The following is a 111,750-nucleotide window of genomic DNA, read 5'->3' as shown; positions in this document are numbered from 1 at the left end:
CAGGTTCATCACCACCGACCTGGCGCGCCGCGCGGACGGCGTCTGGCGCGTCGTGGAGGTCGGCGACGGCCAGGTGAGCGATCTGCCGTCGTCCGTGGACGCGATGGACCTCTACGCGCATCTCCCCGTCCCCGACTGACGCCGGCGCCGCGCCGGGATGATGCCTTTGTGGGGGATGAACCGGATCGGGATTTTCGCCGTCTAATGCTCGACGGTCCCTGACCGTCCGGTTGCCCGCCACGTGAGAAGGACGTGTTCTCTTGCCCCCACAGGAGCCCACTCGGCGGCTCAGCTCCCGCGCCGTGAAGGTGGGGATGGTGAGCGCCCTTTCGCTGACCCTCGTCGCCTGCGGTTCCGGTTCGACCACGGCGAGATGCGTGGACCGCAACGCCCCGGCCAAGGGCAAGAGCGGCTACAAGGTCGTCCCTGACGGCTACTGCGACTCCGGCGACATCGACAATCCCTCGCCCGCGTACGGCCGGTACTTCTGGTATTACGGCGGCAAGAGCAACTCCGGTTTCGTGTCGGGCGGCAGCCGGGTCCGGCCCGACGGGAAGATCAAGTCCAGCGGCGGCCGGACGCTGAGCCGGGGCGGGTTCGGCGGCGGCGGCAGCCGGGGCGGCGGGGGCTGACCGGTGCGCAGAGTCCGTTCGACGCCGCGCGACGGCTGGGCGGAGAAGGTCGAGGCGCACGGCCTGGCCTTCCACCGCACCGCGCACCCCGAGCATCTGACGCGCCCGTACTGGGACGAGTCCGTGCACTACGTCTTCGAGATGGACGAGGTCCTGGCCCTTGAGGGCGTCGTCAACGAACTGCACCGGATGTGCCTGGACGTGGTGGAGCACGTCGTGTCCACCGGCCGCTACCACGCTCTCGGCATCCCGGACTGGGTCGCGCCGCTGATCGAGGAGTCATGGCGGCGCGGCGACCCGCACCTGTACGGGCGGTTCGACCTTCGCTACGACGGCCAAGGGCAGGCCAAGCTCCTGGAGTACAACGCCGATACGCCGACGGCCCTGGTGGAGAGCTCCGTCGTGCAGTGGTACTGGCTGCAGGACACCCATCCGGGGGACGACCAGTGGAACTCCATTCACGAGCGGCTCGTGGCCCGCTGGAAGGAGATCGTCCCCGCGGTGGACGGCGGACCGGCCCACTTCGCCTGGACGACCGGTGACGAGACCGGCGAGGAGGTCATGACGATCGCCTACATGCAGGAGACCGCCGAGGAGGCGGGTCTGCCGGGCGTGGCGATCGCCATGGAGGACATCGGGTGGGACGCCGCGAACGGACGGTTCGTGGATCTGGACGAGCGTGATATCCGGACGCTGTGCAAGCTCTACCCCTGGGAGTGGATCGTCGCGGAGCCGTTCGGGCGCAACATCCCGGGCACGTCCACGTCGTGGATCGAGCCGATCTGGAAGATGGTGCTGTCGAACAAGGCGCTCCTCGTCCTGCTCTGGGAGCTGTTCCCGGACCACCCGAATCTGCTGCCCACGTACCTGAACACGCCGTCGAACCTGACCTCCTACGTCCAGAAGCCGCTGCTCGGACGTGAGGGCGCGAGCATGCGCATCGTCACCCCGGACGGCAGTGAGCAGCGAACCCAGGGCGACTACGGGGCCGAGGGCTTCGTCTTCCAGGAGTTCTGCGCGCTGCCCGACTTCGACGGGCAGCGCCCGGTACTGGGAGCGTGGGTGGTCGCGGACGGGTCGGCAGGGATCGGTATCAGGGAGACGGCCGGGCTCATCACCGATGACACGTCATCGTTCGTTCCGCATCGCATCCCGCTGTAGCGGAACCGGCTACTGGAGCTTCGAGGGGACGTCGAAGGTGGCGACGACGGCTTGCCAGACCTTCTTGGCGGGCTCGCCGTCGGCGAGGGCCTGCTCGATGGTGCGGCCGCCCAACTCGGCCATGACGTAGTCCTTGGCCACGCTCTCGGCGTAGTGCTCGCCGAACTGCTGGTTCATCCGATCCCAGAAAACTGTGAGCCGCACACGCCCACGCTATCCGACGGACGGTTCCTCCAAGGACTGCGCGACCTCGCCCGGGACTGCGGGCCCGCTCCCCTGGCGGTACTGGCGGTGAAGGCCCGTCAGGTAACGCTCGACCCCTTCGATGACGCGGGCCGTGCGGTAGGACGGGAAGACGTCGAACGCGTGCTGGGCGCCCTTCATCTCGGCGTAGATGACGGGAGCCGCTGAGACGTCCCGTAGCCGCTCCACGAACCGGCGTGCCTCTGCCACGGGGATGAGGGAGTCGCGGCTTCCGTGGATGACGAAGAAGGGCGGCGCGTCCTCGCGGATGTACGTCACAGGTGACGCCTTGGCGTACGCCTCCTGGTTCTCCGCGAACGGCTTCTTGACGACCATCCGCTCCATCAGGTGGGTGGCGCCCATGGGACGAGGCCAGGGCCCGGCCTCGACGAAGTTGTACACGCCGTAGAAGGGGACGGCTCCCTGGACGCTGGTGTCGGCGTCTTCGAATCCCGGCTGGAACTCGGGCACGTTGGCGCTCAGCGCCACCATCGCCGCGAGGTGACCGCCAGCCGAGCCACCGGTCACGCAGAGGAAATCGGGGTCGGCGCCGTGCTCCTCGGCGTGCTCCTTGTACCAGGCGACGAAGTGTTTGAGGTCGATCAGATGCTCTGGCCACGTGGCGCGCGGGCTGAGCCGGTAGTTGACGTTGAAGCCGACCCATCCTTGGAGCGCCATGTGGTTGAGCAACGGCAGCCCCTGCTCGCGCTTGTCCCCGATCACCCAGGCGCCGCCGTGGATCTGCATGAGCCCGGGACGCGGCTCGTCGCCGTCCCGTTCTCCGGCAGGACGGAAGACGTCCAGCTTCAGGCGCAGCCGGCCGTCCTCCTGGTACACGACGTTGCGTTCGACCCGCACGCCCCTGCGCGGGATCAGGACCAGCTGAGGGACGATCAGGTGCGAGATCGGGTAGCGGGGCCCGCCTTCGGGGTCCAGTTCGAGGGGCGCGCCGCTGTCCCGCAGTGTGACGACGGTGCGGCGCGACGCGGCGAGGGTCGCGGCGACGCCCGCCATGGCGAGGACCGCGAGGACGAGCCCCGTCCAGCCCGCCCAGCCGTCCAGTCCACCGAACGCGACCGCGAGCGCGATGGCCGCCGCCCAGGTGACGAGCACGTGCGGCGCCATCTCGATCGTCAGCCAGCCGCAGAAGAAGCTCGGCGCGACCAGGACCGCGCCGTGCCGGGGGGCGTGGGCGTTGGCGGCCACCAGGGCGAACAGGATCCCGAGGGAGAGCAGGAGGTAGGGCATCGGGGCTCCTCGGCGGAGGGTCGTCCCGTAGACCATGCCCCGGACAAGTGCTTGCTTACAATGTGACGCGCGCCACGCCGCCGCATTCTGTCGGACCCGCGAGGCACTATGGCGCCATGGGCGGTGACGTGCTCGAACGCTTCTCGCCGGCGACCCGCGCCTGGTTCACCGGGGCGTTCGCCGCGCCCACCCCCGCCCAGGCGGGGGCGTGGGGGTCGATCGCCGGCGGCGACGACACGCTGGTCGTCGCCCCGACCGGGTCCGGCAAGACCCTCGCGGCGTTCCTGTGGTCGCTCGACCGGCTCGCCACCGAGGCCGTCCCCGACGACCCGCTGCGCCGCTGCCGCGTCCTGTACGTGTCGCCGCTGAAGGCCCTCGCCGTCGACGTGGAGCGCAACCTGCGCGCCCCGCTGGCCGGCATCCGCCACGCGGCGCGCCGCCTCGGCCTGCCCGAGCCCGGCGTCCGGGTCGGGATGCGGTCGGGCGACACCCCGGCCGACGAGCGCCGCAGGCTGGCCACCAGACCGCCGGACATCCTGATCACCACGCCGGAGTCGCTGTTCCTGATCCTCACCTCGCGGGCGCGCGAGTCGCTGCGCGGGGTGGAGACCGTCATCGTGGACGAGGTGCACGCCGTCGCGGGCACCAAGCGCGGCGCGCACCTGGCGCTGTCCCTCGAACGGCTGGACGCGCTCCTCGAACGTCCGGCCCAGCGGATCGGCCTGTCGGCGACCGTCCGTCCCACCGACGAGGTCGCGGCGTTCCTGGGCGGCACGAAGCCGGCCGCGGTCGTCCAGCCGCGCTCCGACAAGGTCTTCGACCTCGACATCGTCGTCCCGGTGGAGGACATGGGCGAGGTCGGGCAGTTCGTGGACGACTCGGGGGCGGCCGACCCCCGCCAGCGCAGCATCTGGCCCCACGTCGAGGACCGCCTGCTCGACCTCATCCAGGCCCACCGTTCGACGCTCGTCTTCGCCAACTCCAGGCGGCTGGCCGAAAGGCTGTGCGGACGGCTGAACGAGCTCGCCTACGAACGCGCCACAGGCGAGCCGCTGCCCGAAGACCACTCTCCCGCGGCGACGATGGCCCAGGCGGGCGCGGCCAGAGGGGCGCCGCTGGAAATCGCCCGAGCGCACCATGGTTCCGTCTCCAAGGAGGAGCGGGCCGGCATCGAGAACGCCCTGAAGGAGGGCCGTCTCCCCGCGGTCGTGGCGACGTCCAGCCTGGAACTGGGCATCGATATGGGCGCGGTCGATCTGGTCGTCCAGGTGGAGTCGCCGCCGTCCGTCGCCAACGGCCTCCAGCGGGTGGGACGCGCCGGCCACCAGGTCGGCGCCGTGTCCAAGGGCGTCATCTTCCCCAAGTACCGCGGCGACCTCATCCAGACGACGGTCGTGGCCGAGCGCATGCGCGGCGGCGAGATCGAGGAGCTGCGGTACCCGCGCAACCCCCTGGACGTCCTCTCCCAGCAGATCGTCGCGATGGTCTCCATGGACGAGTGGACGGTCGACGACCTCGAATCCCTCGTCAAGCGCGCCGCCCCCTACGCCACGCTCCCCCGGTCGGCGCTGGAGGCGTCCCTCGACATGCTCGCCGGGCGCTACCCCAGCGACGAGTTCGGCGAGCTGCGCCCCCGCCTCGTCTGGGACCGCGTGACCGGCGTCCTGCGCGACCGTCCGGGCGCGCAGAGGCTCGCCGTGACCAGCGGCGGGACGATCCCCGACCGGGGTCTCTTCGGCGTCTTCCTCGTCGGGGAGAAGGCCTCGCGCGTGGGCGAGCTCGACGAGGAGATGGTCTACGAGTCGCGGGTGGGCGACGTGTTCGTCCTCGGCGCCAGCTCATGGCGCATCGAGGACATCACCCCCGACCGGGTGCTCGTCTCGCCCGCCCCCGGCCAGCCCGGCAAGCTGCCGTTCTGGCACGGAGACACCCTCGGCCGGCCCGCCGAGCTGGGCCGCGCGCTCGGCTCGTTCACCCGCGAGCTGGCGGGCCTTCCACAGGAGCGGGCACAGGAACGCGTCACCACGGCGGGCCTGGATGCCTGGGCCTCCGCCAACCTCGTCTCCTACCTCCACGAGCAGCGGGAGGCCACCGGCCACGTCCCGGACGACCGGACGATGGTCGTCGAGCGGTTCCGCGACGAGCTCGGCGACTGGCGCCTGGTCGTGCACTCTCCGCTCGGGGCGCGCGTGCACGCGCCGTGGGCGCTCGCCATAGCCGGCCGCCTCCGCGAGCGGTACGGCCTCGACGCGCAGGCCATGCACGCGGACGACGGCATCGTCATCCGCATCCCCGACATGGACGAGCCGCCCGGCCTCGACCTCGTCGCCTTCGACGCCGACGACGTCGAACGCGTCGTCGTGGACGAGCTGGGCGGTTCGGCGCTGTTCGCGGCACGGTTCCGCGAGTGCGCCGCGCGCTCGCTGCTCCTCCCCCGCCGCCGCCCCGACAAGCGCATGCCGCTCTGGCAGCAGCGCCAGCGCGCCGCGCAGCTGCTGGCCGTCGCGAGCAAGTACCCGTCCTTCCCGATCGTGCTGGAGACGATGCGCGAGTGCCTGCAGGACGTGTTCGACGTCCCCGGCTTGGTGCGGCTGATGCGCGACCTGTCGGGACGCAAGGTCCGCATGGTCGAGGTGGAGACGCCCGAGCCGTCCCCCTACGCCCGCTCCCTGCTGTTCCACTACGTCGGCGCGTTCATGTACGAGGGCGACTCGCCGCTGGCCGAGCGCCGTGCCCAGGCCCTCGCGCTCGACTCGGCGCTGCTGGCCGAGCTGCTCGGCCAGGCCGATCTCCGCGAGCTGCTCGACCCCGACGCGGTCGCCGAGACCGAACGCGAGCTGCAGCGCCTCGCCGCCGACCGGCGGGCCCGTGACATGGAGGGCGTGGCCGACCTCCTCCGCGCCCTCGGCCCCCTCACCACCGCGGAGATCGCCCGCCGAACCCTCCCCGCCCGCGCCGAGGCGGAGGACGACCGAACGCCGCGACGTCCCCTCACGGATGGCACGGTTCGACCGGCCGGAGTGAACGCGCCCAGCCCGGCCGACCTGGAGCCCTCGGCCGCCGGTGCCGGCGGTAGTGCACCTGGGACGGGGGCCGCCGTGCCGGACGAGGTGGCCGTGCAGGTGGCGCGGTGGGTGGCGGAGCTGGAGGCGACGCGGCGGGCGATCCGGGTGCGGGTGGCCGGCGAGGAGCGGTGGGCGGCGATCGAGGACGCCGGGCGGCTGCGGGACGCGCTCGGCGCGCCGCTGCCCGTGGGCGTCCCGGAGGCGTTCCTCGAACCGGTCGACGATCCGCTCGGCGACCTGGTCTCCCGGTACGCGCGCACCCATGGCCCCTTCCGGGCGGGCGAGCCGGCCGCGCGGTTCGGGCTGGGCGTCGCCGTGGTCGTCGAGACGCTGCGGCGGCTCGCGGCCGGGGGGCGGGTGGTCGAGGGCGAGTTCCTGCCAGTCGAGGCCGTGGCCGGGCCGTTGACGACCGAATGGTGCGACACCGGCGTGCTCCGGACGCTGCGGCGGCGCTCGCTGGCGCGGCTGCGCGCCGAGGTCGAGCCGTCCCCGCCGGAGGCGCTCGGCCGTTTCCTGCCGGTCTGGCACGGCGTATCGGGCGGATCCCGGTTGCGCGGCATCGACGCGCTCGTCCAGGCGATCGAGCAGCTGCAGGGCGCGGCGGTCCCCGCGTCCGCGCTGGAGTCGCTGATCCTGCCGTCGCGGGTGCCCGGCTACTCCGCGGCCATGCTGGACGAGCTGACGTCCGCGGGCGAGGTCGTCTGGGCCGGCCAGGGCGGGCTGCCCGGCGGCGACGGCTGGGTGGCGCTGTACCTGGCCGACACCGCGCCGCTGCTGATGCCCGAGCCCGCGGAGATCACGCTCACGCCCGTCCACCGGGCGGTCCTGGACGCGCTCGGCGACGGCGGCGCGCTGTTCTTCCGGACGCTGTCGGACCGGGTGAACCGGCAGGTCACCGCGAACGACGCCGACCTCGTCACCGCCGTGTGGGACCTCGTCTGGGCCGGGCACCTCACCAACGACACGATGGCCCCGCTGCGGGCCGCGCTCGGGTCGGGCCGCCCGACGCACCGGTCGCGGACGACGCGCCGGGGACGTCCCGTCCTGCCGTCCCGGACGGGCCCGCCCACCGTGGCGGGGCGCTGGTGGCCGCTCCCGGAGCGGGAGGGCACCCCCACCCTGCGGTCGCACGCGCTGGCCGAGGCGCTCCTGGAGCGGTACGGCATCGTCATCCGCGGCGCGGTGGCGGCCGAGCGCACGCCGGGCGGGTTCTCCGCCGTGTACCCGGTGCTGCGGGCGTTCGAGGAGTCCGGCCGGTGCCGGCGCGGCTACTTCGTCGAGGGCCTCGGCGCGGCGCAGTTCGCGCTCCCGGGGGCGGTCGACCGGCTCCGCGCGCTCCGCCCGGCCGCGGCGGCGGCCCCGGACGACATCTCCGCGCTGTGGGAGCCGGCGCCGCGCGAGCCGCAGGTCCGCGCCCTCGTCCTGGCCGCGGCCGATCCCGCCAACCCGTACGGCGCGGCCCTGCCGTGGCCGGAGCGGGACGACGAGGTCGCCAGCGGCCACAAGCCGGGCCGCAAGGCCGGCGCGCTGGTCGTGCTGGTCGAGGGCCGCCTCGTCCTCTACGTCGAGCGCGGCGGCCGGACGCTGCTGACCTGGGACGACGACCCGGACGTCCTGCAGCCGTCGGTCGACGCGCTGGCGCTCGCGGTCCGCGAGGGGGCGCTCGGCAAGCTCACCGTCGAGCGCGCCGACGGCGCGGCGATCACCGGCTCGCCGCTGGCCGCGGCGCTGGAGTCGGCCGGCTTCCATCCGACCCCCAGGGGCCTGCGGCTGCGCTCCTGACCGCCCGGGGCGCGGAGCGCGACCGTCACGGCCACGGCGCACACCGCCACGCCCAGCAGCGACGGCGGTGTGAGCGTGCTGCCGAACATCAGCCATCCCCACAGCATCGTCGTGGGCGGGGTGAGGTAGAGCAGGGCGGACACCCTGGCCACGCCCGTCCGCTGGACGTTGATCCAGTAGAGCCCGTAGCCGCCGAGCATCGCCAGCGCGACCAGGATGGCGATGGCCGCCCAGAACACGGGGTCGGCCGGCGGCAGGAGGGAGCCGTCCAGTCCCGCGACGCCCGAGAAGACCACGGCGCTGATGCCCGCCTGGACGGCGAGGGCCTCGGGCAGTTCCGCCGAGGGCCGGGCCCGCCGCTCCAGGAGGGTCGCGCCGACGAGGGAGAGCATCGCGGCGAACGGCAGCGCGTACGCCCAGGCGGGCGCTCCCCCGTCCAGGTCGCCGCCGACGACGAGCAGGACCCCGCCGAGCCCCGCGACGAACCCGGCGAACTGCCGGCGGCTGATCGATTCGCCGAGCAGCGGCACGGCGAGCGTGACCGCGACGAGCGGCTGCAGGGCGGTGATCAGGCTGTTGATGCCCTCGACGACGCCGTACTCGGCGGCGAAGAAGACGCCGGCGAGGTAGCCGACCTGGCCGAGCGCCCCGATCAGGACGTGCAGCAGGAGGTCCCGGGACGGGACGCGGCGCCGCCGCCAGGCCACCCAGGCGCCGAGGACGGCGACGCCGATGATGAACCGCCAGGCGAGCAGGGCGGTCGCCGGCGCGGCCCGGGTGCCGAGCTCCGCGCCGACGAAACCGGAGCTCCAGGTGATGACGAAGGCGGCCCCCAGCAGGGCGTCCGTTCGGCGCGGGTGCACGGTCCTCCTAGGTATACATACCGGTATAGCTACAGAGTACATATACCGGTATGTATACTTGCGGTGTACCTCTGGGGAAGGAGCCGCGATGGCCGTCCGGGAAAGGCCGCTCACTCCCGCCGCCCGGCGGGTCCTCCAGGTGGCGAGCGAGCTGTTCTACGAGCGCGGGATCGGCTCGGTCGGCATGGAGCTGATCGCCGCCGAGGCGGGGGTCACCAAGAAGACCGTCTACGACCGGTTCGGGTCCAAGGACGCGCTGATCCTCGCCTACCTGCGCGCGCGCGACGAGCGCTGGCACGCCTTCATAGAGGGCCGTCTCTCCGAGATCGCCGATCCGCGCGAGCGCGTCCTCGCCACGTTCGACGCGCTCGGAGAGTGGCTGACGACGAAGTGCCGGCGCGGCTGCTCGATGGTGAACGCCTGCGCCGAACTCCCCGAGCCGTCCCACCCGGTCCACCGGCTCGCCGCCGAGCAGAAGGCGTGGGTGCGGGCTCTCTACGCGGAGCAGGTCGGCGACGGCGCGCTGGCCGACCAGCTCCTCATCCTGCACGAGGGGGCGATCGTCGCGTTCAGCGTGGGCGGCGTCCACGACGCCACCGGGAAGGCCCGCGCCGCGGCCGCCGCGATCCTCCCCGCGACGCTCAGCGCCGCCGGCGCCCGAACATGTTGATCATGCCGCGCAGCGCCCGCTCGTCCAGGGACCCGAACGGGTTGTCGTGGACGAGGTACGTCCAGGTCGCCGAGGGGCGCTTCAGGCCCGCCGAGTCGAGGTCGATCCCGTCCCCGGACGCGGTGAGGGCCTCGAACGCGGCCACCGACCGCTTCCGCGCGTCGGCGAGCAGCCGCTTGCCCGCCGGCACCGCCTCCCGGTTGAACTCGACCAGCGGGTCCAGGCCGCGGCCGAGCGACCGCAGGTGGATGCCCTCGCGCAGGTCGGCGAGGTAGGCGAGGTGCTCGGCCCAGCAGCGGTCGAGCTGGTACAGGACGACCTGGCGCGCGGCGGCGGCCACCGCGTCCGCGCCCGCGGTCCCGGCGAGCTCGGCGTGCTTCGCGGGCGCCGCCGCGGCCATCGCGCGGTCGGCGGCGTCACCGCGCAGGACGCCGTCCCGCTCGGCCAGCAGCTCCCGCCGCTGCAACCCGATCAGGTGGTTGTACCGCCAGGTGTTGCGGTGCAGTTCGAGGTCGACGCCCTCCGCGACGCGCTGGGCGTGGCCGACGAGCCAGTGCGCGCCCTTGCCGGTGACGCGGCCCTGGTCGTCGGCGGGGTCGTCCGGCTTCTCGTCGGGCGCGTAGCGGGTGACCAGGTCGTCCTGGAGGCTGGTGAAGAACACCGAGCCGCCGGGGTCGCCCTGCCGCCCCGCACGCCCCCTGAGCTGGTCGTCCAGGCGGCTGCTGTGGTAGCGGCCGGTCCCGATGACCAGCAGGCCGCCCGCCTCGGCCACGCGGTCGTGGTCGGATCCGCCGGCCTCGGCCGGGGCCTTGCCCGGCTCCGCGGACGGGCTGCCGCCGAGCCGGATGTCGGTCCCCCGCCCGGCCATCTGGGTGGAGACGGTGATCGCGCCGTACGCCCCCGCCTCGGCGATGATCGCGGCCTCCTCGGCGTCGTTCTTGGCATTGAGCACGACCCGGTCCAGCCCGGCGCGGGCGAGCCGGCGGGCGAGCCGCTCGGACTCGGCGACGTCGCCCGTGCCGATCAGCACCGGGCGGCCGGCGGCGTGCGCGGCGGCGATCTCCTCCACGATCGCGACCTCCTTGTCGGCGGCGGTCGCGTAGAGGCGGTCCGGCTCGTCGGCGCGGACGCACGGCCGGTTCGGCGGGACGACCGCGATCTGCAGCGCGTAGAACTCGGTGAGCTGCCCGGCGACGGCCATCGCCGTGCCCGTCATCCCGCACCGGACGGGATAGCGCCCGATCAGCTCCTGGACGGTGATCGAGTCGAGGATCTCCCCGCTCGGCGACGCCTCCAGGGCCTCCTTCGCCTCGACCGCCGCCTGCAGGCCGTCCGGCCAGCGCTGCAGCAGGGCGACCCGGCCCCGCGACTCGCTGACCAGCTTCACCGCGCCGTCCCGGACGATGTAGTCCACGTCCCGGAGCAGGAGGACCTCGGCGTGCAGGGCCACGTTGACCGCGGTGAGCGTGCCGAGCTGGTCCGGCGCGTACAGGTCGACGCCTAGGACGCGCTCCACCTCGCGGGCCCCGGCCGGGGTCAGCTGGACGTTCCGGGCCTCGTCGTCGGTGGTGTAGTGCAGGCCGGGCCGCAGCCGGCGGACGAGGTCGGCGTACTGCGGGTCGGCGGCGTCGAGGTCGGCGGCGCCCGCGAGGACGAGGGGCACCATGGCCTCGTCCACCAGGACCGAGTCGGCCTCGTCGATCAGCGCGACGGACGGCTCGGGCAGGACGAGGTCGTCCGGGTCGGTGACGAGCCGGTCCCGGAGGAGGTCGAAGCCGACCTCGCTGACCGGCGCGTACGTCACGTCCGCCCGGTACGCGGCGCGCCGCTCCCCGGGCGTGGACGACTGGCCGACCCAGCCGGCGGTGACCCCGAGCAGGGAGTACAGCGGCTCCATCCACTCGGCGTCGCGCCGCGCCAGGTAGTCGTTGACCGACATCACGTGCACCTGCCGGCCGCGCAGCGCGTACCCGGCGGCCGCCAGCGCCCCGGCCAGGGTCTTGCCCTCCCCGGTCGCCATCTCCGCGACATGCCCGGACAGCAGCGCGAGCGTCCCGATGAGCTGGACGTCGTAGGGCCGCTCCCCCAGCGCCCGGCGGGCCGCCTCGCGGCCGAGCGCGCACAGCTCCGCCAGGTCCTCCTTCTCGCGCAGGGCGGACGCCGCGGCGGTCAGCTCGGCGTCGGACAGCTCCCGGACGCGGGGCTCGCGCGCACCGGCCTCCTCGGCCAGCGCGCGGAAGGGCCCGAGGTCGACGCTGCCCGGCTTCTGGACGAGCCGCCGCAGCCGGTCACGCAGCGCCACGGCGCCTCCTCGGTTCGTCGCTCACGGTTCCCCCAACGGCAGGTCGCGCACGTGCGTTCCCCATGATCGCAGTGCCGGGGCGGAGCGGCACCGGCGCCGTCTCCGCTGTTGGTCTGACCTCGATTTCATTCCTTGGGCGGATCCCCTCCACCCCTCGCGTTTGAAAGCATGAGGCCATCACGGGGTTTGCGGTGGCCGTGGGGAAAGCGCCACCGCGGAACGGGGTTCGCCATGACACCTACGGCACGCAAGGCCGCCGCGCTCCGGCGCAAGCGCCAGATCATCAGCCAGACCGTCATCGACCGCGCGCTGAACGATCCGCGGCGGCACAAGGAGACCGCGGTCGCCGCCAAGTAGGAACCGCCAAGCAGGAACGCGCCGAGCAGGAAACGCCGAGCAGGAACGCTCCGCACGGCCGTCGAGGCGCCCCCGCCGATCCGGCGGGGGCGCCTCGCGGTTCTAGGACTCTCCCGCGGACGAGAAGACGTCGTCGCGGGCCTGCTCCAGCGCCGCGTGCAGGGCGCCGCGCAGGACGGGATCGCCGGTCACCCCGGTCACCGTGACGGTGGGGCGGGTCGGGCTGATCCGGCCGACGATCTCCTCGATGCGGGTGGCGAGGGGCCGCCCGCCGGCCAGGCCGAGGCTGCCCGACAGCACCACCAGGCCCGGGTCCAGCACGATGTTGACCGAGGTCACGCCGTAGCTGATGCGGTTGGCCAGCTCGTCCAGGAACGGGCCGCCGCGCTCCTCGTCGGCGGCGGCCGCGCGGACGCAGTCCACCGCGGTCGGCTCGGCGATGCCGTGCTCGTGCGCGAGCGCGCGGACGGCGTCCGCGCCGACCAGGGCCCCGTAGCCGCCGGCGAGGGTGGGCGTGCCCCAGGTCACCGACTCGGTCACGCCCTCGTCCTGCGGGCCCCGGCGGGCGGCGCCGAGCGGCAGCGGCGCGCCGGGGACGGGCAGGTAGCCGATCTCCCCGGCGCCGCCCCACCGGCCGCGGTGCAGCCGGCCGCCCAGCATCACCGACATGCCCATGCCGCGGTCGAGCCACATGAGCGCGAAGTCGTCGGCGCCGCGCGCGGATCCGTACGCCCGTTCGGCGATGGCGGCGAGGTTGACGTCGTTCTCGATGGTCACCGGGCGGCGCAGGTCGCTCCGGAGCTCGGCTAGGACGCCCTCGTGCAGCGCCGGCAGGTCGAAGGAGAACTGGATGTCACCGGTGCGCGGGTCGACGACTCCGGGGGTCCCGATGACGCAGGCGTTCAGCTTCGACATCGCGACGCGGGCGGACGCGCAGGCCTTGGCGACGGCGTTGTGCACCAGCTTCACCGGCTCGTCACCGCCGTTGGGGTCCACGGTGACCTGGGCGACGACGTGCCCGGTGATGTCGGCGACGCCCGCGGTGACCCCGTCCGGCCCGACCTCCAGCCCGGCGACGTAGGCGCTGGACGGGACGACCGCGTAGAGTGCGGCGTTCGGGCCCCGTCCCCCCGCCTGCTCCCCGACCACCGAGACGAGCCCGCGCTCCTCCAGCCTGGACAGCAGCTGGGACGCGGTCACCTTGGAGAGCCCGGTGTGCTCGCCGATCTGGGCGCGGGTCAGCGGGCCCTGCTCGACCAGCAGGTCCAGTGCCGCGCGATCGTTGAGCTCACGCAGCAGCCTCGGCGTTCCCGGGCGTCTTGCCATGCTGGCACCCCTGATGTCTCAATCCGCTAACGAGCAGTTTTGTTTAGGAAAGTTTCTTGTTAGTTTACGCCCAAGCGCCGACCGGTCCGGTACCCCGGGCCGGCGGAGCCCGCAGAGCGCGGACTGGCGAGCAGGGCGCCCGCGATCGATGCGAATGCGAGAGGGGCATGGCCAGGACCTTAAAGGGTCCGTGCCGTCCCCACCCGCACCGCCGGCCACACGGCCGCGCGAGGCGATGCCGGAAAGGATCCCCAGTGAGGTACATCAAGGTTGCGGCCGCGGCGGCCGCGATCGCCCTGGCCGCCACGGCCTGCGGCGGCGACAGCAAGGACGACGAGGCGGGCGGCGGCAAGGACCCGGCGCAGCTGAAGGTCTGGATGATGGGCGACGGGACGCCCGAGCAGACCAAGCTCCTCGACGGCGTCGAGGCCGAGTTCAAGCAGAAGCACCCGAACACCGACGTCCAGATCAAGTACGTGCCGTGGGCGCAGGTCGCCACCACGTTCCAGAAGGCGGCGGCCGGCGGCGAGGGCCCGGACGTCACCGAGCTCGGCAACACCGACGTCCAGTCCCACGTCGAGCAGGGCAGCCTCGCCGACATCACCGACGAGTTCGGCGGGTGGGCGGACGGCAAGACCCTGAACAAGACCGCCCTGGCCAACGACCAGGCGGACGGCAAGACCTACGCGGTGCCGTGGTACGGCGGCGTCCGCGGCGTGTGGTACCGGACGGACTGGTTCCAGGAGCTCGGCATCCAGCAGCCCAAGACGTGGGCCGACCTGACCGCCGCGGCGAAGAAGGTGCAGGACTCCAAGAAGGTGCCCGGCATCGGCATCCCGAGCGACCAGACCAACGCGCTCCTCAGCTTCATCTGGGGCAACGGCGGCGACGTGGCCGCCAAGCAGGGCGAGGAGTGGAAGGGGCAGCTCGACCAGCCGCAGGCCGTCGAGGCGGTGAAGTACTACGCCGGCCTCGTGACCACCGAGAAGGTCGCGCCCGAGAAGTACGTCGGCAAGAACGAGCTGGAGGGGCCGCAGCGCGACTTCGCGCTCGGCAAGCTCGGCATGTACGTCGACGGCAGCTGGGCCCTGAAGGAGATGACGAAGATCTCCGAGAAGAACGCCGACAAGTGGGGCGTCTTCCCGATCCCCAGCAAGGCGGGCGGCAACGCCCCGGTCATGGCGGGCGGCTCCGACCTCGCCGTCTGGAACGACAGCAAGGCCAAGGACGCGGCGTTCGACTACATCACGGTCCTGAACAACGCCAAGAACGCCAAGGCCTGGGCCGACTACAGCGGCTTCTCCTCCATGCGGTCGGACGTCACGTTCACCGACCCGAAGCTGGAGATCTTCACCCAGATCGCCGGCAACACCAAGTTCCCGCCGATCAGCGCGGGATGGGGCGAGTTCGAGCAGGCCAAGAAGGTGCTGCCGAACGCGGTGAAGGCCGTCATGCAGGGCAAGTCCGCCGAAGAGGAGATGAAGAAGGCGAACGAGCAGGCCAACACGCTGCTGAACCCGTAACACGGCTGATCGGAACGTCATGCTCGACACCGCTCCCGCGGTGCGGAAGGCACCCGGCCGGAAGTCCTCCGGCCGGGTGCGGCCCCGCCGCCGGCCCCGCCTCGGGCCCTACCTGCTGATCGCGCCGACCGTGCTCGTGATCGCCGTCCTGATGTTCTGGCCGATGATCCAGATCGGGATCATGTCGTTCCAGAAGGTCGGCAACCGCCAGCTGCGCGGCGAGCCGGCCGAGCAGGTCGGGACCGAGAACTTCGACACGATCCTCAACGACCCGTTCTTCTGGCAGACGCTCCGGAACACGGTGCTGTTCGCCGTCGTCGCGGTGACCCTGACCATGGTCGTCGGGACGCTGGTGGGGCTGCTGCTCAACAAGCTCGGCAAGCGGATGTCGGGCTTCGTCGCGGGCGGCGTGATGGTCGCCTGGGCGACCCCGCCGGTCACCGCCGCGATCATCTTCAGCTGGCTGTTCGGCTCCACCGGCGGCGTCGTCAACTGGGGCCTGGACCTGCTGCCGGACGCCCTCGTCGGCGGCGGCTGGAGCGACTACAACTGGTTCGCCACACCGCTGTCCACCTACACGGTCCTCACCGTGTGCGTCGTGTGGCAGGCGTGCCCGTTCGTCGCGGTGTCGGTGCTGGCGGGGCTGAAGAGCGTCCCGGGCGAGCTGTACGAGGCGGCCCGGGTGGACGGGTCCGGCGCGTGGCGGACGTTCTGGAGCCTCACCTACCCGATGCTCAAGCCGATCTTCCTCGTGCTGCTCGTCATGTCGATCATCTGGGACTTCAAGGTCTTCACCCAGCTGTTCATCATGTCCGGGATGGCCAACCGCGACGCGTTCAACCTGTCGCTCTACGGCTACTCCGAGGCGTTCGGCTCGCTCAATCCGAAGCTCGGCATGGGCTCGGCGATCGCGCTCGTGCTGACGCTCATCCTGCTCGTCGTCACGGCCCTCTACGTGCGGGTCATGGTCCGTCAGGGGGAGACACGATGAGATTTGCAACCGCGAAGCGGCCGGGGGGTGTGGGGGGTCGTCCCCCCACAATGAAACGCCTGCCACGCAGGATCGCACTGAACGGGACGGGGCTGCTGGTCTTCCTGATCGCGGTCTTCCCCGTCTTCTGGATGGCCTCCACCGCGTTCAAGCCGAACACCGAGATCTTCAGCACGACGCCGAAGCCGCTGCCCGCCCACCCGACGCTGACGCACTTCGACCTGGTGCTGAACGGCGGCATCGCCGAGGTCTCCTTCTGGGAGTACTTCCGCAACAGCGCGATCCTGGCGCTCGTCACCGTGCTGGCGTCCGGCCTGCTCGCGCTGATGGCCGCCACGGCCGTCGCCCGGTTCCGGTTCCGCTTCCGCACCACCTTCCTGATCATGCTCCTGGTGGTGCAGATGGTGCCGCTGGAGGCGCTGGTCATCCCGCTGTTCCTCGATCTGAAGCAGCTCGAACTGCTGAACAGCCTGTCCGGTCTCGCGATCGTCTACATCGGCTTCGCGGTGCCGTTCGCCATCTGGATGCTGCGCGGGTTCGTCGCCGCGGTGCCGCGCGAGCTGGAGGAGGCCGCCGCGATCGACGGCGCCGGACCGGTCCGGACGTTCTTCACCGTCATGCTGCCGCTCGTCGCCCCCGGCCTGGTGGCGACCAGCATCTTCTCCTTCATCACCGCCTGGAACGAGTTCATCTTCGCGTTCACGTTCCTGGACGACCAGAACAAGTACACCCTGCCGATCATGCTGCAGTTCTTCTTCGGCCGCAGCGGCAACGCCTGGGGGCCCATCATGGCAGCGTCCACGCTGCTCACCATTCCCGTCATCGTCTTCTTCCTGCTGGTCCAGCGCCGTATGGTGTCCGGCCTCACCGCCGGGGCGGTGAAGGGGTGACGACCGACGACACCGCGACCACGGCGGAGATCGCCCGGCTGGCGCGCGGCACGCTGCTGCCGTCCTTCCACGGTTCGACCGCGCCGCGCTGGGTGCTGGACGAGCTGGAGTCCGGCCTCGCCGGCGTCACCCTGTTCGCCCTGACCGGCAACGTGCCGAGCCCGGAGTCGCTGGCCGCGCTCACCGCGCAGATGCGCAAGGCCGGCGACCCGTTCGTCACGATCGACGAGGAGGGCGGCGACGTCACCCGGCTCGGCGGGCACGCGACCGGCAGCCCCTACCCGGGCAACGCCGCGCTCGGCGCCGTCGACGACCCCGAGCTGACCCGGCGGATCTACCGCTCGCTCGGCGCCGAGCTGGCCGAGGTCGGCGTCAACTTCAACTTCGCGCCGTCGGTGGACGTCAACACCGCCGACGACAACCCGGTGATCGGGACCCGGTCGTTCGGCTCCGACCCCGAGCTGGTCGCGCGGCACGCCGCGGCTTCCGTCACCGGCACGCAGGAGGCGGGCGTCGCCGCCTGCGCCAAGCACTTCCCCGGCCACGGCGCCACCGTGGACGACTCGCACCTGTCGATCCCGCTCGTGGACGCCGACCTGGACCTGCTGGACCGGCGCGAGCTGGTCCCGTTCCGGGCGGCGATCGAGGCGGGCACCCGCGCGGTGATGACCGGGCACCTCAACCTGCCCGCGATCACCCGCGGTGTGCCGGCCACCCTGTCCCACGACGCGATCACCGGGCTGCTCCGCGAGCGGCTCGGCTACCGGGGCGTGATCGTCACCGACGCGCTCGACATGGAGGGCGCGAGCGGCGCGATCGGCATCCCGGAGGCGTCCGTGCGGGCCCTCGCCGCGGGTGCCGACCTGCTGTGCCTCGGCCCGCACGAGCAGGCCGAGACCGTCGAGGCGACGCTCGCGGCGGTCGACGAGGCCGTGCGGACCGGGCGCCTCCCGGTGGCCCGGCTGGCGGACGCCGCGGAGCGCACCGGCCGGCTCCGCGCGTGGCTCGCCGGGCACAGCCCCGCCGTCGTCGACCGCGCCGCCGGGCTGGAGGCCGCCCGCCGCGCCGTGCGGGTCACGGGAGCGCTCCCAGGTTGGGAGGCGGCGCCCCTGGTGGTGGAGACGGAGTCGACCGGCAACATCGCGGTCGGCCCGACCCCCTGGGGCCTGAACCCCTGGGCGCCCGACGCCGTCCAGGCCGACGGCGCGGACGGGACGGCGGACCGGATCCTGGATCGTGCCAGGGGCCGCGGCCTGATCGTCGTCCTGCGGGACGCGCACCGGCACGCCGGCCAGCGCGCTCTCACGACGGCACTGCTGACGGCGCGCCCCGACACGGTCGTCGTGGAGATGGGCCTGCCCGTCTGGCGCCCCGGCTCGGCCACCTACCTGGCCACCTACGGCGCCGCCGCCGCGAACGCCCAGGCCGCCGCCGAACTCCTGGGTTTGTCCGGGTGACGCACCCGAGTGGTCCGATCGGCAAGGGATAATGCCTACATGCGATTGTCCGCCAGGGTCGACTACGCGTTGCGCGCCGCCGCCGAGCTGGCGGTCGCCGGGAGTCACCCGGTGACCGCCGTGCAGCTCGCCGAGGCGCAGCAGATCCCGCCCAAGTTTCTGGAGAACATCCTCGGCCAGCTCCGCCGGTCCGGGCTCGTCCGCAGCCAGCGGGGGCCCGAGGGCGGCTACTGGCTGGCGCGCCCGGCCGAGCGGATATCCCTCGCCGACATCATCCGGGCGATCGACGGGCCGCTGCTCGGCGTCCGGGGCGAGCGTCCCGAGCACGTCGGGTACGAGGGGCCCGCGCGCTCGCTGCAGGAGGTGTGGATCGCGCTGCGCGCCAGCGAGCGGGCGATCCTGGAGCAGGTCACCCTCGCGCACATCGCGGCCGAGGAGTTGCCCGCGCCCGTGCGGAAGCTGACCGAGGACCCGTCCGCCTGGGAGAGCCCCTCCCTGATCTGAGGGGAGGCCGATGCCGGAGGGGGACACCGTCTGGCTGACCGCCCGGCGGCTGCACGAGGCGCTGGCCGGGCGGGCGCTGACGCGCTCCGACTTCCGCGTCCCGCGGCTGGCCACGGTCGACCTGCGCGGGCGGACGGTCCTGGAGGCGGTGTCGCGGGGCAAGCATCTCCTCGTGCGGGTGGAGGGCGGGCTGACCATCCACACGCATCTGATGATGGAGGGCCGCTGGCAAGTCCGGCGTTCTTCCGCGGGGGGTGTGGGGGGTCGTCCCCCAACGAGGGGCGCGTCCGGAGCCGTGCCGCGCGATCATCGGGTGCGGCTGGTGCTGGAGAACGCGGAGTGGCAGGCGGTCGGCCACTCGCTCGGCATCGTCGAGCTCCTGCGCACCGCCGAGGAGGACGGCACGGTCGGGCATCTCGGGCCCGATCTGCTCGACCCGTCCTGGGACGCGGAGACGGCCGCCGAGGCCGTGGCCCGGCTGGGCGAGAGGCCGGACCGGGCGATCGGCGAGGCACTGCTCGACCAGACGCGGCTCGCCGGGATCGGCAACGTCTACAAGGCCGAGATCCTCTTCCTGCGGGGCGTGCATCCGTGGACCCGGGTGAGGGACGTTCCCGACCTTCCCGGCCTCGTGCGGCTCTCTCACCGGCTGCTGGACGCCAACAAGGAGCGGCACGGCCACATCACGACGGGCGACCGGTCGCGCGGGCGGGAGCACTGGGTGTACGGGCGGGCCGGGCGGCCCTGCCGCCGCTGCGGAACCCGGATCGAGCGCGCGGACCAGGGGGCCGGGCCCGGCGAGCGGATCACCTACTGGTGCCCGCGCTGCCAGCCCGCCGCCGGCTAGGGGTCGGCGCCCGCCCTCCCCCGAGGTGCCCAGGGCGGGTCGCCGCCTGTCCGGGTCGCCGGATCCCGCGCCCGTACGACCGATCGTCGGCCCACGACAGCCCCAAGTCAATTCTCGGGTTTCCTTATCGACCCCTTCGCTCTACCTTGGGTCGGTGACCCTGGACGATCTTCGCGTGTTCGTGGCCGTGTGCGCGTCCGGCAACCTGAGCGCCGTCGCGCGCGACCTGTCGTGCAGCCAGTCGGCCGTCAGCCAGCACGTGAAGCGGCTCGAACGGGAGACCGGGCTGGTCCTGCTGGAGCGGCGCCCGCGGGGCGTGGTGCCGACCCGCGCGGGGCGGATCCTGGACGAGGCCGCGGCGGAGGGCATCGCGGGGCTCGACGCCGCGCTGCGCCGGCTCGACGACCTGCGCCGCGGCGTCGGCGGCACCGTCCGGATCGCGACCGGCGCGACCACCGTCCGGCACTTCATGGCGGCCGGGGTGGCCGTGTTCCGCGCCCGCCACCCCGAGGCCGCGCTCCAGTTCGAGACGGCCGGGTCGAGCCGGCGGTGCCTGGAGGCGGTCCGCGCGCACACCGCGGACCTGGCCTGGGTGACGATCGGGCCGCCGCTGGAAGGGGTCGAGCAGCGGGCGTCCTGCGAGCTGCCGTGGATGCTCGCGGTGCACGCCGCCGATCCCCTGGCGGGCCGGGAGGCCATCGCGCTGGACGACCTGTCCGGGATCCGGTACATCGAGCTGCCCGCGCATTCCACGTCCCGCGTGCACCTGGAGATGCACCTGGAGCGGCACGGGGTGCGGCTGGCGTCCACCACGAGCGTCGCCGACTGGGACACGGCGCTGCTGCTGGCCGAGCTCGGCCTCGGCCACGCGATCCTGCCGGCGCTGCCGGGCTGGGGAGGCGGGACGGGAGACGTCCGCCTGGTCCCCGTCCGGGACCTGCCGCCGCTCACCGCCGGCTGGGCCGCCCGCCGGTGGGACGCCCTGAGCCCGCTGGCCGTCGAGTTCGCCGACACCGTCCTGGACCACCTGCGGACGTGATCAGCGCACGCCGACCCGCCCGTTCGCGACCGTCAGCACGGCCTGCGGACGGCCCTCCCCGCAGCCCGGCCCGTTGGGGAACGTGGCCTTCGGGGTCACGTCGAGGCTCTGGTCGAGCACCGTCCGGCCGTCCGCGTCGCGCAGCCTGACCGTGACCCGGACGGGCTCTTTCGGGAGTCCCTCGACCTGCGCGAAGCCTGCCTTGCCGCCGTCGGGGGACGCGGACGCCCCGCAGACGGCGTCGGGCTCGTCGCCGTCGCAGCCGGTCGAGACCGTCGTCGACGTGGGGTGCAGCTCGATGCGGGGCTCCCGGCACTCCCCGTTCCAGCAGACCCGCAGGGACGCGGTGTCGATCCGGGCCGCGTCGGGCGCGGGCACGGCCAGCCGCAGGCCCGGCATGGACCCGATCGCCGTGCAGGGCCGGCCCGCTCCCTCGCCCCCGGCCCCGCAGGCGGCGAGGGCGAGCGCCGCGGCGCCGAGTGTGACGGCTCTGCTGAGAAGGCGCATCCCTCATAATCTCCACATTCCGGGCCCGGCGGCACCGGAACGCCGGAAGGCCCCGGCCCCGCACCGAAGCGGTGCGGGGCCGGGGCCGTCTATGGTGTCTCGTCCGTCCGGTGCGCCTGAATCGCGGCGCCATGGGCGGGCCGGAACGCGTATCAGGTCTGCGCCTGGAACATCCAGTGCTGCTTTTCAAGTCCGGCGGTGATGCCGATGAGCAGATCCTGGGTCACCTGGTCCGGCTCGTCGGTCGCCGCGATCCGCTCGCGGAACCGGCCGATGATCTGCGCCAGGGTGTCGGTGATCGCGGCGACGACCTTGTCGTCGTCCAGGTATCCGGCCTCCGGCTGCGGGACCTTGCTCTTGTCGGCGACCGTGCGGGCACGGCCGTCGGGGTTCACGCCGATCGTCACGGCGCGCTCGGCGACGTCGTCCTGGCCGGCACGGGCGAGAGTGACGATCTCGTCCAGGTGCTCGTGGACGACCTTGAAGTTACGCCCCGTCAGGTTCCAGTGCGCCTGCTTGGCCACCAGGGCCAGATCGATGAGGTCGATGAGAGCGCCCTGCAGGGCGTCCCCCGCGACCCTCTGGTCGGCCTCGCCGAGCGGGCTCTTGATCGCCGCCATGTCGGGCTCCTTCCGCATCGTTACGGTTATCCCTCACAACACGGAACGATCCCCGGAAATGTCGCATTCATGCGTGAGGCCGCGCACACCCGCGGCCCCGGTCGGCGCATGAGAACGGGCCCGGAAACGGGCCGGGGATCAGGCCGCGACCATGTCGCCGCGGAACTCGCCGGTGATCTCCTCGGGGGTCTCGGGGATCCGCTCGGCGGGGATCCGCTCGTGCTCCGGCGCGCCCGCCATGACGGGCTCGTGCTGCAGCTCGGCCAAGGCGAGCTGATCCGCGACGTCCCTCAGCACGTGCGACAGCGGGACGCCCAGGGCCTTGCAGATCGAGGACAGCAGCTCCGAAGAAGCCTCTTTCTGCCCCCGTTCCACCTCGGACAGGTAGCCGAGCGACACCCGCGCGGCCGCGGACACCTCACGGAGGGTGCGTCCCTGGCGCAGCCGCAGCTGCCGCAGTACGTCACCGAGCAGCTGGCGAAGCAGGACCATCGTCTCGCTCCCTCCCTCAGTTCGGACCATCTGCCGGTTCCACCGTACCCGGCTTGACGGTGGCCATGGCAGACCGTTGATTTCGTGTTCGCTCGGAACGTAACGCTGTAATCAGCCCGGATCTTCCCGATCCACCCGACCTTCGCCGTTCCCGTCCTCCGCGTCAAGCCCCAGCAGGCGACGTCTCAGCAGTTCAAGAGCGTGTACGACCGTCATCCGGCGCACGACCCCGCGGGTCTCCGGTCCGTTCCCGGGCACGGGCAGCCGCGGCCCGACGACCGTGCGCGATTCTTGCGGACCGGCCAGTCCGATGTAGACCGTTCCCACCGGATGCCCGTCCTGCGGGTCGGGGCCGGCGACACCGGTGACCGCGAGCCCGTACGTCGTCCCGAGGGCGTCCCGGACGCCCGCGGCCATCGCGGCGGCCACGTCCGGGTGGACGGCCCCGTGCGCGGCGAGCAGCTCGCCGGGAACGCCCAGCAGCCGCCGCTTCACATCGGTGGCGTAGGCGACGACGCCCCCGCCGTAGGTGGCCGACGACCCCGGCGTGCGGGTCAGCTCCGCGCCGATGAGCCCGCCGGTCAGCGACTCCGCCGCCGCCACGGTCTCGCCCCGCCCGGCGAGCAGCCGGTGCACGACCAGCGCGAGCGACTCGTCCTCGACCCCGTACACGGCCGGGCCGAGCAGCTCCCGGACGCGCGCCTCCACGCCCGCCAGGCGCCCCGCGGCGTCCGCCCCCGCCACGGTGATGCGGACCTTCACCTCGGCGGGGTCGGGCAGGTAGGCGAGCTTCACCCCGTCCATCGCCTCGACCTCGGCGAGCCGGGTCGCGACCACCGACTCCCACAGCCGGGCGGTGCGCAGGGTGCGGCGCGCCACCGCGGGCAGCCCGGCGATCTCCGCCAGCTCCGGCAGCACGACCTCGTCCATGATGGTGCGCATCTCGAACGGGACGCCGGGCAGCGCGTACACGGTCCCGCCGGGCAGCTCGACCCGCAGGCCCGGCGCCGAGCCGGCGGAGTTGGCCAGCACCCGGGCGCCCTCGGGGACGTCCGCCATGCGCAGCGCCATCGGCTGCAGCTCGCGGCCGGCCCTGGCGACCCGCTCGCGCAGCCGCCGCTCCAGGGCCGCGTCCCGGACGAGCGCGACACCGGCGGCCTTGGCCAGCGCGTCCCGGGTCACGTCGTCGTAGGTGGGGCCGAGACCGCCCGTGGTGATGACCGCGTCGGCGCGCTCCAGGGCGGAGGTGACGGCCGCGACGATGACGTCCGTCTCGTCGCCGACGACGACGCTGCGGGTGACGTCGGCGCCGTGGTCGGTGAGCCGGCGGCCGAGCCAGGCCGCGTTGCCGTTGACCGTGTCGCCGAGGAGCAGCTCGTCCCCGACGGTGAGCAGTTCGACCCGCATCGCGTCCCCCTGTCCGCCGTCCGCACGCCGCAGGGCCTCGAATCTACCGGTGCGGATTCGCGCTGGAAGCCCGACATGAGGCTGATGGTCCGGTAACGGTGTGAGTCAAAACTCACTCCGCGGGTGCGTCCTCGCGGCCGGGCGGAGGGGATAATCGTTACCGCAGCACCCGCGAATACGGGGCCGCGGGATCACGACCGGGGTGGGCGTGTTCCCGCGGCCCGCTCGCGTGCTCAAGAGCGCGACAGCCCGCGCAGCACCGCGCCGCACCGGCGGGCGTAGGCCCGCTGGAACGCCCGCCCGAACGGGCCCGCCAGCCGCGCCGGCGCCGTCGCCGGACGGCTGAACGCGGTGACCGTCAGCCACACGTCGCCCTCCTCGTCCAGGTGCACGACGAACGACTCCTCGCCCGACTGCGGGTGGCCCGGAAGCGTCCCGTACGCCCATCCGACGTAGCGCTCCTCCTCGCGCGTCCACACGATCCGGCAGGGCGCCCGCAACCGGAGCGGCCCGGCGCCCAGGCCCACCACAACGCTCACGCCGGGGGCGGCGCGCGGAGCCGACGCCTCCACCCGGGCGGGGAGCGCGCGGTGCATCCAGAACTCCATGACCGCGTCCGCCGCGTTCCGGAACGCCGCCGGACCCCGGCCGACGAGCATCCGGTGCCGCAGATGCCGGTACCCGGCCGGGCGCTCCGCGTCGCGCGTCGCCCCTACCTCGGCATACGTGAAGTCCTGTCCCGCCATCCCCGCCCGTCCTCCAAGCTGACGAATCGGTGTCAAGTATCGCCCGTTTCTCTGGCCGCCCGGAGGATCGGTCCGTAACGTCCGTCGCATGAGAGCCGTCGTCGCCGGGCTGAACGTCTTCCCGATCAAGAGTGCCGGGGCCGTCGCGCTCACCGCGGCCGCCCTGACCCCGAACGGGCTGCGCCACGACCGGGAGTTCATGCTCGTCCGCCCGGACGGGCGCCACCTGTCGCAGCGGGAGGCCCCCGAGCTCGCCCTGGTCCGCCCGGAGTTCGACGGTGTGAAGCTCACCGTCCGGACACCGCTCGCGCCCGCGCCGCTGGTGTGCGAGGTGTCCGGCGGGCCCGCCGTCGACGTGACCGTGCACCACCGCCCGTGCCAGGGCATCGACCAGGGCGACGAGGCCGCCGCATGGTTCTCCGGCGCCCTCGGACTCCCCTGCCGCCTCGTCCGCTTCACCGGGACGCGTCCCACCGCGCTCGGCGGCGGGACCCTGGCCTACGCCGACGGCTACCCGGTCTCGGTGCTGTCGGCCGAGTCGCTGGACGACCTGAACCGGCGGATGGGCGGCCGGCTCCCGATGGCCCGCTTCCGGCCCAACATCGTCCTGCGCGGCCTCGGCCCGTACGGCGAGGACGCCGTCACCGGGCTGCGCGGCGACGAGGCGGAGATCGAGCTCGTCCGGCCCTGCGGGCGCTGCGTCATCATCAACACCGACCAGGAGACGGCCCGCCGGTCTCCGGAGCCGCTGCGCGCCCTGGCCGGCTACCGCACCGAGCGCTTCGACGGCGCCCGGCAGGTCGTGTTCGGCCGGCTCGGCATCCCCCGCGCGCTCGGCGCCCTGCACGTGGGCGAGGAGCTGACCGCCTCCTCATCGCTTGGCGATCGCTAGCGATCGATCTACGATGGGCAGGTGGACGAACCGATCGACCGCGCCCGGCTGCAGGCGGGCCTGCGGCTCATCGCACGCGGCCTGGAGGAGATCGCCGGCGCCCTGGACGGCCCCGACGAGCCCGGGGAGCTGGAGCGCATGGCCCGCGTCATGCGCGAGTGGGGGCCCGGCGGCCTCCGCAAGGACGAGGCGTCCGCGCTGTTCAAGCGGCACGGCTTCGCGCCGCAGACGACCGGCGGCTGGACGCGCGGCGACTGGGTCGAGATAGGCGGCGACGGCCTGCGCTACCTCACGGCCAAGTCCCGCGAATGGCTCGCCGGATATGAGGAGGAGGAGGAGGAGAACCCGTGACGCCTTCCTTCACGGTGCGGGTCACCGTGCGCGCCTACGAACTGGACACCCAGGGACACCTCAACAGCGCCGTCTACCACCAGTACGGCGACCACGCCCGCTGGGAGTGCCTGCGCGCGGCCGGCATCTCCGTGGACGAGCTGATCGCGACCGGTGTCGGGCCCGTCACCCTGGAGAACACCATCCGCTACCACCGGGAACTGCGCGCGGGCGACGAGGTCGACATCACGTGCACGTTCCACTGGGGCGAGGGCAAGACGTTCCGCATGCGGCAGGAACTGCGGAAGGCGGACGGGTCCCTGGCCGCCGAGATCAGCAGCCTCGGCGGACTGCTCGACCTGGAGAGGCGGCGGCTCGTCCCCGATCCCGGGTCCCACTGGCGCGCGCTGGCCGACGCACCGGCGCTGCTCGGGCTCTGAGCGCCTCTCGGCGCCCTCTCAGGAGGTCTCAGAACCTGTGCGGCGCAGGCGCCAGGCCTGGACGACGTAGTCGATGCCCGTCGCCACGGTGACGACGAGGGCGGCGCCCATCGTGACCCAGCGCAGGTAGTCCAGCGGGCCCGGCAGGATGTAGAAGCCGATCGCGACGACCTGCAGCATCGTCTTCAGCTTGCCGCCCTTGCTGGCCGGGATCACCCCGCGCCGGATGACGGCGAACCGCATCACCGTGATGCCGATCTCCCGGACCATGATGGCGGCGGTCACCCACCACCACAGCTCCCCCATCACCGACAGGCTGACCAGCGCCGCGCCGGTGAGCGCCTTGTCCGCGATCGGGTCGGCGATCTTGCCGAAGTCGGTGACCAGGCCGCGGGCCCGCGCGATGTCGCCGTCGATCTTGTCGGTGATCGAGGCGACGGCGAACACCGCGAACGCGGCGAGCCGCCAGCCGGTGCCGTCCAGGAAGAACAGCCACACGAACACCGGCACCAGCGCGATCCGGGCGAGCGTCAGCGCGTTGGCGATGTTCCACACGCCCGCCTGCGGCGGTTCCGGGGAACCCGCGACCGGATCCGGGGTGCCGGCGATCATGAGACGTCCGCGATGAGGTCCACGCCGTCGCTGCCCGTGACCCGGGCGGCCACGATCTCGCCGAGGGCGAGCCCCGCGCCGCGGACGAGGACCGTCCCGTCCACCTCGGGCGCCTGGTGCTCGGCGCGGCCCTCGAAGGCGCCGTCCTCCGCCCCGTCCTCCAGCTTGTCCTCCAGCAGGACGCGCACCGGCGAGCCGACGCGGTCCTCGGCGCGCTGCGCCGTCAGCTCCTCGGCCAGCGCGGACAGCTCCTCGACCCGGGCGGCGACCTCGGCGGGGTCGAGCTTACCGTCCAGGTTCGCGGCCTCCGTGCCCTCCTCGTCGGAGTAGCCGAACACGCCGACGGCGTCGAGGCGGGCCGCCGTGAGGAACTCCGCCAGCTCCTCGAAGTCGTCCTCGGTCTCGCCGGGGAACCCGACGATGAAGTTGGAGCGGACGCCCGCCTCCGGCGCCAGCGCGCGGATCTGGTCGAGCAGCCCGAGGAACCGCTCCCGGTCCCCGAACCTGCGCATGGACCGCAGCACCGGCCCGCTCGCGTGCTGGAAGGACATGTCGAAGTACCGGGCGACGCCGGGCGTGCCGCAGATCGCCTCGATGAGCCCCGGCCGCGTCTCCGCCGGCTGCAGGTAGCTGACCCGCACGCGCTCGATCCCGTCCACCGCGGCGAGGCCGGGCAGCAGCTTCTCCAGCGCGCGCAGGTCACCCAGGTCCTTGCCGTACGACGTGGAGTTCTCGCTGACGAGCACCAGCTCGCGGGCGCCGTGCCCGGCGAGCCAGCGCGCCTCCTCCAGCACCTCCTCCGGCGGGCGCGACACGTACGCGCCGCGGAACGCCGGGATCGCGCAGAACGTGCAGCGCCGGTCGCAGCCGGACGCCAGCTTCAGCGGCGCGACCGGGCCGCCGCCGAGGCGCCGCCGCAGCACGCGCGGGCCGGACGCGGGGACCATCCCGTCCGGCAGGTCGGCCGGCCCGCCGTGCCCCGGGATCGCGACGCCGGCGGAGGACCGCTCGACCGGGCTGATGGGCAGCAGGGTCCGCCGGTCGCGCGGCGTGTGCGCGGCGTGCGCGTGTCCCGCCATGACGTCGTCCAGCCGCTCGCCGATCGCGGTGTAGTCGTCGAAGCCGAGCACCGCGTCTGCCTCGGGCAGCGCCTCGGCCAGCTCCCTGCCGTAGCGCTCGGCCATGCAGCCGGCCGCCACGACCTTTGCGCCGGAGTCGTGCGCGGCCAGCAGCGTGTCGATGGAGTCCTTCTTGGCGGCCTCAATGAACCCGCAGGTGTTGACGACCACCACGTCGGCGCCGTCCGCGCCGTCGGCCACGTCCCAGCCCGCGTCCTCGATGCGCGCGGCGAGCTCCTCGGAATCGACCTCGTTGCGGGCGCAGCCGAGCGTGATGAGCGAGACCTTGCGGCGAGTCGACATGCCCCTAAGGTAATGGGCGCGCACGTCCGGACGGGTCGGCGGGGCCGAGGTCCGGGCGGCCTACGCGGGCTCGGGGTCGTCGCGGTCGAAGGTGAGCCGCTGCACGCCCTCGCCCTCGCCGGGCGAGCCCAGGTGCTTGCCGTTGACGGTCAGGTCGACGCTGCCCCCGACGCCGATCACCATCCGCACCTTCTTCTTGGCGCTGAAGTCCTTCTGGTCGCCCTCGCGCAGCATCCCGCTGAACAGCGTCTCGCCCTTGTCGCCGCGGACGTTCAGCCACGTCGTCCGCTTGGCCTCGACGCTCACCTCGACCTTGGTGCGCGGCGCCTGCGCGACCGGGCCGTCGTTGCGCGCGGACGGGGTGGGCGACGGCTTGGGCGCCGCCGGGGTCCCGGCGACCTGCTGCGCGGTGCGGTGCTCACCGCCGCCGCCGCTGCCGACCACCTGGATCACGCCGTAGATCACCACGAGGGCGAGCGCGAGCGCCATCGCGGCGCTCCAGTTCGGCGCGCGGCGCTCGCGGAACGCGACGGGCTGCTCCGGCTCGAACGCCGACACCGCCGAGACGGGCTGCGGGGCGCCACCGTGCGCGGCGTCGAACTCGGCGACGAGCGGTTCCGGATCGATGCCGATGACCCGCGAGATGCTGCGGATGTGTCCGCGGGCGTAGAAGTTGCCGCCGCACGCCGAGAAGTCGTCGGCCTCCATGCCGCGGATGACGGTCTCGCGTATCCGCGTCTGGAGACTCACCTGTGTCACCGAGAGACCGGCCCGCTGACGTTGCTCCGCCAAGGTCTCACCGATGCTCACGCCGGGCCTCCTTTGAGGGCGCTCGTGGCCGACTCCGCATGATTGCGGCACCAGTCTAGAAACGGCAATGCCCGCTGGGCGACAGCCAACACGTTCGAAACAGGGCAAGATTTCGCATCATTCCGCAATGCCCCGGCGCCCCGCGCTCAGCCGCCGCCGCGCAACTCCGCGAGGACGCCCGGGAGATCGTCCGGCTTGGCCAGCACGTCCCGCGCCTTGGAGCCCTCGCTCGGCCCGACGATGTCGCGGCTCTCCATCAGGTCCATCAGCCGTCCGGCCTTGGCGAACCCGACGCGGAGCTTGCGCTGCAGCATCGACGTCGACCCGAACTGGGTGGACACGACCAGCTCGATCGCCTGGACGAGCAGGTCCATGTCGTCGCCGATCTCCTCGTCGATCTCCTTCTTCGGCGCGCCGGACGCGCCGACGTCCTCCCGGTACCTCGCCTCCATCTGCCCCTTGCAGTGGTCGACGATCCCGTGGATCTCCTTCTCCGCGACGTAGGCGTTCTGGATGCGCATCGGCTTGCTCGCGCCCATCGGCAGGAACAGCGCGTCGCCCTGGCCGACGAGCTTCTCCGCGCCCGGCTGGTCGAGGATGACGCGGCTGTCGGACAGCGAGGAGGTCGCGAACGCCAGCCGGGACGGGACGTTGGCCTTGATGAGCCCGGTGACGACGTCCACCGACGGGCGCTGCGTGGCGAGCACGAGGTGGATGCCGGCGGCGCGGGCGAGCTGGGTGATGCGGACGACGGAGTCCTCCACGTCGCGCGGCGCGACCATCATCAGGTCGGCCAGCTCGTCCACGATGACCAGCATGTACGGGTACGGCGTGTAGACGCGCTCGCTGCCGGGCGGGGCGGTGAGCTTGCCCGCCTTCACCGCCTTGTTGAAGTCGTCGATGTGCCGGTACCCGGACGCGGCGAGGTCGTCGTAGCGGCGGTCCATCTCGCCGACGACCCATTCGAGGGCCTCCGCGGCCTTCTTCGGGTTGGTGATGATCGGGGTGATGAGGTGGGGGATCCCCTGGTACATCGTCAGCTCGACCCGCTTGGGGTCGACGAGGATCATCCGCACCTCGTCCGGCGTGGCGCGCATCAGGACCGAGGTGATGAGCCCGTTGATGCACGTCGACTTGCCGGCCCCGGTCGCGCCCGCGATGAGGATGTGCGGCATCTTCGCCAGGTTGGCGACGACCGTGCGCCCCTCGACGTCCTTGCCGAGGCCGACGATCATCGGGTGGTGCTCGTTCGTCGCGGCGGGCGAGCGCAGCACGTCGCCGAGGCTGACGATGTCCTTGTCGGTGTTCGGGATCTCCACGCCGATCGCCGACTTGCCGGGGATCGGGGAGATGATGCGCACGTCGGCGCTCTTCACCGCGTAGGCGATGTTCTTCGTCAGCGCGGTGACCTTCTCGACCTTCACCGCGGGGCCGAGCTCGATCTCGTACCGGGTGATCGTCGGGCCGCGGGTGAACCCGGTGACCTGCGCGTCGATGTCGAACTGCTCCAGCACGCCGGTGAGCGCGTTCACCACCGTGTCGTTGGCCTTCGTGCGCGGCTTGGACACGCTGCCGGGACGCAGCGCCGACGGGTCGGGCAGCATGTAGATCTCGCCGGACGACGACAGCGGCAGCTGCTCGGACCGGCGCGGCGCCGGGGTCGGGTCGGGCACCTCGGCCGGCTCCGGGGCGTCCGGGGCGTCCGGCATCGACGCGCCGGCCACGTGCTCGTCCGCCGGCTCGTCGTCGCCGGGCGGGGCGGGCGGCGGGACCTCGGCGCCGCCGAACGGGTCGGGCTCGAACAGCTCGTCGGCGAGGTCGCGCCTCGGCCGGTCCGCCTTGTTCGGGACGTCCTCCAGGAGGGGGGTGTCGTAGGGCCGGGAGTGCTCGCCGACCTCCAGCTCGCCCTCGCCCTCCTCGGCCTTCTTCCTGCGGCGCCGCTTCTTCGGCGCCTCGCCGTCCTCGCTCTCGCCGGCGGCCGGGCGCTCGGGGCGGTTCTGCAGCGTCGCCATCGCCCACAGGTCGGTGACCCGCTCGGGGACCTTCGCGATCGGCGTCGCGGTCACCACCAGCAGCCCGAACCCCGACAGCAGGAGCAGCAGCGGGACGGCCACCCATCCGCTCAGCGCCGCCTCCAGGGGGGCCGACACCAGCCAGCCGACGACGCCGCCCGCCTCGCGGACGCCGTCCATGTCCTTCGCGGGGGACGGGACGCCGGCGGCGATGTGCAGGACGCCGAGCACGCCGACGCCGAGCGCGGTGATGCCGATGACGATGCGGCCGGTGTCCTCGTGGTGCTCGGGATGCCGCAGCGTCCGCCAGGCCAGCAGCGCCAGCAGGACGGGCAGCGCCATCGCCATGATGCCGAGGCCGCCGCGCACCACCTTCTCCAGCGCGATCGTGACGACGCCGTCCGGGCGGAACCAGGTCACCGAGGCCAGCACGATCGAGGAGCCGAGCAGCGCCAGCCCGAGGCCGTCGCGGCGGTGCTCGGGGTCGAGGTTGCGGGCGCCGTGCCCGTAGGCGCGGAAGACGGACCCGACCGCGACCGCCGCGAGCAGGTACAGCCTGAACAGGAGCTTGAAGAACCCGAGCACCGCCATGGGGATCGGGTCGGGCTTCGCCGGGGGACGCCCCCGGCCCGAGCCGCGCCCGCCCTTAGCGGTGCCGCTCGGTCGCTTCCGGGGGGACGAACCTGCGGCCTTGCGAGCCGTGCCCCCCGCACGCGAGGAGGTTTTCGCGCCCCCGGACGCACGTGTGGCCATGGTTATGAGAGTAACCAAGGACCTCAGCGGTTCCAGGGATGGCGGACGGGCGTGTTGGGAACGGACGGCCGCGGGAGCCCGCGGCCGTCCGGCCCCTGGCGCTCAGACCTCCACGACGACCGGGACGATCATCGGGCGGCGGCGGTAGTTGTCGCTCACCCACTTGCCGACCGTGCGCCGGATGAGCTGGCCGATCTGGTGCACGTCGTTCACGCCGTCGCCGGCGGCGTCCCGCAGCACCTCCTCGATCCGCGCGATGACCTCGTCGAAGTCCTCGTTCACGATGCCGGCGCCGCGGGCGTGCACCTCGGGCCCGGCGACGAGCTTGCCGGACGTGGAGTCGATCCCGACGACGATGGAGACGAACCCCTCCTCGCCGAGGATGCGCCGGTCCTTCAGCGAGGTCTCGGTGACCTCGCCGACCGAGAGGCCGTCGACGTACACGTACCCGGCCGGGACGGCGCCGACGATGCTCGCGCGGCCGTCCACGAGGTCGACGACGACGCCGTCCTCGGCGATGACGACGCCCTCCTCCGGCACGCCGGTGAGCGCCGCGAGCTTGGCGTGCGCGCGCAGGTGCCGCCACTCGCCGTGGATCGGCATGAAGTTCGCCGGCTTGGTCACGTTGAGCACGTACAGCAGCTCGCCCGCGGACGCGTGCCCGGACACGTGCACCAGCGCGTTGCCCTTGTGGACGACGCGGGCGCCCCACCGGGTGAGCCCGTTGATGACGCGGTTGACCGCGTTCTCGTTGCCGGGGATCAGCGACGACGCCAGCATCACGGTGTCGCGGTCGGTGATGCGGATCGAGTGGTCGCGGTTCGCCATCCGCGACAGCGCGGACATCGGCTCGCCCTGCGAGCCGGTGCACACCAGCACCAGCCGGTCGCCGGGGATGTCGTCGATCTCCTTCTGGTCGACCATGACGCCCTCGGGGACGCTCAGGTACCCGAGCTCGCGCGCGACGCCCATGTTGCGGACCATCGACCGGCCGACGAAGCAGACCTTGCGGCCGTTGGCGACGGCGGCGTCCAGGACCTGCTGGACGCGGTGGATGTGCGAGGCGAAGCAGGCGACGATGAGCCGCTCCCGCGCGGTGCGGAAGACCTCGTCCACGACCGGCCCGATGTTGCGCTCGCTGGTGACGAAGCCGGGCACCTCGGCGTTGGTGGAGTCGGCCATCAGCAGGTCGATGCCGTCGGCGCCGAGCCGGGCGAACCCGGGCAGGTCGGTGAGCCGGCCGTCCAGCGGGAGCTGGTCCATCTTGAAGTCGCCGGTGTGCAGGACGAGGCCGGCGGACGTGCGGATGGCGACGGCGAGCGCGTCCGGGATCGAGTGGTTGACGGCGAGGAACTCGCAGCCGAACGGCCCGAAGGTGCGGCGCTCGCCCTCCACGACCACGTCGGTGACGGGTTTGATCCGGTGCTCGGTGAGCTTGGCCTCCAGCAGCGCCAGCGTGAGCCGGGAGCCGACGAGGGGAATGTCGCGGCGCTCGCGCAGCAGGTACGGGACGGCGCCGATGTGGTCCTCGTGGCCGTGCGTGAGGATGACGGCCTCGATGTCGTCCAGGCGGTCCCTGATGTACTCGAAGTCGGGCAGGATCAGGTCGATTCCGGGCTGCTCGGTCTCGGGGAACAGCACGCCGCAGTCGACGACGAGCAGGCGACCGCCGTACTCGAACACCGTCATGTTGCGGCCGATCTCCCCGAGCCCGCCCAGGGGGACGATGCGCAGGCCGCCCTCGGGCGGTGCGGGCGGGTCCGAGAGCTCCGGGTGAGGATGACTCACCGGGCGACCTCCGGGATGACTGCCTCGGGCACTTTGACTCCCCCAATCGTGAGGTCTTCGCGCAGGCGCGCCGCGAACTCCGGCGGGGCCTCCAGCAGCGGCGCGCGGAGCGGGCCGCCGCCGGGAAGGCCGAGCAGGTTCAGCGCTGCCTTGACGGCGATGGCGCCCTGCGTACGGGTCATGATGGCGGTGACCACGGGCAGCAGGCGCCGGTGGATCTCCAGCGCCCGCCCGTGCTCACCGGCGCGGTATGCGTCGATCATCTCATGGAGCTCGACGCCGACGACATGGCCGACCACGCTGACGAACCCCGCGGCGCCCACCGACAGCCAGGGCAGGTTGAGGTTGTCGTCGCCGGAGTACCAGACGAGGTCGGTCCGCGCCATCACCCGGGACGCGCCGAACAGGTCGCCCTTGGCGTCCTTGACGGCGATGATCCGCGGGTGCTCGGCGAGCTGCACGAGCGTGTCGTTCTGGATCGGCACCCCGGCGCGCCCCGGGATGTCGTACAGCATGCAGGGCAGGCCGGTGGCGTCGGCCACCGCCGTGAAGTGCCGGACGAGGCCCTCCTGCGGGGGCTTGTTGTAGTAGGGGGTGACGACGAGCAGCCCGTGCGCGCCGGCGGCCTCGGCCTGCCGCGCGAGTTTCAGGGTGTGCTCGGTGTGGTTCGTGCCGGCACCGGCGACGATCACCGCGCGGTCGCCGACCGCGTCGATGACGGCGCGCAGAAGCGTGCTCTTCTCTTCGTCGCTCGTCGTGGGCGACTCGCCCGTCGTCCCGTTGACGACGAGGCCGTCGTGGCGCCGCTCGTCGACCAGGTGGGTCGCGAGGCGCGCGGCGCCGTCGTAGTCGACGCCGCCGTCCGGCAGGAACGGAGTGACCATGGCGGTCAGCATCCGTCCGAACGGAGCGTCAGTCGTTGTGCTGGGTGCCATGCAACGAACGGTACCGTTCCGGCCGATCGTCTTGGACCCGCAGGTGGAAGCCGACCTACCCCAATATGGGAGGAAGCCGCCGCCACACGCTCGGGGGTACGCGTGGCGGCGGCTCCCACATCCGACATCGTGGCACGCAAATGCCTCGTTACGGGGTCAGTCCGGCCACTTCCCGGACTCGGTTGGATAACGTGACCCCACGGTCATCTGGTGCAGCCGGACCCGGAGCTCCTCGACGTCGGGGGTGCGCACGAGATCGTTGCCGCGGACGGCCCACCAGAGGCCGGACCCGCCCCGTCCGATCCGCCAGCCGGCGAACTCGGCTGCCAGCTCGCCGATCCTGTCGGCGTCGTGCCGCGCGGACTGCTGAACGCCCATCGGCCTCGTCCCCACTTCCTTTGCCATCCGCAGGTCGAATCCTGACCGTCCGCACCGAGCCTTACCCCCCGGCATCCCGGACTATCCACCCCTTTTTACCTGGGCATACGGAAGAAACGAAACGTAACCGGGCGGGTTTCTCAGCCGCCAAGACTTTCTGTCGTCCGGGGCAGCCAGGTGGCGCGGTAACGGGCCCATTCGGCCGGGTTCGTGGTCCACTCCGCGTACACGCCGACGCCGTACGGCCGCTTCGGCGGCCGCTTCAGGTCGTCGATCCCGCGGCGGACGCCACGCAGCGCGACGGAGAGGTCCTCCGACCACTCCACGAGAGGGCGGTAGGTGGGGACGCCCATGAAGACGGTCGTCCGGTCGCCGATGAGCTCCAGCGTCGCGCGGGTGTTCCGGGCGAAGTGCCATCCGGCGAGCGCGCGCGTCGGCAGCGACACGTCGTACGTCATGATCGCCACCTGGTCGGCCCGGTCGGCGACGGCGCGCAGGAAGTCCCGCGTCGGACGCGGCGGGTAGTGGAACGACGTCCCGCCGCGCGGCAGGAGCGCCTTGTAGACGGGCTGCGCGGCGTCCACGAGCGTCAGTTGCTCCAGCGCCACCGACAGCAGCGCGCCCTTGCGCCCGGTCAGCTCGCGGGTCCGGTCCATGAGCGTCAGGAACGCGCGGTCGTCGGGGTAGATGGGCTCGAAGTCGTAGTGGATGCCGTCGAAACCGAGATCGAGGAAGATCGCGTCGGTCCGGAGGACCCGCTCCCGGACGGCCGGGTCGTCGAGGTCGATGACGCCCTTGCCGTCCACCCTCCGGATCTGCCCCAGGTACGCCTGCGCGCGGACGCCCGGCGCGTACTCGCGCATGGCCTCGATGAGCCGCCGCGCGTGCCGGTACTTGGCGGCGGGGACCGACCCGTCCGGCTCGAACGGGCCGGTGTGGAAGAACACGTCGGTGATGCGGTGCCGCCTCAGCGACTCCCCGAGCGCGCGGTACTCGGCGTCCGTGTGCGGCTCTCCCACCCACTGGTGCCGGGCCCACAGCGCGTTGGCCTCCGTGCCGCGCGCCTCGGGCTCCTGCTGCCACCACACCCAGGCCCCGGCGAGCACGAGCGCGGCCAGGCCGAGCCCGTAGGCCGCCGCCCACCCCGTCCAGCGCAGAAGCCGCCAGACCCACCCGATTCTCCTCATCGCGCAATGATCCCGGATCATCCACGCACCTCGAACGCCCTACGCCAGGATTCCCCCTCGCCGCTCCCACACCGCCGCCACGAAATGATCATGGTTGGGCCGAGGCCGCGCGCCGCGCGGGACGGCCGGGCGCGGCGGGGGAACCCTGTGGAGACGAGGCGGCTCGGCAGTGTCGGCCCCCGTGGTCTCGATGGGGAGCCGCCCCGGTCCTTACGTCCAGGTGGATGGAGGTCGAGCCGGCATGCGAGTCCCACCGAGCCAGGGCGAGCCGCGCCCCCTGATCAGCACCCGAACGCTCGTGATCGTCCTCGTGGCGGTCGGCGCCGCCGTACTCACCGCCGCGGCCCCGCGGTTCGCCGTCCCCATCGGCGTGGGCGTGGCCGTCATCACGCTCCTCGCCCAGATCGTGAAGGACTGAGGAGCGCCCGCTCCGCCGGGTCCCGCGGGGCCCGGCGGACGCGGGTGCGCTGGGTGAGGGCGACGCACACCAGCACGGCGACGGCCGCGAGCACGGTCGTGGCGTCGACCACCTCGGCGAGCAGGATCCCCGACCACGCCAGCGTCAGCACCGGCTGCGCGAGCTGGACCTGGCTGGCGCGGGCGATCCCGGCCCGCGCCAGCCCCTCGTACCAGGCGAAGAAGCCGAGGTAGGCGGAGAAGGCGGCGACGTAGCCGAAGCCGAGGACGGCGTGCCCGGTCCAGGCGGGACGGGTGGTGGCGAGCAGCCACGCGGTCACCGGGACGGTGACGGGCGCGGCGAGCACGAGCGCCCAGGAGATGACGCGCCAGCCCGGCATGTCGCGGGCCAGCCGGGCCCCTTCGGTGTACCCGGCCGCGGCGGCGAGGAGCGCGCCGAACAGCAGCAGGTCGGCGGCCGTGACGCGGCCGGCGCCGCGGACCAGGGCGAAGCCGGTGACGCAGGCCGTGCCGGCCGCGCTCGCGAGCCAGAACGCGCCGGAGGGCCGCTCCCCCGCGCGCAGCACGCCGCAGACGGCGGTGGCGGCGGGCAGCAGCCCGACGACGACCGCGGAGTGGGCGGACGAGGCGCCGTGGTCGAGGGCGAGCGTGGACAGCACCGGGAACCCGAAGATCACGCCGGCCACGACCACCGCGAGGCCCGTCCACTGGCCGCGGCGCGGGCGGCGCGCGCGGACCGCCAGCAGCGCGGCGGCGGCGAGGACGGCCGCGGCGGCGGAGCGGCCGACGCCGATCAGGTACGGGTCGAGTCCGTCGAGCCCGAAGACCGTGGCGGGCAGCGTGAAGGAGTAGATCAGGACGCCCAGCCCGGCGAGCCACAGGCCGGGGCCGAAGGCGGGATCCGCTACCGGCGCGGGGACAGTAGCGCTATCTTGGTTCCTCATGAAAGACGATAGCAGTGTGATGGCGCTGGCCGGAACGCTGCGCGCCGGCGTCCTGCGGATGAGCCCCGGGGAGCGGCTCCCGTCTAGCCGCGCGCTCGTCGAGCGGCACCGGGTCAGCCCGGTGACGGTGTCCCGGGCGCTGGGCGTGCTGGCCGCCGAGGGCCTGGTGGTGACGCGTCCGGGCAGCGGCACGTTCGCCGCGGAGCGCAAGGAGACCGTCCCGGAGCCGGCCGACCTCGGCTGGCAGGCGGTGACGCTCGGGGACCGGTCCGTCGATCCGTCCGGGGTGTCGTGGCTGCTCACCCCGGCCCCCGAGGGCGTGGCCGCGCTCAGCGGCGGCTACCTGCATCCCTCGCTCCAGCCGGTGCGGGCGCTGGCCGCGGCGGGGGCGCGGGCGGCCCGGCGGCCGGACGCGTGGGAGATGCCGCCGCTCGGCGGGGTACCGGAGCTGCGCGCCTGGTTCGCCCGCACCGTCGGCGGCGGCGTCACCCCCGCCGACGTGGTGATCGCCAGCGGCGGGCAGCAGTCGCTGACGACCGTCCTGCGGGCGCTGCTCCCGCCGGGCGCGCCCCTGCTGGTCGAGTCGCCGACCTACCTCGGCGTCCTCGCGGTGGCGCGGGCCGGCGGGCTGCACCCGGTGCCGGTCCCGGTGGACGCGCACGGCGTCCGCCCCGACCTGCTCGCCGAGGCGTTCGCGATGACCGGGGCGCGCGTCCTCTACACGCAGCCCGCCTTCCAGAACCCGACCGGCGCCGTGCTGGACGCGCAGCGGCGCGAGCGGGTGCTGGACGTGGCGCGCGCCGCCGGCGCGTTCGTGGTCGAGGACGACTTCGCGCGCCACCTCGGCATCGACGCGGACCCGCCGCCGCCGCTGATCGCCGCGGACGGCGAGGGCCGGGTCGTGCACATCGCGTCCCTGACCAAGGCGACCGCGCCCAGCCTGCGGGTGGCCGCGGTGGCGGCCCGGGGCCCGGTCGCCGAGCGGGTCCGCGCCACCCAGCTCGTCGAGGAGTTCTTCCCGGCGCGGCCGCTGCAGGAGACGCTGCTGGAACTGGTCAGCTCGCCGGGCTGGCCGCGGCACCTGCGCGCCGTCCGGACCGCCCTGCGGTCGCGCCGCGACGCGCTGCTCGCCGCGCTCGCGCGCGACCTGCCGGAGCTGCGCGTGAACCGTCCGGCGGGCGGCCTCCACCTGTGGGCCCGGCTGCCGGACGGCGCGGACGACGCCGCCCTGGCGGAGGCCGCCCTGCGCGCCGGCGTCCTGGTCAGCGCGGGACGGCCCTTCTTCCCCGCCGAGGCCCCGGCCCCGTACCTGCGGATCGGGTACGCGACCGCGGCCTCGGAGGCGGAGCTGGCGGAGGGCGTCCGCCGCCTCGCCGCCGTCCTGCGGTCATGAGGCGGTGCAGAAGCAGAACTCGTTGCCCTCGGGGTCGCGCCACACCTGGAAGGGGGATGCCGGGTCGCCCATGAGGCCGGCGGCGGGGGTCGCGCCGAGGCGGACCGCCCGCTCGCCTGCCGCGCGGACGTCGGGGACGTCCAGGTCCAGGTGCAGCCGGTTCTTGGCCTTCTTGCCCTCGGGAACGCGCTGGAAGGACAGGACGGGGCCGCCCGTCCCCAGCGGCTCCAGGTCGAGCCAGTCGGCGTTCACCGCCGACGTCCTCATGCCGAGCAGACCGCCCCAGAAGGCCGCCATCGCGTCCAGGTCGGCGCAGTCGATCACGATGTTGCCCACCCTCGGGGTCATCGCGCACCTCCGGCGAGACGGACCGCGCCCGCGGAGCGCGCCGCGGCACGCGCGCAGTACGGGGCCGGCCGGTGGCGGCGCGGCAGCGGCAGGCCGCCGACCAGGGCGCGGAAGCGGGCACGCCGCTCGCCGGCCTTCACCTCCGCCCGGGCGCGGGCGGCCAGCCTCGCCTCCACGATGTCGGCGTGGAGGCGCGCGTACTCGCGCTCCGCCCAGGCGTGCCGCGTCGCGAGCGCCCCCAGGTACGGCAGCTCGTTCATGTCGTCCTCCCGTTCATTGACACCATCAAAAGCTTAATGCCGGTGTCGTCGTCGCGCAACCGGTGAAACATTTATGGCGGTGTCGCCGGTTGGTAGGGTTGAGGAGGACAAGGCAGGAGGGGTGATGGCCGACACCCGCGAGAACGAGGACCCCGCGCTGCTGCTGACCGGCTTCGTCAACACGCTCGACGTCGAGTCCGCCGCGGACGCGCTCGCGACGCCCGGCGACCTGGCCGGGTGGCTCGCCGGGCGCGGTCTCGTCCCGGACGGGACGCGGGCCGGCGACGCCGACCTGCGCACCGCGCTCACGCTCCGCGAGGGCCTGCGCGAGGCCATGTCCGCCAACCACGGGCCGCGGGAGGCCGACCTCCCCGGCGACCTGGACGACGCCCTGGCCGCCCTGCCGCTGCGGATCGAGCTGACCGGCCCGCACCCCGTCCTGCTGCCGCTCGACCCGCCCGGCACGGCCGCCGCGGGGCTCGCCCGGATCGCCGCCGCGATCATGGACGCGGTGTCCGCTGGAACCTGGCCCCGGCTGAAGGTCTGCCAGGAGGGCACCTGCCGCTGGGCGTTCGTGGACACGTCCAAGAACCGGTCGCGCGCGTGGTGCTCGATGAGCACCTGCGGGAACCGCACCAAGACGCGCGCCTACCGGGCCCGGCGGCGCACCCCCGCCTGACCGGCGCTCGCTAGGGTTGACCGGGTCTCCGGATGAAGGCCGGGGCTCCGGAGAGAGGACGTGGGACGGCATGGCGGATGTGGGGGTGCGGCCCGCGCGGCGTGCGGACGCCGCCGCCGTCGCAGACATCCAAGTGCGGGCGTGGCGGCACGGGTACCGCGACCTGCTGCCGGCGGGCGTCCTCGACGAGGTGACCGGCGACGCCGCCGTGGAGCGGTGGCGGGAGAAGTGGGCGGAGGCCGCCACGGCGCCGCCGAGCCCCCGGCACCAGCTGCTGGTCGCGGTGGCGTCCGACCTGGTCGTCGGCTTCGCCGCGCACGGGCCGGCCGAGGACCCCGACACCCGCCCGGACGACACCGCCGAGCTGATCGGGCTGCTCGTCGACCCGCTGCACGCCCGCGCCGGGCACGGCAGCCGGCTCCTCGCAGCCACCGTCGACCTGCTCCGCGAGGACGGCTTCGCCACCCTGATCTCCTGGGTGTTCGAGGGCGACGAGGTCACGCGGTCGTTCCTCGGCTCGGCCGGATGGGCGCCCGACGGCACCGCCCGCACGCTCGACATGGGCGAGCCCGTCCGGCAGATCCGGCTGCACACCGACATCGGCGTCCGGTGAGGGGTCGGTGAGCCGCACCGGCGCCCCGGCCATATCTTTGACGTCGTGCCCGAGTCCACCTCCCTGACCCCGCCGCGCGCCCCGGCGCCGGCGCCCGCCGTCCGGCACCGCCGGCTCGGCGTCGCCGTCATGAGCCTCGGCGTCTCGCTGGTCGTCGTGGACGCCACGATCGTCGGGGTGCTGCTCCCCCGGATCATCGGCGACCTGGGCCTGATGACGACGGACGCCGAATGGGTCACCTCGGTGTACTCGCTGGTGTTCGCCGCGCTGCTCATCCCGTTCGGGCGGGCCGGCGACCTGTTCGGGCGGCGCCGGATGTTCGTGCTCGGGGTGGCGGTGTTCTCGGTGGCGAGCATCGCCGCGGCGGTCGCCGGGACCGGGTCGGCGCTGCTCGGCGCGCGGGCCCTGCAGGGCGTGGGCGCCTCGATGATCATGCCGGCCACGCTGTCCACGGTGAACGCGGTGTTCACCGGGCGGGACCGGGCCGTCGCGTTCGGCATCTGGGGCTCCATGATCAGCGGGATGGCCGCGCTCGGACCGCTGCTCGGCGGGGCGCTGGCCACCGGCGGCGGCTGGCGGTGGGCCTTCGCCGTCAACCTGCCGCTCGGCGCCGTGCTGATCGCCGGGGCGCTGCGGTTCATGCCGGAGACCCGCCGGCCGGGGCCGGGGAGCGCGCGCCGCGAGATCGACTGGCCGGGCGGCCTGCTGTCCGCGCTCGGGCTCGGCGCGCTGGTGTGCGGCATCATCGAGGGCCAGACCTACGGCTGGTGGACCGCGACCCGCCCGTTCTCCATGGCCGGGCTCGACTGGCCGGAGGGCGGCCTGTCGCCGGTCCCGGTCGTGCTGGCGCTCGGCGCCGCGCTGATCGCGGCGCTGATCCTGGTGGAGCGGTTCCGCGCGGCGGCCGGACGCCCGGTGATGCTCGACCTCGACCTGTTCCGGATCCCGAACTTCCGGCGCGGGAACCTGGCCTCGGCCCTGATCAACGTCGGCGAGCTCGGCCTGCTGTTCGTCCTGCCGCTGTTCCTGCTCGGCGTGCACGGCACGAACCCGCTCCAGATCAGCCTGGCGATCCTGCCGCTCGCCCTCGGCGCGTTCCTGTCCGGCGGATGCGCGGGCCGGCTCGCGAACCGGCACGGCGCCCACCGGGTCGTGCAGATCGGCATGGTGCTGGAGGTCGCCGCGGTCACCGCCCTCGGCGTCACGGTGTCGGCGACGACCGGCTGGCCGGGCCTCGCGCCCTGGATGCTGCTGTACGGGCTCGGGCTCGGCCTGACGTCGGCGCAGCTGACGAACGTGTCGCTGGCGGACGTCCCGCCGGACCGGTCCGGGCAGGCGTCCGGGACGCAGTCCACGGCCCGGCAGGTCGGCGCGGCGCTCGGCATCGCCGCCATCGGGACGGTGTTCGCGACGAGCCTCGGGCACGCGATGGCCGACCGGCTGTCCGGCTCGGCGCTGCCGCCCGAGCAGCGCGCCGCCATCGCGCACGGCCTGCGGGAGAGCGCCGGGACCTACGGACGTGATCTGCACGACACCCCGGGCCTCGCCGCCGAGGCGCGCGCCGCCGACGCCAGCCTCGCCGCCGCGACCAGGCACGCCGCCCTGACCACCGCGGCGATCCTCGCGCTCGGGCTCGGCCTGTCGCTGCGGCTGCGCCCGAGTAGTGATCTTCATCGGGAAGAATCGGACCGCCAGCCCCCTGTCGTCCCACAGAACAAGCGGTGATCGTGGCCACGCTCTCCCAATGGGTCGCCGGCTCCCGGCCCCGGACCCTGCCCGCCTCCCTCGTTCCCGTCGTCGTCGGCACCGGCGTCGCCGCCGGCGAGGGCGACCCCGTCTGGTGGCGCGCCGTCCTCGCCGCGGTCGTCGCCCTCGTGCTGCAGATCGGGGTGAACTACTCCAACGACTACAGCGACGGCGTCCGCGGCACCGACGAGGACCGCGTCGGCCCGCTCCGGCTCGTCGGGTCGAAGGTCGCGCCGCCGAAGCAGGTCCTCGCCGCCGCCCTCGGCTGCTTCCTCGCCGCCGCCGTGGCCGGGCTCGTCCTCGCCGCGGTGACCACCTGGTGGCTGCTGCTCGTCGGCGCGTGCGCGATCCTGGCCGCCTGGTTCTACACCGGCGGCAAGACCCCGTACGGCTACCGCGCGCTCGGCGAGGTCTCGGTCTTCGTCTTCTTCGGCCTGGTCGCCGTCGTCGGGACGGTCTACGTCCAGGTCGAGGCGCTGCCGTGGGAGGCGTGGGCGGCGGCGGCGCCGATCGGGCTGCTGGCGTGCGGGCTGCTGGTGGCCAACAACCTGCGCGACATCCCCACCGACCGCGAGTCGAGCAAGCGGACCCTCGCCGTCCTCCTCGGCGACCGCTGGACCCGGATCCTGTACGCGGCCTGCACCGCGCTGCCGTTCATGATCGTCCTGGCGCTGGGGGCGGTGCGCCCGTGGGCGCTGATCGCGCTGCTCGCGGCGCCGCTGTCGCTGCCGCCGACGCAGAAGGTGCTGAACGGCGCGGCCGGCCCCGCCCTGATCCCCGTCCTGGGCGAGACCGGCCGGCTCCAGATCGCCTACGGCGTGCTGCTGGCGGTCGGCCTGGCGCTCTGACCCCCGGCGGCGTCGCTCCCGGGGCCGTGGCTCTCGGCGAGCAGGACGGCGCCGGTGAGTCCCATGATGAGCCCGCCGAGCACCCCCGCCAGGGCGGTCAGGCCCGCCGCGGTGCTGAAGTCCGGCGCCAGGGCGTCCGGCCGGCCGATCATCACCAGCAGCCCGTAGAGGGACCCGGTGAACGTGGCGGCGGATCCCACCCAGGCGGCGGACAGCGGCACGGCCAGCGGCCCCGGCCCGCCCGCACGCCGGACGATCAGCACGAGCGCGGCCGCACCGGCGATCGCCAGCACACCCCACACGCCGTCGGCCAGTTGCTGCGGCACGTTCCGGTCGTCGAGCGCGTCGTCGTGGAGGCCCGCCGTCCCGCCGAACGCCCAGTACAGGTGCGCGGCGGCGAAGGCGGACACCGGGACGGCCGCAACCCGTGCCAAGAGCATCTGCAGCGACGAGGTCGCGCCCTTGGGAAGGTTCCTCGCCCGTGTCGCGAAGACCCACGGCCACCGGTCCCGCGCGTACAGGACGAACGCCGTCAGCAGCCCGAGCCCCTGCACGGTGAACCCCCCGTAGACGATGCCGTACACCCAGCTCTGGAGCCCGTTGGCGTCTCCGGTCACCGGTTGAGAGGAGAACAGCGTCTGCAGGAGCGTCCCCAGCGGGACGGCGAGGACGATCGGCGCGAGCAGCCCGGCCGCGACCCAGATCGGCGCCAGCACCAGCCAGCCCGGCAGGCGCCGCCCCCAGGGGAAGGTGAACGCCATCGCGACCAGCACGGCCACCGCGTCCATCCCCATGGTGATCGCGTTGCCCGCGTAGAGCGCGGTGTCCTCGGCGGCGGACGCGTCGTTCCACCCGACCGTGCTGCCGGACAGCCACGCGATCTTTATGGTGAGGTAGGGGACGCACGCGGCGATCGTCGCCGCGCAGACGGCCAGGCGGAGGCGGCCGGGACCCCCGCGCGCGGCGCGCGGCCGCACCGGCAGCGGATGAGCTGAAACGGTCATGCTCCGAGGATCCGCCGGAGCGCCCGTCCCGCGCCTCCCGCCGCCGGGTGACGCGCGTCCCCCGCGCGGGTGAACCCCCGCTAGCCCCAGCTGATCTCGGGCAGGCCGGCGTCGACGAGGGCTTTGTTGACGGCGCTGAACGGGCGCGTCCCGAAGAACTTCTTCGCGCTGAGCGGGCTCGGGTGCGCCGACTCGATCACCGTGTGCTGTGGGCCGGTGATCAGGCGGGCCTTCTTGCGCGCGTAGGCGCCCCACAGGACGAACACGACGCGCTCGGTCTTGTCGTTCAGCGCGCGGATCGCGGCGTCGGTGAAGTCCTCCCAGCCCTTGCCGGCGTGCGAGCCCGCCTCGCCGCCGCGCACGGTCAGCACGGCGTTCAGCAGCAGGACGCCCTGGTCGGCCCACCGGGTGAGGTCGCCCGACGCGGCGGCCGGGACACCGAGGTCGGTGCCGAGCTCCTTGTAGATGTTGCGCAGCGACGGAGGCAGCCGCACGCCGTCGCGGACGCTGAAGCTGAGCCCGTGCGCCTGGCCGGGCCCGTGGTAGGGGTCCTGGCCGAGGATCAGCACGCGGGCGCGGTCGAACGGGCAGTGCCGGAACGCGTTGAACAGGTCGTCGCGCGGCGGGTACACGGTCTGCCCGTCGTACTCCCCCGCGACGAACGCGCCCAGCGCGGCGGTGGCGAGCGGGTCGAGCAGCGGGTCGAGCCGCTCCCGCCAGTCGCCGGGCAGCAGTTCCATCAGGTCGAGGGACATCGTCGAGCCTCCGAGGACGTGATCTCCAATTGCCCGAAACACTAGTGCGGGCCACTGACACGCCATGCCGAATCCGGGGAGCGCGGGCACTTCGACTCTAGGATGACGCCATATGCCCGATTCCCCCCGTCGGCGGCGCCTCCGCGCGTCCGCGCTGCTCGCCGCCCTCGTCCTGCCCGGCCTCGGCGCGGGCTGCGGCGGCTCGTCCGGGCCGGTGACGCTCACCGTCCTCGCCACCGCGTCCATGACGGAGGTGTTCGGCGAGATCGCGGCGGCCTACCACCAGGACAACCCCGGCGTCCGGCTCCGGCCGGTGTTCGGCGGCGCGCCCGAGCTCGCCGACCGGCTGTCCGAGCACGACCCGGGCGACGTCCTGGTGACGGCGGACGGGGCGAGCATGGACGAGGCCGCCGAGCAGCTCGGCACACCCCGCCGGACCGTCGCCAACGGCGCGCTCACGATCGCCGTCGCGCCCGGCAACCCGCGCCGCGTCCGGGGCCTGCGGGACCTGCGGAGGCCGGGCCTGCGGGTCGTCGTCGGCGCCGGGACGGTCCCGGTGGGCCGCTACACCCGCCAGGTCCTCCGCAAGGCGGGGCTGACCGTCCGGTGGAGCAGCGAGGAGATCGGCGCGCGGGCCGTCCTGGACCGGATCCGCGCGGGCGAGGCCGACGCGGGGATCGTGTTCATCACCGACATGCGCTCGGCCGGCATCGCGGCGAGCAGCGTGCCCATCCCCGCGGACCACAACGTCACCGCCGCCTTCCCCGCCGCCCCGATCCGGGGCGGCGCCCACGAGGAGGACGCGGCGGCGTTCGTGTCGTGGCTGGTCACGCCCGCCGCGCAGAAGCTGTTCAACAAGTACGGCTTCGTCACCCCGGCCGCCCCCCGCTGAGGCGGCCCCGCGGGCGCCGCGGCGGGCGCGGGAACGGATGGGGGGCGAACTCCGTTGACCTCCCCGGGGACCCGACGGGGGTCCGGTGCCGGCCGGCACGGCGGGCACCAGCGAGAGCACCGCGATCGATCCGGGGAGATGGCAGACGTGCCGGAGCAGCGACCCGCGCCGGAGCCCGACGAGGCGCCACGGCCCACCACCACGCGGCCCACCGCCACGCCGCCCACCACCGCGCCGCCCACCACCGCGCCGCGGCCGGGCGGCGCGCACCGCTCGGCCGCCGAGCCCGACCGGCACCGGTCGGTCCCGCCCCGCACCGATCCGGAGCAGCCGTGGCGCGCCGAGGGCGTCCCCGGCCGGCGCGAGCGGCCGGCGCGCCGCCTCGGCGGCTGGAAGCCCGGCCGCAACACCGGCGTCTTCTGGGCGCTGCTCCTCGCCGTCTTCGCGCTGAGCTACGTCTCCATGCACGTCACCGGGCAGAAGGAGCGGGTGACGATCCCCTACACGGCGTTCACCCAGCAGGTCGCCGCCGGGAACGTCAAGGACGTCTACACCAAGGGCTACGAGATCCAGGGCCAGCTGAAGAGCAGGCAGCAGGTCCCCGGGCAGCGGGACGCCGGCGAGACCTACACCGCGTTCGAGACGCTGCGGCCAGCGTTCGCCGACGACCACATCTACACCCAGATGGTGCAGAAGGGCGTGGAGGTCGAGGCCAAGCCGGTCAACGCGGACCGCGGGCTCCTCGCCAACTTGCTGCTCTCGCTCCTGCCCACGCTGCTGTTCGTCGGCCTGTGGATCGGCGTGATGGTGTGGCTGCAGCGCCGCATGACCGGCGGTGGGGGCGGCGGGCTCATGGGCGGCTTCGGCCGGTCCCCGAAGCCCGTCGCGCCGGACGAGAAGCGCGCCACCTTCGCCGACGTCGCCGGCATCGACGAGGTCGAGGCGGAGCTCAGCGAGGTCGTCGACTTCCTCAGGGACCCCGGCAAGTACCGCCGGATGGGCGCCCGCGTCCCCCGCGGCGTGCTCCTCACCGGCGCGCCCGGCACCGGCAAGACGCTGCTCGCCCGCGCCGTCGCCGGCGAGGCCGGCGTCCCGTTCTACTCCGCCGCCGCCTCGGAGTTCATCGAGATGGTCGTCGGCGTCGGCGCGGCCCGCGTGCGCGAGCTGTTCACCGAGGCCCGCAAGACCGCGCCGTCCATCATCTTCATCGACGAGATCGACACGATCGGCCGGTCGCGCGGCGGCGGCGCGAGCATGGGCGGGCACGACGAGCGCGAGCAGACGCTCAACCAGGTCCTCACCGAGATGGACGGGTTCTCCGGCTCCGAGGGCGTGGTGGTGATCGCCGCGACGAACCGGCCCGACATCCTCGACCCGGCGCTGCTGCGCCCCGGCCGGTTCGACCGGCAGGTCGCGGTGTCCCCGCCCGACCTGGACGGGCGCGTCGCGATCCTGCGGGTGCACACCCGCGACGTCCCCCTCGCCGCCGATGTCGACCTCACCTCCGTCGCGAAGATGACGCCCGGCATGACCGGCGCCGAGCTGGCCAACCTCGTCAACGAGGCCGCCCTGCTCGCCGTCAAGCACGAGAGGGGCGCCGTCGGCATGGACGAGTTCCAGAGCGCGCTCGAGAAGGTGCAGCTCGGCACGCGGCGTTCCCTGGTCATGCCGTTCGAGGAGCGGCGCCGGACGTCCTACCACGAGTCCGGGCACGGCCTGCTCGGCATGCTGCAGCCGGGCGCCGACCCCGTCCGGAAGATCACCATCGTGCCGCACGGCCGCGCGCTCGGCGTCACCGTGTCCACGCCGGACGACGACCGCTACGCCTACGACGAGCGCTACCTGCGCGGCCGGATCATCGGCGCGCTCGGCGGCATGGCGGCCGAGGAGCTGGTCTTCGGCGTGATCACCACCGGCTCGGAGAGCGACCTGGAGCAGGTCACCAAGATCGCCCGCGGGATGGTGGGCCGCTGGGGCATGTCCTCGAAGGTCGGCCCGCTGTCGATCCTGCCGGCGGACGGCGACGGCCCGATGGGCCAGTACGCCGCCCAGGGCACCCTGGACGCCGTCGACCTGGAGGCCCGCCGGATCGTCGACGAGTGCTACGCCGAGGCCCTGGAGACGCTCCGCGCCAACCGCGACCGGCTCGACTCGCTCGCCGCCGCCCTCCTGGAGAACGAGACCCTCGACGAGAAGGCCGCCTACGCCGCCGCCGGTGTCGACCGGACCATCCGCGAGGTCGACATGTCGAAGACCTGACCTCCGCGGGCGAGCGCCGGTCACATCCGCCGCGTCCGGTCCGTCAGTGCTATGACGGAGCCGACGAGGGGAACGTGATGGACGAGCGCGAGTTTCTGGCCGAGCGGTTCGAAGAGCACCGCACACACCTGAGAGCGGTCGCCTACCGGATGCTGGGCTCGCTCGCCGAGGCCGACGACGCCGTCCAGGAGTCCTGGCTGCGGCTCAGCCGCTCCGGGGCCGGCGGCATCGAGAACCTGGGCGGCTGGCTGACGACCGTCGTCGGCCGGGTGTGCCTGGACATGCTCCGCTCGCGCACGTCCCGCCGCGAGACCCCCTTGGAGGAGCGCCTCCCCGACCCGGTCGTCGGCCCGGCCGCGGGCCCGGACCCCGAGCACGCGGCGCTGATGGCCGACTCGGTCGGGCTCGCGCTGCTGGTGGTGCTGGAGTCCCTCACGCCCGCCGAGCGGCTGGCGTTCGTCCTGCACGACACCTTCGGCGTCCCGTTCGAGGAGATCGCCCCGATCGTGGGGCGGTCACCGGCCGCGGCGCGGCAGCTCGCCAGCCGCGCCCGCCGCCGGGTGCGCGGGACGGCGCCGTCCCCCGAACGCGACCCGGTGCGCCAGCGGGCGGTCGTCGACGCGTTCCAGGCCGCCGCGCGGGACGGCGACTTCGAGGCGCTCGTCGCCGTCCTGGACCCGGACGTGGTCCTGCGCGCCGACGTCGGCGCCGTCGCCGGCGGCCTGACCGAGATCCACGGCGCCGCGGGCGTCGCCGGGCAGGCCCTCGCCTTCCGCCAGAGCGCCGGCGTGTCCGTGCCCGCGCTGGTCAACGGGACCGCGGGGATCGTCGGCTTCGAGGACGGCCGGCCGAAGTCGGTGCTGGCCTTCACGATCGCGGACGGCAGGATCGTCGAGATCGACATCCTGGCCGACCCCGCCCGCCTCGCCGCGCTGGACCTCTCCTTCCCCGGCTGACGCTCAGGCGTCGAGGCGGCGGTGGAAGAGCACCTTGTCCTCTCCAGGGCCGTCGTGGGAGGGGGCGTCGGCCGTGGTGAATCCCATGGCCCGGTGGAAGGCGATCGACGCGGTGTTCCGGGGGGACGTCAGAGCGCGGACGGTGGTGCGGTCGTCGGCGCGGGCCATGGCGAAGAAGGCCTCGTACAGGCGACGGGCCAGCCCGGTGCCGCGGTGCGCCGGGGCGACGCCGGCGAAGTGGACGTAGGCCGTGTCCGCGTCGGAGGGCGAGAGGAAGCCGACGAGGAAGGCCGCGAGGTCGCCGCGGGTCTCGGCGACGAGGCTGGTGCGGTGGAAATGGTCGAGGAACAGGCGGGGCAGGACGGGGTGGATCTCGCGGCCCCACCAGTCGTCCACGACGGCGATGATGCGGTCGTAGTCGGCCGCGGCGGCCGGGCGGACGTCCGTCACAGGGTCTCCGGAAGGCCGGCGACGGTGAGGGTCTCCATGCCCTGCAGAGCCTTCAGGACCGTGGGGTGCGGCACCGCGTGGACGGTCGGGAGGATCGGGTCGGCGGGGTGGGCCAGCGCGTCCTCGGACGCGGAGAAGGCCACGTCCGTGCCGCGCGGATCCAGGCGGACCCAGCGGTCGTCGATCAGGGCGGCGGCCAGGCCGTGGACGAAGCCGGGGCACAGCTGGTAGCAGAGGCCCGCCTGGACGCCGCCCGCGCGGAGGAGGGCGACGAAGGCGTGCGACTGGGCGAAGCAGAGGCCGGTGCCCTGGTCGAGGACGTCCGAGGCGCGCCACGTGACGCGGGTGTCGCCGGTGTCCATCGGGTGCGAGATCCGGTCGCGGACGTGGTCGAACGCCGCGCGGGCGTAGGCGATGTCGTCGCCGGTGCGCAGCTCCGAGGCGATCGACTGGACGAGCGGGTGCTCGATGTCGATCGCCTCGGACGCGGCGAGGTAGTCCCAGGGGTCGGCGGCGAAGTCCATCACAGCCCGAGGAGCGACTCGATGCCGATCGTGAGCCGGTCCAGCTCGGGGACCCTGCGGACGGCGAGCAGCACGCCGGGCATGAACGACTCGCGGTTCATCGAGTCGTGCCGGATGGTGAACAGCTCGCCGTGGCCGCCGAGGACGACCTCCTGGTGGGCGACGGCGCCGGACATGCGGACCGCGTGCACCCGCACGCCGTCCACGTCGGCGCCGCGCGCCCCCTCGATCTCGGAGGTGGTGGCGTCCGGGGACCGGGACACCCCGGACTCGGCGCGGGCTGCGGCGACCAGCTCGGCGGTGCGGTACGCGGTGCCGGACGGGGCGTCGACCTTGTTCGGGTGGTGCGTCTCGACGATCTCGACGGACTCGAAGAAGGGGGCCGCCTTCTGCGCGAAGTGCATCATCAGCACCGCGCCGATCCCGAAGTTCGGGGCGATGATGACGTTGCCGGCCGACTCGTCGGTGAGCCAGGAGCGGACGGTGTCGAGGCGGGACGGATCGAAGCCGCTGGTGCCGACGACGGCGTGCAGGCCCTGCTCGACGCACCATCTCAGGTTGTCCATGACGACGCCGGGGTGGGTGAAGTCGACGACGGCCTCGGCGGCGGTCAGGGCGTCGAGCTTGTCGCCCTGGTCGACGGCGGCGACGAGCTCCAGGTCATCCGCCCCCTGCACGGCACGGCACACCTCGGCTCCCATGCGGCCCCGCGCGCCCAGCACCCCGACCTTGATCACGTGTTCCTCCCGGTTCGCGTCCCGCCCGAGCCTATCGTCAGAAGCGCTTGCCCAGCTCGCGCGCCTCGGAGTGCGCGGTGCGGCGGCCGGTCTCGGCGTCGGCGGTGGCGAGGTCCGGCCGGAACTCGACGGTGCGGACGTCGGTGATCCCCGTCCAGCGCAGCCAGCCCTCGAAGAACGGGGCCTGGTGGTCGTGGCCGAACGCGGGCGGGCGGCCCTCCCCGTAGACGGCGCTGGTGTAGACGACGGCGGCCTTCTTGCCGCGCAGCAGGCCGCTGTACCCCTTCTCCGGGTCAAAGCCGAACACCCAGCCGGGCTGCGAGATGACGTCGATGAACTGCTTCAGGATGTACGGAACGCTGGTGTTCCACATCGGCACGCTGAAAAGGTAGCGGTCGTAGGAGTCGTAGCGCTCGAAGACGTCGCGGGCGGCCCGCCACGCGGCGGCCTGCTCCCCGGACGGCTCCTCCCCCGCGAACACGGTCATCTTGGCGCCGGCCCCGGCGGGGCCGAACTCGGGGAGCGAGCCGTCCCACAGGTCGAGGTGGTCGACGGCGTCGCCGTGGACGTCGCGGTAGGCGTCCAGGAACGTCTTCGCGATCGCGAGCGACTCGGAGGCGCCGCCGCGGGGCGACGCGGAGATGTGCAGCAGACGGGACATGGGGCGTTCCTCTCGGGACAGCATACGGACCAGAGTCCGATTACTCCCGGAAGAGTAACGGACTCCGGTCCGCTTAACAAGTCCGTCCCGCGGTCAGTCGGCGAAGTCCCGGTCCCCGACCGGCCCGATCACGGTGAGGGCCCGCGGGCCCGCCAGGACCTCGGCCGCGACGGCCCGGACGTCGTCGAGGGTGACGGCCTCGATCCGCGCCAGGACCTCGTCCACCGGCAGCAGCGACTCGTAGACCAGCTCGCTCTTGCCGATCCGGCTCATCCGGGAACCGGTGTCCTCCAGGCCGAGGACCATGGCGCCGCGCAGCTGCCCCTTGCCGCGCTCCAGCTCCTCGGCGGTGAGGCTCTCCTCCACCGCCTTGTGGAGCTCGTCCCGGCAGATCGCCAGGACCTCCTCCGCCTTGGCCGGCTGGCAGCCCGCGTAGACCCCGAAGATGCCGGTGTCGGCGTACTGGGCGGTGTAGCTGTAGACCGAGTACGCCAGGCCGCGCTTCTCGCGGATCTCCTGGAAGAGGCGGGACGACATGCCGCCGCCGAGCGCCGCGTTCAGCACGCCGAGCGCGAACCTGCGCTCGTCGGTGCGGGACGTCCCGGCGCCGCCGAGGATGATGTGGGCCTGCTCGGTGTCCTTGTCGATGACGACGGTGCGCGGGTCGATCGGCACCGGCGTCCCGTCGAGGCGGGGCGCGGCGGGCGCGGCGTCGCCGGCGAGGTGCTCGGCGAACGCCCCGGACACCAGCCGGACGACCTCGTCGTGGTCGATGTTGCCCGCCACCGACACCACCAGGCGGGACGGGACGTAGTGCTCCCGGTAGTAGCCGTGGATCCGGTCCCGGGACAGCGCGTTGATCGACTCCTCGGTGCCGAGGATCGGGCGCCCGAGCGGGGTGTCGCCGTACAGCGCGGTGGCGAACTCGTCGTGGATCAGGTCGCCCGGGTCGTCGTCGCGCATGTGGATCTCTTCGAGGATCACCCCGCGCTCGGCCTCGACGTCCTCGGGGCGGTTCACCGACTCGGCGACCATGTCGGACACCACGTCCACCGCGAGCGGCAGGTCGGCGTCCAGCACCCGCGCGTAGTAGCAGGTGTACTCCTTGGCGGTGAACGCGTTGAGGTCGCCGCCGACCGCGTCGATCGCCGCGGAGATCTCCAGCGCCGACCGCCGCCGCGTGCCCTTGAACAGCACGTGCTCCAGGTAGTGGCTGGCGCCCGCGTCGGCGGGCGCCTCGTCGCGGGAGCCGACCGCCGACCAGATGCCGAACGCGGCGGACCGCACGGTCGGCATCGACTCGGTGATGATCCGCAGCCCGCCGGGCAGGACGGTGCGGCGCACCGCGCCGGCACCGTCGGTGTGGATCGTGGTGGTGGTGCCGGGCTCCTGCGCCCTCGCCGGCAGGGTCACTGTCGCTCACATTCCATGGTGGGAAAACGGCCGGCCCGCCCGTGACGGGCGGGCCGGCCGGTCATGCCGGGGTCAGGAGTTGCGCTGGCCGGCGTCGTCGCCGCCGCGGCGGGTGCGGCGGCGCCGCGGCGGGTGCGGCGGCGCCGCGGCCCGCGCCGCTCGCCGTCGTCGCGGCGCTCCCGGCGCTCGCCGGAGTCGTCCTCGCCGGGCGCGGCGGCCGGGGCGCCGCCCTCGCCGCCCTCCGCCTTGTCGGCGGCCTCGCGCTCCACCACCTCGACCGGCACCAGCGACAGCTTGCCGCGCTGGTCGATCTCGGTGACCTCGACCTGGATCTTCTCGCCGACGCCCATCACGTCGTCGACGTTCTCGATCCGGGCGCCGCCGTGCAGCTTGCGGATCTGCGACACGTGCAGCAGGCCGTCCTTGCCGGGCAGCAGCGACACGAACGCGCCGAACGTCGTGGTCTTGACGACGGTGCCGAGGAACCGCTCGCCGACCTCCGGCATGTGCGGGTTCGCGATCGAGTTGATCGCCTGCCGGGCGGCCTCGGCGGACGGCCCGTCGGTGGCGCCGACGTAGATCGTGCCGTCGTCCTCGATCGTGATGTCGGCGCCGGTGTCGTCCTGGATCGAGTTGATCATCTTGCCCTTGGGGCCGATGACCTCGCCGATCTTGTCGACCGGGACCTTGATAGTGATGATCCGCGGCGCGTTCGGGCTCATCTCGGCGGGCGCCTCGATGGCCTCCTGCATCACGTCCAGGATCGCCAGGCGGGCGCCCTTGGCCTGCCGCAGCGCGCTGGCCAGCACCGAGGCGGGGATGCCGTCGAGCTTGGTGTCCAGCTGCAGCGCGGTGATCAGGTCGCGGGTGCCGGCGACCTTGAAGTCCATGTCGCCGAACGCGTCCTCGGCGCCGAGGATGTCGGTGAGCGTGACGTACTCGTCGCCCTCGTTGATCAGGCCCATCGCGATGCCCGCCACCATCTGCTTGAGCGGGACGCCCGCGTCCAGCAGCGACATGGTGGACGCGCAGACCGAGCCCATCGAGGTGGAGCCGTTGGAGCCGAGCGCCTCCGACACCTGCCGGATCGCGTACGGGAACTCCTCGCGGGTCGGCAGCACCGGGATCAGGGCGCGCTCGGCGAGGGCGCCGTGCCCGATCTCGCGCCGCTTCGGCGAGCCGACCCGGCCCGTCTCACCGGTGGAGTACGGCGGGAAGTTGTAGTTGTGCATGTAGCGCTTGGTGCGCTCGGGGTTCAGCGTGTCGATCGTCTGCTCCATGCGGAGCATGTTCAGCGTCGTCACGCCGAGGATCTGCGTCTCGCCGCGCTCGAACAGCGCCGAGCCGTGCACGCGCGGGATAACGTGCGCCTCGGCGGTCAGCTGCCGGATGTCCTTCAGGCCGCGGCCGTCGATGCGCAGCCCGTCGCGGATGACCCGCTCGCGGACCAGCTTCTTGGTGACGGCGCGGTAGGCGGCGGAGATCTCCTTCTCGCGCCCCTCGAACTGCTCGGCGAGCTTCTCCGCGGCGGTCGCCTTGATCTCGTCCAGCCGGGTCTCGCGCTCCTGCTTGCCGGCGATGGTGAGCGCCTGCGCGAGGTCGTCGCTGACGGCGTCGGTGACGGCGGCGAGCACATCGTCCTGGTAGTCCAGGAAGATCGGGTACTCGGCCGTCTCCTTCGCGGCGACGGCCGCGAGGTCGCTCTGCGCCTTGCACAGCACCTTGATGAACGGCTTGGCCGCCTCAAGGCCCTCGGCGACGGTCTCCTCGGTCGGGGCGGTCGCGCCCTCTCCGACGAGCTTGATGGTGTCGCGGGTGGACTCCGCCTCGACCATCATGATCGCGACATCGCCGTCCGCCAGCACGCGGCCGGCCACGACCATGTCGAAGGTGGCGCGCTCCAGCTCGGGGTGGGTCGGGAAGCCCACCCACTGGCCCTCGATCAGCGCGACGCGGACGCCGCCGATCGGGCCGGAGAACGGCAGGCCGGCCAGCTGCGTGGACAGCGACGCGGCGTTGATCGCCACGACGTCGTACAGGTGGTCGGGGTGCAGCGCCATGATCGTCTCGACGACCTGGATCTCGTTGCGCAGGCCCTTGGTGAACGACGGGCGCAGCGGCCGGTCGATCAGCCGGCAGGTGAGGATCGCGTCCTCGGAGGGACGGCCCTCACGGCGGAAGAACGAGCCGGGGATGCGCCCCGCCGCGTACATCCGCTCCTCGACGTCCACGGTCAGCGGGAAGAAGTCCAGGTTGTCCTTGGGCTTCTTGGACGCGGTGGTCGCCGACAGCACCATCGTGTCGTCGTCGAGGTAGGCGACGGCGGAGCCGGCGGCCTGCCGGGCCAGCCGGCCCGTCTCGAACCGGATGGTCCGGGTGCCGAACGTGCCGTTGTCGATGACGGCCTCGGTGCTCTGCGCGCCATCGATGCGCACGGCTTCTGTCACGGGAAACCTCCTCAAGGTTCCATTTCGGTCCTCGCGGCCGTTTCCCGTTGGCTTGTCACGCTGCCGGTCTTCGATCGAAGCACCCGGATCGGCAGGTCCGCCGACAAGGCGGAACGGATCCGGAAGCCACTACCGAGGACCGGCCCGCACCAGCGGTGTCCGCGAGGCTTGTCTGTAGTTGTCCGGCCGGGGCCACCTGGCCCGCCGGCCGTAAAAGGAAGGGAGTGGCCCCGCGGGCCACTCCCCGACCGCACTAGCGGCGCAGTCCGAGTCGCTCGATCAGCTGCCGGTAGCGGTTGATGTCCTTGTTGCTCAGGTACTTCAGGAGCCGGCGACGACGGCCGACCAGCAGCAGGAGGCCGCGGCGGCTGTGGTGGTCGTGCTTGTGCTCCTTGAGGTGCTCGGTCAGATCGTTGATACGGCGCGTCAGCAGCGCGACCTGGACCTCCGGGGATCCGGTGTCACCCTCAGTGGTCGCGTACTCGGCGATGATCTGGTTCTTGGTGGCGGTGTCGAGCGACACGTGGCTCCTTCGATGAATTCGTCACCCGCAGATCCAGGGCCCGGTGGGCGCACGGGTCCGCATGGTGCGTGTTAAGAGAGTGGCGGGCCGCATGAGGGTGCAGCCAACCGCACCGGGGCCCATCCCGGCGACTCTTCACCGTACCATGTCGTGTTAACTGCAAGACCGGCCCAAGAGGCTCGCCTGGCGGCTCGCATCTTGACCGTTCTTGGGGCGAGCGCGACCTCGCTTCGCGAGCTTCCCGGCGGGGCTCGCCTTCGGCTTCGCCCCGCCGGTCAGGTCGCGCGCTCGCGTGACGGCTGAGGCTCTTCGCAAGGGTGGAACGGTCTCAGGATGTGATTTCCCTGGCTTGGACCACGTCTCGGTGCATTTCCTCGATGAGGGCCTCGATCGAGTCGAACTTCAGGGTGTCGCGGATGCGGGCGGTGAAGTCGACGGCCATGTGCTCGCCGTACAGGTCGAGGTCGTCGCGGTCCAGGGCGTACGCCTCGACGGTGCGCTCCCCGGCCCCCTCGAACGTCGGGTTGGTGCCGATGGAGATGGCGGCGGGCCAGCGGAAGGCGGGGTACCGGTCGGTGTCGGCGACCAGCCAGCCGCCGTAGACGCCGTCCGCGGGGATGGCGGTGTGCGGCAGCGTCTCCAGGTTGGCCGTCGGGAACCCGAGCGCGCGGCCCCGCTGGTGGCCCCGCACGACGACGCCCTCGACGCGGTGCGGACGCCCCAGCGCCTGCGCGGCGGCCTCGACGTCCCCCGCGTTCAGCCGCTCGCGGATGTAGGTGGACGAGATCGTGTCCCCGTTGGCCACCAGCGGCATGCCCTCGGCGGTGAAGTCGTACTTGTCGCCCAGCTCGCGCAGCAGCGCGACGTTCCCCTTGGCCTTGTGGCCGAACCGGAAGTCCTCGCCGACGATGACGTGCGCCGCGTGCAGCCGGTCGGCCAGGACCGACCGCACGAACTCGTCCGGCGGCACCTTCGACAGCTCCAGCGTGAACGGCACGACCACGACCGCGTCCGTGCCGAGGCCTTCGAGCAGTTCGATGCGGCGCCGGGTGGTGGCGAGCAGCGGCGGGTGCGTGCCGGGGCGCACGACCTCGTCAGGGTGCGGGTCGAACGTGATGACCACCGAGCGCAGGCCGCGGCGGCGCGCCTCGTCCGCGGCGGCACCGACGATCCTCTGATGGCCGCGGTGCACGCCGTCGAACACCCCGATGGTGACCACAGAGCGGCCCCAGTCCGCGGGTACCTCGTCGAGGCCATTCCAACGCCGCACCATTCACTCCCTGCGTAGGACATGCCTGCCCGGTCTCTCCTGCCGTCCTAGAGTGCCATGCGGAGGCGGGAACGGTCGCACCCAGGGGGCATGGTGGGCGGTACCGGGCTCAGCCGGACTGGTACACGACCAGCGAGACCGCGATGTACTGCAGGACGTAGGCCGCCAGTGTGAAGGCGTGGAAGACCTCGTGGAAGCCGAACCAGCTCGGCGACGGGTCCGGCTTGCGCAGCCCGTAGACCACTCCCCCGACGCTGTAGCAGATGCCGCCGAGCGCGACCAGGAGGCAGGGGGCGAGGCCCGCGCCGTCGAGGAACTGCGGCAGGAAGAACACCGCGACCCAGCCCAGCACGATGTAGAGGGTCACGTAGAGGGCGCGGGGGGCGCCGATCCAGACCGTCCGGAACACCACGCCCGCGACGGCCCCCGTCCAGACGCTGGCGAGCACGGCGACGCGCACGCCGCCGTCCAGGGCCACGACGGCGAACGGCGTGTAGGTCCCGGCGATGATCAGGTAGATGTTGGCGTGGTCGAAGCGGCGCAGCACCTCGATCAGGCGGTGCGAGCGCTGCCGGTGGTACGTCCCCGAGATCCCGAAGAGCATCCCCGATGCCGCCACGTACACGGCCGACGCGAGCCGCGCCTGCACGCTCGGGCCGAGCGCCACCAGCACCAGGCCGGCGACCAGCACCGCGGGGAACGCGCCGAGGTGCAGCCAGCCGCGCAGCCGCGGCCGGGTCGGGGACGCCACCGGGGAACGGTCGTTGACAGTGGTCACGGACACCTCCTCACAAGCGAACCTACGGTTACGTAGGTTACGCGGCCGTAGGTTGGTATGCACCGTTTCCGCCGGTGATGCTCACCACGAACGCCCGCCGTCAGGGGACGAAGACGGCGAGGGGCTTGGCCACCCTGCCCTGCTCCTCGACGAGGGCGAGCAGCGTCCCGTCCGGCGCGAAGACGCCGACCGGACCCGGGCCGAGCCCCGCGGCCGGGAGGCGCCCGCCGTGCGCGACCTTCCGGGCGTCCTCGTCGGACACGTCCCGCCGCGGGAACACCGCCGCGACGGCCTCGTCCATCGGCAGGATCTCCATCTTTTCGGCGAGCCGCTCCAGCGTCCGCGCCGTGGAGAGGTCGTACGGCCCGACCCGCGTGCGCCGCAGCGCAGTCAGGTGGCCGCCGCAGCCGAGCGAGGCGCCGAGGTCGCGGGCCAGCGACCGGATGTAGGTGCCGGACGAGCAGGCGATGGACGCGTCCACGTCGATCAGGTCCCCGTGCCGCCGCACGTCCAGCACCGTGAAGGCGTGCACGGTCACGGGGCGGGCGGCCAGCTCGACCTCCTCGCCCTTGCGGGCCATCTTGTAGGCCCGCTGACCGTTCACCTTGATCGCGCTGACCTGCGGCGGGATCTGCCGGATCGGCCCGGTCAGCGCCGCGACGCCCGCCCCCAGCGCCTCGTCGGTGACCTCCGCGGCGGACGCGGTCGCGGTGGTCTCGCCCTCGGCGTCGTCGGTGTTGGTCGACTCGCCCAGCCGGATCGTGGCGTCGTAGCACTTCTCCGTCAGCGCGAGATGCCCGAGCAGGCGCGTCGCCTTGCCCACCCCGAGCACCAGGACGCCCGTCGCCATGGGGTCCAGCGTGCCGGCGTGCCCGACCCGCCGGGTCTTCGCCAGCCGCCGCATCTTCCCGACGACGTCGTGCGACGTCCAGCCGGCGGGCTTGTCCACGATGACGAGTCCCGAGTTCTCCACGCGCGCTCCGCTTCCGTCGTCCGGTGTCAGTCGTCCGGTTCGCCCGGGACGCGCAGCGCCGCGCGCAGCCGGTCGATGATCCAGGCGGGCTCCCCGCCCATCGTGAACGCCGCGGCGGTGCGGTGCCCGCCCCCGCCGAGCGCGACGCAGGCGCGGCCCACGTCGACCGAGCCCTTGGAGCGGGTGGAGACGTACCACTCGCCCCGGTCGTTCTCCTTGCACACCACCGCGACCTCGGCCTCGTCGGTGCGCCTGAGCTGGTCGATGACCCCTTCGAGCTGGTCGTAGAGGACGTCGCGGGCGTCCCGGTCGGCGCGCGCGATCGTCGTCCACACCAGGCCCCGGCCGCCGGCGGCGTCGCGTTCCAGCCGGGCCCGCCCGAGCGCCCCCGCGAGGACCTGCAGGTAGCCGAACGGCGCCCGGTCCCACAGCTCGCGGCTGACGGCGTCCGGCCGGACCCCGGCGGTCAGCAGCCGCCCCGCCAGGTCGTGTACCTCCGGCGTCGTGCACGGGTACCGGAACGAGCCGGTGTCGCTCGCGAGCCCCGCGTACAGGCCCTGGGCCATGTCCCGGTCCAACGGGACGCCGAGGCGGCGGATCAGCTCCTCGACCAGCACCGCGGTGGCGGCGGCGTCCGGGTCGACCAGCCGCACGCCGCCGAACCCGGTGTTGGACGCGTGGTGGTCGACGACGATCAGCGCGCCGGCCCGCCCGGCGGCGCCGGCGAGCGAGCCGAGCCGGGCCTGGCCCGCGGCGTCCAGCGAGATCATCAGCTCCGGGGCGTCCGGCATCCGGGCGGGCTCGACGAGGATCTCCTGGCCCGGCAGGAACCGCAGGATCGCCGGGACGCCGAACGGCTCGCCGAACGACGCCAGGCACCGCTTGCCCAGCGCGCGCAGGGCGCGCCCGAGCGCCAGCATCGAGCCGAGCGCGTCGCCGTCGGGGGCCACGTGGCAGGCGAGGCAGATCTCCGCGGCCTCGTGGATCAGCTCGACCGCGCGGTCCCAGTCGAGATCGGTGCCGGCGGCGCCGCGCCCGGCGGGGGCGGCGGCCCCGGCCGGCCCGCTCACGACGACGGGCGTGCGGAACGGCCGTCCTCGCCGTCACCCGCGACGTCATGCCCGTCGAAGTCGTCGTCCTCGTCGTCGTCCTCGTCGGCCTCGGTGCCGGTGTCGTCGTCCTCGTCGGGGACGGGCTCGCGGTAGGGGTTCGCGTCACCGGCGTGGGACGCGCCCTGCGCGGCCCGCGCCACCTCGGCGTCCCTGGCGCGGGCCTGGGCCAGCAGGTCGTCGATGTGCGCGGCGTTCTCCATCAGGGAGTCCATGACGAAGGTGAGGCTCGGCGTGTGGCGCACGCCCGTCTTCCTGCCCACCTCCGACCGGATGACGCCCTTGGCGCTCTCCAGCGCGGCGGCCGTCTCGGCGCGCTCGCCGTCCGACCCGTAGACCGTGTAGTACACGGTCGCGTCGCGCAGGTCGTTGGTGATGCGGGTGTCCGTCACGGTCACGAAACCGAGCCGCGGATCCTTGATCCGGCGTTCCAGCATCTCGGCCACGATCTGCTGGATGCGGTCGGCGAGCTTTCGCGCCCGAGCTGCGTCCACCATGATCGCACTCCCTTTCTATGGTCCGGGCGAAGAGGGTCGTCCTCGCTCTTTCATTGTGGGGGGACGCCCCGCGTCGCGCCGGGCCGTCAGTCCTCGTCGTTGAACAGACGCTGCCGGGCCGCCAGCAGTTCGATCTCCGGTCGCCCGGCCACCAGCCGTTCGCACTGGTCGAGCACGCGGGTGCAGTTGGCGGCCGTCGCGGAGACCACCGCCACCCCGATCTCCGCCCTGCGGTGCAGGTCGTTGTCGCCGGTCTCGGCGACGGCCACCGCCGGGAAGCGCTTTTGCACCTCGGCGATGATGGGCCGGACGACGGACCGCTTCTGCTTCAGCGAGCGGACGTCCCCCAGCAGCAGGTCGAGTGTCAGCGCACCCACGTACACCTGGTCGATCACCTCGGGTTCCTCGGAAGGCGGAACGCGGCCGTCCGCCGCGTTCCCGAACATGACGGACGCCAGGCTAGAAGTCCGCCTGGCGCCGTGTCACCCGATAAACGATCATTTCGCCGGCGGGCCGGTGGACCGGCCGCCGGGTCGGCTCGCCCGCGCGGCCCCTGCCGGGACCGCGCGGGCGTGCCGTCCGCCTCAGTCGCGGGGCTTCTCCCGCATCTCGAAGCACTCGATGACGTCGCCGAGCTTGATGTCGTTGTAGCCCACGCCGATACCGCACTCGAAGCCCTCGCGGACCTCGGTCGCGTCCTCCTTGAAGCGGCGCAGCGACGACACCGTGAGGTTGTCGGAGACCACGACGCCGTCGCGGACGAGGCGCGCCTTGGCGTTGCGCTGGATGATCCCCGAGGTGACCATCGAACCGGCGACGTTGCCGATCCGCGGCACCTTGAAGATCTCCCGGACCTCGGCGGTGCCGAGCTGGGCCTCCTCGAACTCCGGCTTGAGCATGCCCTTGAGGGCCGCCTCGATCTCCTCGATCGCCTGGTAGATGATCGAGTAGTACCGGATGTCGACGCCCTCGCGGTCGGCCAGTTCCTGCGCGTTGCGCTCCGGCCGCACGTTGAAGCCGATGATGACCGCGCCCTCGGACGCCAGCGACAGGTTGACGTCGTCCTGGGTGATCGCGCCGACACCGCGGCGGATGATCCGCAGGTTGACCTCGTCGCCCACGTCGATCTTGAGGAGGGAGTCCTCCAGCGCCTCGACGGAACCGGACACGTCGCCCTTGAGGATGAGCAGCAGCTCCTGCCGCTCGCCCCGCTCCAGGTCCTTGAACAGCTCTTCGAGGGAGCTGCTCTTGCGGCTCTTGAGCAGTTCGGCGTTGCGCTTGCGCGCGACCCGCTTGTCGGCGATCTGCCGGGCGACCCGGTCGTCCTCGACGACCAGGAAGTTGTCGCCCGCGCCGGGCACGGCCGCGAGGCCGAGCACCATCACCGGACGGGACGGGCCCGCCTCCTCGACGCTGTTGCCGTTCTCGTCGAGCATCGCGCGGACGCGGCCGTTGGCCACACCGCAGACGATCGAGTCGCCGACCCGCAGCGTGCCGCGCTGCACCAGCACGGTCGCCACGGCGCCCCGGCCCTTGTCCAGGTGGGCCTCGATGGCCGAGCCCTGGGCGGGCATGTCGGGGTTGGCCTTCAGGTCGAGCTCGGCGTCGGCGGTCAGGACGATCGCCTCCAGCAGCCCGTCGATGTTGACGCCCTGCTTGGCGGACACGTCGACGAACTGGGTGGAGCCACCGAACTCCTCGGCGACCAGGCCGTACTCGGTGAGCTGCGCCCGGACCCGGTTCGGGTCCGCGCCCTCGACGTCGATCTTGTTGACCGCGACGACGATCGGCACCCCGGCCGCCGTGGCGTGGTCGATCGCCTCGGTGGTCTGCGGCTTGACGCCGTCGTCCGCGGCGACCACCAGCACCACCAGGTCGGTGGTGTCGGCACCGCGGGCACGCATGGCGGTGAACGCCTCGTGGCCCGGGGTGTCGATGAAGGTGATCTTGCGGTCCTCGCCGTCGACCTCGGTCTCGACCTGGTAGGCGCCGATGTGCTGGGTGATGCCGCCGGCCTCGCCCGCCTGCACGTTGGCGTGCCGGACGGCGTCCAGCAGCTTGGTCTTACCGTGGTCGACGTGGCCCATGACGGTGACCACCGGCGGACGGGACTGGAGGTTCTCCTCGCCGCCCTCGTCCTCGCCGTACTCGATGTCGAACGACTCGAGCAGCTCGCGGTCCTCGTCCTCGGGGCTGACGACCTGGACGTCGAAGTCCAGCTCCAGCCCGAGCGCCATGAGGTCGTCGGGGTCGACCGACTGGGTCGCGGTGACCATCTTGCCGAGGTGCATCATGATCGCGACGAGCGACGCCGGGTTGGCGCCGATCTTCTCGGCGAAGTCGGTCAGGGACGCGCCCTGCGGCAGCCGGATGGTCTTGCCGTTGCCGCGCGGAGCCGAGACGCCGCCGACGGCGGGCGCCTGCATGTTCTCGAACTCCTGGCGGCGCGCCCGCTTGGACTTGCGCCCGCGGGCCGGGCGTCCGCCGGGACGCCCGAAGGCGCCCTGCGTGCCGCCGCGGCCACGGCCGCCGCCACCGGGGCGCGGGCCGAAGCCGCCGCCCGGACGGCCGCCGGCACCCGCGCGGGGGCCGCCGAAGCCGCCGCCGCCACCGGGGCGGCCGCCGCCGCCCGGACCGCGGCCGCCGCCGCCTGGACCGCGGCCGCCGCCACCCGGGCCGCGACCGCCGCCGCCGCCACCGGGGCCGCCGCGCCCGGGGGCGCCGGCGGGCCGCGAGGACGGCATGTTCATCGGGCTCGGACGCGGGCCGCCCGGCCGGGGCGGCATGCTGCCCGGGTTCGGGCGCGGACCGCCCGCACCTGGGGCGCCGCCGGGACGCGGACCGGGACGCGAACCGCCCGCGGCGCCACCGCCGCCGGGCCGGTCACCGCCCGGACGGGGACCGGGACGCGGACCCGGCTTGGGCGCCTGGCCCATGCCGGTGTTGGTCGAGCTGAACGGGTTGTTGCCGGGACGCGGCCCGCCGGGGCCGCGGCCGCCGCCGCCCTGGCGCGGACCCGGGCGGGGGCCCGGCTTGGGCGAGCGGGGACCCGGCTTGGGCCCGCCGGGCGCGCGGTTGCCGGTGCCCGGACCGGACGCGGGCGGGGCGCTGGGCCCCTGCGCGGCGGGCGCGTTCACCGGCGTGCTCGGCGCCGGCGGGACGGCCGGGCGCGGGCCCGGCTTGGGCCCTCCGCCCTGGCCGCCGGAACCGCCGGGGCCACCGGAACCGCCGGGGCCACCGGGACCACCGGGACCGCCGGGACCGCTCTGGCCGCCGGGGCCCGCGGGACCCGGCTTGGGCGCGGACGTGCGCGGACCGGGGCGCGGCCCCGGACGTGCACCCTGGGAATCGGAACCGCCGCCGGGCGGACCCGGGCGCGGCGGTGCGGACGGGCGCGGCGCCTGCTTCTTGGCCGCGACCCGCCGGTCCCCCTGCTTGGGGGACGAAGAAGAATTTGAGAAGGCTTCTGTCAGCCTGCGAACGACCGGCGCCTCGATCGTGGAGGACGCCGACCGCACGAACTCGCCCATTTCCTGGAGCTTGGCCATGACGACCTTGCTCTCTACACCGAACTCCTTGGCGAGTTCGTAAACCCGGACCTTCGCCACTGCACTCCCTACTCGGTCCGGGGGTGCGGCCTCCGGACCGTCGCTAACTTGCCGTACTCATCGCGGCGTGCTCATCGAGCGCTCATAGCAATCTCGACCTGCTTCCGACTAGACGTCGCTTACCATTCGGCCATCCTGCTGCTGCGCGGCGCGTGCCGCAAGTTGTCGGCGCAGCGCACCGGAGTCGAGCGGCCCCGGAAGGCGGAACGCCCTCGGGAACGCCCGACGTCGCTCTGCGAGCTCCAGACACCCCGGATCGGGATGCAGATACGCACCCCGCCCCGGCAGCCGTCCTCGGGGGTCGGGGACGATGTCGCCCTCGACCACCACAAGACGCAGCAAGTCGGACTTGACCGTGCGAACCCGGCAGCCCACGCACATACGAACAGGGGCCGCCCGGCCACGTTCCATGAGTCTACCGCGCCGAGGCGTCGGCGGGGCCGGTCGCATGCTCTCCTGGCGTAGAAGATCCGGATTGGCCGGAGCCGGCGCCCTTCGGGGGCGTCTGCCCGGGCTCGGTGTCGGACCGGATGTCGATCCGCCAGCCGGTGAGCCGCGCGGCGAGCCGGGCGTTCTGCCCTTCCTTGCCGATGGCCAGGGACAGCTGGTAGTCGGGCACGACGACGCGGGCGACCCGGCCGTCCGCGTCGACCACCTCGACGCTCGAAACGCGCGCCGGGGACAGGGCATTCCCGACGAACTCCGCGGGGTCCTCCGACCAGTCCACGATGTCGATCTTCTCGCCGTGCAGCTCGGCCATCACGTTGCGGACCCGGCTGCCGAGCGGGCCGATGCAGGCGCCCTTGGCGTTCACCCCCGGCTTGCGCGAGCGGACCGCGATCTTGGTGCGGTGGCCGGCCTCCCGCGCGATCGCCGCGATCTCCACGGTGCCGTCGGCGATCTCCGGGACCTCCAGCGCGAACAGCTTGCGGACGAGGTTCGGGTGCGTCCGCGACAGCTGCACCGACGGGCCGCGGTGGCCCTTGCGGACCTGGACGACGTACGCGCGCAGCCGCTCGCCGTGGTCGTAGTGCTCGCCGGGCACCTGCTCCTGCGGCGGCAGGATGGCCTCGATCTTGCCGAGGTCGACCAGCACGTTCCGCGGGTCCTTGCCCTGCTGGATGATGCCGCTGACGATGTCGCCCTCGCGGCCGGCGTACTCGCCGAAGGTCAGCTCGTCCTCGGCGTCGCGGAGCCGCTGCAGGATGACCTGCTTGGCGGTGGTGGCGGCGATGCGGCCGAACCCGGTCGGGGTGTCGTCGTACTCGCCGGCCTCGTTGCCCTCGTCGTCGGTCTCGGTGGCCCAGACGGTCACGTGCCCGCTCGTGCGGTCCAGTTCGACGCGCGCCTTCGGCGCCGCGCCCTCCGTCCGGTGGTAGGCGATCAGCAGGGCGTCTTCGATGGCCTTGACGGCCACGTCGAGCGAGATGTCCTTCTCGCTCTCCAGCGACCGCAGGGCGGTCATGTCGATGTCCACGAGGTTCCCCCCTCTAGTCCGGCTCAGCCGGAGAACGCGTTTCCTCGGCCTTGTCAGCAGCGGGTCTGAACTCCACCTGCACACGGCCGCGCCCCAGCTCGCCGAGGCCGAACCGGCGCCGCACGATCTCCGGCGCGGCGGCCCGCCCCTTCCCGGAGGCCTGTCCCCCGGAAGCGGGCTCCGGCCCAGCGGACCTGCCGCCGCCCTTCGCCCCGGCTCCCTTGCCCCGGCGCTTGCGGACGACGTCGATCTCGACGGCCTCGTCGTCGGCCGCCACCACGCGGCCCTCGACCTGGCCTCCCTCCGTCAACGGGGCGACGACCAGCCGGCCGACGGCACGGCGCCAGTGCCGCGGCTCGGTGAGGGGGCGGTCGACACCGGGCGAGGTCACCTCCAGCACGTAGGCCGAGGTGCCCATGACGTCGGACTCGTCGAGCAGCCCGGAGGCCGTCTCGCTCAGCCGGGCGATGTCGTCCAGCCCGACCCCGCCGTCACCGTCCACGACGATCCTGACCAGCCGCCGCCGGCCCGCCGGGCGCACGTCGACCTCCTCCAGGTCGAAGCCCGCCGCGGCGACCGCGGGCGTGAGGAGCCGGGTCAGCTCGGCGGCGGCCGCATCGCGCGTGGGGCGGGCCGGGGCGCCCGGCCCCTGCCGGTCGCGCCTCCCTTGAGCGCGGCCGCCGCTGGACTCGACGCTCATGGGCCCTCCTCCTGTTGTGCCGCCGCGATCGCGGGGTCCCCGATCGTCCGTTGACACCTCAAGACTATCGACAGCCGGAGACCGCAGTGGTCTTTCGGACGGCTCACCGGCGCGGCGGATATGGAATGCTTGAGCTGGCCCGATGGACGCGTCCGGAGACCCGCGGTCACAGCGGGCCACCACCACACCACCGGGTGAGGAGACTCCCTTGCCAGAGGCCGTGCCGCCCCTGCCGGGAAACCTGTCGCGCCGGGCGCTGCTGGGGCGGGCACCCCTGCTCGGCGGCGCGGCGATGATCGCGATGCCGTGGCTCGCGGGCTGCGCCGCGGAGGCCGCGCCGCGGGGGGACGTGCCTCTGCTCGTCGGCGCCATCGCGTCCGAGCAGAACCTGATCGCCGCGTACGAGTCGGCGCGGTCGGCGGACGCCTCGCTGGCCGGGCGGCTGGACCCCGTCCTCGCCCGTCACCGGAGCCATCTGGCGGTCCTGAAGCGGCACTACGTCCCGGGTTCGGGCGACCGGGCGGACGAGGGCGGCGCCATCCCGCCGCCGGGCGCGGCGCCCGTCCCCGCCGGGGCCCGGGGCCTGGCGGCCCTGCGCGGCCTGGAGGAGCGGGCGGCGCGGGCGCGGGCCGCGGAGGCCGCGAAGACCGGCCCGGCACTGGCCCAGCTGCTCGCCAGCATCGGCGCGTGCGAGGCGGGGCACGCGATGGCGGTCAGGGGCGAGCCCCCGCCCGTCCGGTCGACGACCGACGCCGAGGCCGCGCGGGAGGCGCTGGCCGCCGAGCACGCGGCCGTGTACGGGTACGGGGTGCTCGGCTCCCGGCTGCGCGGGACGCTCCGGCAGACGGCGAAGGAGCGGTGGAACGCGCACCGCGCCCAGCGCGACACGCTGGCCTCGATCTTGTCGATCAAGCGGGTCGCCGCGGCGCCCGCCTACCGGCTGCCCGTCAAGGTCACGTCCGCGCGCGCCGCCGCCCAGCTGGCCGCGGCCCTGGAGGACGGTCTCGCCCCGGCCTATGTCGGCCTGGCCGGGGCCTCCTCCCCCGACCTGCGGGCCTTCGCCGCCGACGGGGCGCAGCGGGCCGTGGCGTGGTCGGCGCGCTGGCGGGCGAGGGCGGGGCTCGCCGCGCCCGCGCACGCGTTCCCCGGGCTGCCGGACGCGGCGCTCTCCCCGCGTCCCGAACCGGGTGAGTGATCTTCGGCACGCCGGGAACGAAGTGCCCGAATCGCGGCGTTAGTCCCAATTAGCAGGGACAACCCGAGAGGAGGGAGCACGGTGACCACGACTCCGCGGCCGGGCGCGGCGAGCGCCCTCGACGAGCTGCGGGCCGCCTACCACGAACAGCTCACCCGGCTCGCGGCCGAGCGCGACGCCGCCCGAAGGCAGGCGCGCCGGGCCCAGGCCCAGGCCGACGTGGCGCGCGCCGATCTGGCGAGCCTCAAGAGCCGCGTCCACGAACTGCTGAACGCCGCCGCGCGGCACCTTCCGGATCTGCCCGCCGTCGAGGGTCCCGCCACGCCGGAAATCCGCGCCGCCGAGGAGTCGCGAGCGTTGCCGGCCGCCGGCGGGGACACTCCCTCCGGGAAGGGCGGCGCCGCAGATCGATCCGCGCAGGCCGCCTGACCGGGATGGAGCGGCCCGCGGGCCGTCCCGAGACCGCCGGGCGCGGCAGTCCCGGCGGTCTCCGCCCTCGGGGTCCAGTAAGGTCCACCAAATGACCGCGTACGGCCTTCTTGTCTCCCCCTCGCACAACCGGGTCTATGCGCAGGCCGCCGCAGGCCTGGTGAAGGCGGAGCTGGCGGTGTTCGGCGAGAGGGCCCTCGGCGGACGCGTCCACGACATCGAGGAGACCGCCATCGGCGGCGTCCCCTACGTGACCTTCTTCGCCGACGAACTCACGGACCAGGACGTCCGTCTCCTGTCGAACCTGTCGTCGCTCTATGCGCTGTTCCGGATCGAGGGCGAACTGCTCCGCCCGGTCATGCTCCAGCCCCTCGACCTGTTCGGCAGCGACCTGCTGACCATCCAGAAGTACTCCGGCAAGACGAACGAGTACTTCACCAAGCTGCTGCTGAACGTCACCGCGATGGCGACCGACTCCCCCATGGACCTCGTCACCGGCCGCCCCCGCGTCCTCGACCCGATGTGCGGCCGGGGCACCACGCTCAACCAGGCCGTGATGTACGGGCTGGACGCCGCCGGGATCGACATCGACGCCAAGGACTTCGACGCCTACGCCGCCTTCGTCAAGACCTGGCTGAAGAACAACCGGGTCAAGCACCAGGCCGAGATCACCAGCATCCGGCGGGAGAGGGCCGTCCTCGGGCGCCGCCTGCACGTGACGCTCGGCGCGTCCAAGGAGCGGTACAAGAGCGGCGAGACGATGGAGATCACCGTCGTGAACGCCGACTCCCTCGGCGCCGGAAAGTTCTTCCGCCCGGCCTCCTTCGACCTGATCGTGACGGACGCCCCGTACGGGGTGCAGCACGGCAGCCGTCCCAAGGGCGCGCAGCCCGGCCGGAGGGGGAAGCCGCACCTGTCCCGCAGCCCGGTCGAGCTGCTCACGGCCGCCGTCCCCGAATGGACGCGCCTCCTGCGTCCGGGCGGCGCCATCGGGATCTCCTGGAACACCCTCGTCGGGCGCCGCGAGCAGCTCGCCGAGATCCTCGCCTCCAGCGGCCTGGACGTCCGCGACTCCGGCGCCTACCGCGATTTCCGGCACCGCGTCGACCAGGCCATCACCCGCGACCTCATCGTCGCGGCCAAGCCCGCGTCAGGGTGAGTGCCACCTCTCCACGTGCGGGAGCAGTTCGGCCAGGTCGTGGATGCGGGCGTCCGGCGGCGTGAGCCCGGGACGGTCGAAGGCGGGGGTCGTCTGATGGACGATCTGGACCGCCCGCAGGCCGGCGGACTTGGCCCCGTGGATGTCGTCGTAGGGGCGGTCGCCCACGAAGACGCAGGAGGCGGGGTCGGTGGCGCCGACGGCGTCCATCGCGGCGCGGAAGGCCTCGGCGTGCGGCTTCGTCCACGGGATCTCGCTGGAGTAGACGGCGCCGTCGAGCATCCCGAGCACGTCGTCGCGGGCGAAGACGCGCTCGTGCCACTCCCGGGTCCAGATGGTGTTGGACAGCACGCCGATCTTGATGCCGCGCTCGCGGAGGGCGGTGAGCAGGCCGGGGACGGCGGGGTCGGTGTGGGTGTGCGGGGTCCAGGTCTCGAAGTGGGTGGCCAGGAGCCCCTCGGTCGGCTCCACGCCGGCCATGGCGAACGCCTCGGCGAGGGTGGCGCTGCGGTGCTCCTCGGTGCCGCGGCGCCACAGCTCGTCCTCGGCCGCGACGAGCGCGGCGACGGTCTTCTCGATCGTGTCCGCGGGGAGGTGGGCGGAGCAGATGGCGTGCCACATGTCGGCCAGTTCGAGGTCGTGCCACGGGGTCAGCGTGCCGCCCCAGTCGAAGATCACAGCTTGTACGCCCATGACCGGATCGTAACCATCCGGGCGCATTGAACGATCACCCATGTACGCGGTGGATCGTCCCGGAGGGCGCGGCCGGGCCACCCACGTCCCGTCGAGGAGCCCTCCATGCGCAGACCCCTGCTCGCCGCTCTGCTCGCCGCCGCCCTGGTGGGGGTCGCGGTCCCGGTTGCGGCCGACCCGATCCCCGATGGTCCGGGGAAGGGCTTCGTCCCGTCCTACATCGGCGGTCCGGCCACGCCGAGGCCTCTCACCGGGCGTCCTGTCCCGGCCAACCCGCACCAGGGACCCGTGGGGACGTCGTCCATGCACGCCGACAGCCACGCGTCCGACACCTACCCGTTCCCGGGGCCGCTCGGCCGCGATCCACGGGTGTGGAACGAGGCCAAGGGCGGCGGCCTGCCAGGGCTGTGCTCGACGGTGACGTTCGCCCGGCGGACCGGCCTGATCGTCGCGCAGTGCACGCGGGGGCAGAACTTCGTCCTGCGGCTGATCGATCCGAGGACGCTGAAGGACCTCGCGACGTACGACCTGCCGCCGAGGCCGTCCACCGTCCAGGCGGTGTACTCGCTGAGCCTGGACAAGGTGCTCACCGACACCTCGGGCGGGGCGTACTACTACCTGGACCCGCAGGACCGCGCCGTCCTGGCCGACTCGGCGTTCCATCTGCGCCGCTTCGCCCACGAGAAGGGGCCGGACGGGAAGTGGCGCTTCAAGGTCACCGACGACTGGGACCTCGGCGGGCACCTACCCCGCGACTGCGCCACCTGGACGGATCCCTGGCCGGAGGGCGAGTGCGACCCCATCACCGCGGTCGGGCCCGACTGGGACGGCCTGATCTGGTGGATCACGCGGAACGGGCGCGTCGGTACGGTGAATCCCGAGACGGGGACCGTGCGGATGACACGCCTCGCGGGCGAGAGCATCCAGAACTCCTTCGCGGCGGCCGAGAGCGGCGTCTCGATCGTCTCCGACCACGCGCTCTACCGGATGCGGGCCGGCACGGACGGAACGCCGGAGATCGTCTGGCGCGAGGCGTACGACAGAGGCAGCGGACGGAAACCCGGCCAGATCGACCAGGGCTCCGGGACGACCCCCACGTTCTTCGGCGACGGCTATGTCGCCATCACCGACAACGCCGACGACCGCATGCACGTCATAGTCCGCCGCAGGGACGACGGCGGGCTCGTCTGCCAGATCCCCGTGTTCGGCAGCGGAGCCAGTGCCACGGACAACTCCCTCGTCGGCTACGGGAACAGCCTGTTCGTCGAGAACAACTACGGCTACCGCAACTTCTTCGAGCTCCCGCCGGGAGGGTCGTCCGCAGGCGGAGTGAGCCGCGTGGACGTCAAGCCGGGCGGGGACGGCTGCGAGACCGTCTGGACGAGCAGGGAACGTTCGCCGTCCACCGTCGCGAAGGTCTCCGTGCCCGCCGGGCTGCTGTACCTCTACACGAAGGAACCGCGCGAGGACTTCATCGACGCCTGGTACCTGACGGGAGTGGACGTCCACACCGGGAGGACCGCCTTCAAGGTGCTCACGGGGACCGGCAAGTGGTTCGACAACAACTGGGCGCCCATCACCCTCGGCCCGGACGGGACCGCCTACGTGGGCGTCGTCGGCGGGCTCGTCGCCGTCCGCGACCGCGAGTAGGGCGCCGGACATCGGGGATACCGGTCCGATCAGCGGATCCGAGGCGACGGAGGAGTCATGAGGGAACGCCGGCCGGGCGAGGGCAGGGACTTCCGCGCGGACATCGACGACATGGGCGACGACGAGCAGGAGGAGGAGATCGCCCTGACCGAGCAGTACGTGGAGGACCCGCCCGATGACCACGTCATCGAGGAGCCCGAGGAGAGCAGGGACGGGGTCGGCATCGGCGACTACGAGAGGCAGTCGGCCCGGCGCGGCGAGGACGAGCGGTGGCCCGATCCCAACGTCCCCGCCGAACGCGACGCGGTGAACCCCACCCGCCGGCCTTGACCTGCCTGTGACGCAGGTGGCGCGAGTCACTTTGCGGTTCGTTTCCGCACCTGGGGGAATGTCATAGGCGGGCCGTAGGTTGCGCAATGCGGGGCGAGCTTGCGAGGTGACCGGGACATGGACGACACAGTCACGGCACCGGTCCGCCCCCAGGGCGACGCGGAGTCCTCGAACCCGTTCCAGGACGAGCAGGTGCCGCAGGGTCCCTGGTGGCGGCGCAGGGCCGGCCTGGTCGTCCAGTGGGCGCTCGTCCTCGGCGCCCTCGCCGCGCTGCCGCTCTACGGTGACGAGCTTCCCGACCTCGGCGCGATCTGGACGGCCGCGTCGCACGCCGACCCGGGCTGGCTCACCGCGGTCGTCCTCGCCGTCGCGGGGTCGATGGGCGCGTTCGCCCGGCTCCAGCGCCGGCTGCTGCGCATCGGCGGGCTGCGGATGACGCTGCGCCGCGCCTTCGCGATCACCTACGCGGGCAACGCCCTGTCCACCACGCTCCCGGCGGGCCCCGCGGTCAGCGTCGTCTACACGTTCCGGCAGTTCCGCCGCGGCGGGGCGTCGGCGCGGCTCGCCACGGCGGTCATCCTGGCCGGCGGCGTGATCACCACGACCGCCTACTCCCTGATCGGCCTCCTCGCGCTGCTGTCCGACCCGCACGCCCGCCGGTTCGCGCTGCTCGCGCTCGCCGTCCCGGCGGCGCCGGCCGTGCTCCTCGTCCCCGCGCTGCGGTGGGGCCGGTTCCGCGCCCTGGTGACGGCGCCGCTGCGCCGCGTCCACCGGGCCGCCCTCGCCCATCCCCGGATCGCACCGCACGCCGAGCGGCTCGCGGGGGTCCGCGACGTCCTGCGGCCGACCCGCGGCGACTGGGCGGCGCTCATCGCGCTCGCCCTGCTGAACTGGGTGTTCGACATCCTGGCGCTGCTCTCGGCGGCGCACGCGGTGGGCGTCGCCGTCGATCCCAACGGCGTCGCGCTCGCCTACTTCGCCGCCCAGGCGGCGGGCAGCATGCTCCCGCTGCTCCCCGGCGGCCTCGGCGCCATCGAGGGCAGCATGGCCGCCTCCCTGGTCGCGTTCGGCGCGACGCTGTCGCCCGCCGCAGCGGCCGTCGGCCTGTACCGGCTCGTCTCCTACTGGGCGGTCGTCGCCGTCGGCTGGATCGCCTGGGCGGCCCTGCACGAGGGCCCGCGCGTCCCGGCCCGCGTCAAGGCGCACCTGTCCGGCGCCGGGCGTCTCGCCCTGAACGGCATGACGGCGGTCGCGTTCGTCACCCCGTACACCGCCGTCATGCTGAACCCGCCCGCCGAGGCGCCGCGTTCCTGATCACGGCTCGGTCCCCGGACCGAGCCGCGGCCGGGACCTTCGGCTGAGATCGCGCCCCCGGGGAATCAGCACGGCCGGCGGAAGGCTTTAGTGGTCATCGACGCATCCCCGGCCAGGAACGGACCCCTATGCACGGATCGCCCAACGGCTCGTCCGGCCCCTCCGCCGCCCGCGTCGACGCGGCCGCGTTCCGCTCGGTGCTGAGCAGGTTCGCGACCGGCGTGGTAGCCGTCACCGCCGTCGACCCGGCCTCGGGACGTCCCACGGGCCTGGCCGTGAACTCCTTCACGTCCGTCTCCCTCGACCCGCCCCTGGTGGGGTTCTGCGTGGCCCACACCAGCCGGACCTGGCCCCGGCTGCGCACCGCCGGCCGCCTCTGCGTCAACATCCTGGCCGACTCGCAGCTGGACGTCACCGAACGGCTCGCGTTCGGCAACGGCGACGAGAAGTTCACGGGCATCGGCTGGTCGCACACCCCCGGCGGCGCCCCCCTGATCAGCGACGCCCTGGCGTGGATCGAGTGCTCGGTCGAGCAGGAGCACCTCGCCGGCGACCACATGATCGTCGTATCCCGCGTCCACGACCTGGCCGAACACCACGACGCCCCACCCTTGATCTTCTACAACCGCACCTACGGAACCTTCGCCTGAGCGCCGGTGACGGGGTCAGACGGGACTGTCCTCCGGGGCTCTCAGTCTGGCGAGGACTTGGACGGGGTCGGCGAGGACTTCGGCGAAGGCGAACTCGGCGGCGCCGACGAGGGTCGTGTCGTCGCGGAGGGCGGCGGTGCGGAGCTTGACCTTCTCGCGGGGGGCGGCGAGGGCGCCGTTGGTGAGGACGCTGCGGATGGGGGCGGCGGCGCCGAGGTAGATGTCGCGCAGCGTCCCGCCGAAGACGATCATGCCGGGGTTGAAGATGTTGACGAGGTTGGCGACGCCGAGGCCGAGCCAGGAGCCGACCCGGTGCAGCGCCTCGCGGGCGACGATGTCGCCGGCGTCGGCGGAGACCACGATCTGCCGGACGGCGTCGCGCCCCGCCTGGCCGGGCTCCTCCTCGCGGCCGGCGTGGTGCAGCAGCGCCCGCTCCCCCACCTCGGCCTCCAGGCAGCCCTTCGCGCCGCAGGCGCAGAGCCGGCCGCCGGGATTGATGATCATGTGGCCGATCTCGCCGCCGAAGCCCTGGTCGCCGCCGAGCAGCCGGCCGTGGGCGATGATGCCGCCGCCGACGCCGACGTCGCCGTGCAGGTAGATGAGGTCGTCGCAGCCGACCCCGGCGCCGCGTTCGTGCTCGGCGAGGGCGCCGAGGTTGGCGTCGTTGCACACCGAGACCGGGATGCCGAGGCCGAGGCGGCGCGACAGCGCGTCCCCGAGCCGCAGCTCCCCCACGTCGAGGTTCGGGCCGAACATGATGGTGTCGTCGGAGCGGCGGACGGTGCCGGGGAACCCGAGCGCGGCGCCGACGCAGACGGCGTCGCGTTCGGCCTTGCGGACGAGGGACCGGGCGCCCGCGACCAGGACGGACAGCAGGTCGGAAGGGTCGGAGTCGCGGGCCCGGGGGCCCTCGCGGCGGTCCAGCACCACGCCGCCGAGGCCGACGCGGGCGACCACGAGCCGGTCGACGCCGACCTCGAACGCGAGCACGTAGACGCGGGTGGACTCGGGCCTGACCACGAGCGACGGGCGACCGGCCCGGCGTCCGGGACCGCGCGGCAGCTCCTCGCGGACGAGCCCGGCCGCGGTGAGGTCGGCCGTCAGCGCCATGATCGTGCTGCGGTTCAGGCCGAGGGACTCGGCGAGCGTCGCCCGGGACGCGGGGCCGCGCAGGTGCACGAAGCGCAGCAGGGTTCCGAGGTTGTGGCGCCGGATGTCCTCTTGTGATGGGCCCGCCTTCATCATCGGCGCAGCCCCACCTGTTCGCCGGCTCCCGAAGTGATCAGCTCGACGACCTGGCGGTGGGTGACGTCGGCGGTCCTGACCTGGGCGACCATCCGGCCGAGGTAGAGGGCGGCGATCCGGTCGGAGACCGCGAAGACGTCGTTCATGTTGTGCGAGATCAGCACGACGGCGAGGCCCTTGTCGGCGAGCCGCCGCACGACCTCCAGGACCTGCTGGCTCTGCGCGATGCCGAGCGCGGCGGACGGCTCGTCCAGCACCACGACCTTGCTGTCCATCAGGACGGCGCGGGCGATGGCGACGATCTGCCGCTGCCCCCCGGACAGCGTGGAGATCCGGCGCCGGACCGAGCCCAGCGTGCGGACGGCGAGGCCGGACAGCGCCGCGCGGGCCATCTCCTCCATCGTGTCCTCGTCCAGGGCCAGGCCGCTGCGCTGCTCCCTGCCGAGGAACATGTTCTGGACGATGTCGAGGTTCTCGCAGAGCGCGAGGTCCTGGTGGACGATCTCGATGCCGAGGCGGCTCGCGTCGCGCGGGGCGCCGACCCGGACCTGGCGGCCCTCGAAGCGGTACTCGCCCCGGTCGACCGGGTGGATGCCGCCGATGCAGTTGACCAGCGTGGTCTTGCCGGCGCCGTTGTCACCGATCAGGGCCGTGATCTCGCCGGGATAGGCCGAGAACGAGACGTCCTGCAGGACCTGGACGGAACCGAAGCTCTTGTCGATGCCGCGCAGGTCCAGCGCCGGTGTCTTCGACATGCCGACTGGCTCCCACCGTCCCACACCGCCGCCACCCGCCAGGCGGTCGAGGTCAGTGAGCGTACCAGCCGTGTTCCCCGCGCGGGAACGGCCGGGAGCGGCGCCGGGGGCGGGCGCCCACGCCGGGGAGCCGGTGGTGCGGGCCACCGGCTCCCAGGCGTCCCCGGCCGGGTTCACGGGGTCACCGCGTTCCCGCCGTCACCGGCCGGCCGCCGACCGCCGGCGCCTGGCCAGCGCGTCCATCGTGGCGGCCAGCAGCAGCACGACGCCGGTGATCAGGAAGCTCAGGTAGGCCTTGGTGCCGAGCAGGCCGAGCCCGTTCTCGATGATGGCGATGACGAGCCCGCCGAGCACCGCGTCCCGCGCCTTGCCGCGCCCGCCGAACAGGCTGGTCCCGCCGATGACGGCGGCGCCGACCGCGTACAGCAGCGTGTTGCCGCCGCCCGCGTCGGTGGCGACCGAGTTCAGCCGGGACGCGGCCACGATGCCGCTGACCGCCGCCAGCCCGGAGCCGATCATGAAGACGGAGATCCGGATGCGGGCGACGTTGATGCCGGCCCGGCGCGCGGCCTCGGCGTTGCCGCCGACGGCGTAGATGTGCCGCCCGTAGCCGGTGCGGCCGAGCACGAACGTGCAGACGATCAGCAGCACGCCGACCAGCAGCACGCCCCAGGGGATGCCGCCGAGCGTGATCAGCGGGCTGGGCGCCCGGTCCAGGCTCAGCACGTAGGTGCTGATCAGCAGCGCCGCGGCCACCACGGCGGACTGCGCGATCACGAACTCCAGCGGCTTGGAGTGCAGGTCGCGGACGCGCTGGCGCCGCCAGCGCAGCAGCTGGGTGGCGGTGTACCCGACCGCGCAGGCCGAGGCGAACGTCCAGCCGAGCCAGATCGGCATGTTCTTGTTGGCGAACGCCACGATGACCTCGTCGCGGACGGGGACGGTGCCGCCCTCGCCGATCAGCCGGAGCGTGATGCCCTGGAGTCCGAGGAAGAACGCGAGCGTGACGACGAACGAGGGGATGCGCAGGACCGAGACGAGCCAGCCGATCACGGTGCCGATGATGATCCCGGTCGCCACCGCGCTGATGATCGCCACGTACCAGGGCTGGCCGGCGTCCACGACGAGCTTGGCCATCACGGCCGCGCTGAGGCCGCTCGCCACGCCGGCCGACAGGTCGATCTCGCCGACCAGCAGCACGAACACCAGGCCCATCGCGAGGATCGTGATGGGGAGCGCCTGGGTGGACAGGTTGGCGATGTTGCCCTTGCTGAGGAACGTGTCGGGCTTCAGCGCGGTGAACAGCACGACGAGGGAGATCAGTCCCAGGATGGCGGGGAGCGCGCCGAGCTCACCGGACTTGATCTTGTTCCAGTAGTCCAGCGCGGCGGACCTCACATCGTGCTCGCGCCGGTCGGTCGCGAAGTCCGAGTCCGCCAGCTTCATGGCGGTCTCCTTCTGTCTGGGGAGGTCGGTGGACACGCGTGGTCCCCCTTCAGATGCTCTCGGCGGCGGTCGTCGGCGCGAGGCCGAGATCACCGGAACGGCCGGCGGTGATGAGCTCCACGACCTGGCCGTGGGTGACCTCGGAGCGGGCGACGTCCGCCGCGACACGGCCGAGGTAGAGCGCGGTGATGCGGTCGGCGACCTCGAACACGTCGTTCATGTTGTGCGAGATCAGCACGACGGCGTGCCCGCTGTCGGCGAGCCGCCGGACGAGGTTGAGCACCTGCCGCGTCTGGGCGACGCCGAGCGCGGCGGTGGGCTCGTCCAGGATCACGACCTTGGACTCCCACAGCGCCGCCTTGGCGATGGCGACGGTCTGCCGCTGCCCGCCGGACAGGCTCGACACCTGCTGGCGGACGGACTTGACGGTGCGGACCGACAGCCGCGCGAGGACCTCCCGCGCGGACTCCTCCATCGACGCCTCGTCCAGCACGAGCCCCCGGCGGCGTTCGCGGCCGAGGAACATGTTCTGCACGATGTCCAGGTTGTCGGCGAGGGCGAGGTCCTGGTAGACGACCTCGATGCCGAGTTCGGACGCGGTGCGGGGGCCGTCGATGGTCACCGGCCGCCCGTCGAACTCGACGTGCCCCGAGTCGATCGGGTGGATGCCCGCGATGCACTTGATCAGGGTCGTCTTGCCCGCTCCGTTGTCGCCGACGAGGGCCATGACCTCGCCCAGCCGCAGCGTGAAGTCCACGTCGTGCAGGACGTGGACGGCACCGAAGCTCTTGTTGAGCCCGGTCAGGCGGAGGACGGGGTCTCCGTTATCAGCCACGTGTTTCCTTCCGAGTCTGTCGCGCCCGTGGCGGGCCCCCGGCGTCCCGGGTTTCCGGGTGCCCGGGACGCCCTCAGCGGTGTGGGGCCCGCCACGAGGTAGGGGCGGGGAGCGGTTACTGGACCTTGATGCCCGCGGCCTCGCACTTGGCCGCGTACGCCCCCTTGCAGAGGTCGGCCGCCTTGACCGCGCCGTCGTCGGTGACCTGCTTGACGTTCTCCTTGGTGATGCCGATCGGGGTGAGCAGCACCGACGGGACGTCACGCTTGCCGACCGGGTCGTGCTCGGTGGCGGTGGTCTCGCCCTTCTCGCCCTTGATCAGCGAGACGGCCAGCTTGACGGCCGCGTCGGCCTCCTGCTTGGTCGGCTTGTAGACCGACATGCACTGCGTGCCGTCGAGGATGTTCTGCAGGCCCTGCAGGGTGGCGTCCTGGCCGGTGACCGGGACCTTGCCCGCCCGCTGGTTCTTCTTCAGGATCGAGATCACCGCGTTGCCGAGGTTGTCGTTCGCGGCGAGCACGCCGTCGATCTTGCCCTTCTGCTCGGTCCACATCTGCTCGAAGAGCGTGGCGGCCTTCTCGGCCTTCCAGTCCGGGACGGGCTGCTCCGCGACCTTCTTGTAGGTGCTGACCTTGTCGAGGACGTTGTGCGAGCCCTTGGCGAAGAGGGTCGCGTTGTTGTCGGTGGGCGAGCCGTTCAGGTAGACGATGTTGGCGTCCTTCTCGCCCAGGCACTTCTGCAGGCCCGCGCCCATCGTCTCGCCGACCTTCACGTTGTCGAACGAGACGTAGTAGTCGGCGACGCCGCCGAGGGTGAGCCGGTCGTAGTCGATGGTCTTGACGCCCTGCGCCTGCGCCTTGCGCTGCACGGCCGCGGCGGAGTTGGAGTCCAGCCCGGTGATGAGCAGGACGGTGACGCCGCTGGTGAGCATCTGGTCGGCGATGGTCTGGAACCGCTGGGCGGAGCCCTCGGCGTTCTGGATGTCGCTCTCGACCCCGGCGGCCTTGAAGGCCTGCTGGAGGTAGGGGCGGTCGAAGTTCTCCCAGCGGGCGGAGGAGGCGGTGTCGGGCAGGATCACGCCGACCTTTCCCTTGGCCGCTCCGGAGTCGCCGCCGGAGTCGTCGCCGTCGTCGCCGCACGCGGTGAGGCTGAGCGCCGCGGCCGTCGTGAGGGCCATCAGGCTGAGGATCCCCTTGCGCATAGCCCGGGTCCTTTCTGGGCGTGGCCGCGTGCCGCGGCCGGGGTGGCCGGTGCCGGTGGGCGAGATCACATTCCCACCGACGTGAATGTTGTGCCCCGCAACTTATGTCGCGCCCGCCCGTCGCGCCAGACCTGGCGCCGAGTTGATTTGTTGTCGGCGGTAACAATCAAGTAACGCGAGATCAACACGGGTGAAACGGGGGATGGCGAGCGGCGGCGGGACGGCCGGCGGCGGGCGCCCGCCGGACCCGCCCCCGGCGGGCCCGGTCAGCGAAATGTTTCGCGGCTCAACATTCAGCGGACGGCGAGGACGATCGCGACCCGCTCGGCCGCGCCGGCCACGTCGTCGGCGGGCGCGATGCGCTCGGCCCACGACCACCAGTACCACCAGCCGTCGGCGCCCTGTTCCGCCAGGATGTTCTCGGTGAGGGCGGCCGCGTCCGGGTTCATCACGTGCAGGCTGGGCGACTGGCCGCGGGGCAGGGTGATGCGCACCCTGAGACCGCGCTTGACCAGCTCGTCCCCGAGCTCTTCCAGATATTCGATCCGCGTCTTCGACGGCGCGGCCGTTCCCGTATCGTCAGGCGTCATCCTTGTTCCTCACGGATTCCGCGCGGCCCGACGTGCCTTCAGCGTCCCGCTTCACCCGCCCGTGCGCAAGCACCCCGGCTGGTCAGCCGGGTGATGGCGGGGACGGCGGACACGCGCGCGCCCCGCGTTTCGGAGGTGGGCGGAACCTTATCCGGGATATCTTGCGCCTAACACATCAACCGGAACTTGGGGGCGGAAGATGACGGTGGGCGCGGGTGCGCAGCCAGGAGCGGGCCCGTCCGCGACTCCGGCGGGCGGCGCCGCACGCGGCTCGCGGACGTGGCACCGGTTCCACTACGCGGTCGGCGTTTTCCTCATCGCCTACGGCGCCGCGGGCCTGCTCAGCGCGGCGGTGCTGTGGGGCGACCGGGTCGAGGAGATCGAGGGCTACTTCGGCTCCGGCCCCGCGACGGGCGTGCTGGTCCTCGTCAAGGTGGCCGAGACGCTGCTCGTCGCCTGCGCCGCGGCCGGGCTCGTCCTGCGCCGGGACATGCTGCTCGTCCCGCCGACGGCCGGCTGGATGGCCGGGTTCGCCATGTTCGCCGTCCTGGACGTCTTCACGGGCAGGTGGGGCGGCCTTCTCCAGCACCTGGCCTACCTGGCGGGGTTCGTCGTGCTGCTGTTCCTCTCCTACGGGCTGAGCGCGAAGGCCCAGCTCGCGGCGGCCCCGAAGGGCGACACGCCCGACACGCCGGGACGCGGGCCGGGCGGCCTCACCCGGACCCAGGAGTTCGCCCTCCAGGCGATCAACCGGGCCGCCTCCCTGACCGGGCCGCGGCCCCGCCCAGGGCCGCGCGACTGATCTTGGCAGAAGTTGCCGTTGGTGCGGTTCGCGCCCGGTGTCACGTTGTGGCTCATGAGAGCCCGAAAACTGACGTTGCCCCTGGTGCTGGCGGCGTCCCTGGCGGTCCCGGCGTCGCTCGGCGCGCCCGCCGCCGCGCAGCCCGCCGCGCCGGCGGCAGGATGCGACCCGACGCAGACCGCGCCGGTCTACCGAGGCAGGGTCCCCTCCCCCGAGCAGGTCCTCGGCTTCGACCTCGGCGAGCGGCCCGTCACCGCCGCCGAGTCCGACAGGTACCTGGAGACGGTCGCCGCCAGGAGCGAGCGGGTCGTGTCCGGGACGCTGGCGACCAGCGCGCAGGGGCGCCCGCTGAAGTACGCGATCGCGGGACGCCCCGAGCTGATCTCCAAGGCCGGGCTGGCCAAGGTGCGGCTGGAGGCCGGCCTGCTGCGCGACCCCCGCACCCCCGCCTGCAGCGGATGGGCGTGCGCGTCGAGAGGCTCGTCCGGCCGCTGACCGTGCCCGACTTCAAGGCGTACGGGAAGCCGGAGGCCGGGACGACGCTGCCCGCGGGCACCTACGTGATCTCCATGGCGCAGGGTCGGAAGCACTGGATCCAGGCCATGCTGAACGAGGACTCCTACACGCCGTTCCCGTACTTCTACGACGTGACGGCGTGGAGCCTGCCACTGATCGGGAACGTGTCCGGCGGCTCGTCCGGCGCCGTCCTGCGCCCGAAGGCGGTGCGGGTGCCGACCCCGGCGGCGCCGCGTCCCGGACACGAGGGGAAGGCGCCCAGGCTCGCGGTCCTGCAGCTGTCGGCGACGTCGTCCTCGGCGCGGGAGTCGGCGGGCTGGCTCCGGCACCGGCTCGACCGGGACTGGAAGCTCCCGTTCACGCTGCTCACCCCGGCGGACGTCGCCGCGGGCGAGCTCTCGGGCGTCGAGGTGCTCCTCACGCCGAACGGCCCGGCTTCGTCCGCCTACACGGCGCTCGGTGACGCGGGCCGCGCCGCCCTCCAGCAGTGGGCGCGGGCCGGCGGCCGCTACGTCGGCTGGCGGGGCGGCGCCCGGCTCGGGCTGACGACGGCGACGCTGGCCGAGCCGACGTCCGACATCCCCGGCACGCTGTTCCGCGTGAAGGTGGACGGCGCGAGCCCGCTGGCGAGGGGCGTCGGCGCCACGGCCTGGAACTTCACCTCCTACGACCTGGTCATAAAGGCGTCCAGCGGCGTCGCCGTGGCGTATCCGGAGGCGGATTCACCCGACTGGTTCGTCTCCGGGTACGAGCGCGGCGCGTCCGAGCTGGGCGGCACCGCCGCGGTCGTCGACCAGCCCGTCGGGGAGGGACGGTCGGTGCTGTTCGCGGCCGAGCCAAACTTCCGCGCCCTGACCGACGGGACGGCCAGGCTGCTCTACAACGCGATCCTGGGCCCCGACCCGGCGAAGGCGGCGGCGCCGCGAGCGGGCGCCACGGCCAAGGCGGCGCGGGAGGCGGCCGGGCTGCCGTCGTACGAGTCGCCGATCCGGGTGTCGGTGAAGGCGGCGGACGCGGCCGGGACCGTGTCCGTGCTGCGGTCGGTCGGCGCGGCGTGGGCGGAGCGGCGCGCCGGCGGCGTCGTCCACTACGTGATCGACAACCCGCGGGGCCTGCCGGTGGACCACCATCCGTTCGCCGGGCGCCTGCCGTCCCTCATCCGCGCGGCCGGCATCGCGCCGGTCGCCGTCACCCTGCCCTGATCCGCCGGCGCGGCGCGGCGGACCCGTCCCGGCGCGCCGCGCCTACCGGCGGACGAGCCAGGCGGTCGCGGTCATCGTGCCCGGCGCGACCTCGGTGAACCCGCCGTCGCGGACGGCGACCGCAGCCTCCTTCACGCAGCGGCTCCACGGCACGTCCCGGGCCAGGTGGACGCGGGCGCCGGCCTCGACCCACGCCGCCACATGCCTGCGGCGGCCCCGGCGGAGGAGGAGCTGGGCGGCGTGCCCGCACTGGGCGGCGGCCTTCCCGGTCGTGATCGTCACGTCCGGGTTCAGGGCGATCGCGGCGTACGGCGGCTCGGGCGGCGGGCCCGGCTCCGCCTCGTCGGGGAGGTCCAGACCCGCCACCTGGAGCTTGGCCAGCTGCGGCGGGACCTCCGACACCGGGCCGGGCGGGAACGCCCGCACCTGCGCGCCCGCGTGCTCGACGGTGACGCCGGGCAGCGCCTCGGCCTCCGGCCAGCGGACGCCGCGGGCGCGCCGTGTCACCTTCCTGATCCTGCGCGCCTCCCACTCCCGGACGGCCTCGCGCCACTCCCCCTCGGGATCGGCGGCCCGCGGATCGGTGAGCAGCCTCACGACCGCGGTCGCCGCCGCCTCGCAGACCGCGCCGTGATTGGGCGGATCGGCCTTCTCCGCGCGTACCACCAATTGCATGGCCCATGGCGGATCGTCGAGGGGGTCGTAGTCAGGTCGCACGCGTGGAGTATTCCAAACCCGATCCGGCTTTCCCGACACGGATGTGGGTACTGCAACTCTTGCCGTCCCCCGTACGTCGGTTCAGGTGGGAGGTCGCCCGTGACCCATGGCGCGTGGAACGATTCCATACCCGGGATCGGCACGTTCTTCGTCGGTATCGACGTCGCCCCCGGCCGTTACCGCTGCGAGGACGGCAAGGGCGGCTGGTGGGTGCGCTTCACCGGCCCGGGCGGCGGCGACCCCGTCGGCTCCTGGCCGCTGCCCGCCGGGCCGACCGAGATCGAGATCGCGCCGACCGACTTCGCGTTCGAGACGCACGTGTCCACGTCCTGGCGCCGCATCGCGCCGCCGCGCTCGCCCGGGGACGGCGCCCCCGCCGAGCCGCGGCCCGTCGCCGACCCGGCGCTGCGGGCCGAGCTGGACACCATCGTCGCGCGCCGCAAGCCGCTGCTGTGGCTGGCGCCGCTGTCGGTCCTCGCGCTCGGGCTGATCGGGTCCCCGCTGCTCGGCTCGCTGTGGCTGATCGGCCTCGGCATGCTCGCGGTGCTGGTCGCGCTCGGCACCCCGTCGGTCTCGCTGGACCTGCGGCGCGCCCGGGAGCTGGAGCGGCGCCGCGACCGCTACCTCACCCTGGAGGACTTCGACGACGAGGGCCGCGCGCTGCTGGCGCGCGTCCAGACCGCGATCGACGCCGTCCGCGACTCGCAGGTCAACCGGGAGGGGCTGCTGGACTCCGTCGACAACGCCGTCACGCTGCCGCGCCAGGAGTGGGAGATCGCGCAGGTCCTGGCGAAGCAGTCGAAGCTGCGCGCGGAGCAGGAGGAGATGGCCGCGGCCGACACGATCCCCGAGGTGGAGGCGGCGCTGCGCCCGCTGCGCGACAAGCTCGACGTCTCGGTGGAGGCGGTGACGCGCCGCGTCGAGGCGCTCGAACGCTACGCCGAGCGGGCCCGCGCGGCCGACGAGGTGCTGCGCGCCCAGCGCCATCTGGAGGCGATCGCGGAGAAGGCGCACGAGTACGACGAACTGCTCGCCGACACCGTCCGGGACGACCTGGCGCTGCCCGCGATCGAGCGCCTGACCGAGCAGGGCGACGAGCTCGTCCGCACCCTGCGGGAACGCCTCGCGAAGGCCGCCGAGGCCGGCGGGGAGCTGCCGCCCGCCTCCTAGGGCGCCGTCAGAAGCCAGGACGCTGTGAGAAGCCAGGGCGCCGTCAGAAGAGCGTGTCCAGATGGTGCCGCAGGATCTCCATGGCCGATTCCGGACTCCGCCGCCCCACCAGCACGCTCGTGCCGAGGCCGTGCGCGAGCGCCAGCAGCCGCGCCGCCTCCACCGCCGGGTCCCCGGGCACGCCCGCGTCCGCGAGGACGCCGGTGATCTGCCGCTCCAGCCGGTCGGGGCCGTCCACGAACGGCTGCGCGGCCAGCGACGGCTCGGTCAGGGCCAGCACGGCGTAGGACGTCCACACCTGGTGGAAGGCGCGGCTCTCCGGGTCGGTCGGCAGCGCCTCGGCGAGCAGCGCCTCGACGACCTCGCGGGGCGAGGGGTCCTCCAGGCCCTCCAGCCGGGCCGCCCACCGCTCGCGGCTCTGCCGTTCGAGCCGCTCCAGCGCCGCGTTCATCAGCCGCGCCTTGCTCTCGAAGTAGTACTGGACGAGCCGCAGCGAGACACCGGCCTCGGCGGCGACCGAGCGCATGGTCACCGCGTGCAGCCCGTCCCGCCCGGCGGCGCGGACCAGCCCGTCGATGATCTGCGCGCGCCGCGCGCCGTGGTCGGCCGTCCTCGGCACGCCCCCTCCTCCCGTCATGTGATACGAACGTATCATTATGGTACGGCTGTATCACCAAGGAGGTCCGATGACGCCGCGGCACCGCCTCGTGCTCGCCCTGGCGTGCGCGGCGCAGTTCATGGTCGTCCTCGACGTGTCGGTCGTGAACGTCGCGCTGCCCGCGATCCAGGCGCGCCTGGACGTCGCGCCCGCCGACCTGCCGTGGATCGTCAACGCCTACGCGCTGCCCTTCGCGGGCCTCCTCCTGCTCGGCGGCCGCCTCGCCGACCTCTGCGGGCTCCGCCGGACCCTCGTCCTCGGCCTGGCGCTGTTCACGCTCGCGAGCCTCGCCTGCGGCCTGGCGGGCTCACCGGCCGCGATCATCGCCGCCCGCGCGTGCCAGGGCGCCGGCGCGGCCGTCCTCGCCCCGGCGACGCTGACCGTCCTCACCACCACGTTCGAGGAGGACGTCCGCCCCCGCGCCCTGGCCGCCTGGACGGCGGTGGGCCTCGCGGGCGGCACGGCGGGCAACCTCGCCGGCGGCCTCCTCACCGACGCGCTGTCCTGGCGCTGGATCTTCCTGGTCAACGTCCCGGTCGGCGCCCTGGCCCTGCTGCCCGCCGGGCTGCTCCCGGGCCGGACCGGCGGGCGGCGGCGCCTGGACGTCCCCGGAGCCGCCCTCGCCACGGGCGGCGTCACGGCGCTCACCTTCGGCATCACCCGCGGCTGGAACGCCCCCGCCCTGGTCATCGGAGCCGCCGCGCTCGCCGCGTTCGCCGTCGTGCAGTCCCGGTCGCCGGCGCCGCTGATCCCGCTGCGGCTCTTGCGCGTCCGCGCGGTCGCGGCCGGGAACGCGACCATGCTGCTCGCCGGGGCCTGCCTCAACCCGATGTGGTTCTTCCTGGCGCTGTCCATGCAGAACGTCCTGCACCTCACCGCGTTCCAGACGGGCCTCGGCTTCCTCCCGCACACCCTCCTGACGATCGCGGTCGCCCTCCACGTCACGCCCAGGCTGATGCGGCACGCGAGCGACCGCGCCCTGATCACCGCCGGCGCCCTGATCGCGGCGGCCGGTTTCCTGTGGCAGAGCCGCCTCTCCCCCGGCGGCGCCTACCTGCCGGACGTCCTCGGCCCGGCGGTCCTCATCTCCGCCGGCGGCGGCCTCCTCAACACCCCGCTCACCAACGCCGTCACCTCGGGCGCCCCGTCCGGCGACGCCGGCGCCGCGTCCGGCCTGATGAACACCACCAAGCAGGCGGGCGCCGCCCTGGGCCTGGCCGCCCTGGCCGCCCTCACCGCCCGCGAGGAAACCTACGACCGCGCCTTCCTGACCATGGCGGCCCTCCTCCTGGCCGCCGCCGCAACAGCCCGCGCCCTACCCGGCCAGGACCGCGGCTCCCCCGCGACCGCCCGGCGTCCCGGGCAACACGACGATCACGGCGCCGGCTCGAAGCCCGCGTGACCGGCGCCCGCCCGCGGCCGGCGGCGGTCTAGGCGACGAGGGTGCGGACCTGGGAGCGGGAGGTGAAGAGTTCGGCGCGCATGCCGGTGGCGCGGGCGGCGCGGACGTTGCGTTCGCTGTCGTCGAAGAAGAGCACGTCGGCGGTCGTGACGCCGAGGCGCTCGGCGCAGATCTCGTAGGCGCGCGGGTCGGGCTTGGCGACGCCGATGTCGCAGGAGTAGACGCGCGCGTCGAAGCGGGCGAGCCAGCCGCCGTGCCGGGCCTCGAAGCGGGGCACCAGGTCGCCGATGATGTTGGACAGCAGCCCGAGCGTGCGGCCCTCGTCGGCCAGCTCGCCGACGAGCGCGACCATGTCCTCGTCGACCTCGGTCCAGCTGTCGAGGTCGGCCTCGTTCAGCGCCGCGACGTCGGGGAACGCGACGCCGAGCAGCCCGGCGACGTCCGCCCAGTAGGAGGTGCTCTCCTGGCCGGCGTCGTAGGCGGGGCGGCAGGCCCAGTAGGCGTCCCAGAACGCGGGGCCGGGCGTCCCGGCGAGCTCCTCGATCCGCCGCACCGCCTCGGGCGTCTGGGTGCGGGCGATCACTCCGTACAGGTCGAACACGATCACGTCGGACATGGGGCAGAGCCTATGCGGCGGGGGCGAACGGGGTGGCAAGCACCTGTAGCAAGCGCTTGCTGTGCCCCGTACCCTGGTGCGGCCGCGACACGAGCAAGCGGTTGGGCGAGACGGCATAATGAGAGGGTGACGACCACGAGCGCCAAGTCCGGACGATCGAGAACCCGCGCCACCGGTGAGAGCGGCCCGCGCCGCCGCGGCCGGGGATCGGCCGCGCTGGCCTCGGAGCGCCGCGAGCACCTGGTCAGGCTCGCGGCGGAACTGTTCGCGGAGAAGGGCTTCCAGGCCACGACGGTCCGCAACATCGCCGAGGAGGCGGGCATCCTCTCCGGCAGCCTGTACCACCACTTCGACTCCAAGGAGTCGATCGTCGACGAGATCCTCTCCGGGTTCTTCACCGACATCATGGCGGGCTACCAGGCGGTGATCGACGAGAACCGCGACCCGCGGGACACGATCGCGGGGCTCGTCCGGGTCGCGTTCGGCACCCTGGAGCCGCACCGGGCCGCCATCACGGTCATGCAGAACGACTGGAACTACCTCCGGGGGATGGACCGGTTCGCCTACCTGATCAAGTCCGAGGACGAGGTCGAGAAGATGTGGGTGAACACGCTCCAGGCGGGGCAGGCGGAGGGGCTGTTCCGCCCCGACCTCGATCCGAAGCTGACCTACCGGATGATCCGCGACACCGTGTGGGTGGCGGTCCGCTGGTTCCGTCCCGGCGGCCGCCTGAACGCCCAGGGGCTCGCCGAGCACTACCTCAAGGTGATGTTCGACGGGATCAACCTGCACTAGCCGCACCGCGCCCGCGTCCCGTCCCGCCGATCGTCACCTGAACGCGCCGTGCACCGCCGGACCGGCCGTCCGGCGGTGGTTCCGGCTTCGTCCCTGGTCATGCCGGGGCGGCCCGCATTCGGGCCGACCGGATACATACATTCGGGCACATCGGCGCGGTATCCCACCGTTCGGCGCCCCCAGCCTCCATAGTGTGCTTAGTCACTATTTGCCGAGTAGGGGTGACGCTTTGGTCCCTGAGGACGCTGTTGCCGGAGAGATCTACGGGGGGAGGGCGGCATGACGACTCATCAGGGTGCCGCCGGCCAGGGTGAGCCCACGCCCGCGGCCATGCGCGCGGCCACCGTGCGCGCTCTTCAGGAGCAGTTCCCGGGTGTGCGCGTCTGGTACGGCGAGGCGACGGGGTCGTGGTGGGCCATGGTGCCGCTGCGCGACGGGCCGCGGCTCCTGGAGGCGCCGACTCCGCAGCAGCTCCGCGACGACATCATGAACCTGCGGGCCCTGGGATGACCGGGCCGCGCGGGGGCGGTGCGCCGCCCGCCGGAAACGGGGCGCGATCCGTCCCCGGCGGACGTCTCTGAGGAAATTAACCCGAAACCTCTTCAGAACACAAGCGCTTGCTCGGTTTTGTGCGCCGGGGTGCCCGCGCCGCTACGCCTCGTACTGGATGGACGCGCGCTCCACCGCGATCGGCGTGATGAACTCGTCCACCACCGCGCGGTGCACCGGGTCGTCGCGGTAGGCCAGGTAGGCGTCCCGGTCGGCGAAGTCCGCGACCACGACGAAGTCGTACGTGCCGGGGTTCACGCCCGCGTTCGCCCCGACGCTGTACTCCCTGATCTCCGGGATCGCTCCGGGAAGCTCGCGCAGCCTGGCCGCGACCTCGTCCTGCTGGCCCGTCGTCGTTCCCTCGGCCCACCTGAACATCACCACATGCCGAAAACCACTCATGTTCGGCACGTTACCGGTGACTCCCCCGGTTCAGCCGCCGCCGAGCCCGGCGGCCGTGATCGCGCCGAGTTCCCGGCACGCCTCCGGATCGTCCTTCCCGGGCTCGCCGAGCGGTGTTCCTCGCGACCGCCACCCGGGTATGGCCGGTGTGAAGCCCCTGACCAGCGAGTCCGGTTCCAGGCCGGCACCGAGGGCAATCTTCAACGTCCGAATGCGGGAATGGGTTCCAGGGGATCTTGGTTGTGGGCTCAGCGGAGGTGTCCTTCGTGCAATCAGCGAAACCGGCGGTACCGCCGCGGGCGCGGCCGGTGTGGCCGCTCGCCCTCACCGCACTGCTGGTCGCCGTGCTCATCGCGGTCCCGGCGTTCGCGCACTCCCCGCACTGGCTCGGCCGGCTGTCCCGGCTGGTGACCGGCAGCCCGCTCGCCCCGGCGCACGCGATCGCCATCGGCCTCGCGCTCGGCCTGCTCGCCCGCGGCGTCCTGCTGCGCCGCCGCGCCGCCTGGTACGGCCTGGTCACGCTGGTCCTCCTCGGGCTGCTCGCGGTCCTCGCGGGCGACGACCCGCTGTGGCGGCTGCCCCTGCTCGCCGCCGTCCTCGGCGGCCTGTGGCTGGAGCGCGACCGGTTCCCGGTGCGCCCGCATCCCGAGCGCGTCCGCGCGGCCGTGCGGACCGGAGCGGTCCTGGTCGCCGCCGCCACCGCGGCGTCGCTGGCCTTCGGCGGCGTGTCGATCCGGTCGGTCGGGGACGTCGCGACCGGGCTCGGCGCCGCCGGCGGGCCCACCGACGGCGCGTCCTGGCTGCCGGGCGTGCTCGGCCTCGCCGGCGCCGCCGGGCTCCTCGTGCTGATCATCACCCTCCTCGCGCCCGACCCCGCGCCGCCGCCCGGCGACGAGGCCGAGCGCCGGCGCGTCGCCGGGCTCGTCGCCCACCCGGGCTCGGACACCCTCGCCCCGTTCGCGCTGCGCCGCGACAAGGCGTACGTGTTCAGCGCGGACGGCCGCGCCGCGATCGGCTACCGCGTCCTGTTCGGCATGGCGGTCGCGGGCGGCGACCCGGTCGGCGACCCCGCCTGCCACCCCGCCGCCGTCCGCGCGTTCCGCGCGATGTGCCGGACGACGGGCTGGCGGCCGGCCGTGCTCGGCGCGAGCGACGGCCTGCTCGCGGCCTGGGGGCCGTGCCGGGCGATCGGGTACGGCGACGAGGTCGTCCTCCGCCCCGGCGAGTTCTCCCTGGCGGGACGGCAGATGCGCAACGTCCGGCAGGCCGTGAGGCGCACCGAGAACGCGGGCGTCACGTCCGAGATCGTCCCGGAACGCGACCTGACCCCCGCGCTCCGCGCGAAGCTGCTGGACGTCGCGTCCCGCTCGCTGGGCGGCGCCGCCGAGCGCGGCTTCTCCATGAACCTCGACGAGCTGCTGACCGGCTACCACCCGGGCGCGGTCGTCGCCATCGCCTACGACGAGGACAAGGAGCCCATCGCCTTCCAGCGCTACGTCTCCGCGGGCCAGGGCATCAGCCTGGACGCGATGCGCCGCGCGCCCGGCGGCCCGAACGGGGTCAACGAGCGCCTCATCGTCGAGATGGTCCGGTACGCGGGCGAGCGGGGCCACGGGGTCGTGTCGCTGAACTTCGCCGCGTTCCGCGAGCTGCTGGACGCCGACGAGCGCACCCTGCTGGAGAAGGCCGGCTACCGGGCCCTGCACCTTCTCGACCCGTGGATCGCGGTCGAGTCGCTGTACTTGTTCGACAAGAAGTTCAGGCCGTCCTACCGGCCGCGCAACGTCGTCCTCCGGTCCTGGTTCGACCTCGCGTGGCTGGCCGCCGCCCTGCTCACGCTGGAGTTCGGGCGGACGCGGCCCGCGCAGCGCGCCGCCGACCCGGTCACCGAGCCCGTCCACCACCTCGGCCGCTTCTAGCGCGTCACCCGGCGCGGCGGGCAATCCTAGAACGTGATTCCATAGAGCTCCCCGCTGAGAGGATCGCGCATGAGCACGGTGCAGGGCCACTGCGATCCGGCGTTCGCCGGCGTCCGCGAGGTGTTCGAGCAGCACTTCGCCGAGGGGCGCGAGCTGGGCGCCGCCGTCGCCGTCTACGTGGGCGACCGCAAGGTCGTCGACCTGTGGGGCGGCGTGGCCGACCGCCGCACCGGACGCGAGTGGCTGCCCGGCACCCCCTGCTTCGGGTTCTCCTGCACCAAGGCGGTGACGGCCGCCGCGGCGCTGCTGCTCGCCGAGCGCGGCGCCTACGAGGTGGACGGCCCGGTGACCGCCTGGTGGCCGGAGTTCGGCGCCGGGGGCAAGGACGGCGTGACCGCGGCCCACCTGCTGTCGCACCAGGCCGGGCTGCCCGCGTTCGCGCGTCCCGTGACGGCGGAGGAGGCGGCCGACGCCCCGGCGCTCGCGTCCGAGCTGGCCGCGCAGAAGCCCGAGTGGACGCCGGGCGAGGCCCACGGCTACCACGCGCTGACCTACGGGTGGCTGGCCGGGGAGATCGTCCGGCGGCTGTCCGGCCGGACGGTCGGCGCCTTCGTCGAGGACGAGTTCGCCGGCGACCTGGACCTGTGGATCGGGGCGCCCGAGGACGTGATCGGGCGGGCCGCGAAGCTGTCGGCGGGACGGCGCCGCGGCGGCGGCGCCGACGCCCCCCGGCCCGGCGCGCCCGACGTCCTCAAGCGGCTCGCCGAGGCCTACCTCGACCCGCGGAGCCTGATGAACCGGTCGCTGAACAACCCGCACCCGGGCAAGGGCGGCTACAACAACCCGGTCGTGCTGCGGGCCGGCTGGCCGTCCGCCGGGATGATCGCCACCGCGCCCGCGCTCGCCGGCTTCTACCGCGACCTCGTGGCGGGCCGGATCGTGCGCCCGGACACGCTGCGGGACGCCCTGCGCCCGCGCGTCACCGGCCCGGACCGGACGCTGCTCGTGGACAGCTCGTTCGGACTGGGCTTCATGCGTCCGTCGCAGACGTTCTACACGCCCAAGGCGGGGCGCGAGTCGGCGTTCGGCCACACCGGCGCGGGGGGCTCGATCGGCCTCGGCGACCCCGGGGCCGGGCTCGCGCTCGCCTACCTGCCCAACCTGATGGGCGACCAGGCGTCCGGCGACCTGCGCGCCTTCCGGCTGACGCAGGCCGCGTACGCGTCGCTGTCCTGACCGGCCGGTAGCGTCCCGGCATGGACGTACACGACCTGCACCCCTGGCCGTCCACGCCGCAGGAGGCCGAGGCGATCCAGGACCGGCTGCGTCCCCTGCTCGACCTGGACGTCCCGGGCCCGGCCGCGCCGCGCACCGTCGCGGGCCTCGACGTCTCGTACGCGGGCGACGGCGGCGGTGCCGGCGACCGCGTGGCCGCCGCCGCGGTCGTCCTCGACGCGGCGACCCTGGAGGTCGTGGAGGAGGCGGTCGCCGTCGGCACGGCCGCGTTCCCGTACGTCCCGGGCCTGTTCGCGTTCCGGGAGCTGCCCACGCTGCTCCGCGCCCTCCGCGCGCTCACCACGACACCCGGCCTGCTGGTGTGCGACGGGTTCGGGATCGCTCACCCGCGGCGGTTCGGGCTGGCCTGCCACCTCGGCGTCCTGACCGGCCTGCCGTCCATCGGCGTCGGCAAGACGGCGTTCGTCGGCACCTACGACCCGCCCGGCCCGCGGCGCGGCGACGCCAGCCCGCTGCTCGACGGGGGCGAGGTCGTCGGACGGGTGCTGCGTACGCGCGACAACGTGAAACCGGTGTTCGTGTCCGTCGGGCACCGCACCGATCTCGACACCGCGTGCCGGACCGTCCTCGCCCTCGCGCCCGAGTACCGCCTCCCGGAGACGACGCGCCGCGCCGACCGGCTGTCGCGCGAGGCACTGGCCGCGCCGTCCGGGTAGCGCTCTCCCCGGGGAGATGGCAGGCTCGTCCAGTAAGCAGGCGTGGACCATCCCAGGTCACCCGCTACATCGCTGGACGGTGCCCATGGACACCCGCCCGATGCGGGCCGACGCCCGCCGCAACTACGAGCGACTCATCACGACGGCCCGCGTCGCGTTCATGGAGAACGGCACGGGCGCGTCCCTCGACGACATCGCCAAGCGCGCGGGTGTCGGCTCGGGCACGCTCTACCGGCACTTCCCGACCCGCGACGCGCTGCTGCACGCCGTCCTGCGGGAGCGGATCGACGGGCTCCTCGCGCACGCCGAGGAGCTGCTCGCCGACCCCGATCCGGACGCCGCGCTCGGCCTGTGGCTGCGCACCTACCTGTCGGGCGCGGCCACCCCGCGCGGCACCTCCACCGTGATCATCGAGGCGATGTCGGCGGAGTGGGCCGACACCGGGCTCGGCGCCGCGGCGGCGGCGATCTGCGAGGCGCTCGGCCGGCTGCTGGACCGCGCGCAGCGCGCGGGGTCGATCCGCGCCGACATCGACCCGGGCGACCTGCTGCGGCTCACCAACGCGATCGGCGTCGCGTCCGAGCGCACGCCCGACCGCGAGGCGTACGCGGCGCGGATGCTCGCGCTCCTCTTCGACGGCCTGCGCACGGGGTAGGGGGCCGCCTTGTTCGGTTGACCAAGCGTTCGCTAGGTTTTACCGGACGGCAGCGGCGACGAGGAGCGTTGATGGGGCAGCTTGACGGCAAGGTGGCACTGATCACCGGCGGCGCGCGCGGCATGGGCAAGGCGCACGTCCGCCGCTTCCTGGACGAGGGCGCCAAGGTCGTGTTCGGCGACGTCCTGGAGGAGGAGGGCGCGAAGCTCGCCGCCGACCTCGGGGACGACGTCCGGTTCGTCCGGATGGACGTGTCCAAGCAGGAGGACTGGGAGCGGGCCGCCGAGACCGCGACCAGCACGTTCGGGGCGCTGAACGTCCTGGTCAACAATGCCGGGATCCTCCGGCACAAGACCATCGAGGACATGACGCTCGACGAGTTCCGCACGATCCTGGACGTGAACCTCGTCGGCCAGTGGCTCGGCGTCAAGACCGTCACCGCCCCGATGCGCGAGGCGGGCGGCGGCTCCATCGTCAACGTGTCCTCGACCGAGGGCTTCATCGGCGCCGCCGGCCTCGCCGCCTACAGCGCGAGCAAGTTCGGCGTCCGCGGCCTGACGAAGTCGGCCGCGCGCGAGCTCGGGCGGTACGGGATCCGGGTGAACTCCATCCACCCCGGCGCCGTGCTGACACCCCTGACCATGCAGGACGACATCGTCTCGGCCACCGCCGACAACGCCGACGCGTTCATGAAGGCCCTCCCCCTCGGCCGGATGGGCAAGTCGCAGGAGGTCTCCGGGCTGATCGTCTACCTGGCCTCGGACGACTCGTCCTACTGCACGGGCAGCGAGGTCCTCGTCGACGGCGGCATGCTGACCGGCGCCGGGTACTGAAGCGCGACGGGCCGCCGGTACCGGCTTGGACCCCCGCACCGGCGGCCCGTCGCGTGCTCTAGGGGCGCAGGCCGGTCCACCCCTCGACGGCCTCCAGCTGCGCGGCGAGCGAGATGAGCGTGGCCTCGTCGGAATCATGCCCGAGGAGCTGGGCGCCGATGGGCAGGCCGGCCTTGGTGAATCCCGCCGGCACGTTCACCCCCGGCCAGCCGACCACGTTCCACGTCCACGCGTAAGGGCACGCGGCCGCGACGCCCGACTGCGTCTTCTGGTATCCCATCCCCTCGAACGCCCCCACCTTCAAGGGCGGCTGCGCGGTGGTGGGCGTCATCACCACGTCGGCCGCCTGGAAGATGCGGCCGATCTTCCTGCGCAGATACGGATCCATCCTCTTCGCGAGAGGCAGCAGCCGCTTCCCGACCAGCCGCCCCATGCGCGCCTCCACCTCGGTCCTGTGCTCCGGCCTCGGGTTCGGCATCGCGTCCAGCCAGTCGGCGACGCCGGACGTCCCCCTCGGGACGAGCCCGAGCGCCACGAGCCCGTAGTCGGGGTCGGCGGGGAACACCTTGTGACCGAGATCGGTCAGCCTCCGCGCGAGCCGCTCCACCGCCGCGCGGATCTCCGGGTCGAGCTCGCCGCTGACCCCGAAGGCCGTCCGGAACGACACCGCGATCCGCAGCCGGCGCGGCTCCCGCCTCGCGGCCTCGGCGAACGGGGTCAGGGGCGGGTCGACCTGGTACACGTCGTCCGGATGGCTGCCGCTGAGCACGTCGAGCAGCAGGGCGGCGTCCCCGACGCTCCGCGCGATCGGGCCCCACACCGTGATCCCGTTGAACGGGTCGGTCTGCGGGTATCCCGAGACCCGCCCCCGCTGCGGCTTGATGCCGACCAGCCCCGTCCATGCCGCCGGGATGCGGATCGACCCGGCGCCGTCCGATCCCACGGCGCCCGCGACCATGCCGGCGGCGACGGCCGCCGCCGACCCGCCCGACGACCCGCCCGGCGTGTACTCCGGGTTCCACGGGTTCCTCGCGACGCCGTACCCGGGCGACTCGCTGAACGGCCACAGCCCGATCTCGCACGTCGTCGTCTTCCCCACGATCACGGCGCCGGCCGCCCGCAGCTTGCGGACTACCTCCCCGTCCTCCACCGCGGGCCGGTGGTCGCCCAGCACCGCGAACGGCGTGGTCTCACCGGCCAGATCCGTGTCGTCCTTGATGGCGACGGGCACCCCGAGCAGCGGCAGCCGCTCCCCCTCCGCCAGCCGCTTGTCGGCGTCCAGCGCCTCCTGCCCCGCCGCCTCGCTGCGCACCACCCGGAACGCCCCGAGCGACTCCTGCCGCCCGATGGACTCCAGACTCTCCTCGACCAGCTCACTGGAGGAGATCTCGCCCCTCGCCAGCGCCTCCGCCTGCCCGGCCAGCCCCAGCTCCACCCACGCCTCCCGGTATCGTTCGTTCGAACGAACGATACGGAACATGCCCGTCCTAGGGAAGACTGTGCAGCGATGAGCGCCCGCGATCAGATTCTCCAAGCCACCCTCCGCCTCATCGGCGAGCAGGGCATCGGCGCCGTGACCAACCGGGCCGTCGCCCGCGCGGCCGGCGTCTCACTCGGCTCCCTGACCTACCACTTCCCCAGCCAGGAGGACCTGCTCCGCGAGGCCCTGCACACCTTCGTGGAAGCCGAGATAGCCCGCATCACCGCCTACGTCACGTCCCTCGCCGAGTCGGGCATCGCCCCCATCGAGGCCGCCGACCAGGTCGAGAAGGCCGTCGTCGACTTCGCCTACGGCCCCGAGCAGATCGCGAACCTCGAACTCCATCTGCACTCGGCCCGCGACCCCGCCCTGCGCACGGCCTCCGCCCGCTCCGTCGAGGCCTACGACCGGCTGGCCGCCGCGATCCTCGACGCCCTCGGCATCCCGGACGCCGAACGCCACGCCCCCGCGATCGTCGCGATGCTCTACGGCCTGGCCGTCCGCCGCCTGGCCACCGGCGACACCGCCGCCACCGGCACCGCCGACGCCTTCCGGCTCCTCCTCCTCGGCGCCCTGCCCCGCTGAGAAAAGCTTCTGGCCCGCACGGCCCTAGAGCGGGAAAAACAAGGCCGTGCGGGCCAGAAACCTGTCTCAATCAGGAACCTCAGTCGGAACCTCAGCCGACGTTCGCTCTGCTCTCCGCCTGTGCACCTCCGCCGTGTCTCCGATGTGACGCCTGCAACGCTAAGCCGCCGACCCCCCCAACAGGGGCCCCTTAAGGCTCCTTTAGGGAACCCCTGAGCCACCCTTATTCACCCCCCGCCGCGGGCTGCTCGGGACAACCACGTGCAGAGGTGCTCACCTGTGGAAACAAGGAAAAGAGACTCCGGGGCCGTCCGGCACACCCGCCCGAGCCGGGCCCGCTTCGTTTGGCATCGCGAAGCGTGCGAGATGAACTCCGCGAAGTCATGCCGTTCCTAAGCGTGTTTCTCCCGCATTGCCACGCATCGGCCTCTTTTAGCGGATCGTTTCTCAGACGTCGCTGACGGCGATCGCGTCTACTTCGATCAGGTATTCGGGCCTGGACAGCGTCTCCACGCCGACGAGCGAGTCGGCCGGCCTGTGGTCGCCGAACAGGCTCAGGCGGGCCTGTTCGATCACCGGCAGGTATTCGGGCCGGTGACCGACGACATAAATCGTGATCTTGACGACCCGGTCCGGGCGGGTACCGGCGGCGGCGAGGGCGTGGCCGAGGTTGGCGAACACCTGACGGGCCTGGGCCGCCAGGTCGCCGGCGCCGACGAGGTCGCCCTGGGCGTCCTCGGGTTCTTGGCCTGCGATGAACACCATCGTGTTCCCCGTCGCCACGACGACATGGGTGTAGGTGGGGGGAGTCGGCAGGTTTTCAGGATTGATGAATTCGAGGGTCACCGGATGCCCTTCTCTGGTCGGGAGTTGTCGAGACCAGCGTGCCCCCGGGCCGTTCGGGTGTTCCGGGGTGTTGTTGATGATCGGCGCAACCTCGGGCGATGTGATGTGCAGCACAGGTGGCGGCTGTTGATCGCTACCGGCGGGCGCGAGGGCGTCTACTACGCGCATGCCGGAGGCGCTGCACCTCAACCGGCGGTCGCGGTCTCGACGTATCCGCTGCCGCTTCATCCCGGCGCGACGCGGTACTACAGGAGGGAGGCCAAGCCTCGGGGGTGACCCGGGCCAGTGGGAGCACGATATGGCGGGCAGGGACGCCTCCGCCCGCAGTCGGTCGCGCAGGTGGGGATGCGCAGCGCCTACCTCGACGGCGAGTCCGGTGTGGGCCCGCCGCCGGTCGTGGTCAGTTGGTGAAGGCGTGGGTGAAGGCGAGGGGCTGCTGGTCGATGCTGCTGCAGGTGGGGTCGGCCTGGGGCTTGGGGCCGCCGGGGCAGGGCCGGTCGCGGTTGGCCGACCACATCGCCGTCCAGGCCAGGCCCTTGTCCGCGGCGAACGCGGCGACCTGCGCGGCGTCGTCCACGGTGAAGGTCTCGGTGACGACGTCGTTCACGCCGATCATGGGGGTGACGGCGAGCCGGCTCCACGCGGACGGGACGTCGAGCGCGGTCCGCAGCTGCGCCTCGGTGGACGTCGCGGCCTGCACGGCGAGGTCGCCCATCGCCGAGGACGGCGGCCCGTAGTCCATCGCCATGATGTTGACAGCGTCGATGGCGACGCCGTTCGCCCTGGCGTTCTCGACGAGGCCGACGCCGTCCTGTGTGAGGCCGGTCGGCAGGACGGGCAGCGTGAACGACACCTTCAGGTCGGGGTGCTTCTTCTGGAGCGCGGCGATGGCCTGCGCCCGGCGCGTGTTGCCCGCGGTGTCGGGGAGCGCGGCGCCCTCGATGTCGAAGTCGGCCCGCTTGAGGTCGAACGCCGTGACGACCCGGTCGTAGGCCGCGGTGAGGGACTCGACGGTGGTGCACGCCGTTCCGAGCTCGCTGCCGGACGCGCCGCCGAACGAGACGCGGATGTCGCCGCCGGCCGCCCGCAGCGCGTCCACCTGGTTCGCGACCGGGTTGGCGTCCAGGTCGGTGACCCCGCCCCACTTCGGCACGCAGCCGCCGCCGGAGGTGATGAACGCCAGCGTGAACGCCTTGGTGCCCGTCGTCTTCGACGTCTCCACCAGGTCGAACGGCGGGGAGAGGCTGCCGTCGACGTAGGGCGCGAACTCGGGGCCGGTGCTCGCGACGCGGACGACCTGGACCTGGTACGAGGTGGGCGCGGTGGGCTCGTAGCCGCTGGCGAGGAAGCCGGCGACGGCGATGACCACGGCGACGATGAGTCCGACGACGCCGATCACCCCGGCGGCGACGTACTGCGGGCGGGGGCGCTTCATGGCGATCAAGCTAGGGCCGCACTCGGGCGACATCTCCGGATTTAAGGGGCGTTTAAGGCGCGCCTATGTCGATCCGGCCGCCGGCCGTTCGACGCGTTGCCGAGGCACGCTTCACAAGGAGGTCATCATGAGGTTTCGCGCGACGCTGGAGCTGGGCGGGAAGACGGCGACCGGGCTGGAGGTGCCCGGCGAGGTCGTGGAGGAACTCGGCGGGGGACGGCGTCCCGCCGTGACGGTCACGATCAACGGGCACACGTACCGGTCGACCGTGACGCCGAGGGGCGGTCGGTACATGCTGCCCGTCAGCGCGGACAACCGGCAGGCCGCGGGGATCGCCGCGGGCGACGCCGTCGACGTGGACGTCGCGCTCGACACCGCGCCGCGCGAGGTGGCCGTCCCGGACGACCTGGCGGAGGCCCTGGCGGCGGACGGCGAGGCGCGGCGGTTCTTCGAAGGCCTGTCCTACAGCAAGCGGCAGTGGTTCGTCCTGTCGGTCGAGGGCGCGAAGAAGCCGGAGACGCGCCGGCGCCGGGTCGAGCAGGCCGTCACGATGCTCCGGGAGGGACGGAGCCGCTAGCACGGGAGCGGCGCGGCTGGGTGCGGGAGTGGCGGCGGCGGCCGACCAGGCGGCGGGAGCGGCGGGCGGGCGGCAGCCACTTCGTGCGGAACCACATCTGCACCTGGGCGCCGCCGAGGACGCTGCGGTGGATCCGCAGGTAGCCGCCCGTCGACTCGGCGGCGCGGCGGGCGATGTCCAGGCCGAGGCCGGTGGAGCCGCCGCCGCTGCTGCCGCGCTTGAGCGCCGCGTCCGGGTCGCTGATGCCGGGCCCGCCGTCGGCGACGAGGATGCCGGTGACGCCCTGCCCCTGGTGCAGGGTGACGACGAAGCCGGTGCCCTCGGCGGTGTGCCGGAAGATGTTGCCGAGCAGCGCGTCGACGGCGGCGGCCAGCTCGGTGCCAGGGATGGGCAGCGGCGCCGGCCCCTCGGCGCCGATCAGCTCGCAGGAGCGCCCCTCGTCCTCGGCGAGGACGGACCAGAACGCGACGCGGTCGCGCAGCACCTTGGAGGCGTCGCAGCTGCCCCGCCCGGTCGGCCGCCGGACCGTCCGGATGATCTGGTCCACCTCGCGCTCGATGCGGTCGACGGCCTCCCGGGTCTGGTCGGCGACCGGCCCGTCCCCGAGCGCCTCGGCGTTGAGGCGGAGCGCGGCGAGCGGCGTGCGGAGCCGGTGCGACAGGTCGGCGGCCATCTCCCGCTCGGCCGACAGCAGCTGCACGACGTGGTCGGCCATCGCGTTGAACGCCAGGCCCGCCTCGATCAGCTCCGGCGGCCCGTCCGGCTCGATCCGCACCGACAGCTCCCCGTCCCCGAAGGCGCCGGCCGCCTCGGCGAGCCGCCGGGTGGAGCGGATCATGCGGGCGCCGAGCCGGTCGGCGACCGCGACCGACCCGGCGACGAGCGCCGCGGCGACGGTCGTCATGACGAGCCACGCCTTCCACACGCCGCGGGACAGGTCGTCGTCGGGGAGGAACACCTCGACGACCGCGGTCCGGCCCGCGTCCAGCGACACCGGCTGCAGCAGCGCGTACCCGCCGTTCACGCGGGCGGTGTAGGAGCGCCCGCGGCGCCCGGCCTCGGTGAGCTGCTCGGGCGCCGCGCTGAAGTCGCCGTGCGTGTTCTTCGGGACGAGCCCGCCGTCGGGCATGTGCACGGTCATCCGGCCCGCCGCGCCGGCCTGGGTGCTCGCGACGGCACGTTCGAGGGCGGCCGGGTCCTCGGTGACGACGAGCACCGGCCCGAGCGCGCTGGCCTGCCGCTCGGCGGTGGTCAGCGCCCGGTCGCGGGCGATCTCCCGGACGGTGAGCGCGAGCGGGATCAGGAACGCGAGCGCGACCATCGAGGTGACCGCCAGCGAGACGAGGACGAGCGTCTTCCTCATGACCGCGGATCGGGTTCGGCCAGCCGGACCCCGACGCCGCGCACCGTGTGCAGGTAACGGGGGGCGGCGGCGGTCTCGCCGAGCTTGCGGCGCAGCCAGGACAGGTGGACGTCGATGGTCTGATCGTCGCCGTAGGCCTGCCGCCACACCTCCGCGAGCAGCTCGCGCCGCGCCACGACCCGGCCGGGACGGGCCGCGAGGTAGGACAGCAGGTCGAACTCGCGCCGGGTCAGCTCCAGCGGCTTGCCGTCCAGCATCGCCTCCCGCCGGTCCAGATCGATGTGCAGGCCGCCCACGCTCAGCTCCGCGGTCGGCCCGGACCGCGCGGACCGGCGCAGCACTGCGGCGAGCCGGGCGCTCAGATGCTCGATGGAGAACGGCTTGATGAGGTAGTCGTCCGCTCCGGCGTTCAGTAACCGGACGATCTCGGGCTCGTCGTCCCGTGCCGTCGCGATGATGACCGGGACGTCGGAGATGCCGCGCAGCATCTTCAGCACCTCCGCGCCGTCGAGGTCGGGCAGCCCGAGGTCGAGCACGACGACGTCGGGCGGCGCCTGGGTGACCTCGCGCAGCGCGTCCATCGCGGTCCCGACGCTGCGCACGACGTGCGACCGCACGCTCAGCTCCCTGATCAAGGCGGTCCGGACATTCGCGTCATCCTCGACCACCAGAACACTCGCCATGGCGGAACCGTATGCCACCATGTGCCCATGCGTCGCGCGATGTCGTATGTTGCCCCGTGGGCAGCGGTGACCGCGCTCGCGGTCGCGCTGTCCTGGCTCGGGGTTCGCGGCGTCGTGCGCGGCGCGGTGTCGGAGCGGTCGGCGCCGCCGCCGATGGCCGGCCCGGTCATCCACTCCAGCCCGTCGACGCCGCCGGGCCCGACCAGCATCGGGTCGCCCACCGCGCGGCCCCGCCCGGGGACCGGCGAGGACAAGGGGCCCGAGCCGTCAAAGAGCCCGAAGGCGCCGGCCGGCGGCCCCACGGGCACGCCCACCTCCCCGAAGCCGCACGACAACGTGCGCAGCTTCGCGACGCGTGGCGGGCGCGCCGCGATGGCCATCGAGAAGGACCGGGTGCGGCTCGTGTCGGCGACGCCCAACCCCGGCTACGAGACGCGCGTGACGCAGGCCGAGGGCTGGCTGCGCGTCGACTTCCTCTCCGACAAGCGCACCTCGTCGGTCGTCGCGTCCTGGTACGGGCACGACCCGGCGGTAAAGGTCTACGAATACTGACCGCCGGACCAGCGGATTGTAGACCGTCCGCCGGAAAGCGGTTTCGGCCGCGGATCCGGCGGGAAACAGTCGGGCACGTTCACCAGAGCCGGCGGGGGCGGCGACCGAGAAGAGAGCTCCCATGGTCCTGGATCCCGGAGAGGCGGGACGCGCCCGCGCCGCCGGTGCCGACGAGCGCCGCGCGCAGGTCCGCAAGGCCGCCGCCGCGAGCGTCATCGGCACGTCCATCGAGTGGTACGACTTCTTCCTCTACAACACCGCCGCCGCGATCGTCTTCAAGGACGTCTTCTTCCCCGAGTCGAGCGACTACGCGGGCACGCTGTCGGCGTTCGCGACGTACGCGGTCGGGTTCGCGGCCCGGCCTGTCGGCGCCGCGATCTTCGGGCACTGGGGCGACCGCCTCGGCCGGAAGGCGACGCTGATCGTCACGCTGGTGCTGATGGGCGTGTCGAGCGCGCTCATCGGCCTCCTCCCGGGGACGGGGACGATCGGCTGGGCGGCGCCCGTCCTGCTCGTCCTGCTGCGGATCCTCCAGGGCATCGCGGTCGGCGGCGAGTGGAGCGGCTCGGTGCTGCTGTCCATGGAGTGGGGCGACCGGAACCGGCGCGGGCTGATGGCGAGCCTGCCGCAGCTCGGCGTCCCGATCGGGCTCATCCTCGGCACCGGCATGATGACGGCGATCGCGCTGTCGGCGGAGGACGCGTTCAAGGACTGGGCGTGGCGCATCCCGTTCCTGTTCAGCGTCGTCCTGGTCGGGATCGGGCTGTGGGTGCGGATCCGGGTGATGGAGACGCCGCTGTTCGCCGAGGTCGTCGAGCGGGACGAGGTCTCCCGCGTCCCGGTGGCCGAGGTGATCAGGCGGCACCCGCGGGAGATCCTGCTGAGCGCGCTGCTGCGCTGCTCGGAGCAGATGCCCTTCTACCTGTTCACCTCGTTCGCCCTCACCTACGTGCACGAGGACCTCGGCAAGGCGCAGGGTCTCGCGCTGAGCGCGGTGACGGCGGCGGCGGTCCTGGAGCTGTTCACGATCCCGGCCTCCGGGCACCTCGGCGACCGGATCGGCCCGCGCCGGGTGTACGCGGTCGGCTCGATCTGCGTCGCGCTCTTCGCGTTCCCGTACTTCGCGCTGCTCAACACCGGGGTCGCGGCGCTGATCGTCGTCGCGGTCGTGGTGGCGCAGATCCCGCACGCCGTCCAGTACGGGCCGCAGGCGTCGCTGATCGCCTCGACGTTCCCGACCCGGCTGCGGTACGGCGGCGCGGGCATCGGCTACCAGCTCGCCTCGGTGTTCGCGGGCGGCCCGGCGCCGCTGCTGGCCACCTGGCTGCTGCACGACTTCGGCTGGCAGGCGATCTCGATCAGCATGATCGTGGCGTCGGCGCTGACGCTGACCGCGCTCGGGCTGCTGCCCGCGCCCGCGGAGGAGCGCGCGAAGGTCAGTACGGCGACGTGACGAACCGCTGCGGCATGATGAACATCGCGGTCGCCTCGACCGTGACGCGGCCGTCCGGGGCGCTGATCGCCCCGGACGCGTAGACCTTGCGGCCCTCGACCCGGCTCGCCTTCGCCTCCACCTGGAGCGGGACGCCGAGCGGGGTCGGGCGCCGGTAGCGCGTCTCCAGGGTCGCGGTCATGCCGGGCGTGCCGGAGGCGGCCGCCGCCATCCCGAGGGCCTGGTCGAGCACCATCGCCGACACGCCGCCGTGCACGTAGGACGGCGGCCCCTCGTACAGGGCGCCGACCGTGAGCACCACCGGCGGGGCGATGGGGTTGGCCGTCCCCGTTACGGGGTTGGCGATCTGGTGGTCCATCGTCCGCTCTCCGGGCGTGACGAACGGCGGCGCGTCCCGGCGCTCCGCGGTGAGGCGCGCGGTCAGCGCCGCGACCTCGCCCGCGATCGCGGTGGCCTCCGCGGCGCCCGCGCGGGTGAGGACGGCGGCCTCGGCCAGCTCGCGTACGCGGGCGGCGAGTTCCGCCAGCGCCGCGGCCTCGTCGTCCTCCAGCTCGGGCCGCTCCATCGGGATCGCGCTCACTCCAGCCTCCTCGCGGGGGACGCCCCCGGACATCGCCCATGGACCGAACCCGATTCTAGAACGTGCGGGCGACCGGATCGGCCGCCGGGTCCCGCTCAGTGAGCATTCCGGCCCTGCGCCTTCTCAGGAGCGCGACAGCGGACCCACGACGGTCCATTCACGGCCGTTCGACGACCGGCCGACGTAGCGGAACATCAGCCGGTCCCCTCCGGCCTCCGGGGTGAGCGTGAGCGTCCCGGTGTCCACGCATCGTTCCGTGCCGAAGGTGATCCGCTCGCGGAACCTCAGCGTGCCTCCCGACTCGCCCAGGTAGATCTCGGACCCCGAGCAGTTCTGCTCCGGATAGGCGATGCTCCCCGCGGCGCCGCCCGCGGGGAGCACGAGCCTCGCGGAGAAGACCTTCCCGTCGTTCTGCGTCAGCCGGCCCGTCCACGTCCCCGCGTACCGCTGCGGGATGCCGTTCTCCGGCCCGGAGGTGCCCGGCGACGGAGACGAAGGCGTCTCGGACGGCGGGCTCTCCGGTCGCGTCGCGCCCGCCGTGCCGGACGTGGCGGCCAGCGGGCGTCCGCTCGCGCCCGGCCCTTCCCGGTTCTCGCCGCCGCCGTCCCCGCTGGACAGCGCGAGCACCATCACCACGACGGCGGCCGCCACCGCGACCACGGCCGCCGACACCGCGACCACGCCCGTGACCGGCCGCCGGTCCCGGGGCGCGGGCGGGCCCGGCGGCGCGGGATGCGCGTACGGCGTGGGCGGCGTGGGCGGGGCGGGCGGGGCGGGCGGGGCCTGCATGGTCCGCGTCCCTGCGGAGGCGGGCGGGGCAGGCGCCTGGTCCGCGTCGCCGAGCAGGGCGCGCAGCACCTCCGACGCGGTCGGGCGCGCCGCCGGGTCCTTGGCCAGGCAGCGGGCGGCCACGTCCCGCAGGGGCCCGGTCAGCTCGCCGAGGTCCGGCTCGCCGTGCATGACCCGGCCGACCATCGCCGTCATCGTGTCGGCGGCGAACGGGAGCCGCCCGGACGACGCGAACACCATCGTGCCCGCCCACGCGAACACGTCGGCGGCGGGCCCGGCGCGCAGCCCCTCCAGCTGCTCGGGCGCCATGTAGGCCGGCGTGCCGATCGCCCCGCCGGAGGTGATCGTCCCGGTGTCCAGGGCGCGGGCGATGCCGAAGTCGATGACGCGCGGCCCGTCCGGCCCGAGCAGCACGTTGTGCGGCTTGAAGTCGCGGTGCACGACGCCCGCCCGGTGGATCGCCACGAGCGCCGTAGCGGTGCCGACCGCGAGCCGCTCCAGCGCCCCGCGCGCCCGCGGCCCCTCGGCCGTCACGACCCGGTGCAGCGACGGCCCGTCGACGAGCTCGCTCACGATGTAGGGGCGGTCGCCCGCCACGTCGGCGTCCAGGATCGCGGCCGTGCAGAATTCCGCGACGCGCTTGGCCGTCTCCAGCTCGCGCAGGAACCGCGACCGCGCCTCGGTCTCGGGGCCGAAGCCGCCGTTCAGCAGCTTGACCGCGACCCGCCCGTGCGTGCCGCGCTCGTCCTCGCCGAGGAAGACCACGCCCTGGCCGCCCTCGCCGAGCCGGCCGAGCAGCCGGTACGGACCGAGCCGCTCGGGGTCGCCGGGACGCAGGGTGCCCGCCGCCGACATGTGTGCCTCCCGTTCTGGTGAGACCCGCGTCGGCGAGCCCGGTTCCTATAGATTCCTGAAGTATCTCCCACCGAGCCATGCGCAGAGGACCTAAAGGAACACCAGTGACGGACCAGCCCCCGCCACCACCCCCCGAGCAACCGCCGCCCTACCCCGGTGCCTACGGCGGGCCACCTGGCCCTCCTCCCGGGCAGCCGCCCGGCCCGCCACCCGGACAGCCCCCCGGCCCGCCACCCGGACAGCCTCCGGGCCCGCCGCCCGGAATGCCGCCCGGCGGCTACGACCCGCGCTACGGGTACGGCCCGCCCGGGTCCGCCCACGGCGAGGAGACGACCTGGGCGGTCTTCGCCTACGTCGGCAACGTCCTGATCGGGTTCCTGCCGGCGCTGGTCATCTACCTGTGGAAGAAGAACCTGTCGCCCTACACCCGGTTCCACGCCGCGCAGTCGATGAACTACCAGCTCACCATGCTGATCCATCTGCTGGCCGTGGCGGCCGTCTGCGTGCCGCCGGCCATCCTGCTGGACGCGCCCGCGTTCCTCGCCCTGCTCGCACTCCCGTACCTGGAGTTCCTGATCGGCGGGTGGTGGCTCCTCATCCTGGGCGCGGTGAAGGCCGGCAAGGGGCAGTACTACCGGTTCCCGACCTTCATCTGCTACCGCATGATCCGCTAGCTCCTCCGCGGGCTCCCTGGGCCGGGGCTCACAGATACGAGCGCGCGTACCCGTCCAGGACCGGCAGGACGGTGTCGCGGCCGCCGCCGGGGACCCGCAGCACGACCTCCTCGATCCCGAGCGAGGCGTAGTAGGCGAGCTTCTCCGGGGTCGGCAGCGTCCCGAACGGGATCACCGGCACGGGGTCCCGCCCCGCCTCCGCGCAGGCGCGGCGCAGGGCGGGCAGCGCCTCGCGGATGCCGGCGCCGCCGATCGGCAGCCATCCGTCCCCGTACTCGGCGAGGTGGGCGAACAGCGTGGGCCCGGCCGCGCCGCCGAGGAGCACGGGGATCCGGCGGGACGGCTTGGGCCACGACCAGCTCGCGTCGAAGCGCACGAACTCGCCCGCGAAGGACGCCTCGTCGTCCGTCCACAGGGCCCGCATGGCGAGGACGTGCTCGCGCGCCATGGCCCGCCGCCGCTTCCAGCGGACGCCGTGGCCGGCGCCCTCCTCGGCGTTCCATCCGTAGCCGACGCCGAGCGCGACCCGTCCGGGCGCGAGCCGGTCGAGGGTGGCGACGGCCTTGGCCGTGACGATCGGGTCGCGCTGCGCGGGCAGCAGGATGCCGGTGCCCAGCGTGATCCGCTCGGTCGTGACGGCCGCGGCGGCGAGCGAGACCAGCGGGTCGAGCGTGCGGGCGTACTCCTCGGGCAGGCTCTCGGCGCCCGTCGGCGGCGCGGTCTCACGGGCCACCGGGATGTGGGTGTGCTCGGGGACGTAGAGCGAGGCGAACCCGCGGCGCTCCGCCTCCACCGCCAGCTCGTGCGGAGCCATGGTCCGGTCGGTCGCGAACATCGTGATCCCGAGCCGCATGCCGCTCCTCTCCCAGGGGTCGCGGGCACCCTACGGCGCCGCCCGGCGGGCGCTCGCGGCGGTCCCGCTCAGCGGCCGAACTCGCACACGGCCACCGTCGCGTCGTCGTGGACCTTGTTCCGCGGCCAGCGGGCGGCCCGCGGGTCGGTCCGCTCGATCTCCCGCGTCCGCCCGATCAGGGCGGCGGGCCCCGGGTCCGCCGCCAGCGCGGCCAGGCCGGCCCAGTCGGTGGCGCCGAACATGTCGGCGAGCCGGGTCGCGCCGTCGGTCAGCAGGACCGCGCGGCGCAGCTCGGCCGCCGGGACGGTGCCGGTGACCGCGGCGCCGGCGACGGCGGGATCGGCCGCGGCGTAGGAGGTGCCGCCGGTGATCTCCCGCACCCCGTCCCCGCCCTCCAGCAGGACGGTCGAGTCGGCCAGCACCAGGTAGTCGACCAGCTCGCCGCGCAGCCGCAGCGCCAGCACGGTCGCCGCCGGTGTCGTGGGGACGCGCAGATCGCAGCTCAGCCGGTGGGCGGCGGCCACGTCCGCGATCGCGCCGGCGAGCCGCGCCACCAGCGGGCGCGTGCCGGGACGGTGCGCGCCCTCGGGCGGGCCCACCGGCGAGCCGGCCGGCGGTCCGGCGCCGTCCAGCATCCGCGCGAGCAGCCGGGTGCCGAGCGACCGCGCGTACCAGGCGGTCCCGTGCACGCACCCGAGGTCGGTGCCGAGCGGCAGCCCGCACCCGTCGAGGACCACGACCGCACCCGCCGCCGCGGCCACGAAGTCCTCGTTGAGCCGCTCGGGGCTCCCCTGGTCCGTCGCCCATTCCACCCGCACGCGTTCCCGCCCTCCGTCGCCCGGCTCCCAGTATGGGGTCCGGCTCAGCCGGGCGCGGCGCGCTCGCCGACGCGGGCCACGGCCCGGACGGGGGCGCCGTCGGCTCCCGCCAGCGCGAGGGGGAAGAGGGAGACGTCGATCGCGCGGCCCGCGGCCTGGGCGTCGACGAGCCGGTCCAGGCCGGTGAGGTTCTCCGCGATCACGGCGCCGGCCCCGCACAGGACCCGGTGGGCCGCCAGGGAGAAGTCATCGGAGCCGGGCGGCGGGGTGCGGTCGACGCTGAGGGCGTCGATGCCGACCGTCCGGACCCCGGCGGCGGCGATCGCCTCCGCGGTCTCCGGCGCGGGGTAGGGATGGGCCAGATAGCCGTCGGTCCCCCAGCGCTCCGGCCAGCCGGTCGCGATGAGCAGGACGTCACCGGGCGCGAGGCCGGGCGGGACGGCGTCCGGCGGTATCGGCGTGCGGGGCGGCAGCCCCCGGACGTCCATCACCACCGCCGGGCCGGTGAAGCGCTCCAGCGGCACCTCGTCCAGCTTCGGCAGGGCGTCGTCGATGTGGAACGGAGCGTCCACGTGGGTGCCGGTCTGCGAGCCCATGTGCAGGCGCAGGACGTTCACCCCCGAGCCGGCGACGGTGAGCGCGGGCACGGCCTCCACCTCCGGGTCGCCCGGATAGACCGGCATGCCCGACACGACCGGGACCGACAGGTCGACCAGCTCAACGCCCATGAAACCGATTATCCCGGCCGGAGGCCCACCCGGTAGCGTTGCGCCGTGTTGCCACATGTGACCGCCATCCGATACGTGACGCCGCTGCGCGAGGGCGGTTCGCTGCCGGGCGTCGTCGAGGCCGACGATCTCGGCACCTACGTGATGAAGTTCCACGGGGCCGGGCAGGGGCGCAAGGCGCTGATCGCCGAGGTGATCGCCGGTGAGCTGGCGCGCGGGCTCGGCCTGCGGGTGCCCGACCAGGTGCTCATCGACCTCGACCCGGCGATCGGGCGGCACGAGCCCGACCCCGACGTGCAGGACCTGCTCAAGGCCAGCCCCGGCTGGAACCTCGGCGTCGACTTCCTGCCGGGGTCGCTCGGCTTCGACCCGCTCGGCTGGACGCCCGACCCCGGCTTCGCCTCGCGGGTGCTGTGGTTCGACGCGTTCATCGGCAACGTGGACCGGAGCTGGCGCAACCCCAACATGCTCGTCTGGCACGGCGACGTGTGGCTCATCGACCACGGCGCGAGCCTCATCTTCCACCACGCGTGGACGAACGCGGCGCGGCTGTTCTCCGGCCCGTACGACGTCGACGACCACGTCCTGACCCCGTACGCGACCGCGCTGCGGGACGCCGAGGCCGAGCTCGCCCCGAAGATCACCGAAGGGCTGCTGCGCGAGGTGATCGAGCTGGTGCCCGACCGCTGGCTGGAGGGCGAGCCCGGCTTCGAGAGCCCGCGCTCGCTCCGCGACGCCTACCTCGACATCCTGCTCCCGCGCGCCGGCAAGCCGCGCGACTGGCTGCCCGACCTGGACGTCGGCGGCCGCCGCCCGGACACCTCCGCGCGGCGCGGCCGGAACCGCCCCGACTGGCTTGGCGGTGCCCCATGAGCGGCGACCGGGTGAGGACCAACATCAGGACGGCCACCGAGCCGACGGTGTTCGAGTACGCCGCGCTGCGCGTCGTCCCGCGCGTCGAGCGGGGCGAGGCCATGAACGTGGGCGTGGTGGTGTACTGCCGTGCCCTCGACTACCTGGGGTGCCGCACGCACCTGGACGAGAAGCGCCTGCTCGTCCTGGACCCGGCGCTGAACCTCGACGGCGTCCGCGCCGCGCTCCGGGGCGTGGACGCGCTCTGCCGCGGCGGCGAGCGCGCCGGCCAGGCGGCGGCGGAGGCGCCGGGCGCGAGGTTCCGCTGGCTCACCGCGCCGCGCAGCACGATCGTCCAGCCGGGGCCGGTGCACGCCGGCCTCACCGAGGATCCGGCCGCCGAGCTCGACCGGCTCCTCGACCTGCTCGTCAGGTAGCCGCCGGCCGGGGTCCGGTCACGTCCACTCCCAGCGGATGCCGTGGTACCCGGCGGCCATGCCGAACTCGATGAAGTGGACGCTGTGGTAGCTCGACAGGCGCAGGTCGGCGGTGTCCTTGAGCGCGGTGTGGCCGTCGGGCCGCCACGTCCGGTAGCAGCGGGCGGGCAGCGCCGCCGGATGGAACCGGACCTCGATGAGGTACTCGTGCTGGGGGGCGCGGAAACCGCGCCCCTCCTCGGTCACCGGCGGGCCCGTCCCGTCGAACCCGAAGCCGAACTCCACCAGGTAGGTCTCGCCGCGGCCGAGCGCCCGGTCGAAGAGCAGCTCGGCGGCGATCAGGCCGCTGGACTCGTCCATCCGGACCCGGCCGAACCGGCAGCCGCGCACGGTGCGCGACGACGGCAGGACGCCCTGCGGATGGTGGTAGACGGCGGTCCAGCGGTCGGCGCCGCGCTGCTGGGCCTGGAACACCGCGCGGACCCGCACCTCGCGCAGCTCGCGGCGGCGGCCGAGGATGTACTGGTCGTGCATGCTGAGCCCGGTGAGCTGCCGTTCGCCGCGGTCGCCGATCTCGTCGAGCAGGTCGCGCACGCCCGGCTCCGGGCACAGCTCCTCGACCGGCCGCCACGTGCCCGCGGGGCGTTCGGCCACCGGCCGCAGCAGCGTCAGCAGCGAATGGCGCGGCAGTTCGAGGATGGTCTCCAGACCGCGGACGGCGCGCAGCGAGTCGGCGCGCTCGGGCCTGGTCCGGCCGCGCTGCCAGTAGCTCAGCGTGGACAGGCTGACGGCGATGCCCTGCTCCTCCAGGCGGCGCCGCAGCGAGTCGAGGCTCAGCCCGCGGGCCTGGATGGCGGCGTGAAGGGCGACGTTGAACGGACCGTACTGGAGGACCTGTAGGAGATCGTCCTCTGCGACACTCTGCACTTTCCGGCCTCCGGATCGGCTCCGGCCGGCCCCCGCGCGACGGCCTTGACTCCTGCGATTGCTGTTACCGCGCTCACTGTAAGGCCCCGGGGGCCGGTTGCCAACAGGCGAGCTGCGACATCAGTGCCATTCCCACTCGATCCCGACGATGCCGCGCCGGACGGCGCCGACCGCGATGTTGGCGCTGCCGGACGTGCCGATCCACAGCTCGCCGAGCCGCCGCCGCGGGGCGGCGGAGGTCTCGGCGGTGAAGCCGTAGCAGCGCGCCGGGAGCCGGTCGCCGGCGAACTGGACGATCGCCACGTAGTCGTGGACGGGATGGGAGAACCGCCGGTCGTAGCTGTCGCACGGGGGCTGCGCGACCCGCCCGAGCTCGTACTCGACGACCGCGGTGTCGCCCGCCGACAGCACCCGGTCGAAGACCAGCTCGAACGCCACCAGCCCGCCCTCGGCGCGGACCCGGCCGGGCCGGCAGTACCGCAGGCCTCCGAGGCGGGCCGCCCCGTCGTCCGGCTCGCCCTCCGCGCGGGAGCGGTCTCCCGTCTGGTGGACGCAGACGACGCGGTCGACGTCGTCGCCCGCGGCGCGCAGGACGGTGCGCACCGACAGCGTCCAGCAGCGGCGGGCCTCGTCCAGCCGGTAGACGTCGTGGATGCTGAGCCGTTCGAGCCGGTGGTCGCCCGACCGGTCGAGCTGGCCGACGAGGCCGGCGTAGCGCTCGGGGTCGGACCACAGGTCCCGGACCGTGCGGCCCCTCTCCCCGGTGGCTGCCCGGCTCGGCGCGGGCCCGGCGCGCGCCCCGCGGACCGCGACGGCCTCGGCCGCCGGGTCGTCCAGCAGCTCGGTGAGGCCGCCGGGCGGCACCTGGAGGATCTCTTCCAGGGCGACGACGACGGTGCGCGACCGCGGGCGGCTGCGGCCCCGCTGCCAGTAGCTGAGCGTGGCGACGCTGACCGTCAGGCCCTGCGTGCCGAGCCGGTGGCGGATCCGGTCGAGGGTCAGCCCGCTCGCCTGGACGGCCTGCCGCAACGCGCCGGCGAACTCCACGGCCGGATGGTACCCGCCCCGCAAG

The 111,750-nt window shown here is 73.4% G+C and carries 115 protein-coding genes and 1 pseudogene (1 of these 116 running past the window's edge); 52 read left to right on the top strand and 64 right to left on the bottom strand.

Features of this window, described 5'->3' with window-relative positions:
* The 3 genes from BM339_RS01670 to BM339_RS01660 form a co-directional block, all read left to right on the top strand.
* Positions 1-139 carry the 3' end of an ATP-grasp domain-containing protein gene (locus BM339_RS01670; RefSeq protein ID WP_021592963.1) on the top strand. Its footprint begins 728 nt before the window's first position, so 139 of the gene's 867 nt are visible here — the last part of the coding sequence; the start codon falls outside the window, past its left edge; it ends in the stop codon at positions 137-139.
* Positions 140-314: 175 nt separating this feature from the next.
* Positions 315-632 carry a hypothetical protein gene (locus tag BM339_RS01665; RefSeq protein WP_177287604.1) on the top strand — a complete coding sequence of 106 codons (318 nt, stop codon included), beginning with the start codon at positions 315-317 and terminating at the stop codon, positions 630-632.
* Positions 633-635: 3 nt separating this feature from the next.
* The gene (locus tag BM339_RS01660; protein WP_021592961.1) at positions 636-1,793 is read left to right on the top strand and encodes a glutathionylspermidine synthase family protein; all 1,158 of its coding nucleotides are present in this window, start codon (positions 636-638) and stop codon (positions 1,791-1,793) included.
* A gap of 9 nt (positions 1,794-1,802) precedes the next feature.
* Here the strand turns inward: BM339_RS01660 and BM339_RS01655 are convergent, their stop codons facing one another.
* Together BM339_RS01655 and BM339_RS01650 are read right to left on the bottom strand one after the other, a co-directional pair.
* Positions 1,803-1,997 carry a DUF3046 domain-containing protein gene (locus tag BM339_RS01655; RefSeq protein ID WP_024934625.1) on the bottom strand — a complete coding sequence of 65 codons (195 nt, stop codon included), beginning with the start codon at positions 1,995-1,997 and terminating at the stop codon, positions 1,803-1,805.
* 9 nt (positions 1,998-2,006) lie between these two features.
* Complete coding sequence (locus tag BM339_RS01650) at positions 2,007-3,284, bottom strand: alpha/beta hydrolase (protein ID WP_075019705.1); 1,278 nt, start codon at positions 3,282-3,284, stop codon at positions 2,007-2,009.
* 116 nt (positions 3,285-3,400) lie between these two features.
* Here BM339_RS01650 and BM339_RS01645 point away from each other — a divergent pair, with 116 nt between their 5' ends.
* Complete coding sequence (locus BM339_RS01645) at positions 3,401-8,131, top strand: Lhr family helicase (RefSeq protein WP_075019704.1); 4,731 nt, start codon at positions 3,401-3,403, stop codon at positions 8,129-8,131.
* A 77-nt stretch (positions 8,132-8,208) separates the two neighbouring features.
* Here BM339_RS01645 and BM339_RS01640 read toward each other — a convergent pair.
* Positions 8,209-9,036, bottom strand: a pseudogene (locus BM339_RS01640) (DMT family transporter); the annotation flags it as partial.
* A 46-nt stretch (positions 9,037-9,082) separates the two neighbouring features.
* Here BM339_RS01640 and BM339_RS01635 point away from each other — a divergent pair.
* Positions 9,083-9,664: a TetR/AcrR family transcriptional regulator gene (locus BM339_RS01635; protein ID WP_021600347.1), complete on the top strand. Its 582-nt coding sequence runs from the start codon at positions 9,083-9,085 to the stop codon at positions 9,662-9,664.
* Here BM339_RS01635 and secA2 read toward each other — a convergent pair.
* Positions 9,636-11,960 carry an accessory Sec system translocase SecA2 gene (gene secA2 / locus BM339_RS01630; protein ID WP_024934628.1) on the bottom strand — a complete coding sequence of 775 codons (2,325 nt, stop codon included), beginning with the start codon at positions 11,958-11,960 and terminating at the stop codon, positions 9,636-9,638. The genes BM339_RS01635 and secA2 overlap by 29 nt on opposite strands.
* A gap of 237 nt (positions 11,961-12,197) precedes the next feature.
* Between secA2 and BM339_RS51120 the strand changes: the two genes are divergently transcribed.
* Positions 12,198-12,323, top strand: a complete 126-nt coding sequence (locus BM339_RS51120; RefSeq protein WP_256255147.1) for a hypothetical protein — start codon at positions 12,198-12,200, stop codon at positions 12,321-12,323.
* 102 nt (positions 12,324-12,425) lie between these two features.
* On the opposite strand, the gene BM339_RS01625 is transcribed toward BM339_RS51120, so the two are convergent.
* Positions 12,426-13,649, bottom strand: coding sequence for an ROK family transcriptional regulator (locus tag BM339_RS01625; RefSeq protein ID WP_021598818.1), 1,224 nt, complete (start codon positions 13,647-13,649; stop codon positions 12,426-12,428).
* Between the two features lie 254 nt (positions 13,650-13,903).
* Between BM339_RS01625 and BM339_RS01620 the strand changes: the two genes are divergently transcribed.
* From BM339_RS01620 to BM339_RS01590, 7 genes are all read left to right on the top strand, one after another.
* On the top strand, positions 13,904-15,172 hold the full coding sequence (locus BM339_RS01620; protein WP_021598819.1) for an extracellular solute-binding protein: 1,269 nt from the start codon (positions 13,904-13,906) through the stop codon (positions 15,170-15,172).
* A 19-nt stretch (positions 15,173-15,191) separates the two neighbouring features.
* Complete coding sequence (locus BM339_RS01615) at positions 15,192-16,163, top strand: carbohydrate ABC transporter permease (protein WP_021598820.1); 972 nt, start codon at positions 15,192-15,194, stop codon at positions 16,161-16,163.
* Positions 16,164-16,213: 50 nt separating this feature from the next.
* Positions 16,214-17,053, top strand: coding sequence for a carbohydrate ABC transporter permease (locus tag BM339_RS01610; protein WP_177287603.1), 840 nt, complete (start codon positions 16,214-16,216; stop codon positions 17,051-17,053).
* A complete protein-coding gene (locus BM339_RS01605; RefSeq protein ID WP_075019702.1) occupies positions 17,050-18,510 on the top strand; it encodes a glycoside hydrolase family 3 protein in 1,461 nt (486 codons plus the stop codon). Before BM339_RS01610 ends, BM339_RS01605 begins: the two co-directional genes overlap by 4 nt.
* Before the next feature lie 39 nt (positions 18,511-18,549).
* Positions 18,550-19,014: an RrF2 family transcriptional regulator gene (locus BM339_RS01600; protein WP_075019701.1), complete on the top strand. Its 465-nt coding sequence runs from the start codon at positions 18,550-18,552 to the stop codon at positions 19,012-19,014.
* 10 nt (positions 19,015-19,024) lie between these two features.
* Positions 19,025-19,861, top strand: a complete 837-nt coding sequence (locus BM339_RS01595; protein WP_075019700.1) for a DNA-formamidopyrimidine glycosylase family protein — start codon at positions 19,025-19,027, stop codon at positions 19,859-19,861.
* A 154-nt stretch (positions 19,862-20,015) separates the two neighbouring features.
* Positions 20,016-20,900 (top strand): LysR family transcriptional regulator, encoded by an 885-nt coding sequence (locus tag BM339_RS01590; protein ID WP_075019699.1) that lies wholly within the window; start codon positions 20,016-20,018, stop codon positions 20,898-20,900.
* Here the strand turns inward: BM339_RS01590 and BM339_RS01585 are convergent, their stop codons facing one another.
* The 5 genes from BM339_RS01585 to BM339_RS01565 form a co-directional block, all read right to left on the bottom strand.
* Complete coding sequence (locus BM339_RS01585) at positions 20,901-21,407, bottom strand: hypothetical protein (RefSeq protein ID WP_075019698.1); 507 nt, start codon at positions 21,405-21,407, stop codon at positions 20,901-20,903.
* 152 nt (positions 21,408-21,559) lie between these two features.
* Positions 21,560-22,027: a Dps family protein gene (locus BM339_RS01580; RefSeq protein ID WP_021598265.1), complete on the bottom strand. Its 468-nt coding sequence runs from the start codon at positions 22,025-22,027 to the stop codon at positions 21,560-21,562.
* 138 nt (positions 22,028-22,165) lie between these two features.
* Complete coding sequence (locus tag BM339_RS01575; RefSeq protein ID WP_021598264.1) at positions 22,166-22,519, bottom strand: helix-turn-helix domain-containing protein; 354 nt, start codon at positions 22,517-22,519, stop codon at positions 22,166-22,168.
* Between the two features lie 111 nt (positions 22,520-22,630).
* On the bottom strand, positions 22,631-23,926 hold the full coding sequence (locus BM339_RS01570) for a CinA family nicotinamide mononucleotide deamidase-related protein (protein ID WP_021598263.1): 1,296 nt from the start codon (positions 23,924-23,926) through the stop codon (positions 22,631-22,633).
* Between the two features lie 233 nt (positions 23,927-24,159).
* Positions 24,160-24,672 carry a DUF1990 family protein gene (locus BM339_RS01565; RefSeq protein WP_075019697.1) on the bottom strand — a complete coding sequence of 171 codons (513 nt, stop codon included), beginning with the start codon at positions 24,670-24,672 and terminating at the stop codon, positions 24,160-24,162.
* Between the two features lie 88 nt (positions 24,673-24,760).
* Here BM339_RS01565 and BM339_RS01560 point away from each other — a divergent pair, with 88 nt between their 5' ends.
* The 3 genes from BM339_RS01560 to BM339_RS01550 are packed head-to-tail and all read left to right on the top strand — an operon-like array spanning position 24,761 to position 26,334.
* Positions 24,761-25,564: an MOSC domain-containing protein gene (locus BM339_RS01560; RefSeq protein ID WP_075019696.1), complete on the top strand. Its 804-nt coding sequence runs from the start codon at positions 24,761-24,763 to the stop codon at positions 25,562-25,564.
* Between the two features lie 21 nt (positions 25,565-25,585).
* Entirely contained in the window at positions 25,586-25,915 is a 330-nt protein-coding gene (locus tag BM339_RS01555) for a hypothetical protein (protein WP_075019695.1), read from the top strand.
* The gene (locus BM339_RS01550; protein WP_021598259.1) at positions 25,912-26,334 is read left to right on the top strand and encodes an acyl-CoA thioesterase; all 423 of its coding nucleotides are present in this window, start codon (positions 25,912-25,914) and stop codon (positions 26,332-26,334) included. The genes BM339_RS01555 and BM339_RS01550 overlap by 4 nt, the downstream gene beginning before the upstream one ends.
* An 18-nt stretch (positions 26,335-26,352) precedes the next feature.
* Here BM339_RS01550 and BM339_RS01545 read toward each other — a convergent pair whose 3' ends face one another.
* The 8 genes from BM339_RS01545 to BM339_RS01510 all read right to left on the bottom strand — a co-directional run bounded on the left by BM339_RS01545 (position 26,353) and on the right by BM339_RS01510 (position 36,230).
* The gene (locus tag BM339_RS01545; protein ID WP_021598258.1) at positions 26,353-26,946 is read right to left on the bottom strand and encodes a CDP-alcohol phosphatidyltransferase family protein; all 594 of its coding nucleotides are present in this window, start codon (positions 26,944-26,946) and stop codon (positions 26,353-26,355) included.
* Entirely contained in the window at positions 26,943-28,367 is a 1,425-nt protein-coding gene (rimO, locus tag BM339_RS01540; protein ID WP_075019694.1) for a 30S ribosomal protein S12 methylthiotransferase RimO, read from the bottom strand. Before rimO ends, BM339_RS01545 begins: the two co-directional genes overlap by 4 nt.
* 60 nt (positions 28,368-28,427) lie before the next feature.
* Positions 28,428-29,177, bottom strand: coding sequence for a helix-turn-helix domain-containing protein (locus BM339_RS01535; RefSeq protein ID WP_024934634.1), 750 nt, complete (start codon positions 29,175-29,177; stop codon positions 28,428-28,430).
* A gap of 146 nt (positions 29,178-29,323) precedes the next feature.
* Positions 29,324-31,942, bottom strand: coding sequence for a DNA translocase FtsK (locus BM339_RS01530; RefSeq protein WP_075019693.1), 2,619 nt, complete (start codon positions 31,940-31,942; stop codon positions 29,324-29,326).
* Between the two features lie 102 nt (positions 31,943-32,044).
* Entirely contained in the window at positions 32,045-33,730 is a 1,686-nt protein-coding gene (locus tag BM339_RS01525; RefSeq protein WP_021598438.1) for a ribonuclease J, read from the bottom strand.
* Positions 33,727-34,665, bottom strand: a complete 939-nt coding sequence (gene dapA, locus BM339_RS01520) for a 4-hydroxy-tetrahydrodipicolinate synthase (protein WP_075019692.1) — start codon at positions 34,663-34,665, stop codon at positions 33,727-33,729. Before dapA ends, BM339_RS01525 begins: the two co-directional genes overlap by 4 nt.
* 156 nt (positions 34,666-34,821) lie before the next feature.
* Positions 34,822-35,043 (bottom strand): hypothetical protein, encoded by a 222-nt coding sequence (locus BM339_RS01515; RefSeq protein WP_021598440.1) that lies wholly within the window; start codon positions 35,041-35,043, stop codon positions 34,822-34,824.
* Between the two features lie 140 nt (positions 35,044-35,183).
* Positions 35,184-36,230, bottom strand: a complete 1,047-nt coding sequence (locus BM339_RS01510) for a glycoside hydrolase family 18 protein (RefSeq protein WP_244938851.1) — start codon at positions 36,228-36,230, stop codon at positions 35,184-35,186.
* Positions 36,231-36,471: 241 nt separating this feature from the next.
* On the opposite strand from BM339_RS01510, the gene BM339_RS49530 reads away from it, so the two are divergent.
* The gene (locus BM339_RS49530; RefSeq protein ID WP_021598442.1) at positions 36,472-36,648 is read left to right on the top strand and encodes a hypothetical protein; all 177 of its coding nucleotides are present in this window, start codon (positions 36,472-36,474) and stop codon (positions 36,646-36,648) included.
* Here BM339_RS49530 and BM339_RS01505 read toward each other — a convergent pair.
* Positions 36,617-37,591: a DMT family transporter gene (locus tag BM339_RS01505; protein WP_083597167.1), complete on the bottom strand. Its 975-nt coding sequence runs from the start codon at positions 37,589-37,591 to the stop codon at positions 36,617-36,619. The genes BM339_RS49530 and BM339_RS01505 overlap by 32 nt on opposite strands.
* On the opposite strand from BM339_RS01505, the gene BM339_RS01500 reads away from it, so the two are divergent.
* Positions 37,590-38,984, top strand: a complete 1,395-nt coding sequence (locus BM339_RS01500) for an aminotransferase-like domain-containing protein (protein WP_075019691.1) — start codon at positions 37,590-37,592, stop codon at positions 38,982-38,984. The genes BM339_RS01505 and BM339_RS01500 overlap by 2 nt on opposite strands.
* Here BM339_RS01500 and BM339_RS01495 read toward each other — a convergent pair.
* Together BM339_RS01495 and BM339_RS01490 are read right to left on the bottom strand one after the other, a co-directional pair.
* Positions 38,979-39,332 carry a VOC family protein gene (locus BM339_RS01495; protein WP_024934638.1) on the bottom strand — a complete coding sequence of 118 codons (354 nt, stop codon included), beginning with the start codon at positions 39,330-39,332 and terminating at the stop codon, positions 38,979-38,981. The genes BM339_RS01500 and BM339_RS01495 overlap by 6 nt on opposite strands.
* Positions 39,329-39,592 carry a hypothetical protein gene (locus BM339_RS01490; RefSeq protein WP_024934639.1) on the bottom strand — a complete coding sequence of 88 codons (264 nt, stop codon included), beginning with the start codon at positions 39,590-39,592 and terminating at the stop codon, positions 39,329-39,331. Before BM339_RS01490 ends, BM339_RS01495 begins: the two co-directional genes overlap by 4 nt.
* A 124-nt stretch (positions 39,593-39,716) precedes the next feature.
* On the opposite strand from BM339_RS01490, the gene BM339_RS01485 reads away from it, so the two are divergent.
* The 4 genes from BM339_RS01485 to BM339_RS01470 all read left to right on the top strand — a co-directional run bounded on the left by BM339_RS01485 (position 39,717) and on the right by BM339_RS01470 (position 43,478).
* Positions 39,717-40,271 carry a CGNR zinc finger domain-containing protein gene (locus tag BM339_RS01485; RefSeq protein WP_075019690.1) on the top strand — a complete coding sequence of 185 codons (555 nt, stop codon included), beginning with the start codon at positions 39,717-39,719 and terminating at the stop codon, positions 40,269-40,271.
* Positions 40,272-40,341: 70 nt separating this feature from the next.
* Positions 40,342-40,884, top strand: a complete 543-nt coding sequence (locus BM339_RS01480; RefSeq protein WP_075019689.1) for a GNAT family N-acetyltransferase — start codon at positions 40,342-40,344, stop codon at positions 40,882-40,884.
* A 45-nt stretch (positions 40,885-40,929) separates the two neighbouring features.
* Complete coding sequence (locus BM339_RS01475) at positions 40,930-42,609, top strand: MFS transporter (RefSeq protein WP_256255145.1); 1,680 nt, start codon at positions 40,930-40,932, stop codon at positions 42,607-42,609.
* A gap of 2 nt (positions 42,610-42,611) precedes the next feature.
* Positions 42,612-43,478 (top strand): 1,4-dihydroxy-2-naphthoate polyprenyltransferase, encoded by an 867-nt coding sequence (locus tag BM339_RS01470; protein WP_075020113.1) that lies wholly within the window; start codon positions 42,612-42,614, stop codon positions 43,476-43,478.
* On the opposite strand, the gene BM339_RS01465 is transcribed toward BM339_RS01470, so the two are convergent.
* Positions 43,442-44,482, bottom strand: coding sequence for a DUF3995 domain-containing protein (locus BM339_RS01465; protein ID WP_081842389.1), 1,041 nt, complete (start codon positions 44,480-44,482; stop codon positions 43,442-43,444). The two genes, BM339_RS01470 and BM339_RS01465, sit on opposite strands and share 37 nt — an antisense overlap.
* Positions 44,483-44,562: 80 nt before the next feature.
* On the bottom strand, positions 44,563-45,237 hold the full coding sequence (locus tag BM339_RS01460; RefSeq protein ID WP_021599411.1) for a uracil-DNA glycosylase: 675 nt from the start codon (positions 45,235-45,237) through the stop codon (positions 44,563-44,565).
* A gap of 112 nt (positions 45,238-45,349) precedes the next feature.
* Between BM339_RS01460 and modA the strand changes: the two genes are divergently transcribed.
* The 3 genes from modA to BM339_RS01445 all read left to right on the top strand — a co-directional run bounded on the left by modA (position 45,350) and on the right by BM339_RS01445 (position 49,344).
* Positions 45,350-46,129 carry a molybdate ABC transporter substrate-binding protein gene (modA, locus tag BM339_RS01455; protein ID WP_021599412.1) on the top strand — a complete coding sequence of 260 codons (780 nt, stop codon included), beginning with the start codon at positions 45,350-45,352 and terminating at the stop codon, positions 46,127-46,129.
* A 147-nt stretch (positions 46,130-46,276) separates the two neighbouring features.
* Entirely contained in the window at positions 46,277-48,388 is a 2,112-nt protein-coding gene (gene ftsH, locus BM339_RS01450; RefSeq protein WP_218163548.1) for an ATP-dependent zinc metalloprotease FtsH, read from the top strand.
* A gap of 77 nt (positions 48,389-48,465) precedes the next feature.
* Complete coding sequence (locus tag BM339_RS01445; protein WP_024934643.1) at positions 48,466-49,344, top strand: sigma-70 family RNA polymerase sigma factor; 879 nt, start codon at positions 48,466-48,468, stop codon at positions 49,342-49,344.
* Between the two features lie 3 nt (positions 49,345-49,347).
* On the opposite strand, the gene BM339_RS01440 is transcribed toward BM339_RS01445, so the two are convergent.
* From BM339_RS01440 to rimP, 17 genes are all read right to left on the bottom strand, one after another.
* Positions 49,348-49,794 (bottom strand): GNAT family N-acetyltransferase, encoded by a 447-nt coding sequence (locus BM339_RS01440; protein WP_021599241.1) that lies wholly within the window; start codon positions 49,792-49,794, stop codon positions 49,348-49,350.
* A complete protein-coding gene (locus BM339_RS01435) occupies positions 49,791-50,318 on the bottom strand; it encodes a transglutaminase-like domain-containing protein (RefSeq protein ID WP_075019687.1) in 528 nt (175 codons plus the stop codon). The genes BM339_RS01440 and BM339_RS01435 overlap by 4 nt, the downstream gene beginning before the upstream one ends.
* On the bottom strand, positions 50,318-51,055 hold the full coding sequence (gene dapB, locus BM339_RS01430) for a 4-hydroxy-tetrahydrodipicolinate reductase (protein ID WP_021599239.1): 738 nt from the start codon (positions 51,053-51,055) through the stop codon (positions 50,318-50,320). The genes BM339_RS01435 and dapB overlap by 1 nt, the downstream gene beginning before the upstream one ends.
* 37 nt (positions 51,056-51,092) lie before the next feature.
* Positions 51,093-51,716, bottom strand: a complete 624-nt coding sequence (locus BM339_RS01425) for an FMN-dependent NADH-azoreductase (protein WP_021599238.1) — start codon at positions 51,714-51,716, stop codon at positions 51,093-51,095.
* Positions 51,717-51,809: 93 nt separating this feature from the next.
* Positions 51,810-53,129, bottom strand: a complete 1,320-nt coding sequence (locus BM339_RS01420) for a M16 family metallopeptidase (RefSeq protein ID WP_075019686.1) — start codon at positions 53,127-53,129, stop codon at positions 51,810-51,812.
* Positions 53,126-55,558: a polyribonucleotide nucleotidyltransferase gene (locus BM339_RS01415; protein ID WP_083597288.1), complete on the bottom strand. Its 2,433-nt coding sequence runs from the start codon at positions 55,556-55,558 to the stop codon at positions 53,126-53,128. The genes BM339_RS01420 and BM339_RS01415 overlap by 4 nt, the downstream gene beginning before the upstream one ends.
* A 271-nt stretch (positions 55,559-55,829) precedes the next feature.
* Positions 55,830-56,099: a 30S ribosomal protein S15 gene (rpsO, locus tag BM339_RS01410; RefSeq protein ID WP_021599383.1), complete on the bottom strand. Its 270-nt coding sequence runs from the start codon at positions 56,097-56,099 to the stop codon at positions 55,830-55,832.
* 328 nt (positions 56,100-56,427) lie between these two features.
* Positions 56,428-57,369, bottom strand: coding sequence for a bifunctional riboflavin kinase/FAD synthetase (locus tag BM339_RS01405; RefSeq protein WP_024934647.1), 942 nt, complete (start codon positions 57,367-57,369; stop codon positions 56,428-56,430).
* Between the two features lie 109 nt (positions 57,370-57,478).
* A complete protein-coding gene (gene trhA, locus BM339_RS01400; protein WP_177287602.1) occupies positions 57,479-58,147 on the bottom strand; it encodes a PAQR family membrane homeostasis protein TrhA in 669 nt (222 codons plus the stop codon).
* 100 nt (positions 58,148-58,247) lie between these two features.
* Positions 58,248-59,120, bottom strand: coding sequence for a tRNA pseudouridine(55) synthase TruB (truB, locus tag BM339_RS01395; protein WP_075019684.1), 873 nt, complete (start codon positions 59,118-59,120; stop codon positions 58,248-58,250).
* Positions 59,121-59,146: 26 nt separating this feature from the next.
* Entirely contained in the window at positions 59,147-60,190 is a 1,044-nt protein-coding gene (locus tag BM339_RS01390; protein ID WP_024934649.1) for a DHH family phosphoesterase, read from the bottom strand.
* Positions 60,187-60,726 carry a 30S ribosome-binding factor RbfA gene (rbfA, locus tag BM339_RS01385; protein ID WP_021600090.1) on the bottom strand — a complete coding sequence of 180 codons (540 nt, stop codon included), beginning with the start codon at positions 60,724-60,726 and terminating at the stop codon, positions 60,187-60,189. The genes BM339_RS01390 and rbfA overlap by 4 nt, the downstream gene beginning before the upstream one ends.
* Before the next feature lie 86 nt (positions 60,727-60,812).
* Positions 60,813-61,109 carry a DUF503 domain-containing protein gene (locus tag BM339_RS01380; protein ID WP_024934650.1) on the bottom strand — a complete coding sequence of 99 codons (297 nt, stop codon included), beginning with the start codon at positions 61,107-61,109 and terminating at the stop codon, positions 60,813-60,815.
* A 201-nt stretch (positions 61,110-61,310) separates the two neighbouring features.
* Positions 61,311-64,334, bottom strand: coding sequence for a translation initiation factor IF-2 (gene infB / locus BM339_RS01375; protein WP_075019683.1), 3,024 nt, complete (start codon positions 64,332-64,334; stop codon positions 61,311-61,313).
* Between the two features lie 108 nt (positions 64,335-64,442).
* Positions 64,443-64,715: a YlxR family protein gene (locus BM339_RS01370; RefSeq protein WP_235206352.1), complete on the bottom strand. Its 273-nt coding sequence runs from the start codon at positions 64,713-64,715 to the stop codon at positions 64,443-64,445.
* Between the two features lie 34 nt (positions 64,716-64,749).
* Positions 64,750-65,799: a transcription termination factor NusA gene (gene nusA, locus BM339_RS01365; RefSeq protein ID WP_024934652.1), complete on the bottom strand. Its 1,050-nt coding sequence runs from the start codon at positions 65,797-65,799 to the stop codon at positions 64,750-64,752.
* Positions 65,800-65,824: 25 nt separating this feature from the next.
* On the bottom strand, positions 65,825-66,511 hold the full coding sequence (gene rimP / locus BM339_RS01360) for a ribosome maturation factor RimP (RefSeq protein WP_075019681.1): 687 nt from the start codon (positions 66,509-66,511) through the stop codon (positions 65,825-65,827).
* Between the two features lie 208 nt (positions 66,512-66,719).
* On the opposite strand from rimP, the gene BM339_RS51115 reads away from it, so the two are divergent.
* The 3 genes from BM339_RS51115 (at position 66,720) to BM339_RS01345 (ending at position 69,294) form a co-directional block, all read left to right on the top strand.
* Complete coding sequence (locus BM339_RS51115) at positions 66,720-67,706, top strand: DUF4439 domain-containing protein (protein ID WP_244938936.1); 987 nt, start codon at positions 66,720-66,722, stop codon at positions 67,704-67,706.
* Positions 67,707-67,787: 81 nt separating this feature from the next.
* Positions 67,788-68,135 (top strand): hypothetical protein, encoded by a 348-nt coding sequence (locus BM339_RS01350; RefSeq protein WP_075019680.1) that lies wholly within the window; start codon positions 67,788-67,790, stop codon positions 68,133-68,135.
* Positions 68,136-68,226: 91 nt separating this feature from the next.
* Positions 68,227-69,294 carry a TRM11 family SAM-dependent methyltransferase gene (locus tag BM339_RS01345; RefSeq protein ID WP_075019679.1) on the top strand — a complete coding sequence of 356 codons (1,068 nt, stop codon included), beginning with the start codon at positions 68,227-68,229 and terminating at the stop codon, positions 69,292-69,294.
* Here BM339_RS01345 and BM339_RS01340 read toward each other — a convergent pair.
* A complete protein-coding gene (locus BM339_RS01340) occupies positions 69,286-69,987 on the bottom strand; it encodes an HAD family hydrolase (RefSeq protein WP_024934653.1) in 702 nt (233 codons plus the stop codon). The genes BM339_RS01345 and BM339_RS01340 overlap by 9 nt on opposite strands.
* 105 nt (positions 69,988-70,092) lie before the next feature.
* Here BM339_RS01340 and BM339_RS01335 point away from each other — a divergent pair, with 105 nt between their 5' ends.
* The 4 genes from BM339_RS01335 (at position 70,093) to BM339_RS01320 (ending at position 73,931) form a co-directional block, all read left to right on the top strand.
* Positions 70,093-71,637, top strand: coding sequence for a PQQ-binding-like beta-propeller repeat protein (locus tag BM339_RS01335; protein WP_075019678.1), 1,545 nt, complete (start codon positions 70,093-70,095; stop codon positions 71,635-71,637).
* Between the two features lie 57 nt (positions 71,638-71,694).
* Complete coding sequence (locus BM339_RS01330) at positions 71,695-71,967, top strand: hypothetical protein (RefSeq protein WP_021595256.1); 273 nt, start codon at positions 71,695-71,697, stop codon at positions 71,965-71,967.
* A 117-nt stretch (positions 71,968-72,084) separates the two neighbouring features.
* On the top strand, positions 72,085-73,281 hold the full coding sequence (locus BM339_RS01325; RefSeq protein ID WP_083597163.1) for a lysylphosphatidylglycerol synthase transmembrane domain-containing protein: 1,197 nt from the start codon (positions 72,085-72,087) through the stop codon (positions 73,279-73,281).
* Between the two features lie 128 nt (positions 73,282-73,409).
* The gene (locus BM339_RS01320; RefSeq protein WP_021595254.1) at positions 73,410-73,931 is read left to right on the top strand and encodes a flavin reductase family protein; all 522 of its coding nucleotides are present in this window, start codon (positions 73,410-73,412) and stop codon (positions 73,929-73,931) included.
* Between the two features lie 15 nt (positions 73,932-73,946).
* Here the strand turns inward: BM339_RS01320 and BM339_RS01315 are convergent, their stop codons facing one another.
* The 6 genes from BM339_RS01315 to BM339_RS01290 form a co-directional block, all read right to left on the bottom strand.
* Positions 73,947-75,173 carry an ROK family transcriptional regulator gene (locus BM339_RS01315; protein ID WP_033330682.1) on the bottom strand — a complete coding sequence of 409 codons (1,227 nt, stop codon included), beginning with the start codon at positions 75,171-75,173 and terminating at the stop codon, positions 73,947-73,949.
* A complete protein-coding gene (locus BM339_RS01310) occupies positions 75,173-75,931 on the bottom strand; it encodes an ATP-binding cassette domain-containing protein (protein WP_021595252.1) in 759 nt (252 codons plus the stop codon). The genes BM339_RS01315 and BM339_RS01310 overlap by 1 nt, the downstream gene beginning before the upstream one ends.
* A 198-nt stretch (positions 75,932-76,129) precedes the next feature.
* Positions 76,130-77,377 carry a sugar ABC transporter permease gene (locus BM339_RS01305; protein WP_021595251.1) on the bottom strand — a complete coding sequence of 416 codons (1,248 nt, stop codon included), beginning with the start codon at positions 77,375-77,377 and terminating at the stop codon, positions 76,130-76,132.
* 49 nt (positions 77,378-77,426) lie between these two features.
* A complete protein-coding gene (locus BM339_RS01300; RefSeq protein ID WP_021595250.1) occupies positions 77,427-78,212 on the bottom strand; it encodes an ATP-binding cassette domain-containing protein in 786 nt (261 codons plus the stop codon).
* A gap of 115 nt (positions 78,213-78,327) precedes the next feature.
* Positions 78,328-79,413, bottom strand: a complete 1,086-nt coding sequence (locus BM339_RS01295; RefSeq protein WP_021595249.1) for a sugar ABC transporter substrate-binding protein — start codon at positions 79,411-79,413, stop codon at positions 78,328-78,330.
* Positions 79,414-79,706: 293 nt separating this feature from the next.
* Positions 79,707-80,003 (bottom strand): hypothetical protein, encoded by a 297-nt coding sequence (locus BM339_RS01290; RefSeq protein ID WP_021595248.1) that lies wholly within the window; start codon positions 80,001-80,003, stop codon positions 79,707-79,709.
* Positions 80,004-80,202: 199 nt separating this feature from the next.
* On the opposite strand from BM339_RS01290, the gene BM339_RS01285 reads away from it, so the two are divergent.
* The 3 genes from BM339_RS01285 to BM339_RS01275 are packed head-to-tail and all read left to right on the top strand — an operon-like array spanning position 80,203 to position 82,523.
* A complete protein-coding gene (locus BM339_RS01285) occupies positions 80,203-80,805 on the top strand; it encodes a hypothetical protein (protein ID WP_024934655.1) in 603 nt (200 codons plus the stop codon).
* Between the two features lie 54 nt (positions 80,806-80,859).
* Complete coding sequence (locus BM339_RS01280) at positions 80,860-81,300, top strand: hypothetical protein (protein ID WP_143118261.1); 441 nt, start codon at positions 80,860-80,862, stop codon at positions 81,298-81,300.
* Positions 81,270-82,523 (top strand): hypothetical protein, encoded by a 1,254-nt coding sequence (locus tag BM339_RS01275; RefSeq protein WP_075019676.1) that lies wholly within the window; start codon positions 81,270-81,272, stop codon positions 82,521-82,523. Before BM339_RS01280 ends, BM339_RS01275 begins: the two co-directional genes overlap by 31 nt.
* 42 nt (positions 82,524-82,565) lie before the next feature.
* On the opposite strand, the gene BM339_RS01270 is transcribed toward BM339_RS01275, so the two are convergent.
* Positions 82,566-83,240, bottom strand: coding sequence for an aminoacyl-tRNA hydrolase (locus BM339_RS01270; RefSeq protein ID WP_024934657.1), 675 nt, complete (start codon positions 83,238-83,240; stop codon positions 82,566-82,568).
* Positions 83,241-83,339: 99 nt separating this feature from the next.
* Between BM339_RS01270 and BM339_RS01265 the strand changes: the two genes are divergently transcribed.
* Positions 83,340-84,410 carry a hypothetical protein gene (locus BM339_RS01265; protein WP_021595244.1) on the top strand — a complete coding sequence of 357 codons (1,071 nt, stop codon included), beginning with the start codon at positions 83,340-83,342 and terminating at the stop codon, positions 84,408-84,410.
* Between the two features lie 43 nt (positions 84,411-84,453).
* Here the strand turns inward: BM339_RS01265 and BM339_RS01260 are convergent, their stop codons facing one another.
* Positions 84,454-85,029 (bottom strand): TetR/AcrR family transcriptional regulator, encoded by a 576-nt coding sequence (locus tag BM339_RS01260; protein WP_075019675.1) that lies wholly within the window; start codon positions 85,027-85,029, stop codon positions 84,454-84,456.
* 67 nt (positions 85,030-85,096) lie between these two features.
* On the opposite strand from BM339_RS01260, the gene BM339_RS01255 reads away from it, so the two are divergent.
* Positions 85,097-86,470 (top strand): MFS transporter, encoded by a 1,374-nt coding sequence (locus BM339_RS01255; RefSeq protein ID WP_075019674.1) that lies wholly within the window; start codon positions 85,097-85,099, stop codon positions 86,468-86,470.
* A gap of 28 nt (positions 86,471-86,498) precedes the next feature.
* On the opposite strand, the gene BM339_RS01250 is transcribed toward BM339_RS01255, so the two are convergent.
* Positions 86,499-87,086, bottom strand: coding sequence for an HAD family hydrolase (locus BM339_RS01250; RefSeq protein ID WP_021595241.1), 588 nt, complete (start codon positions 87,084-87,086; stop codon positions 86,499-86,501).
* 126 nt (positions 87,087-87,212) lie between these two features.
* On the opposite strand from BM339_RS01250, the gene BM339_RS01245 reads away from it, so the two are divergent.
* Complete coding sequence (locus BM339_RS01245; protein WP_021595240.1) at positions 87,213-87,881, top strand: TetR/AcrR family transcriptional regulator; 669 nt, start codon at positions 87,213-87,215, stop codon at positions 87,879-87,881.
* A gap of 279 nt (positions 87,882-88,160) precedes the next feature.
* Positions 88,161-88,391: a hypothetical protein gene (locus BM339_RS01240; protein WP_075019673.1), complete on the top strand. Its 231-nt coding sequence runs from the start codon at positions 88,161-88,163 to the stop codon at positions 88,389-88,391.
* Positions 88,392-88,532: 141 nt separating this feature from the next.
* On the opposite strand, the gene BM339_RS01235 is transcribed toward BM339_RS01240, so the two are convergent.
* Positions 88,533-88,832 (bottom strand): Dabb family protein, encoded by a 300-nt coding sequence (locus BM339_RS01235; protein ID WP_033330654.1) that lies wholly within the window; start codon positions 88,830-88,832, stop codon positions 88,533-88,535.
* A 30-nt stretch (positions 88,833-88,862) separates the two neighbouring features.
* The gene (locus tag BM339_RS49525) at positions 88,863-89,036 is read right to left on the bottom strand and encodes a hypothetical protein (RefSeq protein WP_021595237.1); all 174 of its coding nucleotides are present in this window, start codon (positions 89,034-89,036) and stop codon (positions 88,863-88,865) included.
* Positions 89,037-89,098: 62 nt separating this feature from the next.
* Here BM339_RS49525 and BM339_RS01230 point away from each other — a divergent pair, with 62 nt between their 5' ends.
* The 5 genes from BM339_RS01230 (at position 89,099) to BM339_RS01210 (ending at position 94,191) form a co-directional block, all read left to right on the top strand.
* Positions 89,099-90,751: a bifunctional lysylphosphatidylglycerol flippase/synthetase MprF gene (locus tag BM339_RS01230; protein ID WP_143118260.1), complete on the top strand. Its 1,653-nt coding sequence runs from the start codon at positions 89,099-89,101 to the stop codon at positions 90,749-90,751.
* A 69-nt stretch (positions 90,752-90,820) separates the two neighbouring features.
* The gene (locus tag BM339_RS01225) at positions 90,821-91,987 is read left to right on the top strand and encodes a serine hydrolase domain-containing protein (protein ID WP_075019672.1); all 1,167 of its coding nucleotides are present in this window, start codon (positions 90,821-90,823) and stop codon (positions 91,985-91,987) included.
* A gap of 20 nt (positions 91,988-92,007) precedes the next feature.
* Positions 92,008-92,703, top strand: coding sequence for an endonuclease V (locus tag BM339_RS01220; RefSeq protein ID WP_075019671.1), 696 nt, complete (start codon positions 92,008-92,010; stop codon positions 92,701-92,703).
* A gap of 85 nt (positions 92,704-92,788) precedes the next feature.
* The gene (locus BM339_RS01215) at positions 92,789-93,358 is read left to right on the top strand and encodes a TetR/AcrR family transcriptional regulator (RefSeq protein WP_021597417.1); all 570 of its coding nucleotides are present in this window, start codon (positions 92,789-92,791) and stop codon (positions 93,356-93,358) included.
* 71 nt (positions 93,359-93,429) lie between these two features.
* The gene (locus BM339_RS01210) at positions 93,430-94,191 is read left to right on the top strand and encodes a glucose 1-dehydrogenase (protein ID WP_021597416.1); all 762 of its coding nucleotides are present in this window, start codon (positions 93,430-93,432) and stop codon (positions 94,189-94,191) included.
* Between the two features lie 58 nt (positions 94,192-94,249).
* On the opposite strand, the gene BM339_RS01205 is transcribed toward BM339_RS01210, so the two are convergent.
* A complete protein-coding gene (locus BM339_RS01205) occupies positions 94,250-95,626 on the bottom strand; it encodes an amidase (protein WP_021597415.1) in 1,377 nt (458 codons plus the stop codon).
* 72 nt (positions 95,627-95,698) lie between these two features.
* Here BM339_RS01205 and BM339_RS01200 point away from each other — a divergent pair, with 72 nt between their 5' ends.
* A complete protein-coding gene (locus tag BM339_RS01200; RefSeq protein WP_021597414.1) occupies positions 95,699-96,256 on the top strand; it encodes a TetR/AcrR family transcriptional regulator in 558 nt (185 codons plus the stop codon).
* Between the two features lie 447 nt (positions 96,257-96,703).
* Here the strand turns inward: BM339_RS01200 and BM339_RS01195 are convergent, their stop codons facing one another.
* Positions 96,704-97,330, bottom strand: coding sequence for a RidA family protein (locus BM339_RS01195; RefSeq protein ID WP_218163546.1), 627 nt, complete (start codon positions 97,328-97,330; stop codon positions 96,704-96,706).
* A 57-nt stretch (positions 97,331-97,387) separates the two neighbouring features.
* Between BM339_RS01195 and BM339_RS51110 the strand changes: the two genes are divergently transcribed.
* Positions 97,388-97,513 carry a hypothetical protein gene (locus BM339_RS51110; RefSeq protein WP_256255141.1) on the top strand — a complete coding sequence of 42 codons (126 nt, stop codon included), beginning with the start codon at positions 97,388-97,390 and terminating at the stop codon, positions 97,511-97,513.
* Here the strand turns inward: BM339_RS51110 and BM339_RS01190 are convergent.
* Positions 97,503-98,537 carry a chitinase gene (locus BM339_RS01190; protein ID WP_075019669.1) on the bottom strand — a complete coding sequence of 345 codons (1,035 nt, stop codon included), beginning with the start codon at positions 98,535-98,537 and terminating at the stop codon, positions 97,503-97,505. The two genes, BM339_RS51110 and BM339_RS01190, sit on opposite strands and share 11 nt — an antisense overlap.
* Before the next feature lie 127 nt (positions 98,538-98,664).
* Here BM339_RS01190 and BM339_RS01185 point away from each other — a divergent pair, with 127 nt between their 5' ends.
* On the top strand, positions 98,665-99,114 hold the full coding sequence (locus BM339_RS01185; RefSeq protein WP_075019668.1) for a YdeI/OmpD-associated family protein: 450 nt from the start codon (positions 98,665-98,667) through the stop codon (positions 99,112-99,114).
* On the opposite strand, the gene BM339_RS01180 is transcribed toward BM339_RS01185, so the two are convergent.
* A complete protein-coding gene (locus BM339_RS01180) occupies positions 99,083-100,477 on the bottom strand; it encodes a sensor histidine kinase (protein ID WP_075019667.1) in 1,395 nt (464 codons plus the stop codon). The genes BM339_RS01185 and BM339_RS01180 overlap by 32 nt on opposite strands.
* Positions 100,474-101,160 (bottom strand): response regulator transcription factor, encoded by a 687-nt coding sequence (locus tag BM339_RS01175; RefSeq protein WP_024934660.1) that lies wholly within the window; start codon positions 101,158-101,160, stop codon positions 100,474-100,476. Before BM339_RS01175 ends, BM339_RS01180 begins: the two co-directional genes overlap by 4 nt.
* Before the next feature lie 27 nt (positions 101,161-101,187).
* On the opposite strand from BM339_RS01175, the gene BM339_RS01170 reads away from it, so the two are divergent.
* Together BM339_RS01170 and BM339_RS01165 are read left to right on the top strand one after the other, a co-directional pair.
* Positions 101,188-101,712, top strand: coding sequence for a hypothetical protein (locus BM339_RS01170; protein ID WP_033330655.1), 525 nt, complete (start codon positions 101,188-101,190; stop codon positions 101,710-101,712).
* A 121-nt stretch (positions 101,713-101,833) separates the two neighbouring features.
* A complete protein-coding gene (locus BM339_RS01165) occupies positions 101,834-103,165 on the top strand; it encodes an MFS transporter (protein ID WP_075019666.1) in 1,332 nt (443 codons plus the stop codon).
* Here BM339_RS01165 and BM339_RS01160 read toward each other — a convergent pair.
* Positions 103,149-103,745 (bottom strand): PaaI family thioesterase, encoded by a 597-nt coding sequence (locus BM339_RS01160; RefSeq protein WP_083597162.1) that lies wholly within the window; start codon positions 103,743-103,745, stop codon positions 103,149-103,151. The genes BM339_RS01165 and BM339_RS01160 overlap by 17 nt on opposite strands.
* A gap of 123 nt (positions 103,746-103,868) precedes the next feature.
* Positions 103,869-105,389: a serine/threonine-protein kinase gene (locus BM339_RS47375; RefSeq protein WP_083597161.1), complete on the bottom strand. Its 1,521-nt coding sequence runs from the start codon at positions 105,387-105,389 to the stop codon at positions 103,869-103,871.
* A gap of 104 nt (positions 105,390-105,493) precedes the next feature.
* Between BM339_RS47375 and BM339_RS01145 the strand changes: the two genes are divergently transcribed.
* Complete coding sequence (locus tag BM339_RS01145) at positions 105,494-106,063, top strand: DUF4870 domain-containing protein (RefSeq protein ID WP_256255139.1); 570 nt, start codon at positions 105,494-105,496, stop codon at positions 106,061-106,063.
* A 28-nt stretch (positions 106,064-106,091) separates the two neighbouring features.
* Here BM339_RS01145 and BM339_RS01140 read toward each other — a convergent pair whose 3' ends face one another.
* The 3 genes from BM339_RS01140 to BM339_RS01130 form a co-directional block, all read right to left on the bottom strand.
* Positions 106,092-106,916, bottom strand: a complete 825-nt coding sequence (locus BM339_RS01140) for an LLM class F420-dependent oxidoreductase (protein ID WP_021600323.1) — start codon at positions 106,914-106,916, stop codon at positions 106,092-106,094.
* Positions 106,917-106,984: 68 nt separating this feature from the next.
* Positions 106,985-107,734 carry a hypothetical protein gene (locus tag BM339_RS01135; protein WP_024936785.1) on the bottom strand — a complete coding sequence of 250 codons (750 nt, stop codon included), beginning with the start codon at positions 107,732-107,734 and terminating at the stop codon, positions 106,985-106,987.
* Positions 107,735-107,778: 44 nt separating this feature from the next.
* On the bottom strand, positions 107,779-108,462 hold the full coding sequence (locus BM339_RS01130) for a cyclase family protein (protein ID WP_075019664.1): 684 nt from the start codon (positions 108,460-108,462) through the stop codon (positions 107,779-107,781).
* A gap of 45 nt (positions 108,463-108,507) precedes the next feature.
* Here BM339_RS01130 and BM339_RS01125 point away from each other — a divergent pair, with 45 nt between their 5' ends.
* Together BM339_RS01125 and BM339_RS01120 are read left to right on the top strand one after the other, a co-directional pair.
* Entirely contained in the window at positions 108,508-109,335 is an 828-nt protein-coding gene (locus tag BM339_RS01125; protein WP_024936784.1) for a HipA family kinase, read from the top strand.
* Positions 109,332-109,751, top strand: a complete 420-nt coding sequence (locus tag BM339_RS01120) for a DUF3037 domain-containing protein (protein WP_075019663.1) — start codon at positions 109,332-109,334, stop codon at positions 109,749-109,751. The genes BM339_RS01125 and BM339_RS01120 overlap by 4 nt, the downstream gene beginning before the upstream one ends.
* Positions 109,752-109,769: 18 nt before the next feature.
* On the opposite strand, the gene BM339_RS01115 is transcribed toward BM339_RS01120, so the two are convergent.
* Together BM339_RS01115 and BM339_RS01110 are read right to left on the bottom strand one after the other, a co-directional pair.
* A complete protein-coding gene (locus tag BM339_RS01115) occupies positions 109,770-110,678 on the bottom strand; it encodes a hypothetical protein (RefSeq protein ID WP_075019662.1) in 909 nt (302 codons plus the stop codon).
* A 120-nt stretch (positions 110,679-110,798) separates the two neighbouring features.
* Positions 110,799-111,725 carry a helix-turn-helix domain-containing protein gene (locus tag BM339_RS01110; protein ID WP_075019661.1) on the bottom strand — a complete coding sequence of 309 codons (927 nt, stop codon included), beginning with the start codon at positions 111,723-111,725 and terminating at the stop codon, positions 110,799-110,801.
* Positions 111,726-111,750: the final 25 nt, after the last annotated feature.

The sequence above is a fragment of the Actinomadura madurae genome (assembly GCF_900115095.1).
In the GTDB taxonomy this organism is placed as follows: domain Bacteria; phylum Actinomycetota; class Actinomycetes; order Streptosporangiales; family Streptosporangiaceae; genus Spirillospora; species Spirillospora madurae.
This window is presented reverse-complemented; position numbering and strand designations above follow the sequence as displayed.

Bases quoted from the DNA above. Each gene is read 5' to 3' on its own strand.
- BM339_RS01665 (WP_177287604.1), top strand. From the start codon at position 315: ATGGTGAGCGCCCTTTCGCTGACCCTCGTCGCCTGCGGTTCCGGTTCG.
- BM339_RS01650 (WP_075019705.1), bottom strand. From the start codon at position 3,284: ATGCCCTACCTCCTGCTCTCCCTCGGGATCCTGTTCGCCCTGGTGGCC.
- BM339_RS01645 (WP_075019704.1), top strand. From the start codon at position 3,401: ATGGGCGGTGACGTGCTCGAACGCTTCTCGCCGGCGACCCGCGCCTGG.
- BM339_RS01635 (WP_021600347.1), top strand. From the start codon at position 9,083: ATGGCCGTCCGGGAAAGGCCGCTCACTCCCGCCGCCCGGCGGGTCCTC.
- BM339_RS51120 (WP_256255147.1), top strand. From the start codon at position 12,198: ATGACACCTACGGCACGCAAGGCCGCCGCGCTCCGGCGCAAGCGCCAG.
- BM339_RS01625 (WP_021598818.1), bottom strand. From the start codon at position 13,649: ATGGCAAGACGCCCGGGAACGCCGAGGCTGCTGCGTGAGCTCAACGAT.
- BM339_RS01615 (WP_021598820.1), top strand. From the start codon at position 15,192: ATGCTCGACACCGCTCCCGCGGTGCGGAAGGCACCCGGCCGGAAGTCC.
- BM339_RS01610 (WP_177287603.1), top strand. From the start codon at position 16,214: ATGAAACGCCTGCCACGCAGGATCGCACTGAACGGGACGGGGCTGCTG.
- BM339_RS01600 (WP_075019701.1), top strand. From the start codon at position 18,550: ATGCGATTGTCCGCCAGGGTCGACTACGCGTTGCGCGCCGCCGCCGAG.
- BM339_RS01595 (WP_075019700.1), top strand. From the start codon at position 19,025: ATGCCGGAGGGGGACACCGTCTGGCTGACCGCCCGGCGGCTGCACGAG.
- BM339_RS01585 (WP_075019698.1), bottom strand. From the start codon at position 21,407: ATGCGCCTTCTCAGCAGAGCCGTCACACTCGGCGCCGCGGCGCTCGCC.
- BM339_RS01580 (WP_021598265.1), bottom strand. From the start codon at position 22,027: ATGGCGGCGATCAAGAGCCCGCTCGGCGAGGCCGACCAGAGGGTCGCG.
- BM339_RS01575 (WP_021598264.1), bottom strand. From the start codon at position 22,519: ATGGTCCTGCTTCGCCAGCTGCTCGGTGACGTACTGCGGCAGCTGCGG.
- BM339_RS01570 (WP_021598263.1), bottom strand. From the start codon at position 23,926: ATGCGGGTCGAACTGCTCACCGTCGGGGACGAGCTGCTCCTCGGCGAC.
- BM339_RS01565 (WP_075019697.1), bottom strand. From the start codon at position 24,672: ATGGCGGGACAGGACTTCACGTATGCCGAGGTAGGGGCGACGCGCGAC.
- BM339_RS01560 (WP_075019696.1), top strand. From the start codon at position 24,761: ATGAGAGCCGTCGTCGCCGGGCTGAACGTCTTCCCGATCAAGAGTGCC.
- BM339_RS01545 (WP_021598258.1), bottom strand. From the start codon at position 26,946: ATGATCGCCGGCACCCCGGATCCGGTCGCGGGTTCCCCGGAACCGCCG.
- rimO (WP_075019694.1), bottom strand. From the start codon at position 28,367: ATGTCGACTCGCCGCAAGGTCTCGCTCATCACGCTCGGCTGCGCCCGC.
- BM339_RS01530 (WP_075019693.1), bottom strand. From the start codon at position 31,942: ATGGCCACACGTGCGTCCGGGGGCGCGAAAACCTCCTCGCGTGCGGGG.
- dapA (WP_075019692.1), bottom strand. From the start codon at position 34,665: ATGGCACCCAGCACAACGACTGACGCTCCGTTCGGACGGATGCTGACC.
- BM339_RS01515 (WP_021598440.1), bottom strand. From the start codon at position 35,043: ATGGGCGTTCAGCAGTCCGCGCGGCACGACGCCGACAGGATCGGCGAG.
- BM339_RS01510 (WP_244938851.1), bottom strand. From the start codon at position 36,230: ATGAGGAGAATCGGGTGGGTCTGGCGGCTTCTGCGCTGGACGGGGTGG.
- BM339_RS49530 (WP_021598442.1), top strand. From the start codon at position 36,472: ATGCGAGTCCCACCGAGCCAGGGCGAGCCGCGCCCCCTGATCAGCACC.
- BM339_RS01500 (WP_075019691.1), top strand. From the start codon at position 37,590: ATGAAAGACGATAGCAGTGTGATGGCGCTGGCCGGAACGCTGCGCGCC.
- BM339_RS01505 (WP_083597167.1), bottom strand. From the start codon at position 37,591: ATGAGGAACCAAGATAGCGCTACTGTCCCCGCGCCGGTAGCGGATCCC.
- BM339_RS01495 (WP_024934638.1), bottom strand. From the start codon at position 39,332: ATGACCCCGAGGGTGGGCAACATCGTGATCGACTGCGCCGACCTGGAC.
- BM339_RS01490 (WP_024934639.1), bottom strand. From the start codon at position 39,592: ATGAACGAGCTGCCGTACCTGGGGGCGCTCGCGACGCGGCACGCCTGG.
- BM339_RS01485 (WP_075019690.1), top strand. From the start codon at position 39,717: ATGGCCGACACCCGCGAGAACGAGGACCCCGCGCTGCTGCTGACCGGC.
- BM339_RS01480 (WP_075019689.1), top strand. From the start codon at position 40,342: ATGGCGGATGTGGGGGTGCGGCCCGCGCGGCGTGCGGACGCCGCCGCC.
- BM339_RS01465 (WP_081842389.1), bottom strand. From the start codon at position 44,482: ATGACCGTTTCAGCTCATCCGCTGCCGGTGCGGCCGCGCGCCGCGCGC.
- BM339_RS01460 (WP_021599411.1), bottom strand. From the start codon at position 45,237: ATGTCCCTCGACCTGATGGAACTGCTGCCCGGCGACTGGCGGGAGCGG.
- modA (WP_021599412.1), top strand. From the start codon at position 45,350: ATGCCCGATTCCCCCCGTCGGCGGCGCCTCCGCGCGTCCGCGCTGCTC.
- BM339_RS01445 (WP_024934643.1), top strand. From the start codon at position 48,466: ATGGACGAGCGCGAGTTTCTGGCCGAGCGGTTCGAAGAGCACCGCACA.
- BM339_RS01435 (WP_075019687.1), bottom strand. From the start codon at position 50,318: ATGGACTTCGCCGCCGACCCCTGGGACTACCTCGCCGCGTCCGAGGCG.
- BM339_RS01425 (WP_021599238.1), bottom strand. From the start codon at position 51,716: ATGTCCCGTCTGCTGCACATCTCCGCGTCGCCCCGCGGCGGCGCCTCC.
- rbfA (WP_021600090.1), bottom strand. From the start codon at position 60,726: ATGGTGGACGCAGCTCGGGCGCGAAAGCTCGCCGACCGCATCCAGCAG.
- BM339_RS01370 (WP_235206352.1), bottom strand. From the start codon at position 64,715: ATGTGCGTGGGCTGCCGGGTTCGCACGGTCAAGTCCGACTTGCTGCGT.
- nusA (WP_024934652.1), bottom strand. From the start codon at position 65,799: ATGACCGCCCTGCGGTCGCTGGAGAGCGAGAAGGACATCTCGCTCGAC.
- rimP (WP_075019681.1), bottom strand. From the start codon at position 66,511: ATGAGCGTCGAGTCCAGCGGCGGCCGCGCTCAAGGGAGGCGCGACCGG.
- BM339_RS01345 (WP_075019679.1), top strand. From the start codon at position 68,227: ATGACCGCGTACGGCCTTCTTGTCTCCCCCTCGCACAACCGGGTCTAT.
- BM339_RS01340 (WP_024934653.1), bottom strand. From the start codon at position 69,987: ATGGGCGTACAAGCTGTGATCTTCGACTGGGGCGGCACGCTGACCCCG.
- BM339_RS01335 (WP_075019678.1), top strand. From the start codon at position 70,093: ATGCGCAGACCCCTGCTCGCCGCTCTGCTCGCCGCCGCCCTGGTGGGG.
- BM339_RS01330 (WP_021595256.1), top strand. From the start codon at position 71,695: ATGAGGGAACGCCGGCCGGGCGAGGGCAGGGACTTCCGCGCGGACATC.
- BM339_RS01325 (WP_083597163.1), top strand. From the start codon at position 72,085: ATGGACGACACAGTCACGGCACCGGTCCGCCCCCAGGGCGACGCGGAG.
- BM339_RS01320 (WP_021595254.1), top strand. From the start codon at position 73,410: ATGCACGGATCGCCCAACGGCTCGTCCGGCCCCTCCGCCGCCCGCGTC.
- BM339_RS01315 (WP_033330682.1), bottom strand. From the start codon at position 75,173: ATGAAGGCGGGCCCATCACAAGAGGACATCCGGCGCCACAACCTCGGA.
- BM339_RS01310 (WP_021595252.1), bottom strand. From the start codon at position 75,931: ATGTCGAAGACACCGGCGCTGGACCTGCGCGGCATCGACAAGAGCTTC.
- BM339_RS01305 (WP_021595251.1), bottom strand. From the start codon at position 77,377: ATGAAGCTGGCGGACTCGGACTTCGCGACCGACCGGCGCGAGCACGAT.
- BM339_RS01295 (WP_021595249.1), bottom strand. From the start codon at position 79,413: ATGCGCAAGGGGATCCTCAGCCTGATGGCCCTCACGACGGCCGCGGCG.
- BM339_RS01290 (WP_021595248.1), bottom strand. From the start codon at position 80,003: ATGACGCCTGACGATACGGGAACGGCCGCGCCGTCGAAGACGCGGATC.
- BM339_RS01285 (WP_024934655.1), top strand. From the start codon at position 80,203: ATGACGGTGGGCGCGGGTGCGCAGCCAGGAGCGGGCCCGTCCGCGACT.
- BM339_RS01280 (WP_143118261.1), top strand. From the start codon at position 80,860: ATGAGAGCCCGAAAACTGACGTTGCCCCTGGTGCTGGCGGCGTCCCTG.
- BM339_RS01255 (WP_075019674.1), top strand. From the start codon at position 85,097: ATGACGCCGCGGCACCGCCTCGTGCTCGCCCTGGCGTGCGCGGCGCAG.
- BM339_RS01250 (WP_021595241.1), bottom strand. From the start codon at position 87,086: ATGTCCGACGTGATCGTGTTCGACCTGTACGGAGTGATCGCCCGCACC.
- BM339_RS01240 (WP_075019673.1), top strand. From the start codon at position 88,161: ATGACGACTCATCAGGGTGCCGCCGGCCAGGGTGAGCCCACGCCCGCG.
- BM339_RS01235 (WP_033330654.1), bottom strand. From the start codon at position 88,832: ATGAGTGGTTTTCGGCATGTGGTGATGTTCAGGTGGGCCGAGGGAACG.
- BM339_RS01225 (WP_075019672.1), top strand. From the start codon at position 90,821: ATGAGCACGGTGCAGGGCCACTGCGATCCGGCGTTCGCCGGCGTCCGC.
- BM339_RS01220 (WP_075019671.1), top strand. From the start codon at position 92,008: ATGGACGTACACGACCTGCACCCCTGGCCGTCCACGCCGCAGGAGGCC.
- BM339_RS01215 (WP_021597417.1), top strand. From the start codon at position 92,789: ATGGACACCCGCCCGATGCGGGCCGACGCCCGCCGCAACTACGAGCGA.
- BM339_RS01210 (WP_021597416.1), top strand. From the start codon at position 93,430: ATGGGGCAGCTTGACGGCAAGGTGGCACTGATCACCGGCGGCGCGCGC.
- BM339_RS01200 (WP_021597414.1), top strand. From the start codon at position 95,699: ATGAGCGCCCGCGATCAGATTCTCCAAGCCACCCTCCGCCTCATCGGC.
- BM339_RS01195 (WP_218163546.1), bottom strand. From the start codon at position 97,330: ATGAAGCGGCAGCGGATACGTCGAGACCGCGACCGCCGGTTGAGGTGC.
- BM339_RS01190 (WP_075019669.1), bottom strand. From the start codon at position 98,537: ATGAAGCGCCCCCGCCCGCAGTACGTCGCCGCCGGGGTGATCGGCGTC.
- BM339_RS01185 (WP_075019668.1), top strand. From the start codon at position 98,665: ATGAGGTTTCGCGCGACGCTGGAGCTGGGCGGGAAGACGGCGACCGGG.
- BM339_RS01180 (WP_075019667.1), bottom strand. From the start codon at position 100,477: ATGAGGAAGACGCTCGTCCTCGTCTCGCTGGCGGTCACCTCGATGGTC.
- BM339_RS01175 (WP_024934660.1), bottom strand. From the start codon at position 101,160: ATGGCGAGTGTTCTGGTGGTCGAGGATGACGCGAATGTCCGGACCGCC.
- BM339_RS01170 (WP_033330655.1), top strand. From the start codon at position 101,188: ATGCGTCGCGCGATGTCGTATGTTGCCCCGTGGGCAGCGGTGACCGCG.
- BM339_RS01165 (WP_075019666.1), top strand. From the start codon at position 101,834: ATGGTCCTGGATCCCGGAGAGGCGGGACGCGCCCGCGCCGCCGGTGCC.
- BM339_RS47375 (WP_083597161.1), bottom strand. From the start codon at position 105,389: ATGTCGGCGGCGGGCACCCTGCGTCCCGGCGACCCCGAGCGGCTCGGT.
- BM339_RS01140 (WP_021600323.1), bottom strand. From the start codon at position 106,916: ATGCGGCTCGGGATCACGATGTTCGCGACCGACCGGACCATGGCTCCG.
- BM339_RS01130 (WP_075019664.1), bottom strand. From the start codon at position 108,462: ATGGGCGTTGAGCTGGTCGACCTGTCGGTCCCGGTCGTGTCGGGCATG.
- BM339_RS01120 (WP_075019663.1), top strand. From the start codon at position 109,332: ATGAGCGGCGACCGGGTGAGGACCAACATCAGGACGGCCACCGAGCCG.